Source organism: Gottfriedia sp. NPDC058432 (assembly GCF_042721555.1).
Classification (GTDB): domain Bacteria; phylum Bacillota; class Bacilli; order Bacillales; family Bacillaceae_G; genus Gottfriedia.
Genome location: NZ_JBHXLC010000015.1, coordinates 1 through 97,589, shown reverse-complemented (window position 1 = coordinate 97,589; position 97,589 = coordinate 1). Strand labels below are relative to the sequence as shown.

Genomic DNA, 97,589 nt, shown 5'->3' with positions numbered 1-97,589 from the left:
TTTATATAAATATTTTTAAATTTTTGTTTGAAAAATTAAATATATAGTGTATGATATGATTAAATAAAAGAAAGGAGAACAGTATGTCGTATCCTTTACTCACAAATTGTCCTGTTTGCAGCAAGTCACTTAAAATTACTAAACTACATTGTAACCATTGTCAGACAACAATTGAAAATGAATTTGAAGTATCTAGATTAGCGGCTCTTGGTCAAGAACAACTTCAATTTATTGAGATTTTTCTTAAATGTCGTGGAAATATCAAAGAGGTCGAAAAAGAACTAGGAATTTCTTATCCGACCGTCAGAGGAAAATTAGATGAAATTATCTCTACCCTTGGATATTCCACTCAAAAGAAACCAGAAATAGATAAATCAAAAATTGTAACATTATTGGAAAAAGGCGAAATTACTGCTGAAAAAGCCATTCAATTATTAAAAGAGGGGGACTTATAATGAAAGACGAGATTTCAAGAATCTTAACGTTGATGGAAGAAGGAAAGATTGATAAAGATAAGGCAAGTGAATTAATTAATATTTTACAAGATAAAGATACGCCGGAACGCGTATCTTTGAAAAAAGAATCATATGGAAATAAAATCTTAAAGATTCGGGTGAACTCTGAAGTAGGAGATAATGTTAATGTTAATGTACCGATTAATCTTGTAAAAGCAGTTTTAAAAGTAGGGACAAATATTGCTGAAAAAATTCCTGAGGCAGAAAAATATGTAAAAGATATTAATGTTGATCTGCTAATCGAAGCAATCGAAAACGAAATGGTCGGACAAATCGTTGACATCACATCATCAAACGGTGATAAAGTTTTTGTTGTGATTGAGTAGATTATGATAAAGGTCAAGTTGAAAATAGAAGGAAAGCGATTCTCCATTCCCGTTCCTTATGCAATATTAGATTTAGCTAGTTTGATCATCACATCAAAATTACTTAATCGTATAATAAATAAAGCTATTAAAAAAAATGGCAGTAAATTTAATTTGCCTGAAATTGATAGAAAGGATTTGAAGCCGTTAATAAAGGGACTTTCAAAAAACAGTGGACTAATCCTTGTTGATACGAAATTAAAAGATGGAACTGAGGTAGTAGTAAAGCTTTAAGGTTCAGTCTTTTGATCACTAAAATAAATTTTCTTATTTATTCAATTGATTTTCTAATAATAATATTATGTAAACTATGAGTATTAAAAAGAAACCCCTTTTTTAAAAAAAGGGGTTTCTTTTTAATACTCTTCATCATCCCAAACATTACTTGCATTTTGAGTTCGATTCATCATTTTTGCTAAATAAATTTCCGTCGTTTGAATACTTTCATGACCTAAACTTCGACTAACTTGATAGATGCTCGCACCTTTTTCAATTGAACGACAAGCGTAATGATGTCGAAAGAAGTGAGGACTAATATTGTTCGTTCGATTATGATCTTTTACAAACGTTAACTCAGAATCTTTTATCATTTCAATTACATATTTTGATAAATATTTAAACGAATAATGTTGTTTCAGTTTATTTGGAAAGAATGGACTTGAATCAGTTTTTGCAATTTGATTTGATAGACCACGTCGACTCCTTAGTTTACATAAATCTACAAATACATGATTTAATAATTTAACTTCACGTTTTTTATTTCCTTTTCCAACAATTTCAAGCCAATAAGCGTTTGAATCCTTTGTAACTTTACCCCAATTTGCCTCAGCTAGTTCTCGAATTCGCATACCAGTTGTAGCTAATAGTTTGATTATAGTCGTTTTTAAAATATTACCATTATAAAAATTCAATAATGCTTTAACTTCACTTTCTTCCAAATCACGATTTGGTAAGTCATCCTTTGTTATTTTTGCATTCAATATTCGAGTATATAAAGGCACTTGAACGTAATGACTATCAAATAAAAACTTAAAAAAACTCTTTAAAATCACAAGTTTTCTTGAAAGAGTTGTAACACGATATAGTTGTTTGTTCGGACCGTACTGATAAGTAGACAGCCATTGTTGATATGAATCGATATGTCTTTGTTTTAAATTTTTGAAAAGGGAAGTTTCTATATAAGATGCTACATCCTGACGCAAAAATTCTTCACTCCTTAATAAGTATCGATAAAACTGCAGTAATTCTCGTATGTACTCCATCTTTGTACTTTCTTTTCGCTGTTTTGATTTTTGAATATCTTTTCTTTGATGAACAAAATAGTAAATCATATCTAAATCTGTAAAACCTTCATAAATCATACGATGATTTTTTTCATTTTCAAACTTTGTTTGTAAAAGAGTAGGGAAGTATGTTTCATCTATTAAATATTCAATTATGTTGGATTCATTAAGATTCGTTGCTGGTAAATGTATTGAATTTGTAATAAGTAGATTGGATTTTACTAGCATATTACTCACCTCATAATCTATTATACATAAATCATTGTATTTATAGTATTAATTTGAATAGTTTTTTCAGTTAAATAGTTTACTTCTATATTTTATAAATATTGAAATACGATAAATGATTAAGGTAGAAAAATACACTATTATTCGACCTCTAACAAATCTTGTATAATTTATTATTTATAAATAAATTGATTTACTTGTATCTGTTTAATTACTTTTTAACAATTTGTTGGAAATAATTATGATATAATTAGTCTATAAAACAATGAAAAAGGAAGAATTCAAATGTTAGAACATGATCAAAAAATGAAAGAGGTTGTTACAACAAATGAGGCTGTAGAACTGTTAGGTGTATCGAAACAAACGATTTACAATTATGTAAAGGCAGGGAAACTTAACCTTGTTTATGAAGATTGGCAAATCGATGGGACAATGAGGTTTTACCTAGAGGATCTTAATCAGTTAAAATCACAAACTGTAAAACCAGTAGGACTTACTGTTCTTGAAACAGCTAATTTATTAGGAGTATCAAAAGCAACTATCCATCAATATATAAAAGCTGGGAAAATAAACGCAACTAAAGTAAATTTTAAAGGTAGACAAACTATTTTTATTCCAGAAGAAGAAATTGAAAATCTAAAATTCTCACAAAAAAACGCAACAAGAAAAAAGTCTTTTTTTACAAAAGACTTAGAATTTTACTTATTCGGATTGTATGAAATTCCAAACTCGAACGAAAAAGCTCGAATCATAGAGATTACTGAGACTGCTGAGATTGTAGCAAAAACGAATATGGGTGAACTTTTAAATAAAGAAGAACTCACTAGCCGTGGTTTTAGAAAAGCCTATGAAATGAAGAAGGCTAATCATAGTACTAAAAGAGGCATGATCTCGTTTCAATTTCCAATACCTCAGTCAATTAGTGCTCCGATTTTTGGCATTATCGATTCATTTTATAAACAGATTGGACATCAAAATTTGAATCTATATATATTGAACAACTCAATTAAGGTTGAAATAAAACCAATTAAATTACCATATCTTGATGCCCAAATTGAACAAGATTTTGAAATTTTACAAAACTGTTTAATTGATGGTAAGCTTTCTACTAGACCAGGTTTTATTGTATTTACGAGTAATCAAGAACAGCTAACTATTTTTGTGAAAGATTCAATAAAAGAAAAGATTAAACAAATTGCACTAGATCATCACACTGGAATTGAGGATATTACTGAGAAGCTTTTGCTTTTGGGTTTAAAGGAATTTGAAAAAAACAACTCATTTAATGTCTAAATTCACCCTCCAATTTCCGACAATGAGATGGGTACTTGTATTGGAAGTCAAATCTCGATGCTTCTACCAAACCGGTTTAGATAATTCTGAAAATAAAAAAAGGGGAATGTGAAAATGAAGTTTATCGATTTAAGAAGTGACACTGTAACAAATCCTACAGATGAAATGAGACAAGCAATGTTTTTAGCCGAAGTTGGCGATGATGTATATGGAGATGATCCAACTGTACATAAATTAGAAAATCTAGCTGCTTCTTTGATTGGGAAAGAAGCTGCTTTATTTGTACCAAGTGGAACATTTGGTAATCAGCTAGCATTGTTTACACATTGCAATCGTGGTACTGAAGTAATTCTTGGGGAGGATTGTCATATATTCGAACATGAAGTAGGCGCAGCCTCAATCATTGCCGGGGTTCACTTAAGAACATTACAAACAACTCATGGCATGATGGATACTAAACGAATTAAACAATCGATCCGACCTGATGATATCCATTATCCAGAAACTTCATTAATTTGTTTAGAAAATGCCTATTCAAATGGATCTGTAGTTGATATCGATTATATGAAGCAAGTTTATAGCATTGCGAAAGATGCAAAAATCCCTGTTCATTTAGATGGTGCAAGAATTTTTAACGCTGCTACTTATTTAAAAACGGATGTCAAAGAACTATCTCAATATAGTGATTCGGTAATGTTTTGTTTATCAAAAGGACTTTGTGCTCCAGTAGGTTCAATACTTGCTGGTAGCAAAAAATTTATTGAAAAAGCGAAAAAGAAACGTAAATTGTTAGGCGGGGGCTGGAGACAATCTGGATTTTTAGCAGCTGCTGGTATAATCGCATTAGAAAAAATGACGAAACGTTTGCATGAAGATCATGAAAATGCGCTATATTTAGCTAATAAACTAAGTGATATCCCAGGAATTAATGTTGACACATCTCAACTTCATATCAATTTAGTATTCTTCCAAATGACTGATATGAGAAGAAGTCCTGAGGAAATTGAACAAATTTTTAAAGAGAACGGAATGATCATTTTTGCGCCGGATGAAGATGGCATGATGCGTTTTGCTACACATTACTGGATTACGAAAAATGATATTGATAAAGTAATTGATGTGATGAAGACAATATAAATTTTTGCTGTGAAATTACAAAAGAGGAAAATTCCTCTTTTTTGTTTTTGAGGACTTTTAGAGTAGAATGATATAATTTATTAAATAAATGTAATAACTGGATGTGTCAAAATGAATAAATGGAAATTTGATAATGGATCTAAAAAGAAAATTAGGGGTATTAGACGAAGATATAAATCGTTAGAAAAAGAATTAATAACGTTAACAGATAAAATGCCAAATCCTTATGAAAGTTCTCTTGGATATTGGCATCTACACTTGCCATTTTCACAGGAATATATAGATTCAAAAAAAACACCGAATTGCATAAGACGTAAGTTGATCCAACTTTTAATTAACAGAGTTGAACATTTAAAGAATATTAAAACGAAGGAAAACTCACGATTTCGTATATATTCAATCATTTCTTTACCCCATTTATTCGACTCTCAAATCGTTGTTATACCTGATAGTTATTTATTTGAAGGATTTTTTGACAGAAATACTGATGAACAAAAATGGATTCAACTTGATACTCAAAAAAACATTATTGATGAATGGGATCTTGAATTACCAGAAGGATTAACGTTTAAAGGATTTAAAGAGTTTATTAATGAAGAAGATTACAGTTATCAAGGTGAGATTTGGTTTATTGGTGAGTTGGAATAAATAATAAAGATATATTTACTAATGTGATCAATGCTGGATTTAGTTTATTAAGATGATGTAGAACGGGGCTTATAAATGAAAATCGAAGAAAAAGATGACTTTGTCATAATAAATGGATTTGAAATAGATGGTTTTATAGATAAGATTCAACTTTGCTCAAAATGTAGAAATAACTTAATTTATTATGAAGATTTTGATGCATATTTCTGTCCAAATTGTAATACCTGGACCGAGGATAAATGTAAGGATTCTAGTTGTTTTTACTGTCCAAATCGTCCAGAAAAGCCACTACCATTTTAAATAGTTTTGTTCAACTAACGCATTTTGATCGGCAGTAAAGTCGGTTTTTTTTTATATATTAGGATAGTAAAATAAGGAGTATTAGTTTTAAAATTTATAAACAAATATAAATGTCAGAGGAGTTTCGACAAATGAAAAATACAGAAGATTTATATTTAGAGATGTCCGATAAAATTATAGAAAAAGAAAGTAAAAATGGAGTTGAGGCTCTAAGTGAAAATGAAAGAAATTTTTATTTAATCGATAGTCTCTTAATGGAATTGAATAATGGTGGTTTTGATCAATATTTCTTAAATTGGACTGGTGAACATTGGCAAGAAACTGTTTCGATCTTAGATAATTTAGGGATCAGTTTCTTATCTAATTTAGTTAAAAAGGCTAGTGAAATCTATCGAAGTGATAAAGCAGAAGATGATATTCTTGATGAACTTAATGAATTGGATAATGTGTTTTATAATCATTTGAACTATGAAGATACATATGAAAAAGTAATGAAATCGTTCATTTAACGTATGTAATTATTTGAGCAAACTATTCTATTTTTAACGTTTAGATGTTTTTACACTAGTAGTACTACTTCTGAACTATTTTTTATTATTTTAGTAAATTACTTGTATACTTAGAAAATATTACCCTACTATAAAAGCATAGTTAATATTAACGGAATTATCAGGAAACTATTGTGCATTAAGATGACCTTGTATATATTTATAGTACAATATGACCGAACGATTGCTCATATTACGTTGAATTTTACTTAATAAGGTATTAAGGAGGATGAATGATGGAAGAAATAATTGAAAAAGCAATACAAGATATTTACCCTGATGATTTCGCTTGGTGTTATGGATGTGGTCGATTAAATAAAGATGGTCATCATCTTCGAACTGGTTGGCAAGGTGATAAAACTGTTACGATTTTTACACCTGAATCAAAGTACATGGGAATTCCAGGTTTTATTTATGGTGGACTAATTGCTTCCTTAATTGATTGTCACGGGACAGGTTCTGCCTCACTTGCTTTACACCGTAAGAATGGGAACGAAATTGGAGATGGGTCAGTGCCACCTAGGTTTGTAACCGCTGCTCTTAATGTGGAATATCTTAAACCAACCCCACAAGATGTGCCATTAAAAGCAGTTGGAACTGTAGAAGAAATCCATCCTAAAAAATGGAAAGTTCATACAGAATTATTCGCGAATGATATTCTTTGTGCTCGAGGAGAGGTAGTTCTAGTTGTAATGCCTAGCACATTTTTAAAATAAAAACTTTAAATAAATATCTACTTCGTTTCAGATCTATGAGAAAATTTCTTAGCCATTTAGAGTAGGTGATTAAATGTGTAAAGAAATAATGAAGGATATTGAAATAACTACCGAATTGATTTTAATCAAAGTACAGATTAAGATCGCAAAATGAAGGAAACTCGCCGAAATTGTAGCGAGTTTCCTTCATTTTTATATGCCAATTGCTATGTCAAAACGGGCTTTAAATATCTGAAGCGAACTTCAAAAAAGAACCCTTATGTCTCGACAGATTTTATCAACAGACTCTTTTATTTAGGCTCTTTAAGTATTTTGCTAATTACGCTTTTTGTAGGTTTATCAACCAGCGTACTAAAGGAACTGCAACCAGCAACATGATAAAAAGACGGAATGATTGCATCTCGAATATTAAAGTTGTATCGGCTCCTGTACCAAAGGCGATGGCCATCACAGCATTAATGCCACCTGGTGTTGTAGCTAAATATCCAGAAAGTAAGTTAAGATGAACAAACTTTGCTAGAACCAAACCGAAAGCTCCACAGCCGATTATAAGTATGAGAACAAAACCGGTAATTGCTGGTAACAATCGTCGAGCTAGTCGTAAGGCTTCTCTATCAAAACGTAATCCAATTTGCAGACCAATTAAAGTAAATGCTGGCTCACGTATCAATTCGGGTGGGGTAAGCCCTTGAAATGGTTTCAATGTACTCAAAACTGCCCCAAGTATCAATGGTACGATCAAAGCCCCTGCAGGAATATGAAAACGCTTCCCTAACCATGCTCCCACTATAGCAATACATAATGTGAAGATACACCCCGCGAAAATTGGACCTGTGGCCTCAATTTCTGCTGGCCTAGCATATTCATAGTTACCAGTAGGTAACAAGACTAGTCTGACAAGAAGGGGAGTGATAAATACTACTAAGAAGAGGCGAACAAATTGCATGAAGGCTACAAGTCGGCCGTCAGCTTTAAGATCATCACTCGTAGCGATGACTCCTGCCGAACCACCTGCAATCATCCCCAAGGTGGAAGTTGCTAAATCCGTCTTGGTCACTCGAGCAAAAACAAGTCCAGTAAGGACACTTAGCACTAAAGTGGCTCCTGTAACAAGAAGCACGATCGGCCAATCATTTCCTAGAGAGGCAATCGATGATGGGTTAAAGTAAGTACCTAAAAGTACACCTGTAATCGCCTGAGCTACTGTAAATATACCAGATGGAATTATTTTACTATAATGATTAAATGACGTGAACGCCACTATTATTCCAACAAGAAGTGCAGCAAATAAATGGGGAGAAGGAAACCCCTGGTCTTCTAGCAAAGTGCCGATAAGTAATGTACCTGCAATAATGCCAAACCAAATTATCAATATTCCTATCCAACGACGATCTTTCATAACGATCTTTCATTCCTTTCATCCTTTAGTTTTTTTCTCAAGGTAATTAGGCTTCTACACCGGTATTTCTGCTCTTGCAAATTCATTTGAATAATTACCCGAAGTTGTCCAACCGCCGTAAAAATCTTAACAAAGAAGAACTCTATCATAAACAACGTTATCCAATATTAATCATGCTTATTCAGATTAAGAAAATTTAAATTAGAATCAAATTATTTTCATATAAGTTTAATTTTATTTTTATTTTACTTTAAGGCATCTAAGCTATAATTCTCTTTTATAGGGCAAAGAAAAAAGGGGAAGAGGATTTAATCATTGAATTCCGATTTAATTTGACTAATAAAAATAGGGTGTGATTGTATTAAAAAAATAATAGACGCGATTAATTAATGGGCAGGTAAATCACCTAATACAGTCGATGAATCAACGCCAATTGATCGTCTAAAGCAAAAAGTTGATTACTCTTATGCTCAAAAGGTAGTGATTCTTAATCCCGAAATAAACCTAAATACGGTGATGCCCAGGTTATAAATATTGATCAACTCCATTAGAAAATATAAAAAAATGAGGGGAATATAATGAAAAATATTCGAGCACAAGTATTAGCTATTTTGACTGATTTATGTAATACAGAAGAAATAGTAGAAAATCCGGAAGTACTTTTATTTGAAGAAGGTTTGTTAGATTCATTTGGAACTGTTAGCTTACTTGTTGAGATAGAAGAAAAATTAGGAATCGATGTAACAATTTCTGATTTCGATCGAGATGAGTGGTCTACACCAAATAAAATTATAACAATTTTAGAAAATATGGCTGCTTAAAATAAAGAATTTTAGAAAAAGCTTCCGAACACTAAAATTTTGTGTTCGAAAGCTTTTTTCTTTGGCCTATATTCAATTTCATATGCATATTTTGTTCAGTTTCAATCAGTTAATCACTAAGTTTTGAGATTTATTCTTAACTATTTCTTTATTGTGCAAGAAAGATTCCATTGCTTGATCGACATAAACCCATCCCTTTAAACTTAAATGAAGCGAATCTCTGAAAAAATATTTATCATATTCATGGTTTGATAAGTCTTCAACTTCGAATCCAGCATCACGAATTTCTTTAGATACTTTTTTATAATACAAAGTACGCTCTTCTTTTTTAAAACCAATGTAATCATAAAAGTACCCATTTACTGGAACAGATATGAAAAGTGGTTTTGCGCCAGCACTTTTTAATAAATCTAATTCCAGTTGTAGGTCCTTATATTCAGGTGATTCTTTATAGGAAAGTGTAGACTTAGAGTTTTTTAATTGATTAATTTTATTTGCAAAATGCAATGTATAAATACTGTTTCTAATATAAAATGGATTATTAGTTGCTGTTTTCTTTCCTTCTTTCTCTGCAATTGCTATCAGTTCTTTATATGATTTATTTTTTGAAGTTGAGTAATAATTTCTTTCAAAATTACTGATAAAATTAAATTTTGATGTAAGAACATCTTGTTTATTAATAATTGATAAATAAGGATTGACTAAATTCTGAGTAATTAATTTATTAGATAGTTTTTCTGGTTTCATTCTAAGTGCCTGCCTCATCAAAGTCGAAAGCATTTTATCATTTCTTACTATTGAATAATCAAGTAATCGATTAATTGCTCTTTCTTTTATATCCATAGGGATTTTATTATTTTTTGCAAATTCAATTGCTTGTAACTTTGAAAAATTTGGGTCAAAACGTTGTTCATCTAATCCTCTTTTATTAAACCATTGAGGTGAAATTATAAAAATTATCTGTTTCCCTTTTAAACTTGAATAGTTAGCAGATAAACTAAGGAAATGTATTAATGATTGAGTTCCACCTCTTCCAATTAGGAAAGGTGTATATTTTGGATCATATACCTTAAAATAATTTGAAGGATGAAACTCATCAAATCTTGAAAGTTCAGACGAACCATAGATTGGTATAATGGTAGGATCTTTCATAACTTGTCTTTGTACTGTAATACCTTGGAAGATAGCAGGACTAAGTGAGCTAGATTGATGCCTAGCTGTTCGATTTGTAACTAGTGGAGTTAACCATTGATTTGGAATGGTAATTATTAATATAGCAACTATAACAGCCAAAAACATTGGACCGAAAGTAGTTTTTTTCATATCTAATCCCTCATTTGATGTCTAATTATTTGTTTTAGAATAATGTTCCTGAAAAAATTAAAAAACCAAAACAAATAAAGTGAAATGTTATAATGATTGAAAGTATATCAGTGAATTTTGTTCGCGGAATTAATTTCTTTTCTTTGTTTTTCCTTTCAAATAGATCGTAGCAAATAATTAAAAGAGCATGGTAAATACCATAAACAATGAAATGCAACGCTAGTCCATGCCAAAGACCCATTAAAAAAAATAAGGTAAAGTAAGAAATATACGAGATAACATATCGGTTTTTTATTATTTTCTTTTTTTGCAAGTAAAAAACTAGCCTCATATAAACATAATCTCTAAACCAAAACGACAACGTCATATGCCAACGATTCCAAAAATCTTTAATATTTCTACTTAAAAATGGTTTATTAAAGTTCTGTGGTGTTTGAACACCTAATAAATAGCTAACTCCGACTGCAAAAGCACTATAACCTGCAAAATCAAAGAACAAATAAAAGCTGTATGCATACATGTATAGCAGTTTTAAGACAAATAGATCTTCATGTAAATAGACATTTGAAATAATATACAAATTGATAGCATGGGCAATAATATACTTATAAAGAAACCCTCGAAAAATTAAGTTTATACCATTGAATAAAAGAACTTTATATTCCCCAGGTTCAAAGCTATTCTTGAAATCCTTCTCAAACCTTCGAAATCGATCAATCGGACCAGACGTAAAAGTTGGGAAGAATAAAAAGAACTGTAGAAACTCAAATACTGTTAACGATTTGATTAATCCATCCCTTATTTCGATTAGTAATTGGATTGATTTGAAAGTTACATAGGAAATACCCAAAAATCCAATTATTGAATTTGGAATAAAAAGTGGCTGAACCTTAGTTAAAATTAACGGAAATATCGTTAATACTATTAAATAATAAAAAACTCGAGGATTATTGTATTTCTCACGATATTTTCTATAGTTAATGACCAATACTGTTTGGAAAATAGTAAAACATATAAAAAATAACAACTGTTTTATATCGTCTTTAAAAATAAGTAAAATAAGTGTCCAGCCAACAAGCGTATTGTAAAATGTTATCTTTTTTCCTCTTAAGCCATATATAACAATTGGTAAGAATAATAACATCAATAATAAAAAATATAGTAAATTTGCGTATGGTGTCATTTGAATACCTCTATAAATATTAGTTAATAAGATTAAAATTCATTATAAATAAATGTTGATGAGCCAGAGGAATTACAAATGTAAAAATATATTAGCAATATGATGATCATTAAATAATAACTAGTTTTTAAAAACCATTGAAAAATCATTGCATTTTTATAAACTAGATTTGTTTTCTTTTCTTTCATAGTTAATTCTCCCTTTAATTTCTAAGTTTAAAATTGAATGTTTAATTTGTTTATAAGTACTGAAATGTATAGCATTGCTATATAATAGCACAGTAAAAAAGCAAAAAAGATTATATTTTTTTAATCAATTTCACTATAATTTAATGATTGGCTATAAAATTCATTATTGTTTTTTTTTAGGCATTTTTTTATATGTATAAGTGTTTAATAATTAAATTGTTCTAATGAAATTTATAGTGAATATTCATAATAGAATCTGCGAAATTTAATTTATGAAATAGAAAAAAGAGAGAGTAACGGGACTCTCTCTTTTTCGTTTGGATAATGAAAGGATTCCATCATCAATCCGAACAAATTTAAAATTCTTTTTTTTACAAAATAAGTAATAAAACCTTCAAGCGCATTGTTTTCGTTCATACTGCTTTTCTTTATAACGCTGATAATACCAGATAGCTGTACTAATCCAAAATCCTCCAATAAAGTAACCAGCAATTACATCGCTTGGAAAATGAACACCTAAATAAATTCTGCTTATGCCAATTAAAAGAATCATTATTAAACTTATCATTATCAATAGAGAACGCCCAAATTTTGTCCGAATATTTCTCCACAATATAAATGCTAATATTCCATAAACTGTCATAGCGTTAGTTGCATGCCCACTCGGAAAACTATATCCACTTATTTCAATTAAACGGTGTAAATCAGGTCTCGCCCTATGAAAGAAGAGTTTTAATAAAAAACAAAGAATATTTGAGCCAATAAGAGCAGCAATAAATAATATTAATTCAGAACGGTGATCTAAAACTTTATAAAGAAAATATAGAATACTAATAGAAAGTACAATAATAAATACGCTTGAACCTAAAAAAGTTATCAATTTCATAAAAGATGTCATGACGGGTGATTCAAGTCCTTGTATAAAGTTAATAACCGTGCTATCAAAATGATATATACTATGATTGCTCACTAGTAATGCCATGAGTCCGAAACCAAAAAGAGACAAAAGACTAATTAAAAAAGCAATCCACAAAAAATACTTTAAATTCATTTAAAAATACCTCAAATTTACAAAGTTGTTATTGGACCTTACTAGCTAACAATTAAATCATATTCTTGTAGAGTTAAGATACTATCTTTTCCATTCCGTTTCACTTATATGTCATAATTTTACTTTTTCATTGATTTTAAATAGATAAATGTCTACATGGTACGTTTGTTTGGAAATGTCTTATATTGTTGTATGAGACGAAGTATTTCAAGTAGTAATAAGTTTAAAAATAACCATGCTGCTCCATATGTGTATCCTGCTATAATGTCACTTGGAATTTGAATTGAGAAATATATATTTGCTACTCCAATTAATAATAAAAGAAATAAAACTAGAATTGGAGTGATCAATTTGATTCGAGTAAAGAGATCGTTTTTTAAATGGCGTATCAATACAAAAACAAAATAACCATAGACGACAATTGACATAAAAGATTGTTCATTTGGAAACTCAAAATGTAATAAAGAGCCGGCATTAGGTTTTAAATAATGAAATACATCCGTAATTATTTCTTTGAATATCACACCACCAACAATCGATGTTATAAAAAATAAGAATTCCAAAATTAAATTTCTCTTATTAACAAATAGTAAAATTAAAGAAACCATTGAAATAATAAGCAAAATTAAAGGTATTTGAAGAACAATTAATCTCTTCATTATGAAACTCCAGTTGTCTCCAAAGAGTTCGTTTATGATATATATACTAACTTCATTTAACTCTTTAAACTCATTGTGTAAATATTGTTCACTCAATCCTAAAGTAAAAATAAGCATACTTAAAAACAAAACAGCAAGGCAAATAATAAAAATTTTAATTCTATTTAATGATAAAAAAAAACGAGTTGAAAATGAAGTTATATTATTATTTAAAAAGTATTTTAAAGATGTTTTGTATCTCCTTAACAAGAATAAAATTACAATAAAACTTAAAAGACCAACTATTCCTATTCCAAGGTATTTACTTGCAGAATGATGAAATTTCTGCCACTGAGGACCAAGAACCTTACCAAGAGTGACAAAGGTAATAGACCAAAGAAACGCACCAATATATGCATTTCGTGCAAATATTTTATAAGGTAAGCGGGAAATCCCACTAAAATACCCAGTAAAATGGCGAATTCCAGGTATAAAAAAAGCAAATACCAAGAGTTTATTACCATACTGATCAAACCATTTTGCCGTTTTATTATATCGATCGGGACCAAAGTGTATATATTTTCCGTACTTTAGAATAAGATTATAACCGAATCGATTACCAATTAAATAAGATACAGTAATTCCAATAATAGCCCCTAATGTTGCCAAGAAAATAGTAATTATATAACTCATTTTACCTTGGTATATTAGATACCCCGAATAACTCATAGTGATTTCTCCTGAAATAGGTAAAGCAATAAGTTCAAGGAGATTCACTGAAAATAACAAAAGATAACGATGGTGTTTTATTAATGTAAGGAGTATGGACAAAGTATTTTTCCTTTCTAATTACTTTAGTATTTATTTAAATTCGTTGCTATATAGAAGTTCTTGATTATTAGAAACTATACAAATATTAGAAATGAAAACTATAATAAAAATCAATTCAGTGATAAAAAATCTATTTTGACCTTATATTGTAAGAAAAATAATACCAAATCGAATTAAATTTAACATTTGTTTCGTTTTGATATTGGCTGATACAATTATTTTGTATTATTCCCTGATAGAAGGAATCTAATTTAGAGTAAGACATTTAGTACAAAAAACATTCTGAAATTAAAATATAAATGTTATTTATGTACCAATTCTTTTATTTTCATAGGTTTTATGGATAATACTTTGGATTATTGATTTATATGGGGATAAATATTTATTAAGTTGGAAATGAAGGGGCGAATGATTACAAATCATTTTCAATTGTTTTAATCAAGTGTATATGGTAAATTAAGGTCATCAACTTATTAAAGCTGTTTAATAAGTTTTTTAAGGCGGTGAATTTAGTGAATGAATTTTTAGCAACTCCAAGCAATATGAAGAAAATGGTTCTTCGTGGTATTCGTACAACGCTCTTAAAATTAGGTAGTGCAACTAAAGTTGAATTAAGTCAAAGACTAGAAATTAGTTTTCCGACAATTAGTAAGTTTCTAACAGAAATGGAAAAAGAAGGAGAAGTTCTTTTAGTCGGATTAGATCATTCTAGTGGTGGTAGAAGGGCAAAAAGATACTCTTACAATCCTGAACATATGCTAGGTTTAGTAATATTTTTAGAGGGAACTGAAACGAACTATATCATTTTTAATTGTGTTGGTGAAGTAAAGGAACAAGGCAAAGCACCAAGTGCATTAATAGATAATAGTTTGCATTTTTTAACGATCACCATTGAAAAGATCATAACTAAATATCCAAAAATCAGTTCAATGTCGATTGGAGTACCAGCGGCGGTTGATAATGGAAAAATCTTTTATATCCCAGGATACGAACAGTTTCAAAACATAAATTTAAAAGAATATTATGAAGAACAGTTTTCGATTCCTGTCATAGTAGAGAACGATATGAATGCAGCTGTTTTAGGTTTTCACAATAATAGAGGAATAAAAGATAAACAATCCCTTGTTTATTTGTATTCAGGTCAAAATGGTCCGGGTGCGGGAATTATGGTAAACGGTGATGTTGTAAGAGGAAGTACATTTTTCTCAGGTGAGGTTTCATTCGTACCTCAATATGATGAAAGAAATTTTGGGCAGGCATTAGAAAATAGAAGAGGACTTAAAAACCTAATAATAAGTGGGGACTATGAAATTGATGCAATCAGCAGATTAGTCGCCTCATTTATAGCGATCATTAATCCTCATATCATCATTTTTTGTAAAGATGAAGTTGAAAACGAAATATTAGATAAAATTAGAATTGCTAGCTCAAATTATATTCCGTCCGAACATCTTCCTTTGCTTACGACGAGTGATTGGAAACAAGATTATTTATTTGGATTACAAAGTCTTTGTCTTAAACTTATGATTGATTGAATATTTAAAAGGTAGTCATATAAGGTGGTGAGTCTCGTTTAAGACTAATATTTTAAAAAAATAATATTGGGGAGTTAAAATAAATGAAAATTGAACATGTCGCTATATGGGTTAAGGATTTGGAAGGGATGAGAGAGTTTTATGAAACTTTTTTTAATTGTAAGTCTAACAATAAATATCAAAATAGCGAAAAGAAATTTGAATCTTATTTTCTTACCTTTGAATCTGGCGCACGATTAGAAATTATGCGTAAAGAGGGAATTGTTAAGACTAATCCCGGTGATCAAATTGGTTGGGCTCATATTGCAATCTCCTTAGGAAGTGAAGACGCTGTCAAACAGATGAGTACCAAAATTAAAAATAGTGGTTATTCCCTCGTTAATGGTCCTCGTTTGACTGGTGATGGGTACTATGAGAGTGTTATAAAAGACCCTGAAGGAAACTTGATTGAGTTGACTGTATAATTAATACATTAAAACGTTGGAAAAAGTGACAACAATATTCGTTTAAGTATTATAAAAGACTTTGAATAAGTAAGTAATTCGATACTTATTAAACACGTTTAATAAGTTTGTCTTACTATACTTTTTAAACACATTTAAAAAGTTTTCAAACTAAAAATAGGAGGTCAAGTATGCACTATTCATTAACTAGCCGTCAAATTCAACTATGGCGGGTCGCCATTTATTTCATTTTTGCACTGACCGGATTTGCATTCGCATCATGGGTATCTCGTACACCTGCAATTAGGGATGCACTAGGATCTACAACAGCAGAGATAGGTGTAATCATATTTGGACTTTCCGTAGGATCAATAATCGGACTGATAAGTGCCAGTATGCTTATTGCTCAAAGGGGCGGACGTTTTGTGATGGTTTTTGGGCTATCTGTGGTTTCTATTGGACTTCTAATTGTTGGAATTAGTGGTTCATGGCTCACAAATAGCACTGTGGTATTTTTAGGGCTTGTCATTTTTGGTTTTGGGCAAGGAATATGTGATGTAGCGATGAATGTAGAGGGAACCGCAGTTGAGAGAGCAGCAAAAAAGTCACTCTTAACCGGTTTTCATGCAGCGTTCAGTTTGGGTACGCTTCTTGGAGCATTGGTTGGTTCGACAATGACTAAGTTGGGAATCTCTGTACCTATTCACTTGTCACTTACAGCCTTGGTTATCGTTGTGACTGTTTTGTCTTTTTACCGTTTCATACCTGCTGACACAGGTAAAGAAGTTGCTAGTGACGCTGTTAAAGTAAATAGAATGAAGGAATATATGGCTGTATGGAAAGAGCGACGCACAATCATGATTGGTATCATTGTTCTTGGAATGGCTTTCGTTGAAGGATCAGCAAATGACTGGTTACCACTTATTATGGTTGATGGCTATCATGTTGCACCAGCTATGGGTTCCATTGCATATGGGATATTTGTCGGTTCAATGACTATTGGACGTGCAATAGGAGATAAAATATTAGACCGTTTCGGTAGAGTGATTGTTTTGCGTTCATCCGCACTTTTGGCTTTTGTAGGACTGATTATTGTTATATTGAGTCAAAGTTTTGAGATAGCAACTATTGGTATTGTATTTTGGGGACTTGGAGCAGCATTTGGTTTTCCAGTCGGACTGTCCGCTGCAGGAGACGATCCAAACAGAGTAGCAGCAAGAGTAAGTGCAGTATCCACGGCCGGTTACCTAGCATTCCTAGTAGGACCACCATTTTTAGGAATTATCGGTGAACATATAGGGTTACTTCGTGCTCTAATTTTCGTACTTATTGCTGTAACGATCTCTGGACTGCTTTCAAAAGCTGCGAAACCTATAGGAAAACAAAATAATTTGGAAATGGAATCGAACATATCTAATTCCGTAAAATTGTAGTTTTGAAAATATTGGTCATGAAATCTGAAATATTTAAACAACGATTAGAGGATAATCATTTATGGGGCTGTTGACGAATTAAATAGGAATTTGTAAACCTGTGTAGAAATTATTCTATATAGGTTTTTTATTGGGGGAATTCTTATGATGGGTCGAAAAGAAGATTGTCAAAATAAATTAGAGTTCATCGATTTAAATGATTTTGTACCTAGTAACCATATTTTACGCCAAATTAAAGACAAAATAGATTTCACGTTTATATACGATAAAATGGAAAAGTATTATTCAAAATTAGGAAGAAAATCTTTAGATCCAGTCCTTTTATTTAAAATGTTATTACTTGGCTATCTATTTAATATCGAATCTGAACGTGAACTGGAACAGGAAGTCATTTTAAATATAGCTTATCGTTGGTTTTTAGGTTTGGATTTATCCGACCCAGTGCCAGATCATTCAACATTTAGCCAAAATAGACGTAGAAGATTTAAAGATAGTTCGGTATTTCAAGAAATTTTTGACCACATTATTAGTCTTTGTATTGAAAAAGGATTCGTTACTGGAGTTGTGATTGTGACAGATTCGACACATATAAAAGCTAGTGCCGCAAAAGAGAAAGTTCAAAGGGTGGTTTTAGAAAAAACACCATCACAATACATAAATACACTTGAAGAAGAAGCAAAAAAAATTGAAAAAGAACATGAAAAAAAAAGAATAGATTCAGGTAAAAAGAAAAAATGAAGAGAGCCAAAAAGTGATCCTACTTTAAAAACAGTCGCTGTCTTTCGAACAGATTCTGATTCAGGATCGTTAAATCGTTCAGGAAAACCCTCAGGACCTCATTACTTAGCACATACTAGTATTGATACTGAAAATGGAATCATTGTAGATATTCATCCGAGTGCTGGGAATGTTAACGATTGTGAACCTTTTATAGAAAGATTAACAATCCTACAAGAAAAGTTTGACTAGATATAAAAAAGTCGGAGCTGATCGTGGGTACGATACAACCCCTATTCATCATGTCTTAAAGAAATTAAAAATTACAGGTTATATTACCCCAACCAAAAAAGAAACAGCTTTGACACTATGTCTTATCATGAATTTAAATTTAACAATGAAACAGACAGTTATATTTGTCCAAATCATAAGGAACTTCCGTTTACTCATTTAAAGAAAAGTAATGGTCATTACTCCAAAATCTATTCAGCAAAAGCGAAAGATTGCAAAATTTGTCCATTTCGAGAAAAATGTTTCGGAAAAAAATCAATCAAAAAAGCCATTTCACGACCAATCGCACATGAATTAATCGATGAAAATCTAAAAAGATCAAAGACCAGTGAATATAAACAGATTCAAAAACAAAGAAGAGTTTGGTGTGAAGGTACTTTTGGGACGATGAAAACAAAACATAATCTATATAAAACTTATAAAAGGGGCATTCAAAAAATTCTTGAACAATGCCTCTTTTCGGCGTTGGCATTGAATTTAAAAAGAATGGTTAAAGTAATAAATTAAACAAGAAAATGTGATAAGAAAAGGTTTGACCACGTTGAATTAGCCTGAAAACACAAAATGGGAAAAGAGTTAAATCTCCTTTCCCATTTTGTCAACAGCCCCTTTATCGATTATCCTCTATTTCATTTATTGGATTAAGAAATATTTTTTTCAACTTAATCTCTAAGAACCCAAAATTTCACCCAATCATTTTTTGAAATAGTGACCCATTTCAAGATCCGAAATCAAACTTGCCTGTGCTGGGTGCCATCCTAATAGTTCTTGAGTCTGTACACTTGACCTTGGGATGTCTTGCGAAGCGATGTAACCTAGAAAACCAAAGTGCTCGAATGCTTTTTCTTGAGAAATGCTAACAATAGGCAGATTAAGTTGCTTACCGATGACACTTGCTATGTCACGAAATGGCACTGCTTCATCTGCAACTCCATCTAGATATGAACCAGCGGGAGCTTTTTCCAAAGCAAGGCGATATAGTTTTGCGGCGTCGAGTCGGTGTATAGCCGTCCAGCAGTTAGTACCTTCATCGATATAAGCAGAAAAACCTTTTTCATGTGCAATTTTTATAAGTCCTGGAACAAAGCCCTTATCACCAGGTCCGTGCACTGATGGAGCAAGCGACACAACTGAACTTCGAACCCCATGGTTCCCCAGTGCAATCACTGCGTTATCAGATGCTGTTCCGTTGTAGTGAGCCGTGGTCACAAATGGCTTACCAGTTCCTTCCAAAGCTCTACCAATCGTCTCTATGACGTTTAAATCGGTTTTTAATGAGTTCGCAAAATCAGAGAAATCATTATTAAACGCTAGATGGATTACACCGTCAGCAGCCTTGGCACCATTATAAATGCTCTCAAGGTCGTTAAGATCTCCTGGATGTACTTCAGCCCCGGCTTCTCTTAGTTTGGCAGCACCACTGTCTGAACGAGTAAGCCCGACGACATGATGACCTATATTAATGAGTTCTTGTACCACCGCAGTACCGATGTATCCTGTTGCTCCTGTCACAAATACTCGCATAATTTTATCCTCCTAAAACTGTTTTGTTGTATAGTTGCTTGAACAAATGTAGTATAAACTATAGAGTTGACTCTAAGGCAAGGCGTTTTAGGAGGAATTTTTTTGAAGATAAATGTGTTAGCGAAAAAAATGGGTTTATCAGTCCACACTATTCGGTTTTATGAAAAAGAAGGCTTGTTGGACAGTCGTCATGTTCAAAGAGAGGAAAATAACTATCGTAACTATTCAGACGAAGCGGTTGAACGCCTGAAACTCATCAAAAAATTTCAGGGTATAGGATGTTCTTTAATTGAACTAAAAGAAATCTTAGAGGACAAAGATAAAAATACACGATCTAATCAACAGGTAATTGAATGGATTTCTCAAAAAATTATTGAAATCGAAAGAATGAGAAATGAATATGATCAAATGCTTGTTACGCTTAATATCATGTTAGAATACAGGAAGACATTAGATAATGATTTAAAAAATGAATAATCTTATTAGTTTACGAACGATTTTCTTTTAGTAGAAATTTGTATATCCATTTTTTATAGGCTATAATACTTTAAACCATTTCTTTACCTGAGTTCCACGTTTAAATTTCCCCCTATTCTTAAATGAATAGGGGGTTTTTATTTTTATTAGATAAAAAAAGTCAGATTCTATTATTAGAATCCGACTTTTTAATTTTTTAATTATGCTTTTTTAACGTTAGTTGCTTGTGGTCCGCGTTGTCCTTGTTCTACATCAAATGTAACTGCTTGACCTTCATCTAATGATTTAAATCCGTCAGTTTGAATTGCTGAGAAGTGAACGAATACATCATCACCATTTTCACGTTCGATGAATCCAAAACCTTTTTCTGCATTAAACCATTTTACTTTACCATGTTCCATTTTTGTTTCCTCCTAGTGCGCTTTACACACGTTGTAATAATTCAATCTTAACATTAAATGTAAAGATAATCAAATTCAACTATATATTGGTGAAATTACATATTTTTTATGATCAATTATTACTTAATTCTTGGTTTTTAATTTAAAAATAAAAACACTAACTAAAAAAACAATTACTTATTGACATGTCTTATTTATTACTGGTAAAATATTTATTTTGACAAAAAAACAATAAATGTTATGCTTATATAGGTTGATAATTAAATGGGGGTGTAGATAATGTTTGAGGTTGGTGATAACATCTTTTATCCAATGCAAGGAGCAGGTATAATTGAATCTATTCAAGAAAAAGAAGTACAAGGTGAAATACAGCAGTATTTTATTATAAGATTACTAATTAAAAAGATGGAAGTAATGATTCCAATTTCAAAAATGAGTAATTCAAGAATTCGAATGGTCGTTGATTCAAATACACTCGACAATATATTAATAAATTTTCATAATGGAGAATCTGATCGTTCTCTATCATACAAACAAAGATTTAAGCTAAATACTGAGAAAATGAAAACAGGTAAAATTGAAGATAGCGCAGAAGTAGTACGTGATTTAATGCGTATAGATAAAGAAAAATCTCTTAATTCAAGTGAAAAACAAATGTTAGGTAACGCAAGTAAAATTTTTATAAGCGAACTTGAATTAGTTAAAGGGATATCAGAAAGTCAAGCCAAAGAACTAATATTCGGGTAATAAATCTTTAACTCAACTTACAAAGGAAATTACAGTATTTCAAATTTTCAAATCGTGTATGAAACGAAACCCCTTATACAAAACATTAGCCCCGTTCAATTTATGCTAGTGTTCCTACTTTTAAATTCCATTTAGAATATAATGTTGCTAATTTAAAAATTAATCCATTATATATTGAATAACTTATTTCGAGTATCTATTTCATATTTAACTTGGTCAACGTAAAAAAACATCCAATTTATTTGGATGCATATTTAAGAATTCCGCTTAAAAAGAGTGAATCTTCTAACTGTGTGCACTCTTTTAGTTTGATTAATCCATCTAGTTCTAGATCCTTAGCTAGTTTTTCAATCATATTTGTATCATTTTCCAATGAATTTTTAATGTCGATTATAAAGAAATTTCCTCTTGTTGCAAGTCGAAGGTTCTTTAATAGATTTTCCTTATTCATTTTCACATCTCCCTTCTAAATTATATAATTCGACAGAGAAGAGGTCTTATCCTGTAAATTCAATTAAGTTACAAATTTATCTTCAGAGTATAACATTAATAATTCATATACTCGTTCAATAGACAAAAACGCATAGTATTGTGAATAATATTAACTTAATAAAGGGTATAAAATGAATGTTGTGTATTCATTTTTTATAGGCTATAATACTTTAAACCATTTCTTTACCCGATCTCCACGTTTAAATTTCCCCCTATTCTTAAATGAATAGGGGGTTTTTATTTTAACAGATAAAAAAAAGCCAGATTCTACAAATAGAATCCGACTTTTTTAATTATGCTTTTTTAACGTTAGTTGCTTGTGGTCCGCGTTGTCCTTGTTCTACATCAAATGTAACAGCTTGACCTTCGTCTAATGATTTGAATCCTTCAGATTGAATTGCTGAGAAGTGAACGAATACATCATCACCATTTTCACGCTCGATGAATCCAAAACCTTTTTCTGCATTAAACCATTTTACTTTACCATGTTCCATTCTTGTTTCCTCCTTATGTGCTTGAACACATTTAATGTTTATATAATAACAATTTAAAGTTAGATAATCAAATTGTCTTAAAAAAAAAACAGGACTTTTCACTTATTTAATTGGAAATTAAAGGATTTTCTTTAATTTTTTATTAGAAAACGTTGGACATTAATAGCTATTAACGATGATTAATTAAGGTTGAAGATAGGCACTCGCCCTTCATTTTCTTCATATGATACTCAGTAAAAAATAATAAGTATGAAGTGAGTGATGGATGATGAATATGTCAACATGCCAAAGACTTGCGGAAATGATTGGTGGAGAAGTTGTTCAAGCAACACCTGTATGCGTTATTATGCGTCTTCGCGATATTAATGCAAAAATTTAGGGCGTAGGACTCGTTCTCCTTTAGCACTTCCATTCATGTTATCTTTTGAAGATAATGGTTTAAACCTTGGCGAATCTGTAGTCCGTCAAAAAGAAATTAATCCATTAATGACAGCTTTACGAAAAAGAGGAATAATCGTGACAACAGTTCATAACCATTGGTTGTTTGATAAACCACGTTTAATGTATATGCATTGGGAGAATGTTAATTTGGATCCGGTTGAATTTACAAGAGTTAGTTTTGAGGCAGCAAAGGAAGCAGGTCTTTTTTAAACATACTTACTTGAAATTGAGTGACTAAAATTGCATAGTTTAAAAAACAATAAATCAAATAAAAAAGCAAATGGACATCTCACTTCTGATCCGTTTGCTTTTTTTATTTCTTATTAAGTTAAATCAAAGTAACCGAATAATTTAGGAAATGCAGTAGAAAGTATCCTATTGTATTTTTTATTAATAATTTTTAATTGTACAAATGAACAATAAAGTTTTATTATTAGTTTACAATGTAAACAGTTTATAAAGTTAACTAATGGATCGAGGTGATATGGTGTCAGATTTACAACAAGCAATTGATTTAACAAATTCGTTTGTTTCAATTGCGCGCCAGCTGAAAAAAATAAGCTTACAAACCGCAACTAAACTTGGTCTCACATTCCAACAATTAATTATCCTAAATTCAATTCGAAATAACGAAGGACTAACACAAAAAGAACTAACTGAACGCTTAAGAACTGCTAAAAGCAGAGTTAGCCTTAGTATTGATGAGTTAGAGAAAAAACATTATGTAAAAAGAGAGACGTCAGCTAATGATCGTCGCGAAACTCAATTGTTTTTAACACTCGATGGTGAACGATTATGTCAACGCTATCGTGAAGAATCAGAAGCTTATAAGAGTTTAGCAAATTCACTGGAACAATTTTCACAGGATGAGCTTAATATACTTATAGACATGCAAAAAAAAATTTTAACTGATTTATCAAATGAACAAACTAATTGTTCGAAATAAGGAGGACGTTTAATTATGTCAGGATGGGGTGGTGGACCTCCGATGGGTCCCCATGGTTTTGGGCGAATGAAATACGATAAAAACGCACAAAAACCAAATATATCAAAGGCAATACTACTTAGAATTGCAAAATATTTTATACCGTATTGGAAGCAAACAACACTTGTCGTGCTTATTTTATTAGTTACTTCAGTATTAGGCATTTTACCGCCTATTATCATTCAACATATTGTTGATACAGCCTTACCAAATAAAGATTTAAGTCTCCTAATCTATCTCGTACTTGCCTCACTTAGTACTACGATTATTTCAGAGTTATTGGGTGTTTGGCAAAATTATTTAAATGCATATGTTGCCCAAAAAATTATTTACGATATGAGAAACCAAATGTATCTTCATTTACAACAAATGCCATACCAATTTTATTCGAACGTTAAGCAAGGTGAAGTGATCACCCGAATGACGGCTGATATTTCTGGTGTTAAAGCTGTTTTTGATAGTACGATTGTGAGTTTTGCTAATAATCTATTCATTCTTATTTCTACCGCTACTACATTGTTAATAGTGAACTGGAGGCTTGGATTACTAGGATTAATCATTGTACCATTATTTATTCTACCGACTCGTAAAATGGGGAGTGTTCGTTGGAGTATTGCAAAACAGACACAGGAAAAAACAAGTGAGCAAAATCATATTATACAAGAAACATTAAATATTAGTGGTTATTTATTAATGAAGCTTTTTACAAAGGAACAAAAGGAATTTAAAAATTTTGATGAGATTAATGTACAGGCTACTAATCTTAAAATAAAGGAATCTATGGCAGGCCGCTGGTTTATGATGATTTTATCAACCTTTACTAGCATCGGCCCAATGCTCATCTATTTATATGGTGGATATTTATTTATTCACGGTCAGATTACGATTGGAGCTATTATCAGCTTTGTTGCTTTACTTGGTCGTTTATACGGGCCAGTTGGACAATTAACAAATCTATATGTAAATATTACAAGTTCGATCGCTTTATTCGAACGTATTTTTGAATATTTTGATATGAAATTAACGATTAAAGATCGTGATGATGCGACTGAAATGAAAGTTACTCATTTAGATATCGAATTTAAAGATGTATCATTTTCTTATCAGCAAGATAAAACGGCTTTGAAAAATATTTCCTTTATAGCTCCTTCTGGTACAATGACTGCTTTAGTTGGACCGAGTGGTGCTGGTAAAACAACCATTACTAATTTAATTCCTCGTTTGTATGACTTCACATCAGGTTCAATCAAAATTGGCGGTCGTGATATTAGAGAATTCACGCTAGAATCATTACGCTCTCATATTGGACTTGTTACACAAGATAGCTATTTATTTAATGGAACGATTAAAGAAAACTTATTATATGCAAGCCCTGATTCATCAGATGAAGATATTACGAATGCTTGTAAGGCTGCATATATTCATGATTTCATAATGGATTTACCAAATGGTTATGAGACAGTTGTTGGAAATCGAGGAATCAAACTTTCAGGTGGCGAAAAACAAAGAATTTCAATCGCTCGTGTATTATTAAAAGATCCTGAAATCATTATTCTTGATGAAGCAACTTCTTCATTAGATACTTTATCTGAATTTTATATTCAAAGTGCAATCCAAGGATTATTAAAAAATAAAACATCTATTGTAATTGCACACCGACTTTCAACCATTATGGCCGCGGATCACATTATTGTTTTACAAGATGGTCAAATTGTTGAAGAAGGCAAAAATGAAGAATTGTTAATGCAAAATGGATTATATAAAGAATTATATAATAAGCAATTTGGTAGAAAAGCAATCGCATCTATTGAATAGATAGTTAAAAAGCACAGATCAATTTCTGTGCTTTTTTCATTATGTATGGTAGAAAATTGATTTACTACTTTTTTACGAACTCTTCCTACTTTAATTATACCATAAAAAAAATGGCCAAAATAGACTTTATATTCCTATTTTCAACTGATAAAATCAATAGACATTACAGGTTAGGAGAGATGTTGAATGAATTCTTTAGTTCTCGATTTCCATGAGATTGATAAAAACCAACTTTTACTCGTTGGCGGAAAAGGGTTAAATTTAGGTGAATTATCAAAAATTCCCGATATAAAAGTACCTGAAGGATTTTGTATTACAACTGTGGGCTTTCAAAAAGCTATCGAACAAAACGAATCCTATCATGCTTTGTTGGATCAACTAAAAACGCTAAATGTAAAAGATCGTGATCAAATTAGTGAGATTAGCAGAAAGATTCGAGACATTATTTTGGAAGTAGCAATCCCTTCTGAGGTTGTAAATGCAGTTTCTAACTATCTCTCCAAATTCGGCGAGGAACTTGCATACGCGGTGCGTTCTAGTGCGACTGCTGAAGATTTGCCACATGCCTCTTTTGCTGGCCAACAAGACACTTATTTAAATATTATTGGTAAAGAAAATATTTTGCAACATATTAGTAAATGTTGGGCTTCTTTATTTACAGATCGCGCAGTTATTTACCGTATGCAAAATGATTTTGACCACACTCAAGTATATTTATCCGTTGTTATTCAGAAAATGGTTTTCCCACAAGCCTCAGGTATATTATTTACGGCTGATCCTGTTACTTCCAATCGAAAGGTCCTATCAATCGATGCAAGTTTTGGACTTGGAGAAGCGCTAGTTTCTGGTTTAGTATCGGCCGATTGTTATAAGGTACAAAATCATGAAATCATCGATAAGAGAATCGCAACAAAAAAAATGGCGATCTATGGTCGAAAAGAAGGCGGAACAGAGTCACAGCAACTTGATCCCAAAAAACAAATCACTCAAACACTTAACGAACAACAAATTTTACAGCTAGCACTAATTGGTAGACAAATAGAAGCTTATTTCGCTTGTCCACAAGATATCGAATGGTGTTTAGTAGAAGATACATTTTATATTGTCCAAAGTCGTCCAATCACAACTTTATTTCCGATTCCTGAAGTAGATGATCAAGAAAAACACGTATATCTATCTGTTGGTCATCAACAAATGATGACCGATCCAATAAAACCATTGGGATTGTCCTTTTGGATGTTAACCTCTAGGGCACCTATGCGTAAAGCTGGAGGTAGATTATTTGTTGATATCTCACAACATCTTGCTTCACCTGACAGAAGAACAATGTTTATAGAGGCCATAGGAAAATCCGATCCGCTTTTAAAAGACGCTCTTTTAAAGGTTGTAGAAGGAGAAGATTATATAGAATCATCAACTGAGAATAAAGCACCAACCCCCACTAAAAATGTTCAAGAACAATCGTCGTCGAGTTTTAAAGCACTAATCGAAAACGATCCAACAATAGTAACTGAATTGATTAAGAAAAGCCAAAAATCAATCGAAGAGTTAAAACAAAACATACAAATGAAATCAGGATCAGAATTAATGGATTTTATTTTAGAAGATCTTCAGAAATTACGCGAGTTATTATTTGATCCACGAAGTTCGGCAGTGTTTATGTCTGCTATGAATGCAACAGAATGGATCAATGAAAAAATATACGAGTGGTTAGGTGAAAAGAATGTAGGAGATACACTTTCGCAATCTGTACCAAATAATATTACTTCTGAAATGGGTCTAGAACTAATGGATGTCGCTGATGTAATTCGTCCTTATCCAGAAGTAATTGAATATTTAAAGCAAGTAGAAGATGATAACTTTTTGGATGAATTGATTAAATTTGAGGGTGGACAGGAAACGAAAGATGCAATCGATGATTATCTAAGAAAATATGGAATGCGATGTACTGGTGAAATTGATCTAACTAGAACTCGTTGGAGCGAAAAACCATCTACACTCTTACCAATGATTCATAGTAACATCAAAAACTTTAAGCCGCATGAAAGTAGACGGAAATTTGAGCAAGGGCTAGAAAAAGCATTGCAAAAAGAACAAGAGATTGTAGAACGATTATTGGAATTACCAGATGGTAAACAAAAAGCGGAAGAGATAAAGGAAGTTATTAGTCTAATTAGGAATTTCATTGGATATCGTGAATATCCAAAGTATGGAATGATTAGTCGCTATTATGTGTATAAGCTAGCTTTATTGAAAGAAGGCGAACAACTCGTTGAAACGAATGTTATTTCTGAAGTGGAAGATCTATTCTATCTCACATTTGAAGAACTTCAAGAAGTCGTTCGCACAAAAAAACTAGATTTCCAAATCATCAACAAACGAAAAGATGCGTACAAATTATATAATAAACTAACTCCTCCTCGAGTTATCACATCTGATGGTGAAATTATTGTAGGTGAATACAAACGGGAAAATCTACCACCTGAAGCGATTGTAGGTTTAGCTGTTTCTTCAGGTGTAATCGAAGGAAGAGCACGTGTTATTTTAAATATGGAAGATGCAAATCTAGAAGAAGGTGACATATTAGTTACTTCATTTACTGACCCAAGCTGGACACCATTATTTGTTGCAATAAAAGGACTGGTCACTGAAGTTGGTGGACTAATGACACACGGAGCGGTTATTGCTCGAGAATATGGCTTACCAGCAGTTGTCGGAGTAGAGAATGCTACCAAATTGATAAAAGACGGGCAAAGAATACGCGTACACGGTACTGATGGGTATATTGAAATATTATAATTGTTGAATGCAAAGGCCGTTTTTCCAAATATGGAAAGCGGCTTATTTTTTATTGAAATAAATAACAGTTTAGGTAATTACTGCAAAATAATGTTGTATAATAGTCTAAATATAAAGTAACGAGAGAGGAGATGAACATCATGCTTTCATTTATTTTAGTTGTATTAACACTTTTTCTAATACCAGGACCCGCTGTGCTTTTAACATTATCCCAAACAATGAAAGGTGGGAAATGGAATGGCATCTTAACAGGGGTTGGTATTGCTGTCGGTGACTTAATTCACACATGTGCATCCATATTTGGGCTTTCTGCAATTTTAATGACTTCTGCATTTGCTTTTGAAATCGTTAAATATTTAGGAGCAGCTTATTTATTTTATTTAGGAATCATGGCAATCATTAAAAAGTCAAAAAACAGTAAAAAGTCAAATGAACAAAAAGAAGTAAATACTAAACTTTCTTTTCGTCAAGCAGTACTTATAGAAGTATTAAACCCTAAAACAGCACTCTTTTTCTTAGCCCTTTTACCTCAATTTGTTCAACATAATGGACATCCGGTATTCTACCAACTTTTAACGCTTGGGTTGACTTTTGTATTACTTAGTATTTTGTACACAACTTTACTTGTGCTTTTATCAAGTGTAATCGGCAAAAAATTCTTTAGCAAGAAAACAAAAGGACCAAAATGGATGGGAAAAGCGATCGGTTTAGTTTATATTGGGTTAGGTTTAAGAGTCGCTCTTCAAACACAATCATAACAGTTTAATACTATGCAATTTAAAAAAGGAGGCCGACTGGCTTCCTTTTTTGCATAGAAATTTAATCAATTCGTTAAAAATATCATTTTAAAATACCGTACTAAAAAAGAATGGAAAGAAAGAAGAAAAGTCCGATAAGATAACAGAAGAAGAAGCAACAATGGTTAAAGAAATAAACTAAAATAGCTAGAATTTACATTAAACTTAAAAAAAGGAGCTGTACACTCAGCTCCTATTACATATTTACTCAAAATACAAATGGTAATGGTTTTTACACCCTGGATTAAAATCGGATTCACATTTCGGACATTTGTAGTGACAATCTTGATATTCTTGAATTGTTAATTCCTCATGACAGTTACCACAAAGAATTGCTTTTGTTTGCCATTCATCTTTGCCCCAGACTTTTGGTTCATGGTTTGTACTTTCCTCATGGCAAAAATAACATCCAAAGTATGTATCACAGCACTTGAATTTGATGGCAATGATATCTCTTGCTGTATGGTAATGTTTACAGCGTGTATGCAGGTCGATTGAACCGATTACTTTCATATTTTTACCTCTCTTTATACTTCTTACTACATTATGATTTGTTAATTTTGTTTTACGATTTCGAATAAGACAGCTAATCCAATTCCACCACCACTTCCTATTGCAGCCAATACATAATTTGATTCTAAGTTTTTTCTTCTTTGAACTTCATAAAAAAGTCTAGTGACCATGATGCTTCCAGATGCTCCATACGGATGGCCGATCGTTAATGCTCCACCACAATTATTTAACTTGGAAGTAGGAATGGAAAGCTCCTTAGAACAGGCTAGTACTTTTGAAGAAAAAGCCTCATTTATTTCAAAAAGTTCAATATCTGCAACTGTTAGATTGTTTCTAATTAGTAATTCTTGTATAGCAGGGATAGGTGCTGCACCTGGAAAATTAGGATGAACACCAGAAACTTGACTATCCACAAATCGTAAAACTGGTTTAAAACCGTTTTTTATCGCTTCATTTTCTTCCATGATGAGAACAGCGGAAGCTCCATCATGAATTCCACAACTATTTGCAGCTGTGACTGTACCGTTCTTTTTAAATACAGGTTTTGCTCTTTTTAAAAGTTCTTCCATTTTTCTTTTTTTGAAAAATACTTCATCTTGGTCGAAATTTCCAACTGGAATAATCTCTTCATTGAAGTATCCATTATGAAAAGATTCCCAGCTTCGTGTATAACTTAATAATGCATATTGATCTTGAGCTTCTTTTGAGATACCGTATTTTTCAGCTACATTTTCAGCTGCAATTCCCATATCTGGATCACCAATCTTGTCAGGTGCAAATCTCGCTCTTGCAGGAAATGGGGAGGTACTAGTACTCTCAACGCCTCCAGCGAGATAGCAATTCCCAGCACCACCCTGGACTAGGTAACAAGCCATTCGAATCGCTTCTAATCCAGCGCTACATTGTCGATCAATTGTGATACCTGGGACTGTGAGAGGAAGATCCGCTTCTAATGCAGAAACTCGAGCGACATTTCCACCTGGTCCTACAACATTTCCTAAAATGATGTCCTTAATTTTGTCTTCTAACCCAATTGCCAAATGCTTGAGCAATGGGGCAGCAAGCTCATTTGGTTGAATGTCTCGTAATATTCCACCTTTTTTTCCGATAGGTGTTCGCTTTGCTTTGACAATGACAGCTCGTTTAATTGTTAGTCACCTGCATTTCGATTTGTTTAATTAACTCTGCGCGTGCGATCTTTCCGCTCGTCGTATACGGCATTTCATTTTGAAAAAACCATTTACGAGGTATTTTAAAAGCTGATAAGTGTGTCTTACAAAATCTTTTTAGCTCAAAAGAATTACTATTACCTTTGATAACTGCAGCAACAATCTGACCCCAATACGGATTTGAAAGACCAACTACTGCAACTTCCTCGACATCCGGATGAAGAGATATAACCTTTTCGATTTCTTCAGGGAATATATTAATCCCTCCGTATAGAATCATATTTTTTTCACGACCGTTTATTGTTAAAAACCCATCTTCATCAATAAAGCCCATATCATGTACAGTAGCCCAACCGTCATTATCTTGAATTGAATGAATAGTTCTTTCATTTTCTTCAAAATATCCATCTATTAAATACTTACTTTTCACATATATTTTTCCAGTTTCATTCGGTTTAGCTAACTCTTGGTCTGGTCTGCGAATTTGTAACTCGACACCATAACAAGGTTTCCCAACAGTTTTTGCCTTATGGTCACCGTCTCGATCAGACAAAACGGTAATGAAACTTAGTTCACTAGCGCCAAAAAATTCGTAAATCGTCATAGCAGGAAATAAATGACGAAATTCGATTTTGGATTTTTCGGTCCACTTAGCACCGGACGAAAGGATTTTCATCGCTTGATCGACTTGAACACCTTCTTTTATTAATGCTTCAATCATTGTCGGAACAACATAAATTGTAGTAATAGGAAAAGAATTGATTCGTGATATTACGTTTAAAGGAGAAAATTTTTCTAAAAGAATAACTGTTCCTCCTAAATATAAGGTACTAATCGCACCATATAGAAAATGTGAATGGATTAGAGCTCCAGGTATAAGAGTTTGATCCGATTCATCTAATCCAAAGTCAAAGCGATTGCAATCAAAACTAGCAACCCATGAATCTTGTGAACGAATAAATGCTTTCGGGCTACCGGTTGTACCTGAAGTAAATCCCACATAGAAAGGTAGGTTCTCATTTATTTCCATTGAAGATAAGGAAGCAAATTTAGCAATTTCTAGTAAGATATCATCTAAAACCTTAACATTTGGAATGATCGGATTTATCTTATTGTACATTTCTTTTGTTGTAACAATGATAGAAGGATTCGAAAGCTTTACCCTTTTTTCTAAATCCGCTAGATTCCATTTCATATCATAAGGAACAGCGATCCAACCTGCTTTAGAAGCTCCTGCAAACATCTGCAAAAACGGGATACCATTTGGTAAAAGGATACCTATTGTTTTAGTAATTGATTGGTGAGAGTGAAGCCAATTAGCCGTTTGATTAATTAATTGATTCCATTCCTTATAACTGATTTGTTGATTACTCGTATGTATCGCAATTTTGTCAGGCGACAATATAGCGTTTTTTTGATAAGATTCTGTAATATTTGCCATTTAAAATCACCCCTATAAAAAAGAGACACAACAAGAGTGTCCCAAAAGATTTACATATTTTTAGCTGATTGATTTGAATAGTTTTTTGTCAATGAGCTTGAAAAAACTGGTTGCTGTCTTAGTTTGAATACTAAAATTGAAGCAAGAATAGCTTTTAAAATATCTCCTGGAATATAAACTAAACTTAATTTAACTGCTGTCATAACTGGAATTCCCATAATAACCGCTTGAATTGGGATACCGATTAAATAGATTAATAGAATTCCAACAGTCAAGTTAATCAATAAGACATGCTTTAATTTTAACGTTTTAAATCGAGATAATAAATACCCAATTACAAAAGCCGTAATTGGCCATGAAATTAAATATCCAACACTTGGTCCTGCAAATACACTAAAACCACCACGACCACCGGATAGAAGCGGCATTCCTACTGCAACTAATAATAAAAAGATGGTTTGGCTTAGTGCACCTAATCTAGCACCTAAAACACCACCAGTTAAAATAACGCCAAGTGTTTGTAATGTAATAGGAACTGGTGTAAAGGATAACATAATCGGAGGAACTTGTCCAAGGACACCCATAACTGCTGCAAACATTGCTACAAATGTAATTTCTTTGATTTTCATTTTAATTCTCCTACTGTCAATTTTCTGATAACTATTATCATATTAATGAAACTTAAATTATATGTCAACTAAATATTAATTTCAGTTAACATATATTATATTAAGATAAAAAACTAAAAAAATCTAAGAGGAAAGATTTAAAGACAATAGTAGGAATAGTAAGATTTTATAAATTGGTGGCCTAGGTTTAATTTTAAAAAATTAAAAGTTAATGATAGAGGGAAATCATGAGGATAATCGTAGTATAGGTACAGGTGGAGCATCATGTTTTTAAACGATGTATTCAATATAGGAACCATGACAGACCGGATATGAGAGAAGGATGCGAAAATAGATTTGAATTAAACGATTTTTAGAGGAAAGTAGATAATTAACGTAACTGATGATTATGGAACGCAATTGTGGCTCACTATTTATTTTAGTAAGGACATGCATAATAGTTTATCAACAAATCACAATATAACTTTTACAAATTTTCTACAATTCATATAAAAATATTCCAAATTTGTAATAAAATGTTAAAATTTGAAGTGTTAAGTTATATAAACAAAATGATAGGTTATTTGGCATTCTAAAAAATAATTATATATATTTATAAACGTTCAAAAAAATAACGTATGATTTGAAGGAGATACACTTATATGGAAAAGGCATTTTTTTTTAATGGTTGGATTATGTATGGATTCATAATTATATTATTAATGATATTATTTGTTTTAAAGATAAAATTCAAAAAGGATAGTGTATATTTACTTTTTTTCTCTATTATGTATATCTATTTATGTACTGTTTTAAACTATACTCAATTTCCAATCTATGTATCTCAAACTAATATCATCGGATTACATTTATCGATTAATCTAGTTCCTCTTATAAATCTTACAATGGAGGATTTTGAGACTTCTTTACTAAATGTTTTGATGACAATACCATTTGGTTTTGGACTTCCTTTTATTACAAAAAGTACATTTAAAAAAATAGTCCTATCTGGATTATTAATAGGAGTCACAATTGAGTCTTTACAAGGAATTATTGGACTACTTAATGGTTTCACTTTTAGAGTTGTTGATATTAATGACGTCCTATTTAATTTTACAGGAACGTTAATTGGATATAGTATATTTAAATTGTTTTCTTATTTATTTAAGTTATCAGTAAAAAAATCGAATGTAAAATTAAACTCGCTATTAAAACATATATATGATGCTTGACAAATGATTTAATTTGATAAACGTATTAGAATGTTTTTACTAACTTTCTAATTAGTTAAAATCGAAAAGACAGCAAGCTAGTAATAGCCAACTGTCTTTTAATTTTTTATTACATTCATTATTTTTTAATTGAGTTATTCGATCGTTCAATATCCTGGAATATTTACTTTCTGACCAATTCGCTCAATTACATCATCCAATTCGTCCGGCTTCAGAAACTCAATCGGAGAAAATCCCTTCTCAAATTGCAATGTATCTGCTTCTAAAATAACGACATATCGACCGTTTACTTTCGCTATATGGAGGTTATCACCAAAATCAGCTAGTAATCCTTTAACAGAAAAGTGATCCGCTTTAAATGATAATTCAATTTCTGGTGTATGTTCCACGATTTGTGCCGCTGCTTCGATTACTTCATTGGGTGTAAAATGCTCTTGAATTTCACGTTTAGGACTTGCTGCCCAAACTTCCATTGCTGCATCGAATTGTTGTCTTTCAACACTTTCCTCTTCAAAAACTTCCTCAATTTTGTCGTAAACCATTTCCATTACTTGAGATTTTACAATTGTAGGCATTGATTCGGAATAGGAAACAAATTTTAAAAAGTCTTCAAAATATCTTGCGTGAGATGCTTGGTGTATTTTCAATTCACTCTCTGAGATCATCCCTAATTCTTCCATATAAGGGTATTGAATCGATTTCATATTTTTCGTTGTAATCGCCATTTCAACTGTTTTAATGAGAGTAGATTCATCTGCAATGGATGCAACTTTCGGTTCAAAATCACATTTTAGTACAAATAAGAATGGATCATCAAAATATTTTCTTAGCTTTGCTTGAATCACTAAAAATGCTCCCCCGCGAACTGCACTTGTATCAATGTAATTTATGACTAAAGTCTCATTTTCTGCTTTAAAATCTTCAATCGATTTAGCATCACGTATTCGCTGGAATAAATTATAATTTGGATTTGAGTCTAAAGAGTGGCCTTCTTCGACGATAAAGTGACCTAACTTTGTTGGTACAGAATCAGATTTTGGATGTCTTTCAACTTTTCGATTTACAATTCGTTCAAGTTCCCCTTCTAAAAAGCCTTTCAATGCGCTTTCTTCAAACATTGATTCGTCTAATGTTTGGAAATGTTTATATCGTTTATCGGATTGTTCACCTTTACCTTCAACAGTAACAACATAAAACGATAAATATGTAATTTCAAAATCCATCCAATCACCTTTTCCTATTTTTCTGTATTTAAGTATATGGATGAGGATTCGTTGAGTCAATCATAAACAAATCAAGTTTTGGACAAAATTTCCATTAAAACTATCATAAGATAGAGAAATTTTACAGTTATAAGACAAATTCATTACACACTATGATAAAATAAAAATATAATTTAATGTGGAACCTATAAAATTTAAAGTACTTGGATGTGGGAATATCACATCTTTTTTTAGGTTAAGTGGGAATAAATTGGCAACAATGAAGTGATTTCAAAGTAGTTGTCAATTAAACTCGTCAATCAACGAGTTTTCTTTACTTCCAATTTTATGGTACCAACTATATGGAGAGGGGATGAGAGACCTGAGAATAGATAGAATAGCTACCATCTCATTAATTATCGTAACATTACTTTGGGGCACAACATTTGTAGTAGTCCAAAATGCGATTGCATACGTTGAACCGTTTGCATTTAACGCATTTCGATTTATCCTCGCAACTTTAGTTCTTTTACCATTTCTAGTAAAAAGAAAACAAAAAACTAAAGTAACGGTAAAGCAAATCGTTATTACTAGTGGTATTGGATTCATGTTGTTTTTAGGATATTTACTTCAAACATTTGGATTGAAGTATACAACTTCATCAAAATCAGGTTTTATTACTGGTCTATGTGTTGTATTAGTACCTGTTCTTTTATATTTAGTCTATAAAGAACGGTCAAACTGGTCTACTGTTATTGCATGTTTAATTGCATTACTAGGACTAAGTTTCTTAACTTTAGGTGATTCATTCTCTATTAATCTAGGAGATGTACTAACACTAATTGGGTCGATTGCGTTTGCATTCCATATTATTTTATCAGGTAAATATACGAAGCAAATGGATCCGCTCACCTTTACAACGATTCAACTAGCAACAGTTGGCATTAGTAGTACGATTTTCTCTCTAATTTTTGAAGATACTTCCGTTTCTTTTTCAAAAGAACTTTGGGTCAATCCGACATTCATCTTTGCAGTGGTTGTCACTGCAATCTTCTGTACGAGTATCGCGTTTTGGGTTCAAATGTTTGCTCAACAACATATTTCTTCTACGAAAGCAGCACTAATTTTTATTTTTGAACCTGTTTTTGCAGCATTTACAGCAGTACTTTTTGCAAATGAAACATTATCGATCCAAACAATTATCGGTGGGACTTTTATTGTAGGCGGGATGCTGCTATCTGAAGTTCCCTTACCCAAGAAACGAACAAAAGAAGTAAAAAATGAGGCAATATAGTAAGAAATGTAAGAAATTTTAAAAAAATGGGTATAATACACATTGACAGATATAATTTGTTCACGTATTATAACTTTAAATTAATAAACGACTTAGAAAGGGAATAGTAAGTTTATAAGCTTTTTAGAGAGGGAATGGTCGGTGCAAATTCCTAAAGCAAGTATTCTGAACCAGCCTTGGAGTCTCTGTACCGAAATAAAAGTAGGCTACAGCGGTTTTCCCGTTAAAGATGTTAAGAGATTATGTAGAGCTTTTACATAATAAGTAGGGTGGTAACGCCATGAATGGTCCCTTTTGATCATTCATGGCGTTTTTTGTTTATCATTCGCTTATTTCGTATTTTCTATATAGTAATTAGGGTGGTAACGCCGAGAATGGTCCCTTCTAGATTATTCTCGCGCGTTTTTTATTTTCTAAAAAATGATTAGGAGTAGAGAAAATGACTACAAAAAAATTTGTTGAAGCAATTACAGATATGGATGTTGATTTTGCACAATGGTACACAGATATCGTAAAAAAAGCAGAATTAGTCGATTACTCAAGTGTAAAAGGCTGTATGATTATTAGACCTTATGGTTATGCATTATGGGAAAATATCCAAAAAGAATTAGATTTTCAATTTAAACAAACAGATCATGAAAATGTATATATGCCATTATTTATCCCTAAATCTTTATTACAAAAAGAAGCTGATCATGTAGAAGGATTTGCACCTGAAGTGGCTTGGGTAACGCATGGTGGTCACGATGAATTAGCTGAACCATTAGCAGTTCGTCCTACATCAGAAACACTATTTTGTGAGCATTTTTCAAAAACAGTTGAAAGCTATAATGACTTACCAAAATTATATAATCAATGGTGCTCAGTTGTACGTTGGGAAAAAACAACAAGACCATTTTTAAGAACGACTGAATTCTTATGGCAAGAAGGTCATACAGCACATGCAACCGCTGAAGAAGCACAAGCAGAAACAATCCAAATGCTAAATGTTTATGCTAATTTCTTAGAAGACTTCTTAGCAATTCCTGTTATTAAAGGTCAAAAAACAGAAAAAGAAAAATTCGCTGGTGCAAAAGCTACTTATACAATTGAAAGCTTAATGCACGATGGGAAAGCATTACAAAGTGGTACATCTCATAACTTTGGAGATGGATTTGCAAAAGCATTTGATATTCAATACACAGATAAAAACTCTAAAAGACAATATGTACACCAAACTTCTTGGGGTATGACAACAAGAGTAATCGGCGCATTAATTATGGTTCACGGTGACAACAGCGGATTAGTATTACCTCCAAAAGTTGCTCCAACTCAAGTAATGGTCATTCCAATTGCTCAACATAAAGAAGGCGTTATTGAAAAAGCAACTGAATTAAAAAAACGTATTTCAAAAATTGCTCGAGTAAAAATTGATACTTCTGATAAAATGCCAGGCTGGAAATTTAACGAATATGAAATGAAAGGAATTCCAGTTCGTGTTGAAATTGGCCCAAAAGATATCGAAAAGAATCAAGCAGTTTTAGTAAGACGTGACACGCGAGAAAAAACGATCGTTTCATTAGACGCTTTAGAAGAAAATATTACAAAATTACTTGAAGAAATCCAAATAGCTCTATACGAAAAAGCATTAAACAACCGTACAGAAAAAACATTTGAAGCTACATCTATGGATGAGTTAAAACAAATCAGTGAAGAAAAACAAGGCTTTATTAAGGCAATGTGGTGCAGGGATTTAGCATGTGAAGAACAAATTAAAGAAGAAGCTGGGTTAACATCAAGATGTATTCCATTTGAACAAGAACAAATTTCTGATACATGTGTATGCTGTGGAAAGAAAACGGATGTAATGGTTTATTGGGGTAAGGCTTACTAAATAAAAATCAATCTATATAAAACGAAGAAGGTGAATGAATGATGGAAGGTTTACATTTTTTAAAAGAGCATCTATGTATGTTAGAAGAAAAATTGCTAAAATCAGAAATTCGCACTTCACAAACTGAATTAAAAAATCTACTAGCCGATGAATTTTTTGAATTCGGAAGTTCAGGTAGAGTTTTATATAAAGATGATCAATTAGAAAACGGCATTGGAATTGTAAAAATGACATTGAGTGATTTTGAAATTCATCCATTATCAGACGAAATAACACTAGTGACCTATCGAATATTTAATGAAATAAAAAAACAACATTCCTTACGTAGTTCAATTTGGAAGTTTAAAGATGGTCAATGGAAGATGTATTTCCATCAGGGTACACCAACAGAGTTTTAGGTAAATTTATAAGTAAAATAATCAAAAGAGCACGAATCCTTCGATTTGTGTTCTTTTTGTTAGATAGATCATTTAATTTCCTCTAATTTCTCAATATCAAATTATTTCCAAATTTGTGGTAAGATAATGTAAGAATGATTAGGTAAGGAGAACAAAATGTATTTAACAATTAAAGAAACAGCGGAATACTTAGATCTTGAAGTATCCTATATAAACCAATTAATTCAAGAACGAAAAATAAGAGCAGTCCATGATGGTGAACAATATTTAATCTACAAAGAGCAATTTAATAATCATTTAGAACAAATGGAAAAAGCAAAAAAAATGATTGCTGACTACTATAACGAACCAATTCCTGAAGACCCAGATGTAAAAGACGAAGACTAACATAAAATCAGATTGTAAAAGGTTTGCTATTACAAGTTACTTTTTTCGATCAGATTTTTTGCGTTTTTATGTTTTAAATGAAATTCAACAAAAATTTATTAACTGGAAATAATTCACAATTGATTACTTCATACAAATTGTATACATTATTATCATAAGTATTTTTTAAAACTTTCTGACTTATATTTAATGAAAAACTCAAAAGTTTCTTTAAGGAGTGTTATACAGTGAAAAAGGGAGTAATGATGATTGTCCCCATCCTTATAACAATATCGATCGGTTTAAGTATTAATAATGCTTATCACGAAATGATCTATTCAGGAGTAGGAGAAGGTTTTACTGATTTTGTTAAATATTTAGTGCATGGACTTTTCTAGTAGTGATTCTCTTATTGATTATAGTAAATAAATTCCCTGTCTCCATAATGGTTACAAGGATCTTTTTTTGTATTTAGTTGTTCTAAAATTGTAACATTTATGGAAGTCCAAAAAAATAAATCAATGTTATTATACAAATGAAAGGACCTCGTTCAAGTCTTTTCCCTTTTGTTTAGCCCTATTGTACTTGCTCGTATCAGGTAGGGCTCTTTTTTCTTATTTTTTTATTTAACTTAATTTAAAAAATAAGAAAAAAGTGTTTTAAAATTAAATGTATCATGAAGCGAGTTTCATTATTTAAGTATAGAACTTTATATTTATTGAACAAAATTTAACTTAAGATTTTAAAAAGTTGTCACAAATTACGTTTTAACATTGTGTACAATAAATACACGATACCCTTATGCACTACATAGCTCAACTCTTTATTCAGAAATAAAAGGAGTGTTTAATATGTCCAATCTGTTTGACGATTTTTTTAGAGGCGGTTTTAAAGAGAGTGATTTTGGCAATATATTTTCAAAAGTTATGATACTTGAAGATGTTCATCAAAATTCAGAAGATGAGGATTTCTTCAAATTAATTAACTACGTAGATAAATCTCTTTTTACTCAAGAAGTATATGACAAGTTGAATCATAACGAAGTAGAATGTAAACCTATAGACCTTTCTCCAAGATTTGGAAAAGATCTTATTTGGGCAAAATGGCTATTGAGAAAGTTAAGGGAAATAAATCAAAAAGAGTATAAGAATATTTAATACTAATGCCCTTGAATTCATAATTGGATCAGGGGCATTTTCATTACAATAATCTTACTAGAGTTGACCAAATTACATGTGAGAAAGTAATTAAAGTGTATTTACAAACTTAAATATTTGTTATTCAACTGTCGCATGCATTATTTCAACAAGAAATAGCTTAGAGTGATGAATTTTGAGGTACTTAAAAAGCAGTGTGAATTCGTATTTGAATTCCACTGCTTATTTTATAGGTAGAAAACAGCTACATCAAGCTTTAGAATTATTTGCTTCTATGTACAGAAAATGATTTACCAACTGCTTCAAGAAGTTAGTATAAGAATGTCTTCAGGAAGTGAAAAAACTGGGTTTAATTCAATCAATGTCTAGACGTGGAAACTGTTGGGATAACGCACCACAAGAATCATTCTTTGGCCATTTTAAAGATGAAGCCTCTATTAAGTCATGTCAAAATTTTGACGAGCTCAATAAAGAAATAAAACATTATATGAAGTATTACAATCATTATAGATATCAGTGGAAATTAAAGAAGATGACCCCTGTACAATACAGAAATCATCTCCTTAAAACAGCATAGACTTTTTTTCAATGTCCTTTACAAAAGGTACATTTTAAAATTTAGATATCCTTTATTTATAGTGATGAATTATTTTTGGACTTTACATAAATGTTTATTCAAATTCTCCTGAGCCATCCTAACTAATTCCTTCACCATACTCCCATCAATACGCCCGCCAACTTTACCATTTTGATGGGAAGTTAAGAAAGGTCTTAAAAAGTTAGTACTAACGGGGTTGTTAAGGGTTTAAGGAGTTTGAATAACCACCAATATAACTAAGTTAAACAGTTTTAAATTTTGTTCTTTAATTAAAAATTCTATAATGATTGGAGAATGATTATTGTGTTAAACATTTTAAAAGAATATTTATTAGATATGGAAATTAAGGGTAGAAGTAACACGACCGTTACAACACACAAGTATACTATGAATGCTTTTTGCAGATGGTACGGTGGCGATTTAAATAATTTAGATACTTTTACAATTAAGCAATATATAAAATTTTGTATGACAACGGTAAAACCTTCAACGATTAATAAAAAGATAGCTACATTGAAGGTGTTTTTTAATTGGTGTATAGCAGAAGAAATACTTACTAAAAATCCCGCTGAAAAGATTACTTATTTACCAGAAAAAAAACCAATGATTAAAACTTTTAACCATGATCATGTTAAAGCAATAATTAATTTCTATAATGCTAAGTTTTATTTAGATTTAAGAAATAAAAAATTGGTTACAGTGTTGATTGAAACAGGAATAAGAAATAGTGAAATTAGACAGATTCAACTAAATGATTTAACGATAACGCAATTAGAATTCTTGGTAAAGGTAATAAAGTTAGATATGTTCCAATTAGTTTACATTTACAAAAGCAGTTATATAAGTTTTTGAGAAAGAGAGAAGAATACATTAACGGAAAAGGCTTTACTACACCTTTTTTATTCGTTTCTACTCATGGAGGTATGTTAACAATTAAGATGCCTTTAAACGTTGTAAAGAGGGCTTGTCTTGAATTAGGGATAGAAGATGTAAACGGTATAGTACATAACTGTAGAAGATACTATGCACAGACAATGCTAGATAATACGGATTTATATACTGTGAGCAGATTGCTAGGACATACAGAATTAAGAACCACACAATATATATTTAAATTCAACAGACGATAAAGTTATTTTAGAGAGAGGAATGAATGTCCACTTAGTAAATTTAAATAAATAGGATAACCTTTCAAATTCATGATATATGGTTATATTTTAACAAAGCGGCTATAGATGATAATCGGGTTTCCACATTGATTTAGACTTTTTACTGCTCTCAATCATTGAATATTGGAAATTTGGATGTATATTCATTGTCAAGATTACTTGGGCATTCTTAAACTTCAATTACACAAATGGATGATCAGCTTATAAATATAGCAATCTCATCTAGCCCTTTAATGAAATTCAAGTGATATATAATTTTTAAAGTCTAAAAGTGTTAAGTAGATAACATTAGTTTATTGTGGACCTGCCCCCTTTTCAACATAATGGCAGTTTAGTTTAAGTACGATTTTTCACAAACTTAATTTTTACTATACTATTTTTTAATTGATAAAAAAAGAAGTGCATTATTCCTTATCGGAGTAATGCACTTTTTTACAAATATGTGGCTTTTAAGCGGTTAATATCTTCTTTTGGTGGTAATCCAAACAACCGAGAATACTCACGACTAAATTGAGAAGGGCTCTCGTAGCCTACACGGATGGCTGCATCAATGGCATCTGTTGACTCAGATAATAATATGCGACGAGCTTCCTGTAATCTTAGTTGTTTTTGGAATTGAATAGGGCTCATTGCTGTTACTTCCTTAAAGTGTCTATGGAGAGAAGAAACGCTCATATTTGCAATTTCTGCAAGGTCTTCAATACGAAAAGACTGGTTATAATAATTCATGATATGCTCAACAACGTCACTGATTTGATTTGTTGAACTACCTTCTATAGCTATTTGTCCGAGAGTTACTCCATGCTGACCCTGTAAAAGTCTATAAATGATTTCCTTAGTAATAAGAGGTGCGAGTACAGGTATATCTTTTGGAGTATTAAGCAAGCGAGTTAATCTAGTTACAGCGTCCAATAAAGATAATTCTATTCGGCTAACATACATGCCTCTTTTAGTATTATCTTTATGAAAAGTAAGTTCCGTATCCTTTAATATCTCCAAGATTTGATTCGAGGTAAATTCGAGTTTAAGTGCCAAATATGGATTTTCTAAAGAAGCTTCTGTGACTATCCCAGTAATTGGCAAGTTAACAGAGGCAATTAGGTAATCTGCAGGACTGTATACATAATGCTCTTGTGCCAATACAACTTCTTTTTTACCTTGAACGATAATACATAATGATGGTTTGTAAATCCCATAATTTGGTCCAGTAACATTAGAATATCTAGAGAAAACTAAAGTAGGAATAGAAGTCGGATGAGACCCATCCTGTTCTATATGACTCTCTATAAGTTGAATAAGTTCAGCTTGATGTTTATAGATTTGATCAGACATAAAAACCTCCTAGATTCCTATCATTTTTAGTTCCATTTTAATATAAATTGCTCTGAAATATAAGTGACTTGAGAGGAATATGCAATCATTTGATATGAATTGGATAACGGTATCTTATTCATTTATTGCATAATAAGAGTACAAAAACAATATACCCATTGCACAAATTGAAAATTCAATCCTTAAAACTTAACATACATTATTGATTAATTTCATCACAATTAAGGCGTGGAAAAACATTGAACAATACTTGGAAAATCTACTTCTTAACTCTTGTTAGCTTTGTTGTAGGTACTTCTCAATTTGTCATTGTAGGTACATTGGATAAAGTAGCTGACTCTGTCGGTGTATCAGTTGCAACTGCAGGTTAACTTATTACTGTTTTTGCTCTTGGTAATGCAATCGGTACTCCTCTAATTATGGTAGCAACTACGAAGATGGACCAGCGTAAACAATTGTTACTTGCACTTGCCATCATATTACTAGGAGTCAGTGGGATAATTACTTTACCTGGATTCGGGTTACTTATGGCCTCACGTATTTTACTAGGAATTGGGACAGGTGTCTTTGTTGTCGCCGCCTATGGATTAGCTGCAAAACTTGCAGTTCCTGGACGTCAGGGTCGAGCTATGGCAAATGTCGCAATGGGATATAGCTCTTCTCTTGTTTTTGGAGTTCCACTTGGACGTATGATCGCATCGACTTATGATTGGAAGCTTATCTTTTGGGGCATAGGAATTTTTAGTCTATTTGCTATTTTTACGGTTGTAAGGACGATTCCTGCAATGGAAATCGAGGAAGTAGTCTCTCTAAGTAAACGACTTGCACTTCTGAGAAATTCAAGAGTCTTACTAACACTATGTGTAACGTTTTTTGTATTTATTAGTTATTCAATTCTCAATACTTATATCACACCTTTTCTAACCGTCATAATGCCAAGTATGAAAGATAAGTTGAGTATAATTCTTTTAGCCATGGGGATTGCGAGTTTGATTGGTTCTAGAGTTGGTGGTTTATTGGCAGACCGGATTGGCATAGTCCGTACGCTTGTCGGATCGATGACTATACACATTATTTCTTTATTGATGTTGTATGTAGTTTCGGGTTTTGAGTGGATAATTGTGACACTCCCATTACTCATGATTTGGGAAATGGCTGCTTGGACGTTCGGACCAACCCAAAACTTTAACCTAGTTTCATTAACTCCAGAAGCTTCTGGTATCGTGCTTAGTCTGAATAGCTCTTTTGTACAACTTGGATTCGCAGCTGGTGCCGGAATCGGAGGTATTGTTGCGGGAAGATCAACTATATTAGAGATTAGTTGGGTTGGAGCTACATCAGTCTTGATAGCCTTATTGATAGGAGTTTTTTCATATAGAAACAATCGTGAGCTCTCAAATGCACAACAATAAATTCTTAAGCGGTTATTTGTTTTTTAGCTCCCAAATCATCTGGAAGTAATAAACTATAATTTATATATAATCGCAAAAATTTAAAAAGTAAGTAGTATGTTCCAATTTATTAAAAATCAGGAGGAATTTATATGCAAAAAGTAAAATTAAACAATGGTGTTGAAATGCCTATTTTAGGTTTTGGTGTTTTTCAAATTCAAGATGAAAACGAGTGTGAACAAGCCGTTTACGATGCAATTATGGCAGGTTACCGACTGATTGATACGGCTGCCTCCTATTTAAATGAAGAAGCAGTAGGCAAAGCAATAAACCGCAGTGGTGTATCAAGAGAAGAATTATTTATTACTACAAAACTTTGGGTTCAAGATACAGGATATGAACGAACAAAACAAGCATTTGAAAAATCGCTGGAAAGATTGCAACTTGATTATTTAGATTTATATTTAATCCATCAACCATTTGGTGATGTATACGGTACTTGGCGCGCCATGGAAGAATTATACCGTGAAGGTAAAATTAGGGCGATTGGAGTTAGTAACTTTTATCCAGACCGTCTGACTGATTTTATTATTCATAATGAAGTGGTTCCTGCTGTAAACCAAGTTGAAACGCATCCTTTCTGTCAGCAAATTGAAAGTCATAACCTTATGAAAGAAAACAATGTTCAGATAGAATCATGGGGACCATTTGCTGAAGGGAAAAATAATATGTTTCAAAATGAAGTATTAGTATCAATTGCTAAAATGCACAATAAATCAGTAGCACAGGTTATCTTGCGATGGTTAACACAAAGAGGAGTTGTTGCAATACCTAAGTCAGTACGTAAGGACAGAATCATTGAAAACATTAATATCTTCGACTTCGAGTTAAGCCAATATGAAATGGAGAAAATTTCTGCACTAGATACAAATGAAAGTTTATTCTTTTCTCACAGAGATCCTGAAATGGTAAAATGGATCGGTACACGTAAACTAAGTATTTAAAGCTCTCTAAAATATGAATTTTTTTCTGATAGTACTTTAATATTTTGCTTTCAAAAACAGTGTAAAAGGATACCATTTTTATTTTGGTATCCTTTTTTATTTTGATTAGTATCTTTAAGACTAATTAATGTTCTAAATAATTTGATGCACGTTTACCAATATGGAAAGTCTAATAGTGCAACTAATGGTTAAATATAGGAAAGTAAAACTATATACTATGGGGGAAGGACAAAATATAAATACTAGTAATAAACCTTTTAAATCAACGTTTATTCAAATTCTCCTGAGCCATCCTAACTAATTCCTTCACCATACTCCCACCAATACGCCCGCCAACTTTACCATTTTCATGAGACGTTAAATTACCATTATATCCTTTCGTTAAAGGAACCCCTACTTCTTCAGCAGCTTCGAACTTAGCATCTTCAGGATTAGATGTATGCATCACTTTAGCTTTTAAAGCATCTAATGCTTTTCTAGATTCAGGAACTAAGATTTTATTTTTTCTACTCATCAAACCCACTCCTTTTAGTTGTAGATTTCCCGTTTATTGATTTTTTTAATTATGGAAATAATTGCTATAAAATAGGGAATGTTACATAATGAAGACATGCGTTGATTAATCGATCTAAAAGGAGAATGATGATGAAATCTTTTAATGTAACTTTTCACAAAGAAGATAATGTAGATAATATGTTAATCCAAAAATTGAATGATGAGGAATACCATAAGTCTACTGAAGGTGGAACTAGACATTTATTCGAAATCGATACGAATATAGGCTTTTTTGTGTTTCTAGATTCAGAGGATACTGAAGGAAATGTATCTCATTTAGTCCTTCAATATAATGAAGAAGATGAAGAACCAGTTGCTTGCTATTCTTTTGCAATGAAAGATTTTTATGAATTCATGGCTTTATATTTAAATGATTTAGAATTCGTTGATGAAACTTCTGAAGAAGAAGAAGTTGAACTGGATGCTTCTAGTTCAATTCATCATTTAGTTCATCTTTTATTCCATGTAATTGAAGAAGGCGAAGATCTAGAAGTATAAACTTCCAAATAAATGTATATTCTTCCAAAAAATACAGTGTTTGTATATTTGTAATTGAGTATTTATGCAAAAAATGGAAGTTTCACGATTTTCAATTTGTTATTAATTTAAGACAATCGTTTTAACAAAAAGCTCTTGATATTTTTATCAAGAGCTTTTTTTATTTTAAAGATTCTACTCAATCTATCATAAATAACTTTCGACTCAAGTAGAATTTATACAAGGATATTTACAGAGGAACTTGTTTAAAAAATAAAAAGTAGAATAGGAGTCGATCATATTGAACCTACCACAGTCTGTATTTATAAAAGAAATTGGACCTCGTATTAATTTTCAATATGGATCACGATTATCTATTGACCAAAAATTACAATGGATTAATTATCTTATTGATAGTGGATTAAATCACATCGAAGTATCCACTCTAATGAATTTTCCGAATAAACAACAGTTTAGTGAAGCTACCGAATTAGTATTGAAGCTAAAAAGAGATCATCACATTACATATGGAGTATTAGTACCAAATAAAAGAAGTTTAATGAGAGCATTTGTAGTAGATGCAGATGAAATAAACTTTTTTATATCAACAAGTGAAACATATAATGTTAAAATTAAAAACTGCTCGATCAATCAATCACTGAAAGATATAAAAGAGATGACTAAAGTAACAAAAGATTATGAAAAGCTTACTCGAGCTTATATTACAACGGTATTTGGCTATCACGATGAAAAAGTAAGTCATCAAAAAGCAATCGACTTGGCATTGCGATTATTAGATGATGGAGTGGAAATGATATCGTTTGTTGATACTGCAGGCAAAGCAACACCTCTTCAAGTTAAGTTGTTTTTGGAGGATTTATTAATAAAAATTCCGAAAGATCGTTGTTCGATGCAATTTTATAATACTTTTGGGAATGGCATTACTAACATCTATACTTCACTTTCGTATGGGATTCAGCGGTTTGAATCAGCAAATGGAGGGTTCGGAGGGTGTTTTCCATCTAATGAACAAAATAGAATGATTGAAACAGAAGATTTAATATCATTTTTACATCGACTTGAGATAACGACTGATGTTGACGAAGTAAAACTATTAGACGCTACAAACTATATTTCAAACGAATTAAAAGAAGAGCCTACTAGTAAGTTATTTTCAAGATTACCATCCAAAAAGCATCTAACATGATGCTTTTTTATTTTGTTTTTAATAATTAGGACAAGAATTGAAATTTTTTCGCATATAATTTACTAATTTGAATGAAAGGAGAATTGATTATGTCTAACATTGAAGCAATTATATTAGGCATCATTCAAGGGCTAACTGAATTTCTCCCGATCAGTAGTACAGGTCATTTATATATTGGTAGACATTTATTCGGGTTAGATGAGGCGGGCTTATTATTAGATACGCTAATGCATATTGGTACTTTATTAGCGGTGTTTGTTTTTTACAGTAAAGAATGGAAAGGTTTGATAAAAAAACCTTTTTCAAAATTAACTTTATTACTTTTTGTAGGAACATTACCCGCTGTAATTGTAGGCTTATTATTTAAAGATTTTTTTGATGAAATATCTGTTTCAGGTAAAACGATCGGGTGGGAGTTCATTTTTACTGGTATTATCTTGTTTATTGCTGATAAAAGGAGAAAAGGGAAGAAAACAATGGAGGAGTTAACATGGGTTGATGCCTTATTCATCGGTTCATTTCAAGCACTTGCTATTTTCCCAGCGGTTTCTCGTTCAGGATTAACAATTGCTGCTGCATTATTTAAAGGAATGGAACGTAAAAGCGCTGCTTATTTTTCGTTCTTACTATCTACCCCTGCAATCTTAGGTGGAATCATCTTCCAAGGAAAAGATCTACTTGGCGGAAACGCGGAGCAAATTCCGTTTTTCCCTCTATTTCTTGGAACATTGGCTGCCGCTATATTCGGTTATTTAGCAATCAGTTGGATGATCAATTTATTAAAAAAACAATCACTGAATATTTTTGGCTATTATGTTATTTTTTTAGGGGTTAGTATTGTAGTGCTTCAGTATTTGAAGATATTTTAATACAAGTTATTGATACATAAAAGAGCAGAATCTTCTGCTTTTTTTTATTAAATTTGTGCCTTATTTATTCTGTTTATATTATTGGATACTTTTAATAATTATTAGATTTCAAGTTACCAACTATTCGACTAAAATTAAAGTATCACCTTATAGGAGAAAAGACATATGCAGATTTTTATTACTTTAAAAAGTTTATCTAGACGAAAAGGATTTTTAGAAAAAACACCATTTGAAATTGAAAATAAACCAATAAACCTAGAAAAATTACTTGAGGAACTAATCTCAATTAATGTAAATTCATTTAATCAAAAAGAAATTGGAATTCCTTTTCTTCCTTATCTAACTGAGGACGAAATTAATTTGAAATCAACAGTCGGTAAGATTGGATTTAATACGATTAATAATGATACGAATGCGAATGTCATTGAAGCAATTTCTACTGCATTACTAGCATTCCAAGACGGCCTATTTAAAGTATTCTTAAATGATAAAGAAATAGAATGTCTTCAAGAAAACATTGACTTACATGAAAATGACGAGTTTACATTTATAAAACTAACGATGCTGTCAGGCCGTATGTGGTAGAAAGGAATTTAACATGAATCAATATAAAGAATATTATCAAAGATTAGAAGAAAAATTACATTTACTTGATGAAGATCATTTGAAAATTGCTAGATTAATGATTAATGGTGCAAAAAATAGTTCTTATTACAATCGTGATTATGTTAGACCAATCGAAAAACTGATTTCCGCAAATCCAAACTTAACTAATAATCAATGCTTTGAACCGATTCGATTCATTATAAAATCCTTATTAGGTGAACAAGAATTAAACAAATTTGATTATATTCTAGCTCATGTAATTGATTATCCATATTCAGAAAGTTACTATAGAAGACCTTTTCGAACGAAGGATATGGCAATGCATACAAAAAAAGTGATCGAAAAATCATTTGAATTAGTACGATGGAATGAGCACGATGTGACTTTAAAAACGCTTCTAACCTCATCATCTGAACTAAAAGAAGACTATGATTACCATTCTATATTAAGTGATTTGATTGCTTATGAACTTGACCATGAAAATGAAGAAATAAAAAATACACTAAAAGAAATTATATACGGTGAAAATAATACAGCTTTGCTATGTAGATGGATGATTAAAGGGATGTTTAAATCTCATAAACAGGAAAGCTATGAAGATTTGGGTAAGCTGCTTTTAGCTGCGGGTCTGCAAGAAGGCTTAAGACAAAATATAGTTGAAACAATGGATGAAGGTACCATCGATGGAATGAAGTTTTTGCTTCAAATAATCATAGAGAATAATTTAACACGTTTTAGTTCGATTGTAAGAGCACTAGGTGTTTGGACCGGTGTTGAATTGGAGTCGAATAATAAAAGAATCGTGAATCAAATTATTACCTATATCTCTTTAGCATTAAATAACGAAGATTTACGAAATGATTGGACTTCTCAAAATAATGTAGATAAGCTGTATATTTCTTTATGGGCTAAAGGTGTATATGAGGAAGCTGATTTAATCAATGAAATTAGTCTTATTTTAACGAATGGCTTACATTATCAAAAAGTAGTTGTACATTATTTAATTGGCCAATTAGAAAATAAACCACTTATTTATTCTCTACTATCTAATCATTTCGAACAGACAGATATAGAATTGCAAGCCTGGATGATTAAAAATTATCCCTATCATTGTTCAACAAGTTATAACATTTTAAGTGAGAAAGAAAATAAAATTTCATATTATAAAGAACCGCTTTTACAAGATAAAGATATCCGCACAAAGCAATTCATTTATTTTAGTAATATGCTAGAACATGGTCCTAAGACAAATAAAGTGATAAATTCCAACGTTTTTAAACAAATGGAAATAACTTATTCACCTGATACGATTATTCAAATTTTAATCTATTTAACAGCGTATGATTTAGATCATAATTGGATTGCTCAACTAATGGAGTACAAAAAATATATGACCGCTGAAACTAGGTCTCAGTTTTTAGAATATTTTATCGTAAATATTGAAGATCCAACTCAGAAGGAATATCTTTTTAATGCGTTGGCAGATAGAAGTGTATTAATTAGAGAAGAAGCTATAGCTAAAATAAAAAAAATAACTTCTTTAAACGACTCTGATATTCCACGAATTGAGGCATTGCTTACGCTTAAAACACCATTAATTAGACAAGAAGCAATCCACTTACTTTTAAAGCTTAAGCACGAACAGTTAACGGAATCGCTAAAACGATTATTGAGTAGTAAGAAAGCTCAACAACGACTTGGGGCATTGGATATTGTAAACCAAACGAAAGAACATAAAGTACATAAATCCAACTTTGATCAATATATGGAATTACTCCATTTAATCTCTAATCCTACGGAAAATGAGCGGTTGCAGATTGATAAATTAACAAAGCAAGAGTGGAATGAAAAAAATGGATTTGGTTTATATGACCCTAGTAAAATTAGGCCAGTTCGTAAACTTAAAATTGAAAAATCTTACCAACAAAAAGAATGGTTTACACTTAACAAGGCTAAAATTTCAGCTTTTTTAAATGGTTTATCTGAACTAGTACATGAAAATAAAGATTATGAATTTGAAATAGAATACTGGAATGGAGAGAAAGAATCTGTTTTATTAGGTAGTCAGATAGAAATGATAAGGCATTATAAATCAGATGACTTAAAGATGGTTGACCAATTACCTTTACCTGATGTTTGGAAAAACTATTTAATTTCTAGTGGGCTTCAGACGAACCAAATAATTGAATTATGGTTTTATTTGAATAGCTACTACTTAGTAAATTACTACGAAAATACAATTAGCCCTTGGGATTATAAGTATCGAAATTATGATTTAACTGATGAAGAAAGTCTTACTTCATTAAATGACAGTCAGAAAGACTTACTCAGTTCATTTTTCCCAATCTCAAGCCTAAAAGAAGTAAGCAAAACGATAGTTGACCAGAAGTATAAACAGCAAATTAGAAGTATCATCGAAGCATATTTTGATGATCTTCCAAAAGAAGATAAATTCCATTATCTATTAAATCAATTAAAGTCGTTTTCAATACTCATTGCGGATGGATCAAATTGGCTTAAGATTTATGTTTATTTGTCGGAGACTTTAATTGAATGGTTAGAACAATCAATCTATGACGATGAATCATTTATAGAGTACTTTGAATATAAAAATTATCTTTATCATTACTGTAAAAAGCGCTTGTTTAAACACTCACCAGAGGAATTAATACGTGCTTACACGTTAAATGTAATAGATGAAAATGAGCTTCTTAAAGAAACTCTGAGTGATTCAAAACGAAATAAATTCTTTAGAGAACTCTATATTGAAAACAGTGAATTAGTAAAGGAATACCCTGAAATCACTCAAATAGCACAAAAAATACTAGACAGGGTTTTAGAAATTGAATTAAAGCGTGGAGATTTACCTACAAATGTGTCTAATTTTGCTAGTGTGATTAATTATTTTGAAGGTACTTCTTACTTTGTTCAAATTCTTGAGAGAATTGGCGATGAAGGGTTTATTCGAGGATATTTTTACGCAAGTGGAGAAGATATTTCAAAGAAAGAATCGTTTAGTTCATTGTTAAAAGCCTGTTATCCGAATGAAAATGATCATGTTAAAATCTTATCTAACTTATTAAATGAAAAAGAGATATCAGAAAAGCGTTTACTTGAAGCTGCAATGTATGCTCCGCAATGGCTTGATCTTGTTTCTGATTATTTAAATTGGAGCGGGTTAAAAAGTGCTGCATGGTATTTCCATGCTCATATTAACGAGGATTTTGAGGATAAAAAGGCTGCGATCGTCGCACATTACTCTCCAATTGAGCCAAATCAATTTAATGATGGTGCATTTGATATTAATTGGTTTACAGAGGCGTATAAAGAGCTAGGATCAGAACGGTTTGAGATCCTTTACGAATGTGCCAAATATATTTCAGGTGGAGCAAACCACCGTAGATCACAATTATTTGCTGATGCTGTATTAGGCAAGTTGAAAATAGATAATCTGAAGAGCTCTGTAGTCGATAAGCGAAATAAAGAGCATTTATTATGCTATAGTTTAGTTCCTTTAGATCATTCAACTAAGAAAGACTTAGTAACTCGTTATGAATTTATTCAGCAATTTTTAAAGGAAAGCACACAGTATGGAGCCCAAAGAAGAGCAAGTGAAGCGAAAGTAGTCGAAATTGCATTAGGAAATCTAGCTAGAAATGCAGGCTATTCAGATACGATTCGAATGACATGGGATTTGGAATCTAAAAAGGCAGAGGAATTTAACACTTATTTTGAGCTCAAAATGATTGATGATCTAATGATTAGACTTGAATTAAATGAAAAAGGAACAGTTCATTTCCTCATTCATAAAAATGACAAAGTTTTAAAATCCGTTCCAACTAAGTATAAAAAGAATGAGTATATTTTGAAATTGACTGAAGTAAAAAAAGAAATTAAAAATCAATTAAGAAGAGCAAGAATAGAGTTAGAAAAATCGATGGTTTCAGAAACGGTATTTACAGTTAAAGAGATAGACAATTTGACTAAAAATATGATCGTAAATCAACTACTCAGTAAGCTTTTATTTGTTTCTGAAAATAAAGTTGGATTTTTTGAAGATAACAAGCTGATTAGTCCGAATGGTCAAGAATATCAACTAAATGATTCTGACCTCTTAAAAATTGCACATCCTACACACTTATATGAGAGTGGTACGTGGAGTGAATGTCAAAGATTTATTTTTGAAAATAAAATCATTCAACCTTTTAAACAAGTTTTTCGAGAATTATATTTACCAAATATTGATGAATTAGCAAATGGAAAAATTTCTAGAAGATATGAAGGGCATCAGGTACAACCAAGAAAAACCGTGTCGTTATTAAAGAGCCGTTTATGGACAGCATGTTACGAAGAGGGATTACAGAAGGTTTATTATAATGAGAATATTATTGTTAAGATTTATGCTGCAGCGGATTGGTTTTCGCCATCTGATGTTGAAGCACCTACTTTAGAGACTATTGAATTTATTAATCGTAAAACATATGAAAACATTTCAATTGAGCAAATACCACCTATTATTTACTCTGAGGTTATGAGGGATGTTGATTTGGTTGTAAGTATAGCTCATGTTGGAGGAGTCGATCCTGAGGCAAGTTTATCAACTATTGAGATGCGAAAAGCAATCATTCACGAGTCACTTAGATTAATGAAAATCTCTAATGTTGATTTCTCTCAAAATCATGCAAAAATTTATGGGAAACTCGGTGAATATAACGTACATCTTGGAAGTGGAAACACTTATAAGAATGCGAAGGGAGCATTACATATTATCCCAGTTCATTCACAGCATAGAGGGAAAATCTTTTTACCGTTTATTGATGAAGATCCAAAAACAGCAGAAATTTTATCAAAAATTCTTTTATTAGCTCAAGATCAAAAAATTAAAGATCCGAACATATTAATGCAATTACATTAAATCGTTTTTAACACAAAAAAGCACAGGAAGTAAAAAACCTGTGCTTTTTATGCTATTACTTAAAGTTTTTTAACTTTTTCTTCATCACCAGTCGTTGCATTTATAAAGATATCATATGTATCGTGATTATATGTACCTAAAAATTCATAAGTGAGAACTTCTTTATTAAAATCGTTTAAGATGACAGCTAATCGTTCTTCTTCTACTTTAACATTTTTATTAAGCTTTGCTTTTGCTTGCTCAAGTGTCAGCTTAGGAGTAGGCACTTTTCGTACATGGTTAGATGTAATATAGTTTTTAGCATTAAATCCGATTATTTGCCCGTTATCTAATGCAACCTTTAATTGAATTGCTTCTGGATAAATGCGCACGTCATCAATTGCTTTTACCATTTGAAGTACACCAATCGTATCGTATTGTGAACTATCATATAATTCCATGTTCTTATAGTTTTTTGAATTTAAATAAGTTAACCCTTTTTTCACTGCATCGTCTAAACTGATTTGCTGTTTAGCTATGGGTCTATTTGTAATAAAGAAGATCGGCAAACCTGCAGTTTCTGTTACTTCCATATACGTATCAGCTGTTGGGTTAGTATGTGCCATTGTAACTGAGTAAAAAGGTTCAAATCGATCATTATCGCTTTTACTTCTAGTAGCTGTTATTTTAGTAACATTTTTGAGCGGTACAGCGTCTTCAGCTATTTTTTTAGCTTCATTTTGATCAATTTTTTTACCAGTTAGCTTCTTTAAGCCTTTAGATTCTTCTTGGCCATTCGAAAACGTAGGACCAAAATCATTATCCGTAGTTGCTTTTACTTGTTCAATATGTTTAAAACCATCCACGATACTATTGTCTCGTGGTGCTTTTTTTTCTTCGGACATTTGGCCAACATCCATCCAAGTTAAGTTTTTATTCATGATGTTTGTTTGTACATTCCGTAGTCCATCTTGAATTTTTTCAGCTGTTGAATACATATTACGTAAATTACTATATTCCTTTGCAGTTAGTGGTTCTTTATTTAAATCCCGAACCGCTGTTTTATAGCTAAAGTTTCCAACTCCAGTTAAAAAGGCCTGCGTTTTATCAAATGGCACAAATTTTAATGGAAGTTGTGCAATATCCGACTTAGATTGAATCGAAAGACGCCATACATCTGCTAAAGCAGGGGAGAGAGACGTTCTTGAATTCATTGCTAAAGTCGTACCGATTTTATCGTGTAATAAATCCATATCAAATGTTAGTTCATTAAAAGCTCTTTGATAATTATTTTCGGCTTTTAAATTCATTTCTTTCAGATCGCGATTTTGCGTATATCCCCAATAACCAGTACCGATTAGAGCGGCTGTTAAAGCACTTACAACAATCCAACTACCTTTCATCATTACACCTCACTACAATTATTTACAAAAAATATGTTGTCCTATTGTAAGAATAATAGGGCGGCCACGAATCCATTGGTTTGTTGCTGTTTTAGGATTGTAGTAATAAATACATCCTGTGGTTGGATCCCAGCCATTTATTGCATCAATTACTGCTTTTTTAGCCTGAGCATTAGGCGTTAAATTAATTTGACCGTCAGCTACTGCCGTAAAAGCACCTGGTTGATATATGACACCAGCTATTGAATTTGGGAAAGATGCATTTGTTAAACGGTTTAAAATAACGGCAGCAACTGCAACTTGCCCAATATATGGCTCACCACGTGATTCTCCATATACTGCATTTGCCATTAATTTAATGTCATTATCTGTATAACCATTTGGTGCGTTTGCAATTGGTTTATTATTTGGTTTTGAATTCGAATTATTAGGTTTATTTGTATCCGGTTTAGCCGGCGTATTGTTTGAAGTATTATTATTTGCTGTACTACCTTTATAATTCTTAGTTGCTTTTGTCAACTTTTCCTTTAATTTTGTTCCTGCGATACCATCAACCTTCATACCAAATTCCTTTTGAAAATTACGAAGAGCCCAGTATGTATTCCAGCCAAAAACTCCATCAGCTTTGTCGTCAAGAAACCCTATAAATATAAGGCGCTCTTGAAGCTCCTTAACATCATCGCCCGTTGAACCACGGCTGAGTACTTGACTACTAAAGGCATCAACTTCTTTTTTAGGTAAGTTGATATTTAAAGTAATTAGTGAAATACATATTATGCATAAGATAATAAATGCAGTTTTAAAATGAAAATTTTTTTGCAAAATAAATCCTCCTTAATCAAATACATATAGGATTACTATTTGTAAAAAATTTCTTTTTATTAGTAAAAAGCGTAAAAACTGATATAAATTGCACAAACAAGTAACGGATAGATAGAGTAGAGGGGTCGAATAGTAAGGATAGAAGCAAAAAGGAGGAGGTATTATGAAAAGAACATACAGAGCAATTTTCATTTTCTCATTCTTATTTTGTATTTTTTGCAAAGTAAACCCAGCTGCAGCAAAACCAGTTTATGAGCCTCCATATGCTAAATGGGGGAAAATTGCAGTTGAAAAAACAATCCAAAGATACCCACAATCGGATGTTATAGATTACTTACACATTGGAAGAGAACAAAAAACACCAACAGTCTCAGTAGAAAAATTCAAGTTATGGTTAAGATTAAAAGATGGAAGTAGGGAATTCGGGGTATTTGTAAATGTAGAATTTGATCCAAGAACAGAAAGATACTTAGGAATGACCTTTACTGAGACGGATCGATAATAAATAACTTTAAAAAACATCGCTTAAATTGTGATGTTTTTTATTGAAACACATATTGTGAGAGAAATCACATGAAAAAATTTTAAAAGAAAGTATTAGTTTAAATAAGGGATTTATGATTTTTAAAATAGAGAAAATTGATTATTTCAAAATTGATTTTTAATGTTGGAATGGTAATTGAAATCAAATAAAAAACTAAACACAATCAATGAGTGCAAATAAACAATAAACAGATTGAATTGTTGTATAAAATAAAATTACTAACAATTTAAGATTTTATTTTTTATTGAAGAATTTTTTATTAATTTTTTTACTCAAGTTTTAAATGATTAAATTACTATGTAAATTTGAGTTTTAATAAATTAGTTGGTTTTACATGAATTGGATTATTTGATCTGATTAACTAAATTGATGATTTTTTCTGTTTCATCTCAAAACACTAAGAATACTTTTCAATTGAGATGGATTATAGTGTTTTTACCTCAACTTCCTATAATATATATTATGTAAACTAGCAGAAAAATCAATAACAAGGATGACAATTTTTTCTACCCTACTTTTTAAAGAAAACACTTTGTTTACTTCTATAACTTCAATTGATTGCCTGAAAAATATTAAACCTCAAAAATAAGATTACTTTAAAGATAACTTCGACACGCATATATATCCTCTTTAGGTTTTTACGACACGAATTTAATTACTTCACTAGTTTAGTTCTTCAATTGATGATAAATTCTCAAATCATGAAAAAAGCTCCCGAAATCAACTTTGGGAGCTTTATTAAACAACAAAAATCTTTTACGTCAACTTTACAAAAAACACAATTCAAAGCATTAATTCTCTTCAGCCAAATAAAAATACTCCCGATCTAGCACTTTAAAATAAATCCAATATGGAATCTGCCGATGCCCTGGAAGCAATGCATCTACCGCCTGCTGCTGTGTTTTGTATCCCTTTGCTAACTTATCTATCTGCTTACCATATGCTTTAACAATCACAGCATTAGTTGGTTCCGGTGGACTTTGATTCTCCCTAAGCGGATATTTTTCCTGAAGTTTCTTTCCAAACTTCAAAATACCATCCCAGACTTTCGGGGGCAGTGTCACCATGTATAATCTTTTAGCAGAAAAAGACGAATCGTCCTTATGCTCACGAAACACTTCTCGAACTATTTTTGCTGCAAAAATATGATCTGGGTGCCCATAATATCCCACAACATCATCGTAAGTGAGAATCGTCGTCGGTTTATATTTTTTTATTTGTTGATAAATGTAGTTTTTCAACTCAATTGGATTGACTTCAGAAAGCTTGGAATCTGGGAAAGTTGCTTGAACAGGTGTTACGCCTAGCGTTTTTGCTGCAAACTCCCCTTCTTTCTCGCGTGCTTTTCCGAGCTCATCTTTCGAGACTACACCACCTGTTTTTCCCGCTTCTCCTTCCGTCAAAACAACCATCGTTACCTTGGCGTTTTCTTCGTGAATCTCACGAAATACTTCTCCAGAAACGGTAATCTCGTCATCTGGATGCGGAAAGATCAGCATCATTCGTTTTGGTGAATCTTTCGGAAGCAGAGAATTTGTCACAACTGCATTTTTATCTAAAATTAGGTTATGTACGAACCCGAGTCCGACAGTCAGTATTATTAAAATAGTGAACAACACAATCAAAATACGTCCAATGAATTTTTTTAGCATATAACTGTTACCTTTCTTTCGACTTTGAAACATTAATTCAGCGCACTTTTCCATAGAAATAAGCGAATCGTCTAGCTTGATTCGCCTAATTAATAAAAATTTTTAATCATAGTATTCTGAATGATTTTACGTTTTGCTAACTTTTTGACGTTTCTTTGTTTTTTCAAATACCCACTCGTTTTGAATTTTGAAACTACTGAAAGAAAGCAATAAGTCCACAACTATTTTTAATATACTCGCTCCCCCGTGGAAGGCATTTTGTAGGAAAGTAACTCCATACGCTGAAACGATCATTTGAATCCCTGATAAAATATAATAGCGTACGACAGACCTTGCAGAAGAATGTTTAAAAACGGTTTTTGCATTTAATATGTAATTAACGATTGATGAAATGACACGTGAGATAATGCCAGCCCATAACACGGCTGCATTTGTGCCAATTCTATGTTCTAATAAAAAAATAAATAGCACAAATAACCCATAGTCAACGACAAAAGAAATAAGAGATGATGATAAAAACTTAAAGAACACAAAATAAATTTTAATAGAATCCACTAGAGGATTAAAGTGTGAACTGCTGTTTTTATCTAAATAGATTGTTTCAATCATTGTCTCCTTGATGTCAATCCCCTGCTGTTTACAGGCCAGGAGCATATTCAACTCATATTCAAACCGCGCACCAGACAAATTAAGTAAAAATTTCATATATGAAACGGGAATTCCACGTAAGCCCGTTTGTGTATCCGTAATAGACAAACCTGTTAGATATTTAAAAATTGAGCGGGTTAATGTGTTTCCAAATCGACTACGGAATGGTATGTTTTCTTCAGAAAAATTTCGCACCCCTAAGATTAAATTATCTGGCGATGCCATCAAAGCTCTTGCCACTTGATCAATATCCTTCGGTGTATGCTGTCCGTCACAGTCTGCTGTCACAAGACCAGCCGAATTCGAGAAATTTTTTAAAAAATATGAAATCCCTGTCTTGAGCGCCATCCCTTTTCCTAAATTGTGAGGGTGGTCAAGAACGGTACATTGCTCTACTTGACGTAAATTCTGAAAAATTCCATTGTACTGTGCATCGCTACCATCGTTAACGACTATAATATGTGGATTAAATTTAGACTTCAATTCCTTAACCAAATGGATCAATCGTTCATCTGGACTAAGAGCTGGTATTAAAATAACAGGAAAGTGATACTGCATTGATTCGCGTCCTCTCAATCATTTCCATTAGTAATTCTAGTATCTCACACATTTATACTGAATTGAACATTAATTTTATATTGTAAATAAGTTTAACCAATCGCAAAACATATAATTAAAAATTTAATGGGTATAAATAGCAAATTTGTGTCTCACTTTTATCGATTAAACACATTTTTGTCACAAATCAATGACAAAAATATGTTACCATCCCTTGTCATATCAACGTTATTAGATAATTAAGAGTAAATAGAAATATGAGGATGGACATTTATGCTATAAACATCACACACATATCTTTCCAAAATCAATGGCAAAAATATGTTACCACCCCTTGATATATCAACGTTATTAGATAATTAAGATAACTAGAAATGTGTGGATGGACATTTATGCGATAAACATCACACACATATCTTTCCAAAATCAAAAACAGCCTATCTAAAAATAGGCTGTTAATAGATTGTTGAAATATTGATGAATCACTACATAAAAATAAGGATGATTTGTGATCTTGGCTTTATAAGAGATAAATGTGGATCGATTTGTGTTAAAAAAGCTTAAAAGTTGATATACTTTGCTGGATTAACTGCGTTTGATTTTGCTTGATTCCATTGTCCATCATGCAATTCAAAGTGAAGATGCTTACCAAAAGAATGCCCCGTATTTCCCATCATGCCAATTTTTTGTCCTTTTGAAACAGTTTGCCCTGCTGAGACTTGATAATTTTGCATATGAGCATAAACTGATGTAAATACTTTTCCATTAATATTATGTGTAATAAAGACAACATTACCATAACTAGATGAATGGTAAGCTCGTATTACAACGCCATTTGCTACTGAGACAATCGGTGTAGTTCCTTTTTTAGCAATATCTACGCCATAATGCGTTTCATGATCAAATGATCGATAGCCAAAACCTGAAGATACATACCCTTCCGCTGGTCGAGTAAATTTACCACCTGAAATACTTGAAGCGACTTTTATTGCTTTTTCCTGTTCTTTTAATAGTTCTTCCTGTTCTTTTAAACTCAAAATATCCTGTTCCTTATCAGAAACATCATCCTTAAGTTTGCTTAGAATAGCATTCATTTGAGTTTCTTGATTAACAAGTGAACCTTCTAAATTTTGAAGTTCTTTTTTATCATTTTCCAACTTATATTGAGTTGTCATTATATCTTTCTTTTTAAATTCAACTTTTTCAATATCGTTCTGTTGTTCCTTAACTATGTCTGGATCAGCATTCATAAAATTACCAATAGCGTTTATTCGTTGAACTAAATCACCAATACCTTTTGCATCAAAAATAACGTCTAAATATGAATTATTTCCACCCGATTTTTGTATTGTAATTAAACGATTATTTATGATTACTTGACGTTGATCTAAACGTTTTTGAAATTCTTCTATTTCAGCTTGTAAATTTTCTATTTCTTTTTGGCCATTTATTAATTCTGCCTCTTTTTGGCTCTTCTTTATTTTTGTATTCTCAATTGATGTGTTAATTGTATCTAAAGAATTTAATAACAATTTTTTCTGATCTTTTAATTGATCCATCTCATTTTTTGTTTTTTGTGTTTCTTCTTGAACTTTTACTCGTTTATCTTGTATACTCTTAATCTTTGAATTTCCTATATTCTCTGCAAATACACCATTTGGAAGTATAGTAAATGATAAACCTGCAGCTACTAATATTAATTTATGAATAATTCGTTTCATCGTTATCTCCCTAAGTTTGACATATACTTATATATGTTAACTTAGAAATGTAACAATTTTATGCATATTAGACTACACTCTTTTTACAAGTTTTTTACAAGATCTTTGCAACACTATAAAAAATAATCAGTAAACTAATACTTATTTAACTTTTGATTTGATTGTGTTTTTATGAATATGCTTTTGCTTTCATGTAGGTTTACTTCTTATAATTTATAAAAAATTTCACAATTTATTTGCTGGAAAATGAGGTATTACCTCTTCTCCCAATTCTTGAATGACTTCATCAGCAGGTCTTATACTATCAAATAAAGCAAAAAACAAATGATTGACACCTGCTTCTTTATAAATATTTAGTAATTGAATTAGATAGTTTCTTCCTAGTCTAAACCCTAATCGAATAGGTTTTGGCATTTCATTTGGATCATCGGATAAATCTAAATGCATTGGTTGACTAAATGGTTTAAACACACCAGGATGATGAATAGTGACCATTTCTCTCCATCTTTTTATCGTTTCTTCTTGATCATGTGGATGACGTGGATAATACATCCATCCATCACCATTCTTAGCAAACCATTCCATATCTTGCTGTGCATACCCGGTAATGAAGGTTGGAATATGTTTAGTTGGTTTTGGAACTAAATTTGCACCAGATATAATACCGTTTGAAGATTTAATTATAGGAAAATCTTCATATAAAACTTTATTTAAAAATTCGAATGCTTCAACAAATGCTTTCCCTCTATTTGGATGAGAAATATTTAATCCATCAAAATCAGCTAGACGATCCCCTGAAGAAACCCCTAATAAAAGACGCTCAGGAAACAATTGATCAATAGTTGCTATTTCTTTGGCTAATCGTAATGGATGTCTTAAAGGTAAAACTGCTGCAGCTGTACCCAAACCAATTTCTTTGGTTTGGCTCGCTAAATATGTTAAGTAAATCATCATGTCATATATTTGCCCTACCGCTGGATCACCAAAATTTGGATCCTCTAAAATTACATCTCTTAACCAAAGTGCTGTAAATCCATAGTTTTCAGCCATTTGCGATAGTTCAACTTGTTTTTTCATTATCGGTGAATCGAATCGAAAATTCTCAAGAGGAATATGAAGACCTAATGTCATCTCGCCCTCTTTGTAAACACGATTGTATGTTTTATGATTATTAAAATTGTTCATATGATTTAATTCCCTCCCTTAGACATTAAATAACTAAAATCACCATTGTTTTTTTACTTGTTCTTGCGCTAACTTTAAAATTTGAATTTTTGATGTGTCCTTTTGAACAATAACATTTGTTAAATAGTGTTTACCTTTATAATTAATGTTCATTGTGACCTCAAGCATGTTTTCCTCTCCCTCTTTTGCATATAATAAATGCTAGTAATTTTATACTAAAATATTTCTAATTCAAGATATTTTACAGATAACATAATGACTATCATCAGTTCTCATAAATAAATTTTTGTCCTCTTCATAAAGAAGAAAAGTTAACAAATATATGTCCTAACTTTAATATTACATAGATAAACGCTCCATCAGAGCCACTTTTTCCGCTTCAACCCCAGGCTGATCAAATGAATTGTTAATAGATAGACTCCTCAAAAAATAAGAGTGGCACAGATTACTTAACTGCTTACTAAACTTGATTTGATGTAGTCACGCTATGACTCCTTAAATCTATAATTAGTTAAGAATTTTTTCGTTTTAAATAACTTAAATTTGTTATAGCTTGGTGCTACAGGTCTCATTATAAAATGATTACAATATCAATAACAGTACTTACTTTAAAGTGGTGTAGGCACTTTAAAGTATCTATAAAAATGCCTGATAAAACTTTAATCAATAAGTAGGATACTGTTCTCGAATTTCATTTATAGTTTGATTAACATTTTCTACACTACGTCCATTAATAAGTACAGTAGCACCTTCCTCTACTAATGACGTAGCGATTGCTTTGCCAATTTCTGCGGTAGACCCAGATGTCCATACCATGTGTGCTTATCTAAAAGTCAAAATTATCTGGATTAGGACCTACACGATGATTCTGAATACAAACCATCAATTCGTTCGATCTCTTCTTTCGTTAATTCAAAGTCAAACACAGTAGAGTTTTCATGCTAATTGGGGCCCTTCACGGATACCTTGTCCTACACCTTCTTCATTTCCATAGATAGCTGCCGTATCAACACTACGATTACCATTCTTAATAACCGCTTTTACAGAATTAACTAGATCAGGGCCTTCCTCTACTTTAAATACTTCGATACCAAACCAAGGCATTTTTACCCCGTTTTACAAAGTTGTTGTATCTTGTAAATTTTTTGCCAATGTATATTTACCTCCTAATTGTATTGTAGTGATTAAAAAATGCAGCAATTGAAATTCAATTAACTACCTTTCCACTAAACATGTTACTGATTACAATAGAACCACCTTAGAAAGTAGCAATACTATTTACTATTGCCAAAAATAAAACAATCCTAAATTTAAAGATATATAAAATTTGTGTAACATACTCTATGTCGCAAACTTTAAAATAGTGTTGTCCCCAAATTTTATATAGTTTTTTTTCGGAAATGAAATCATAAACTTCGCATCAGGACCTGTAATATTTTCTTCCATAGGATGAACATGTAAATAGACGTAAATGTCATAGTGGTCTCATTATTTTCAATTAACAATTTCGCAAATTCTGAGTTTAGTATTGCGGTGGAATTTAAGGATTTAAGAATTTATGAATGTAAACGTACTCTCCTTGGCTATCATTTTTAGTATTATTTGATGATTTGCTAACTTAGCTGATAAATTATCCCTTGATTTCCCATCGGAATAGTATGATAATTAATTTGTCATACTAGTTTCATAATTTTTCTTTGTTTTCTTTAAAGCTAATGCAAAGAAAGATTTCATCTAGTCAATATACACAAAGGGGAATATGAAGATGAATCAAAAAGTAGGATATACGGCCTTATCTGTACTACTAACTACCAGCTTATTTACTACAGCCTGCAGCAACAAAACGGAAGAAACGCAAACAGCTGCTTCATCAAAAGCATCGAAACAGATTGTAAATGTAACTCAAACAGCGGAAATTTCCACTTTAGACTCTACGTTAGCAACAGATTCTGTATCGATTTCTGCCATGAATAACGTATTCGAGGGCTTGTATCGCGTGGACAAGAATAATCGACCGGAACCAGCCTTAGCAAAGTCCTATACTCTTGCCCCAGATAAAAAGACCTATACTTTTAAACTTCAGGATGCAAAGTGGTCCAATGGCGATCCGATTACGGCCGAAGATTTTGTTTACGCTTGGAAGCGTGCTGTAAATCCAGAAACAGGTGCAGAATACGCATATTTACTAGATGATGTGAAAAATGCGAAAAAAATTAACGAAAATCAGCTGTCTGTTGATGAACTAGGTGTCAAAGCAATTGATGATCATACATTTCAAGTTGAGTTGGAGAATCCTGTTCCATATTTTATTGATTTAGTTTCTTCTTCAACTTTCTTTCCATTGAACCAAAAGTTCGTTGAAGGACAAGGGAAAAAATATGGTTTAGAAGCAAATGCTGTATTATATGATGGTCCATTCATCATCAAAAAATGGACTCATGAAGAGAAGCTTCAACTTGTAAAAAATCCTAATTATTGGGATAAAGATAAAGTGAAACTGCAGGAAGTTAATATTAATGTCGTAAAAGATGCTTCCACCGCTCTAAACTTATACACAACAAAGCAAATTGACCGTGTGGACTTGACTGGTGAATTTGTGAATAAATATAAAAATGATGCAACCCTGAAAACTTATTTGAATGGCAGAACAAACTTCTTACGTTTGAATGAAAAAAATAAAATGTTAGCAAATCCTAATGCCAGAAAAGCAATTAGCTTAAGCATCGACAAAAAAGGAATTGCAGATGAAATTCTTAACAACGGCTCTGTACCTGCTGATTACTTAGTTCCTAAGGAGTTAGCTTTCGGTCCAAACGGAAAAGATTTCCAAGAATCAACTTCTACATATGAACATCTTGATCTAAAAAAAGCAAAAGATTATTGGGAAAAAGCAAAAAAGGAACTTGGTGTCACAAATGTAACGTTAGAGATGTTAAATTACGATGATGACAGCTCTAAACTAATTGTAGAATATATAAAAGAGCAACTCGAGAAAAACTTAAGTGGATTAACGATTAATATTAAACAACAACCTAATGCTCAGAAATTGAAGCTAGAATCGGCTATGGATTATGATATCTCTCTTTCCAGTTGGGGAGCGGATTACCCAGATCCAATGACTTACTTGGATATGTTCCTTACAAACGGTGCATTTAATCAAACTGGATACTCCAATCCGAAATATGATGATTTAATTAAACACGCTAAAACAGATTTGCTATATAATTTACCAAAACGTTGGGAAGCGTTGAAAGAAGCCGAGAGGATCTTGTTGAATGATGCTGCAGTTGTACCTCTATATCAAAAAGGGACTTCTTATCTTCAACGTCCATATTTAAAAGACTTCTATGTATACGGTCCTAATACTTATAAATATGCCTATATTAAAAAATAATCTCATCTGATGCCAGAAAGTAAATCGAAACAGTAAATATTGACCACCCCTCGTTTAAAAAAAGAAACTTACTCGCGTAAGCTTCTTTTTTTTATGAGGTCACTAATTAATTGTGATAACTTCGATCCTCTTTTGACATCCCTATTTTTTTGGCGCATCTCCCACAAATTTTTTCCATTGAGACACCACCTACTCTATTAATAACGTAAATATCCTTTTATTTCATGCTATTCTATTTTGCGCCTTAATTCTAAGGTTACATTTTATAGTTCGGAATCTCGACAAAAGTTTTTTCTTTTTCGTAGACTTTCTTCTTATATAGTCTCTCCCTAATATTCTTCTAGCACTTTTCACTACAATACTTTTTGTGGCACTTATGTATAACTTCTTCCCGCACTCCATACAAGTTAATTTTATACGAATTAGAAGTCATATGTTAATAGTTACATTTATCTCTGTCAGAGTTTCATTTATTACAGGAAAATTCCGAAAGTAGTTAATGTGAATATGATGTAACGTTGAAAATAATAGTTAAAAATTCATATTCATCGTTTAAAATTCATATTTAGTAATGATTAATGGAAAATGAATTTTGGAGGCCATGATAATGAATGAAAAAGATTCAAAACTGAAACGAACTTTTTCAGAAAAAGACTATAATGATAGAAAAAAGTTAGATAGAGCCCTCTCCAAATGGACTAATGATGAGTCAGCTGAACTTCATTCACAAACAGTAGGCCCTAGTGGACCTGTATTGGAACAAGATAGTGTACTTCATGAGTCCTTACAAGAGTTGATTCATGAGAAAATATTAGAAAGACCGCTTCATGTGAAAGGATTTGGTGCATTTGGTTATTTTCAAACCATACATTCGATGTCCGAATTCACAAAACTGAACTTTTTACAGAACCCTGGTCATAAAGTACCTGTTATGGTTCGCTATTCATTGGCTGTCGGTACGAAAGGAACACCTGATACTTCCAGAAACGTACGTGGTTTCGCTACAAAATTTTATACAGAAGAAGGTGTTTTTGACCTTTTATGTAATCACATCCCTGTCTTTTCTGTTCGTGATGCGATGCGTTTCCCAGAATTTATTAAAGTATTATCACCTTCACCTAAAAATAACTTAATTGACCCTAATCGATTTTGGAGCTTCGTAGCAAGAGCACCTGAATCTATTCATTTTGTTGTACGTTTATACTCAGACGAAGGTACAGTAAAAAGTCTTCGTCACATTCTAGGTCATAGTGTTAGTACATATGTTTGGAGAAATGATCAAGGTATTAGAAAGTATGTTAAGTACCTTTGGTATCCATTAGAGGGTGTACAATACATTGGTAGCGAGGAAGCAAATAGACTTGCAGCTGAAAACCCTGATTATGCTGGTAAAGATCTATTCGATGCTATTGAGGGTGGTAAACCAGTAGAATATGGCTTATATGTTCAGCTCATGGATCCTGCAGACGGAGGACATCTTCCTTATGATCCCTTAGACGATACAAAAGTATGGGATGAGAAAGAATATCCTTTTATACCAGTAGGTAAGATGGTATTAAATACGAATCCTGATAATTATATGGAACAAGTAGAAAAAGTCGCCTTCTCTCCTTCAAATTTACTTGATGGTGCAGAATTATCGAATGATAAAATACTGCAGGGCCGAGCCAATATTTATTACGATTCTCAAAGAAGAAGACTTGGGCCAGGATTTCGTAAAGTTCCTATCAATCAACAGCAAAACTGGACTCCAGCTAACCAAATTACAAGTGGTGATGGAAGTTATGCTGAAGGACAACTCGAAAGAACTTCAATAACAAAACATGATGATTTTGTGCAGGCTAGTGAATTCTATATGAACTTAACTCCTTTAGAAAAAGAACATCTAGTAGAAAATTTAAGTAGCGACTTGATCGTCATATCCCAAGATATAAGAATGAAAGTTATGGAGTATTTAAATAAGGTATCATCTGACTTGGCAAAAAGAATAGAGATCCAACTAAAAAAACAATAAAGATATAATAATCAAAAGCATAAAAAGGTCTAAAGTATAATCTATAAATTGTAAAAAGGGTGAAATCTTTTCTACTTGCTAAAGAACATGTAGAAGATTTTTCACCCATTATCAGTATCCTATTTAATTTGAGACATTCCTTAGGGAATTATTTCAAATACTCTCCAAGGATCAATGTAATCTAATAGTTTCAACTCATTTTCCGGTATCCTGCCAACTATATTTTTGCGACCATCATTTGGCATGTCCTTTAAAATAATATGGAGTTCACCTTTATAACGACCATATTCATTATTAATAATAACGATGTCGCCACGTTTTAACTCATGAGTATGATGAGGTTCTATGTTTGCATCTTTATATGAAATACGTGGCATCGTTGATCTTGCCATGTATTCACTCATGTCTCCACGAACAAAATGAGGGAAATTAAAAATAATTTCTTTTTCCACATCGGTCACTTTTTCCGTTAAATCGATCTTGAAAGATAACTTCGCTGGATTGATCTTACTAAGTGATTTTAGTTCTTCTTCGCTTGCATAGGCATTTGCTACGATCACATCATCTACCAAACCAGTTGCGAATAGGTGACGTGTAGCTACATCAATTGGAAGAAAACGATGCTCCTCTAACGTACAAAGTCCCTCATTCACTGGCCAAGGTCCAAATGTTGAATCACTCTGACTAGAAACAAACACAGCAACCTTTAAACCGAGCTCTTTTACATCCTTACTACATTTTTCAAAATGCTTGAAGCTTAATCCTGAATACATTTGGGGGTAAAAATTATGACAAGTAATAATATTATCTTTATTTGCATTAAAACTTAAAATATTATCGATATATTTCGTACCAAGACTGGCATTAATTTCAATTTTAAGATTATATGGGTTAAACGTCATGAATGCTTCTTTTGCACCGTCAAACCCTTCATCCAATCGAATACCTGCAGCACCTAGTTCAGCAAAGAAACTTAAGTCTTCGTAAGTGATTCCAAGATTCGAAAAAATACTCGGTGCAACATCTAAAATAACTTCCATGCCTAATGAATTCGCATGACTAATGATTTCTTTGAATTCTTCTTTAATTTCGTCTACATTTTTCCCTTCAACACTTAACAAACAAGTAAACACTCGTTTAAACCCATATTTTGCAGCAAGCGATAAATACGCCAGATCCTTTTCTTTTGTGGAGTGTTCTGGATAAATTGAGACACCTAATCTTGGCATCATATCACCTCTCTTTGACTGGATAGGTTTTCGTTTTTGATTACTTCTTCGAGATAAACGAATTGCTTTCGCATATTCTTTTTGCTTTTTCGAGCAAAAAAAATGGAGGCTAAAATGTAATTCCAATTTTGTAGTGCTGTTGCAGCCTGGTAGCCTTCTTTATAATGGATTTCAACGCCATTTTCATTATCGGTTAAAGTATATGCCATTGTATTGATTCCTTTTAAATGTTCAATCGTAGCTCGATATTCTTTCGATGGAATCAGCTCATCGATGTGAACTTTCACTGGTGTATCATAACCCATGCGGTTTTTGATATTCTTTTGATAGGAAAAATCTTTCGCTAATTGTTCTTTTGAAATCGTCTGGCCTGTACTCTGTTTGAAATCTTGTATAATGGAACGAAGCAATTGCTCGAAAACCTCTTCTGCGCGAACTTGCAACTGTACGTTTAATTCCATTAGTTTGCACACTCAAAAGCAGCTAGTTTCTTGTATAAACTAATAAACTCTTCTGCCATAATTTTGATCGTCTCTGCGCTCATCATTTGATCTTCAGCGTGAACCAACAGTAAGTTAATGTCCGTTTTTTCACCACTTGCTTCTTGTTGGATTAATTTTGCGTGATAGTGATGTCCATTTTTAAACAGATCGAGTCCTTCTTCTATTAAGGAAGCAGCTTTTTCAAAATCGCCATTTTTTGCTTCGACCATCGCTTCTAAATACATGGATTTTGCAGAACCAACTGCTGAAATGATTTGAAAACAAATTAATTCGTTATTTTCCATTTTCAATTCCCCCTACTTGTTTTTTAACAAATAGAGAAAAGAAGGCTTTCTTCTTTTCTCTATTATAGTTTGTTATGAAACTTATTTTGCTTCGTGACGGTTTGCTAATTTAATGAATGGGTAATAAATGACAACCGCAATCGCTAAGTTGACCATCGCCACTAAAGCGGCTTTGATGTCTCCGGATGTTGATAAGAATGCACTTAGACCAACTGGTGTTACCCAAGGTACAACAACGTTCGTATACCCAATGAAACCTGATACAGTCGCTACATAAGCTGTAAGGGTTAGGACAACTGGAACGATCATGAATGGAATGATTAGAATCGGACTTAAAACGACTGGTAATCCAAACATGATTGGTTCGTTAATTTGGAAAAGTGAGGCCGCTCCACCAATTTTCGAAATTTCTCGATAATCTTTACGCTTAGAAGCGATAAAAATTGCGATAACAAGCGATAATGTCGCACCTGCACCGCCTAAGTGAACAAATGAATCAAAGAAAACAGATGTGAAGACGTTGTGTCCCCCGCTTGCATTGGCTGCAACTTGTGGCAGATAAATCGCGTTTGTAATCGCGCCCATCATGTTACCGCCATGTAAACCGAAGAACCATAATACTTGAATCATTAAGACGTAGATAATAGCTGAGAATGGATTTTGTGATAAATGCATGAATGGATCAGTGATGAATTTTGTGATTAAGTCAAATAGATTTGTTTCAACTAAGATTTTTGCTTCATTTAAGATTGAGAATAAAACTGGTACAAGCGCACCAACGAGAATCGCTACTAAACCAGGGATGATTGCAGCGAATGCACGTCCAACTGCTGGTGGTACATTATCTGGTAATTTAATTGTTAGATTTTTCTTCATTAAAAAGATAAATATTTGTGTGATGACTAATGTGACGATGATCGCTGTTAATAAAGCTCCGAAGTTAAAGTATTGCCAACCAAAGTTCCCCCATGTTCCTTGTGTCGTTTTGCCATCTGCTAAAGTAACCGTTACTCCTTGGGGAGTTAATGCCAGAAAACCTGCTACAGCAACGACGGCAGCTGATAAAGGGTTCACTTCGTACGATTTTGCTAAACTATAAGCGACTGTAAATACTAATACTAGTGCTAGTACGGCGAATGTTCCCCACCAAATATTTCCCATCAGAGGCTGTAGGTATTTTGTTGTAAATTGCAGATATCCACTTGTTTCTGGTTTTAAGTTAAACCAGTCTGCCATCAATGAAGCTGGTGTAAAGAAAACGTTGTTTAATAAGACTGCTAATGATCCTGCCATGACTAGTGGCATTAATGCAACGAATCCATCGCGGATTGCGACTAAATGACGCTGTCCACCAATTTTAGCGGCAATTGGTACAAAGTGCTCTTCCATCCATTTAATGAAACGATTCATTTATTGAATCCTCCCTCATTTGTTTTTTCTTTTTACACGAAACTATTAGCCTAATCGAGCAAGTGCATCCTCTAAAACTTTTTTTCCATTCATAGTGCCATAAGACATCATATCGATTACTGATACGGGAATTTTGTGTTGAACCATTTCGTTGATTTTTCCTTCAAGGTATTTCACTTGTGGTCCAAGAAGAATAATATCTGCTTTCTCCCAAACGGATTTTGCTTCAGCTTCCGCATTTGCCCAGATATTTACTTCGATTCCTTCCTTAGCTGCATGATCCTTCATTTTGTTGACCAGTAAACTCGTTGACATACCTGCTGAACAAACTAACATGATATTAACCATTCTTTATCTCCTCCTAATGATTTTATAAATTAACACTCGAATTTGGGCTCAAACTGACCGAAAACAGTTTTAGCTTTTCCCCTCCTTTTTGTGAAGCGCTTTCTTATAGGTCAAATATACTATATTAACTAGCAGGTAGGCCTAAAGAAATATGTACACTTTGTGTACAATTTCACAAAAGAATCCAAATCATGTTTTTTGAACTTCTCGTCACTTGCTAAATGTCAAAAAACACCCTGCTCCACTCGAACAAGGTGTTTTTCATTTTACTAAACTGTCAGTCGAAATCTATTTTTAAGTACCGAAAATTTCATACACGTACTGTTATCGTTCCATGTCCACCATCTCCAAAGAGCAGGAAATACGTCATAGAAAGAAATAAATTACAGAGACGACGAGGTTTGGCAATGCGAGAATCGCAAACATTTTCGTCACGATTTTGTTTCAATTATGTCCAAAAATTCGTTTTCATTTTGACTCCATTGACGGTGGAGGCGTGGAAGATCGTTGATAAAATTTAGCACCACCATATTTGACGCTTTATTCAAAAATAAATATGCAATGGGCTAACCTTTGATTATATTATTGGAACTTCCAATAGCCATCAAACATTTCAAAAAATTGACTCTGATTCGTGTCAGTAAGGTTAACTAAAAAAGGAGTCTCACCTTTTTCTTTTAATATGGTAGCAGCGGGACCATCTCCCATTGGTGTACAAAATAATAAATTAGTTCCGTTTAATTTTAATATTTCACACCGAGCATTGATTTCCGTATCAATATACTGCTCGCTTTGTTTAAGTCCAAATAAATTCTTCCAAATTTCTAATGTCTCATCCAAATTATTTACCACAATCCCTACACTTTCCAATTTTGGTACACCTATTATATGTGATCCTATAAGTCCTTGGTCTTCCAGTTGCGAATACCTTTCTTCATCTGATTTTTCCCATTCAATAAAAAATGGTAAAATAACCTTTTTTTCCGGGTATTTAGGGAATAGCAATGACCACCTGATTAATTGACCATCAGCACGAACTCTCTCCCCACTAAGAGGTCCATATACTGTCAGCCCTTCTGCATTAAGTTTTACTGCTAGTTCTTTAATTTGATTAGTTCGAATCGCTACTGTCGCAGGACCTTCCCGACTTTCTTTTGCTAGTTGTTCAACGATTTGCGTAATCAATCGATTTTCATCATGTTTTTCAGCTATTAATAAATTTTCAATTCCTAAAAATTCAATATAACTTAAGCCGAAATAGGATAGGGTATTATATGTTCCCCAAGACTCATGTCGGCCTCCATTAACAACATGAATTCCTCTTTGTTTTAAGGGTAAAATTGCTTCCTCTGGTTTCTTAAAGAACCATACAAGATGATCAAAGAATAAATCCATTATCGTACTCCTTTCACTCGATATTATGTATTTCTTGAAGAGATTATTAAGCCACTTAAACCCGCACCTACAATGATTACAAGATTGTTCATATTTTGTTCTCCATCTGAACGTATCTATGTTGTAACCTGAATCATAAAAGAGTAAATGCTTTTTCTAATTCACTATGCAATACTTCCCCCATAATCTTCATACCTTTATGAATTTGTTCTTTAGACATATTTGAGTAATTTAAACGTAAAGTATTTTTCTTTGTTCCATTTGGAAAAAATGGGGCACCAGGAACAAAAGCAACATTATTTTCCAAACATTTAGAGAATAATTCCCCGGAATCAACAAACTCAGGTAGCTCAATCCAAATAAATAATCCACCTTCTGGCAAACTATAGTTTATATTTTTTGGGAAAAATTCTTTGATACAAGATAACATAGTTGTGCATCTTTCTTTATATACAGCTTTTATTTTATTAATGTGTTCATCGATATTGTAAAGTTCCAAATACTTAGCAGTAATTCTTTGAGCAAAGCTATCAGTATGTAAATCGGCAGTTTGCTTAAAAGCAACGTACTTTTCAATGAAAGATTCGTCTGCACAAATCCAGCCAAGACGCAGACCTGGAGTAAAAATCTTAGAAAAGGTACTTATATAAATAACTCTACCTTCTGTGTCAAAATGTTTCACAGGAGGTAGTGCGTCTCCAGCAAATCTTATAGCTCCATATGGATTATCCTCTACAATTAATACATCGTATTGCGTAGCAAGCTCAATCATTCTCTTTCGTCTTTCGAGCTTTAATGTGCGCCCTGTAGGATTTTGGAAATCTGGAATAGTATAGATAAATTTCGTGTTTGGATTCTCTTGCAGTTTTTTCTCTAGCTGCTCCATAACCATTCCTTCATCATCCATAGCTACTTCAACAAATTTGGGATTGTATGACATAAATGCATTAATTGCCGCAAGATAGGTTGGGCTTTCGCAAATAATAGTGTCTCCCTCATTGATGAATAATCTTCCAGTGAGGTCGATCGCTTGTTGGGATCCTGATGTGATAAGAACATTTTCAATATTAGAATTTATTCCTATTAATTCCATCCTTTGACAAATAGCATGTCTTAAAGGAATGTATCCTTCGGTCGTACTATATTGAAGAGAAGCTGCACCTTGTTCATTCAATACTGTATTGCATGCATCCTTAAGAGCTTCCACAGGAAATAACTCTGGCGCTGGTAGGCCTCCCGCAAAAGAGATGATTTCTGGTCTTTCTGTTACTTTCAATATTTCACGTGTCTCAGAAGATTTTACTAAATGAGTTCTATTAGAAAATCTATTTTTCAAAATAAAACCCTCCCTTTTTTTATAGTAATTGATTCATAGTTTTCAAACATCTTAACACGCACAAAAAAACCATACAACATTATAATTGTGTGGCAAACAATTTTATAAGTGTATGGTAAATAATATTATTAAAGATTTTTTAGTAAACTTTTTAGGATCATCAATCCCTGCTCGAGCTCTTCAATCGTTTCTGGAGCACAGACAGAAACCCTAACAGCTCGCTCTGGAGCACTTTTTCCAACCACAAAACGTTCCGCTGCATACACTTGTACTCCATATTGAGCAGCCAACTTTTCAAATTCAGCACCCGTGACTTTTCCTGGTAATAGTAACCAACGAAATATACCTCTTTCACTACCTAAACATGTATAATCTGATAAATATTTATTTACGACTTGGTTTCTACGAATAGTTTGTTCACGATGAACCTTAATAATGTTCTCAAATTGATTCGATACTATAGTCCGTGCCGCTAGTTCTGAAAATAATGGGGAAACTGATATATTTAGATTATAAAGTGCCTTTGAAATTGACTCCTTGAATCGACTCGGCACAGCTACATAAGCTAACCGTAAACCTGGTGCAATTGATTTTGATAAACTTGCAATATAGATAGTTTGTTCTGATGCAAATGATGCTACTGCTGGAATTGGTTTTTCGTTGAGTAGATTATATGTCGCATCTTCAATAATGAATTGATTATACTTTTTAGCAATTGCCGAAATCTTTTTACGATTCTCTACAGACAAACAAGATGCTGTTGGATTATGATAATCTGGATTTAAATAGATCCCTTTAATGTTGTCATTTTTACACGCATATTCAAAGGCATTTGGACACATTTCATAATTCTCTGACTTAATTGGTATTATTTGCACACTAAGCATCGCTGCAATCGTTTTTAAACCAGGATAGGTATGTTCGTCAGCACCAATGCGATCCCCAGGCTTACAGATACTAGCCAGTGTAGCAGCAATCGCATTTTGTCCCCCATTTGCAAATAAAATATGATCGACTGTTGTTTCAAACCCGCCTCTTCGGATGAGTTTTATAGCTGCATCCTTTTGCCATAAGCTTTCTCCTGCTCTACCGTACCCAAACCATTTCTCATAATCTGTCTCTTGCAACATATTTCTCAGTTGAAGTAGTAATGGCTCGTATGAAGCTTTATCGGGAAGTGTCGCACCCATTTCAATTAGATGCTTCGGTTTAGTATCTTCAAGTAAATACGAATTCGATAAAGCATCATACGATACAAATGTCCCACTTCCCACTGATGCACTTAACAATCCCTTCAATTCACACATTTTAAACGCTTTTGAAATGGTACTAAGATTTAAATCTAAATAATCGGCTAGTTCTCGCTGTGGGGGAAGTTTTGTCCCAGGTAATAAAACTCCGTTTAAAATATCATTTTCCAATTGCCCTGCGATAGCCTGATAGATGGGCTTTTTATTTTTATCAATCGATGGCTTCCAGCTCATCGGATAGTTTTCGAAAGAATTAATCGACATAATATGCATCCTTTTTTCACACAATTATATAATTGTGTGGTTTATTAAACAAATATATATTCGATCGACTAAAGTAACAAATTTTTAAGTCATATGAATTGACCATCATAAAAACTCCTCAACAAGGCAAGGAGTTTTTTCTTCATTTATTTCGTTCCAGAAAATCCTTAACACCTTCGAAATGATTCTTCATTTTTCCATCGATTTTTTCAAAGATATAATGACCGTCTTTTGCAAACGAACTATTTGGTGTTGGGTGTGGATCAATCGAAGCAATATAGTGTCCCGAACTGAAATTCGTTGATGATACGTAGTGAATATGTTGCGTAATAAAATGATGCACCCAATCAATTGCATGATAGTAAGCTTTCCCAATTATCATGTGTTCTGGATACAGGAAAAGTTTACTCGTTGGAATCATTAATCCGACTACACCTACTCCTAATCCGACAAGTACCATTTTTTTTCCTATTTCTTTGGAACGTAGATTTTTCGTTTCCTCCTGAATGTGTTTGAAATCACCTTCGATCAATAATTTTTTTTCATATGGATAATACGTTGCAAATCGTTTCATCATCCTGCATCCTCTCTCCCATATGACACTATTATTCATCACGTGTCCGTCTATTAAACGATATGAGACAACTGGTAAAGTATTCTAACAAATAGATGTACAATCATTATAAAGAAACATGATCCTCAACTATCACCACATGATTCCGCTGATTCTACTAATTGAGACGCTCCTCACTCGTTTAAATTCAACTACGAGAAAGGATGTTCCGCTGTTGCTTCAAAACCCGAATTTCCACTAGCAAACTCATTACTTTATATGTTTTTAAATAAATAAATGAACAAATTCTAATACTAACCTCAAGAGGTGATATTAATGACTAAATGGAATGAACAAGCCGCAGCAAATAATAATTTGCCATCTAGCACAATTCGTACATCTGAGCTTATATTAGGTAAAAAAGCCGACCATGAATTTTCAGAAGATCTTTCTGATGGCGGAGAAAGAAATAAAAATATTGAGACGCTAAATAAAAATAGTAAGCAGTAATTGTTAGTATCCCTTAATTAACAAAAAAAGAGCTAATCGAATACTTGTCGATTAGCTCTTTACATTTTAGAAGTAATATTCAGTTGATAAATTGTCGCTTTAATTAGTTTTTAATATTGTTTGGATTATAAATTGAATAATGGTCTAAAATTAAATTTTTCTTTAAAGGAAAAACAAGTTTAAGCTTATTTGATCCAATTGAATAAGTTACTATTTTTTCTTTATTTGAGGTAGTAACTTCTGAACTAGGAGTTCCAAAATAATTTTTTATATTATTAATAGTTAAAGATTTTAATTGAGGATCAAAAGAGCGTAATTCAAATATTAAATGGCTTTTTTGATAGCCAACTACTACGTTTCTCTTTGAGTATGTGTTATATGTTCCTTTAGCAGCGGCCACATATACACTACTGTCTTCTTTACCCCATTTTCCCTTTATAGAGTCAATTGTTGAATTCATTACATTAAATTCTGCATTGATTATTTTCCCTTCATTTGCCTTTGTTGATATATTTTTTAAAAGTAAGTACTGTTGATTACTAGTTACATTGTTATAAGTAACAGCTTTCTTAATTTGTTGATTTAAATTTGTAACATTTACAGGTTGAACTTTATTATTGTTAAGTTTATATTTTTGTTTTAAAGAAAGTATCTTATAAACACTTTTATTTATTGTGTCTTCTGATATTTTGTGATTTTGAACGGCTGTGTATATGCTATTGTAAATGGTTTTAACATTTTCATTTCCATGTCCTATCAAAATAATATTACTTCCGGCATTAATAGAGGTAACTGCTGCATTACTTAAGTTATAGTGTTTAGCTATAGCTCCCATTGACATATCATCAGTTATGACAACTCCATTATAGCCATATTGTTTTCGCAACAGATCAGTTATCACCGCTTTTGACATAGAAGCTGGATACTTAGAATCTACTTTTTTTACTAATATATGAGCTACCATCATCATATCCGCATGATTTTTAATTGCATTATTAAATGGAACTAACTCAAATTTTTTTAAACTCGATAGGTCTTTATTCACTATAGGAAGTTCTAAATGAGAATCTACTGAAGTATCTCCATGCCCTGGAAAATGTTTAATAACAGGAATAGTGTTTCCTTTATGAATTCCATCCATCATTCCCACACCAATATTTGAAACGATACTTGCATTTGTACCAAATGAACGATCTCCAATTACCGTATTTTTAGGATTACTTTGTATATCGAATACTGGCGAAAAATCAGTATTGAATCCAAAGGATGATAGCTCTTTAGAAATCATATTACCTATATTATAAGCGTATTGCATATTATTTTTATTTCCAATTGCTCTGGCAGTAGGTGTATTTAAAACCGCTGATGGCATTCTATTTACTCTACCGCCTTCTTGATCAACAGAGATAAACAAAGGTACCTTGTTATTTTTATTGTATGTTTTTATGTCATTTGTTAAATTTACTAATTGACTTGGACTTTTTATATTTGTTCCAAAGAGTATTACGCCGCCTAATTTATAATTTTTTAAAAGAGTATCTGCATTACTTGATGTTGTTCCATCAAAACCTGCGATAATCATTTGCCCAATTTTTTCTTTAAGCGTTAGTTTATTTAGTTCAACAAGGATTGGGTCAGTTTTTGAAACACTTTCATTTTTCTGAGCCTTTGCTTCTATACAACCAGTTAATAATATGAAACTACTAATTGCAATCATTGATAATTTTTTAATATTGCTTTTCATATTTTCACCTCTAAATTCATTATGATTGTTCTATATGTCAATATTGGCCTTTCCCAAATCATAGCAAAAAAATGTTTCTAAATTATAAATTTTAAGTAACAAATAAACGATTTAATTAAAATATAATCTTTGCTCTTGATATGTTGTAAAAAAGTTACACCACTTCAACACCATTAACTGTAGCTATATGAAAATGTCTATTCTAAGCCTAGAAAATCCCACTAACTCTCTACAAAAAAAACTCTATTTTTTCTATATGCTATAAACAAGTACAATTATTCCGTACTTATGAATATCTACAAATCATTTACTCTTACAATAGTATAATTTCTTTATTTTTGACTCAATAACAAATTGATAACAAAACTGTAACAGATTAATTTAATGTTTATTTAGTAATGAATAAAGTTACTAATCTAGTTCCTGCTTTTTCCCTTATTAGAAGACACAATAAATAATCAATTATCTTTACAAATTAGTTGCATATGATATACTCGTTTTTGGTTTAACTAGATTAGTTTTCAAAGGAGTAACTTCATGAGTATTCAAAACGTGTATCTTTCTATAAAACAAGGAGAAATAGCCACAAATCAGAATAGAATTCCTATTTCCTTTAATGAAACATTGCTAGGGCGTACGTGGGGGGATGATTTCCCAGATATTCCTTTTACAAGTCAATATATTTCAAGAAAACATGCTTTAATTAGCTTCGATAAAGAAGGAAATTACACCATCGTTGATCTCATGAGTAAACATGGAACACAAGTAAATCATATTTTAATAGAAAAAAATAAACCATTTTTCCTTCGTGATGGCGATTGTATAAGTCTTGCCAGTGGCGCCGCTGTACTTATTTTTCATAATCTATCAGAGCAGAATCTTGGAGACACACTTGATATGCCATTGGTTTTAGATAAATACATAAACGATCTCAATGGTCTAACTGTGAATGTAGTTAAGAGAGAAATTTTAATTGATGGTGTAAGAATCCATCTAACTAGTAAAGATACAGAATTATTTTTGTTGTTATATCAAAGAGCCAATAGCGCAGTTAGCTATAGCGAAATTAAAATAAAGGTTTGGCCGGAACGAATTACTAAAGATATTGAGCAGCCTGATGTCGGACGGGAAGAAATTAATACCCTATTATATAGATTACGTAAGAAATTAGGTAAATACGGTCATAAGATTGTTTCTGTTCCTCGATATGGATATATGTTTGATCTAGATGATATGTAAATGAAAAAGAGTGTAGAATTTTTTAAAAATTCTACACTCTTTTTTACAAATAATTATATTTCCTTTTTAGTTATAATCATTAACTAAAAACATCTATTTATTTTTTTTTAATTATATAGCTTATAATAAATTGGCTCTTACTTTTTTCTCTAAAATAGTTAATTCAATATAAATTGCAACAAAAGAACCCAATGAAACCACAAAAAGAATTATTGCGCATACATATACAGGTAGAATAAATAGAATGCACCCTAATATAGTTCCAACAACTAATAATAAATAAAACATTACAATTCACCCTTTTTCACATTAATCAAATTAAATCAAAGTCGTCTATAAAAAATTTATGTACTCATGTAAAGGTATAACTTAATGCTTTCTTACTCAATATCACATTGGTAACAAAACACTAACATTTAAAACCGAATCATTAATTCTTTCTATATTGCAAATTGATCTCTAAAATCTAAAAAACATATTTAAAAGTAAATAAAATAGCAGAGCAATTCACATATGAATTAGCTCTGCTATTTTATTTGATCAGCTTTTTTAAAGGCTTGAAAAATGAGAACAATCAGAAACAAAATTGGTATGTAAAAATAAAGAAAACTAGAAGTGACATATGTCATGAAAGTCCCTATTTTCTCCACATCCAATTTACTTTTGACACTGATCACCATGAGATGAACAATAATGATTGAGAACCATAACGACTTTTTAGTTTTAAATTTAAACGATTCTTTTAAAATTCGGTACGATCCCCACAATGCCATACAGCAAGGAGGAAGTATTACTAAGAGCCATAAAAATATATATACATATTCAAATCTTTCTATAAAAGGATATCGAATAATTTTTGACATCATAAGGGTTGGCCAAGTTATATGTCTAAGTTGTCCATGACTAAAATAACCAAATGAAACGAATGTAATAAATAAGTATAAAATGATTGTATACGCTTGTGAAATATGTGCCCATTTTTGAGATTTTTGATTGTTTTTAATAAATGGATAGTAAATAAGCAAAAATTCAGGTCCAGAGTACATCAGAATACAATTCTTTGCTGAAACATAATAGTCACCTATACTATGATTAAAAAAAGGTAATAAATTCGTCCAATAAGCATATTTCAATGGAAAGTAAAATGTTAACAATAACATAGAAGGAATGATTACTCCCCAAAAACAGATTCCTGTAATGACTCTAAATCCCCCGATGACCAAATATGTGATAACAAAAAGCATAATAAATGATAAGAGCCAAATTGGAAAATATGGAAAAACCCAAGTAATAATAACTGCTATATAAGATCTAATGATCGTTGTAATAACTAAAAGTATGTAAAGGTAAAATAAAATATTTAATATATTCCCTATCCATTTCCCAAATAATTGTTGGTGTAAAGACATAATATCTCCATTTTTTGATTTCTTTAACAAGTAATACATTAACCAAATAATGATATGGAAAGAGATACCAACTATTAAAACCGAAACCCAAGCATCTTGTCCGGCTCCTTTTACGATATTACTTTGAAAATTCAGCAAGCCAACACCTGTTTGAGTACTATGGATAAGAAATAATAAAAAAAAGGGAGATACTGTCAGACTTTCTTTTAATTGTTTACTCATAGACGATCTCCTCCACTTTTTACTCGCCAATCCCAGATTGAAATAATACTACTTTTACATTCACATCATATTCAATCGTTGGATACACCTTTTCATAAAATTCCTTTTGGTTCCATTTTTTTGAATGTGCTCTTACTAAATCACCAATACCTATAGGATCGACTTGATTTTTTTGAAAGGTTATTAACAGTTTTTCAAAATCTTTTTTCATCTGGTTTTCCAATTGCTTGTTTAAAAATAGATTATTTTTTCTTTTCATTAAATCTAGCCAAACTGGATAATCTTTTACCATCCCATTAAGAGTAATATCAAATTTCACTTTTGTTTTTGTCTTATTAATTGTAATTAATCTTTTTTCATCCCCATTTAAAATCGTTAATACTGCAGAATCATTTTTCTTCCCCTTCTGAATATTAAATTCTGTTTGCCCTCTAATTACTCTTCCTCTTAATATTTTATACTGTAAGCTTTCTTTTGGATTTAAGATAAGAGCAAGTTTGTCCTTCTTAAATACAGCTAGCCCGCTTACTTCAATATTCTTGTTTTGATTTATCTTAATATATGGTATTGAAGCATCTCTACCTTCTCCATAGTAATCAAATAAAAAACTATGAAAAGTTGGAAGCGGTACAAATTGGTTCTTAAAATTTTGTTCAATTAATTTATAGATATAGTTGCTGTCTTTCTCTTTGTTTTTTATTAACAAATCTCCTGCTGGTTCTTCTGAAACAGCCAATAGTGCATTGCTTCCAATCAATGGATCCCTACAAACCGCCTTAACAAAATACGATACTCCATTTTCAGCTAGTTCTTTTCCAAAAATTAGAAGGTTTAACTTTCCAATTTCTATTGGTTTTGGGGATTGTTCATTTAAAGCTTGTTTAATTAATAAGGATTTCTTACCACTCCCCTGTAGGATAGAGCTCCCTTTGTTTGATACATCGGTAAAATCAGAATAAAGTGCGGTTCCAACAAAATGATTATCAACCTTATCAAAACCGTATACTGATAGAATTTGCACTTCATCAATAATTTTTTGTCGAGGTAAAGAGCAACCTGATAGGAACAAGGATAATAGAAAAAAAGCACAAAAAGAGCATATATTTTTTCGATTTATACTATTCATCTTCATTATTACGATCATCCTTAACTTGATTAGGATTATATCTTTTAAGTGAAAGAGGTCTTAAAAATCTACTGCGAGTCGTTGTAAACTGATAGGATGACCGAATAAAACTATCGCCAAAGCTTTTTATTCTAAAAGGATACAAAGGAACCATATATGGATTTCCCAAGGATTTAAGCTTTAATAAATGTCCTAACAGAAGAACAAATCCTATTATTATTCCAAAACCGCCCATAAATGCTGAAAGTAAAATAAGTGGAAACCGCAAAAGTCGAATGGCATTTGACATTTTAAATATAGGTGTTGTGAAAGAAGCAAGTGCAGACAGTGATACAATGATAAGTAAAATATTACTTGTTAGTGCTGCTTGGACAGACGCCTGTCCGATTACAATACCACCTACAATACCCAGTGTTTGGCCAATTTTTGTCGGTAAGCGAGCTCCTGCCTCTCTCAACAATTCAATCGTAGTTTCCAAAAAAATGGCTTCCCATATCGGGGGAAATGGAACATGAGCTCTTGAACTAATAAGGGGTTGCAATAAATCATCAGGTAAAACTTCATAATGGAATGTTAAGATTGCTACATATATTGGTGTAGCAAACAATGAGAAAATAACACTCATTATACGAATGATTCGAAAAAATGATCCTAGTACCCAATTTAGATAATAATCTTCAGGTGAAATGAAAAAATCTAATATGGTGGTTGGTCCTGTAATTATGTAAGGCGATCCATTCGATAGGATAGCAACTTGCCCATTAATCATTGCATATACAACCCGATCAGTCCGTTCAGTAGATAAAAAAATAGGAAAAGGCGAATTTGAGTTATCTGAAATAATCTGGTCAATAAGGGAATTATCAAAAATAACGTCAAAGTCGATGTTTTCCAAACGTTGACGAACTGTTTGTACATATTCTGGATTCGTAATTCCATCTAAATATGCAATAACTACTTCTGTTTTAGACATTGAACCTATTTTGATTTCCTCAAAAACTAACTCGGGTACAGCTAAGTGTTTTCGGAGTAGATGAAGATTAGTACTTAGGTTTTCAACAAATCCAACTTTTGGACCAATTACACTAAATTCATTTTCTGTATCATTATTCTCCCGATAACCAAGATTTGTATTTTCTACGCTTATCGTCAAAAAGCGTTTGAAATACTTGAATTCAAGAATAACATATCCTTTTATTAATCTTTTTTCGATATCTAGCGGGTCATTTGTAAATTGGACATCCTCAAAAGGAATCGACTTCTTCACATCATTAATTGTACTAATTTTCTTAATATGCTCTTGTAATGCCGGAAGTAAAAGGTTATTTATTTTATCCGCATCTACCATACTTTTAAAGTAACTAATGGTTAGATCCTGCTCTTCAGAAAATGAAAATTGGTAGAAATCACTCGATTTAGCAGCTTGTTGAAAGATGGACGTTATTGACTTCGTTTCTTTCTCGGACTTTTGTTCATTAGATTTTAAACGCATTTAGACCACCCAATAGATTGAATTATTTTGATTTTACTTAGATTTCTCTATATAAGTGAGGCATTGCCAAATATATTTAAAATATATTCTGCCTAGAATTTCCATCTGTTCTCTTACTTTATTTTTGCGTTCTTACCAATTTATATACAATAAAAGTATTCAATTTATATTTTAATAAAATCTCTAAGACATCCTTCCTATGCTTTAAACCATAAATTCCATAGATTTTTGAATAAATACAATTATTTATATAAATTCCCTCTAGTAAATCAGATTGAATTGCAAAGAATTGTTTTTCATTTAATGATTACTTTTTTAATCAAAACTTATTCTGTTTTGTTCCCTGCTACTCATCATTCTTCAAGAAATCTATACACTGAGTTTACTAGGTTTTAATATTCAGATGATATGATGGGTTTAACTTCTAATGAGGGGGCAGAATAAATGAATATACGTGCAGTATTTATTGATATGGATGGTACACTCCTTACAGTCTCAAACTACATTTCACGTCGAAATATGGAAGCTGTTAATAAGCTCATTGATCAAGGGGTTATGGTTTTTCTAGCAACTGGTCGACATTATGAAGTAACCGCTCCCTACCATAAAGAAATTGGATTACAAACTCCGATGATCTGTTTGAACGGTGCCGCCATTCATGATGGAGAAACAGGAAGAATGATGCAAATGGAAACAGTCAGAGTGAACGAAGGATTACTTCATCATCTAACTGCTGAAAGCTCTTGGAATGTTATTATCCATACAGCTAATGGACTTTACTGTAAGGAAACTAATGAAGAAATTGATTATTGGACAAAGGTTGGGCAAATTTCACCACGATACATTGGTGACTTAAGACAGACTAATTATAGTGATGTTCTTAAATATAGTGTTCGAACTGGTACACAAAATACTGAATTATCTGCTTTGTTTAAAAAGGAAGCTGAAGTCATAGATTGGAATGACGGTTTTGAAATGGTTGCTCCAAATGTTTCAAAATGGTCTGCTATCAAAAAAATACTTCATGCATATCGAATTAATCCAAATGAAGTTGTAGCTATAGGAGACGGACCAAATGATATTGAAATGCTTCGTCAAGTTGGTACAGGTGTCGCTATGGGGAACGCTAGCGAAGAAGTTAAAGCAGCATCTGACTTTGTAACAGGACATCATGAAAATGATGGATTAGCTGAATTTATCGAACGTTATCTTCTTAAATCAAAAGAAACATTTGCGATTTAGTGTTTTTTGAAAATGTAATTCTAACAAGTTCAGTGAATAGCAGTAAAGCTTGATCAGCAATCAGAACAAAGGCTCAGAAAAAAATCTGGGCCTTTTTTGCATTTATGTAGAATTTTATTAAATTGGTAATGTATCTATAATCTTGATACCAAAAATGTTTTTCATTTCTTCCAATAAAACCAGCTACTTAGTAATTCGTCAGCTTTAATTAAATCTCATATTTATGAAATTCTTTTTCCATAAAAAATATTCGGATGATTCACGTAATTACCTTGACTTTTCTTTTAGTACCTGTGTATCTTCTATGAATAAAATTAGCAATTAATCGAGCTATTAGATTAAATAATAGGACCATAACGATCAAAACTGCAGCCGACTTTGCTGCAATTTCTTTAGCGTCTGGGACAATACCTTCAGAATTCAGTTTCCAAATATGAACTGCTAATGTTTCTGCAGGCCGAAAAATATTAAATGGATTCATTTGACTATTAATTGGAGCTACCGAATTTAAAACTGGAGTTGTTAATCCTGCCGTATAGATTAGCGCTGCTGCTTCTCCAAATATTCTTCCTGCTGATAGGATAATACCAGTTATGAGTTGTGGAATTGCTGTAGGAATACTAATTTTAACAATTGTTTGCCATTTTGTAGCGCCTAAACCAAAGCTACCTTCTTTAATATTTTTCGGAACATCTAGTAGTGCTGTTTCTGATACACGGGTAAGACTTGGTAGATTTAATATTGTAATTGCGAGTGAACCTCCAATTAAAGAATAGCCCCAACCAGTCATTGTAACAAATACAAGTAAACCGAATAATCCAACTACAATAGATGGTAAAGAAGCTAAAGTTTCTATACTAAGTCTTACAAAACTTAGAAATTTCCCTGGCTTTGCATATTCTGCCAAATAAATTCCTGATCCTAATCCTAGAGGTATAGAAATAACCAATGTTAATACTAAAATATAAAATGAATTAAATAATTGAGGGCCAATGCCACCCCCGGTTTGGGTATTACTTGGTCTTCCAAATAAAAAATTTGGATCCCAAAATCCCCATCCTTTTGAAATTATTTCCCACAGTAGATAAATAAGTAGTAAAACAATTATTAATGAAACGATATAGAGAATGACCGTCCATAATTTATCAACACTTCGAGCATTCATTATACTTCTTCCCCCTATCTTTTACTTATTAATCGAATAAATAAAATAAAGAAAAATGAAATGAGTAGTAAAATCATTGCCAATGACCATAATGCATTGTTCCATGAGGTTCCATTCATTGTATTAGCCATATCCATTGTTAAAATACCAGTTAATGTGACAGTGGGATCAAAAATGCTTTTAGGAAATTGAAGTGTATTACCAATAACCATCTGAACTGCTAAAGCTTCGCCAAAAGCTCTAGCTAAACCTAGTACTACACCAGTTAATACATTAGTGGTCGCAGCAGGAACAATAGCCTTACTAATTGCTTGCCATCGTGTAGAACCTAATCCATAAGAAGCCTCTAAATAATCTTTCGGAACTGCTCTAATAGCATCTGATGCTATACTTGCAATTGTTGGAAGAATCATGATACTTAATACAATTATTCCTGCGATTAAACTAAAACCAACTCCACCAATATGATTACGAATCATCGGGACTAGAATTGTTAATCCCAGAAATCCGTAGACAACAGAAGGGATACCTACTAGTATTTCTAAAACAGGTTTTAATATTTTATCTCCAAAAATCGGTGAAATATAATTCATAAAAATAGCTAATGCGATTGCAATGGGTGCTGCAATAATGACTGCCCCAATTGATACTACGATTGAACCAGTAATAAATTTTAATGCTCCAAACCTAGGATTTTGTGCGTCATTTGGACTCCAATCAGGAGAAAATAGCATTTCAAATAATGAAATATTACTTTGAGTAAAGGATTGTAATCCTTTACCTACAATAAAAATAATAATCAAAATCGTGGTAATTACCATTAAAATACCGCAAAAGGTTACTACTGTTCTTCCTAAGTATTCATTTGCAAAGTAATTTTTTTTTCTTATTTTCATAAATAACTCCTAATAATAATTTAAGTGCTAATAAAGGGTGCCTAATCAAACTTAATTTGAAATAGAACACCCTTTAGTGTTAGATCATTATTTTAAATTACCCATTTTAGACATAGGTATATAACCCATTTCTTCAACTTTCGCTGCAAAATCATCGCCTTGAACAAAATCTATATAACTTTTTACAGGGTCCTTTAAATCACCTTTAGTAATCATGTACTCATATGAGTAAAATGGATATTTTCCACTTGTTATATTATCAATTGAAGAATCATTTCCATCTATTTGAACAATTGATAAAGCATTCTTTTTATCCCCAACCAGATATGAATTTGCTAAATAAGAAATCGTCCCTGGAGTACTATTTATTGCTTGCTCAACAGCTCCATTTGAATCTTGAACTGTACCCACTGAATCGTTTATTTTCACACCACTCATAACTGTTTTTTCGAATGCTGCTCTTGTCCCAGAAGCAGCTGGACGATTTATCACATTTATTTTCCCGTCCTTACCTCCAACATCTTTCCAATTAGTAATTGTACCAGAGAAGATATCTTGAATTTGTTTTAACGTTAATGAAGTAACAGTAACTTCCTTATTAACAATTATCGAATAACCGATACCTGCAACTTTTGTTTCAACTAAATCCTTTGCAAGAGCAGGGTCGCTAAGTTTTTCAGTAGCTGGCACATCAGAATTTCCAATTTGAACCGCTCCTGATGTTACTTGGTTCACTCCAGTTCCACTACCACCACCTTGAATAGTGATCGATACACTTGGATTATTACTCATGAATTCTGTAGCAGCTTCCTCAGCTAAAGGCTGCAATGCAGTGGAACCAGCCGCTGTAATCGTGCCACTTAATTTTCCACCACCAGTTTGATTCTTTTTATTCGTATTTTTTTGAGTATTACATCCTACCAACATGATTGCTACTAACATAAATGCAAATATCACTTTAATACTACGATTCATAAGTTACCTCCAAAATAAAATTAGTTAATCTTCAAACTATTGCGCTTTAAATTTACCTAAATAGTTTGTGTTTTAAAAAATTTACTATGCAGTCTAGATTCATTTTAGATTAACTTTACCTATTCAATGTTAATTTTATAGTCTTTTTTTATTGGTTTAAGAAATAATGTTTACCTTTTACAAGATAATAAATATTCTCAGCAATATTTGTTGCATAATCTGCAATTCTTTCAAGATATCTGCAAATAAATGCCATCTGCATTAAATTTGTAACATAATCAGGTGAATTGGCAATGCTATTCATTAAAAATTGAACAGTTTCTCCATATAAATCATCTACTTGATCATCTATTTCGCCAATTTCTTTAGCTGCATATAAATCCTCTGTACGATATGCATCCACTGCTCTAGATAACATATCAATTCCTAATTCATGCATTTTTTCAATATTTTCTAATGGTAAATTTTCCTGTCGATCACGTATCCTAATCGTCGACTTCGCAATATTTACAGCGTAATCGGCAACTCGTTCAAGGTCATGTGAAATTTTTATAGCTGTTAAATTCCTTCTTAAGTCTACGGCTACAGGTTGCTGTCTAGTAATTATTACAACGATTAATTCATTTATCTCTTCTTCTAGTTTATTAATACGATGATCTTCATCAATTACTTCTAATGCTTTTTCAATATTTTCGGTTCGAAATGCATCCATACTTTTAATTACAGCCTTTTTCGTTTTCTCAGCTAATTCGATGATTAATTCTTGTAAGGTTCTTAAATCTTCTTCAAATTTATGTCTCATCAATGATCACCTCTTAATTCTTCCATTAACCGAAACGTCCAGTGATATAATCCTCAGTACGTTTATCTTTTGGTGTAGAAAATAATTTATTCGTATCAGAGTATTCAACTACTTCACCACTTAAGAAAAATGCAGTTCGGTCAGATACTCGAGCAGCCTGTTGCATATTATGAGTAACGATTATAATACTGAATTCTTTTTTCAGATTATGAATAAGCTCTTCTACTTTTAAGGTAGATATAGGATCTAATGCAGATGTGGGCTCATCCATTAAAATAACGTCTGGTTCAATTGCTAAACATCTTGCTATACATAATCGTTGTTGTTGACCTCCTGAAAGACCGAAAGCGCTTTCGTGTATACGATCCTTCACCTCTTCCCAAATCGCAGCGCCTTTTAAACTTTTCTCAACTATTTGATCTAGCTCTTTTTTATTTTTAATACCTTGAATTTTTGGTCCATAAGCTACATTTTCCCAAATCGATTTAGGAAAGACGTTTGGTTTTTGAAATACCATACCAACATGGGTTCGTAATTCTTCAACGGGATAATTTTTATCAAAAATATTTTGATCACGATATAAAATACTACCTTCAGTTCTAACGGTTGGTACTAATTCAACCATTCTATTTAAAGTTTTTAAATAGGTAGATTTACCACAACCACTAGGTCCGATGATTGCTGTCACTTCATTTTCATAAATACTTAAATTGATATCTTTTAACGCTTTATCTTGACCATACCAAAGAGATAAATTCTGTGTATCATAAACAATTAATTTTTTTAAATCAGACTGCGTTTCAATCTTATCTTTTATTCCATGTTTTTCTTTAATCATTGTATTAGTCATATATTTCGATACCCTTCCATTTTGAAGTTTAATCAAGATTCTTAATCCAACTCTTAAATTTCATATCGCCTCCAGTCACTAATGTCACTTATTTTTAGTACATTCATTTTAATATCTTCATCTACACCTCTAGCTCTTAAAACGTCAATTCTACAAACCTATAAATATTAGTTAGATTCCCCTTTTAACGAAGTATCATACTAGTCAGAATTATAAAGAAAAACTTACTATTCTAGTTGGTACAAGAAGCGCAAAAAGGCAGCGCCATATTCAAGCATGCTGCCAATTTCATTTTTACAACCATTATCTTACTTAGGTAAAAATAATAAGTTAGAATCCAATACAAGCAAATCCAAGTACTAATAACTTTTTATTTTTTAATATAAGCATTTAATACCTCCTGATGTAGACTAATGTTTAAAAATTCTTTACCCTAAAAAAACCTTTTTTCTCCTATTTTAGTCACTTTATATAGGTCAGAGGTAAAGGCTTCCTTTCAGTAATGTAGTAACTAGAATATAATTGAATAAATGCTTTTATATAAGGAAAAGGTTTGATCTGACTAAGATTATCTCAAACCTTTTCCTTTTTTTTATTTTTATCAAAAAGAAAACGATTATTAATTAAATCGGTATAATTCAGCTTTTTTTAGCTGAAATATTTGCAAATCTAGTAATTCTTTTTTTGAGGAAAAACAATAAATAAACTCTGTTATCTCCATTACTATCTAAAACTTTTAGACCATTTTTGAACGAAAAATTCTTCTCTAAAATATTTATCATCAATTTAATAACAATTTTATTGAATCCAAAATTCATTTAATAATATTTCTTCTGTTTGTGGCATTGTTATCCCTATATGCCAGCATCCCAATCCAGCTAATTTAAATTCTTTAACTAAATGAAATTTTGCAAGTAAACTTCGAGGGTCTTCAAACCATACCTCATGTTGTGTTCCTTTTTTATCTATATAACGAAACGCTGGTGCTGATGCCTCTCGATCATAGTAGACTTCGCTTTCATTTTTCTGATATATTTTTATCGCGTTTTGAGTAGAAATAGCGTTCCCTGTTCGGATTTCACCCGTTATTGGCCAATCATATGCATATTGAGGAATTCCAAGTAATAATTTTGATCTTGGAACAACATTTACAGCATATTGTAAAGATTTTCTCACATTTTGTATGGGGGCTATAGGACCAGATGGACTGCCCGACCAATGCCAGTTATACGCCATTATAAACATCTTATCTACATATTTTCCAATTGTTTTATAATCGTAAGCATTATAGTAACTTGGTATATTATCCGCATCTTTTGGGGGCATAGCTATTAGTAGTTCCATTTTAGAACGATGCAACTTTGTAGATAATTCTCTTATAAATTGATTAAGATCTATTCGGTCATCTGGTTTAACCATTTCTAAATCCAAATTAATTCCTTTAAGATCATTTCGATCTAATAATGTATAAATATTTGAAATTAGTTTTTTACGTAAGATTTTATTACTTATAAGATTATGTAGTAAATTTGGATCAAAACCTTTATCGCTAATATTAGTAAAGGTCGCATAAGGTGTTATACCTTTTTTCCAAGCTTGTTTAATCGCACCATTTTCTATTACTTTTATCAAATTTCCTTGTTTAGTTGAATGATATTCAAAAATAAAAATACTTGTTAACGTTTTTTTATAATGGTCCAGCATCCAATAATTCGTTTTTTTATTTTTAGGTATAAAATAAGTCCCTGCCCATATTTTCTTTTTTGAAATTGACGGAATATATAATTTTTGCCCAGGAATAATATTGTCATTTGTAAGCTTATTCTTGGATTTTAATAGCGTAACACTAATTGAATGTCTATAAGCAATATCCCATAACGATTCATTTCCTTTCACATAATACGTTGAGCCTGGGATGATCATAGCTTGGCCGATAACTAATTCATCATTTTTCTCAAGTCCATTTAAATGAGCAAATGTTTTTACATTTAGTTTGTACTGTGCAGAAATTTTATTTAAACTATCACCGGATTTAACTTCATATATTACTGTTGCAAAAGATGTAATGGATGGAAGTAAGAATAAAAATAAAAAAGTAAAAAATATAATTTAAAATCTTTTATACATGTATACCACCTTATGTCTTTAGAGTATCGGATAAATATAAATTTCCATTTTTATCATTTGCTTAATTTGAAAATTTTACTTAATGCATTGGATATATTTTAAAAGAATCTTATCTTGAGAATTCTGTCCATATTCGAAAGCATTAAAAGCTAATGTAGAAGTTTAAGTTTCTGTTGGCGAATAGCAAACTAGTTAGAAAGAAGTGTCCTGCAAATTATAAATACAAAAAAATACAAGCCTAGCTCATATAAAGCTGGCTTGTACCAAAAAATTATCGTTTTACAGTATTTTTTTCTAAATCTGTTGTTACTTTAAATTCATCTTTCGTTGTAAAATCTGCTGAAATATAATAAGTACCGTCTGGGACATTTGATCCAGGAGTGCATTTCAAACGTAAAAATTGAGAAACTTAATCTAGTAATATTTCATAAAACGCTAAGATAACTTACTTTTACTGATACTTTGTTGTGACTCCATTTGTCATGAATCATTAATTTAGTAGAATTAAAAAAAGAGCCGTATCAATTCCACTTTTTTTTCATCATTTAGGCTTCTATTTATTTTTGCTTACTATTATTAGTCTAGGAGAAATCAGGCGGCCTTTTCTCAGGATTGAATCATGCTTTTTTCAAAGGTATGCTAATCTTCTATATTGAAACTTTTCAAATAAAATAAGGGAAAAGTCTCCCCTTGATTTACACCATTACGTATTCTTACTATTATAATGCCTGATCCTTTACCTAACAATTAGCCCTTCCCCAAAACTTTGTGTAAGTCAATTCATCAGTACCAATTGGTTGAATGTACTGATTAATGAACAAACCTTATACATTACAGTGGAAAAGTATTGATTACTTCAGATTTCAGAAAAAAAACGATTCGGTTGAAATCCCCTGATATTTTTTTGTTTGCAATGAGAAAACTAACAAATTTCATTTTTTACTAAAATCATACATTATGAAAGGATTGATTCCTTTGTTTGACTTTTTGAATTGAAGGTTTTGATTTCAATAAATTAAATAAATTGCCGACCATCAAGCCTGTAAATAAATAGGTTAATCCACCAAATAAACTATAAATTGTCACTCCTATTAGTGCACAAATAAAACCGAAAATAACTTGTTGTTTGTCTTTGGCTGGTGATGTAGGAGGATCAGTGAGCATAAAAAATGCAAAGAAAAGAGAAGCATTTATAAATGGACTACGAAAAGCATCTGATGCATCTCCAATATTAAAAAATTCAGTCAGTAATAAAAGAATAAAATAGGTTCCTAAAAATGAAAATACCATTGGAAATTTATTTACACGACTTACAACTACATACCCAGCGATTAATAAAAATATATTTGTCCAACCTTGAAGATCTCCAAATGCTCCCCACCAACTTTGTTCAGTATGAAAAAGAATGATAGATATTAATAGACCAAAAACTGCTGGATTAAATAATTGTTTCTTTTTAAAAACAATTAAATATTTTGATAAAATTGAAATGATTGTAGTGAAAACAATCACATACCAAGATGTGGATGTACTTAAAATCATCGCGACAATAATTCCAGTTATAACTGCTCCGTATGGCTTAATATTTTTCCTTTTTAAAATTAACATACATAATATATCTGTGATTGTTGCCACAAAAACGGCAATCAAACAGTTAATTGTTCCATTACTAGTTTGATAATCAATTGTAGCAATTAAAAGTAAACTTATTAAGGACAGAATCACATATCCTTTTGGTGATTTCATCCATTTTTTAATAGTCAATATTATCAACTCCTTTATGATAAATTTGTAAATCGGATGAAATTAAAATGCTCTCTAATCCAACTTCTTCTAATAGAGCTAGTCCCTTTTTTCTACCCATTAAAAAACATGTAGTTGAAAATGCGTCCGCCATCATTGCATACGGTGCGATGATGCTACAACTTATCAACTCAGTTGGTGATTTTTTATTTTTTGGATTAATAATATGATGAATTCCTGGGTTTAAATCACTTTTACGTTCATAACTTCCAGAAGTACAAATAGCCATATTAGATATTTCTATTGTGTGAATGATTTCTTCTTTATTTTGTGGGTGTTGAATTCCTATTTTCCATTTATCCCCTAAATTATCTAATCCACCTGCATAAAGATCCCCACCTGCATTAACAATGAATCCTTCAAATTGTCTCAATTCATTTACAGCAAGATCAATGGCAAAACCTTTGGCAACTGCACCTAAATCAATCACTAATGGCTTTTTTAATAACAATGTTTTATCTTCTTCATTTAAGAAAATATCAGAGTAAGTAACTATTTCAGATGTATTATTTTGTAGGAACTCTTCTGTTAAATAATGTTGATTGAAACCAGCATTTTCCATTATTTGGCCAACCGTTGGATCAAATATTCCATTTGTCCATTTAGCCACCTCTAACGCGAATTTTAATGGTTCAAATAATAATGGACTAACAGTTACTGGTGTATTAGTTTGTTTACACGCCTTCATTAATTCACTTTCCAAACTAAATCGGCTACATGTTTTTTCAACTTCTCGGAAAAAACCAAATGCACGATTAATTGAAGCTTCCGTTTCATCATACGATTTTGACGTGACTACCTTAATATCGACAACTGTATCCATGAATAATTTCGTTTTTCTTATGATTTTCTTCATTATATGTTCCTTGCCTTTAATAGAGCATCTTGAATAGCATCTTTAAAGGCCTGTGTACTATATGTCGCTCCTGATACGTTCCGAACTTGTGAACTTTGAACATTTACTACTTCATTTGGTAAATTCACTATGTCATCCTCAGAATAATGCATACCATAATTACTTATCTCTACATCTTTAATTTTATCTTCATTTATCTTTAAGGCAATTTGAATCGATCCGCGACGATTAGACCCCATCCCATAAAAAGTTCCATTTTTATAAAAACTTTTTTTTACAATATTATTTTTATTTAAAGTAACATTGACCTGTTCAGTTTTTGGCGATACTGCATTCGAATCTTGAATATCAGTTGTAAAATAGCCAGTAGCATAAACCGCTCCAATGGCAGTTGAACAGATAGTGACCCATTTTTTACTCATTTTGCCCATTTGAATACCTCCAGTTCTTATTACTATCATGTATTATAATGAGTAAATCTTAAAATTCTTTTATTCGTTTAGCATATTTAATCAAAAATTTTAGAGTTTTTTTGAACCCATTTCTTTTTAGATGGTTCCGTCTTTTTTAGCTGAATTAACGTTCTAAGATAAATTTAGATTACTCTTTTCTTATATTCAAAGTTCCTTTTTTATAAATTGGTACCAATTTAAATTTTGTTTCTATTAAAAACTACACCTTAAAGGTGAAAACTTAATGAAAATTATCTACTTTTTTTATTAATTTGCAGAAAATTTGTATACAAGTTGGGAAGATTTTAATAAATGCTATTTATTTAAATAAGTAGCAAATTGTCTTTATTAAATTTAACTTCTAAATTGAACAAACTAATTTGCTATGCAACTCAATTTATTTAGCAATTTAATCCTCTTTAATTACGAGATTACATAAATACTTTATTGTTAATAATAACTAAAATAAATTAAGGTTAATGGTAAAAGGAGAAATTGCCCATGCCTGAACATTTTGAAATTATTACAAGAACAATGCTAGCGTTCTTGATATTGTTCATCGGTGCTAAACTATTAGGAAAACAAATCATTGCTGAGATGAATACCTTTGATTTTATTGGAGCTATTTCAATAGGAAGCATTATTGCTAATTTAGCTTTCAATTTAAATATAAAAATCCACCATGCAGTATTAGCTTTTTTAATTTTGGTTATAGTCATTTTACTTGTTAGTTATATTTCCTTAAAAAGTAGAATAGGGAGAAATTTACTTGCAGGGAATCCAACTGTCATAGTTGAAGATGGAAAAATATTAGAGGCCAATATGAGAAAAATGCGCTATTCTCTGGACTATTTAAATTGGAATGTCAACACTTAACTAGACAACTTTCTTAAGGTGTACAAGTTTGAATTCAATTGGACTTAAATAACCAAGCGTCGCGTGAATGCGAATAT

General features: G+C 31.9%; 90 protein-coding genes, 6 pseudogenes and 1 other annotated feature. Of the genes and pseudogenes, 46 read left to right on the top strand and 50 right to left on the bottom strand.

Annotated elements, in window-relative coordinates; translation table 11 throughout:
• Nucleotides 1–83: 83 nt before the first annotated feature.
• From ACFWM3_RS16035 to ACFWM3_RS16025, 3 genes are read left to right on the top strand one after another with little or no spacing between them, the layout of a single operon-like run.
• Nucleotides 84–455: a DUF2089 domain-containing protein gene (locus tag ACFWM3_RS16035; protein WP_390312062.1), complete on the top strand. Its 372-nt coding sequence runs from the start codon at nucleotides 84–86 to the stop codon at nucleotides 453–455.
• On the top strand, nucleotides 455–841 hold the full coding sequence (locus ACFWM3_RS16030) for a hypothetical protein (protein WP_056465536.1): 387 nt from the start codon (nucleotides 455–457) through the stop codon (nucleotides 839–841). The genes ACFWM3_RS16035 and ACFWM3_RS16030 overlap by 1 nt, the downstream gene beginning before the upstream one ends.
• 3 nt (nucleotides 842–844) lie before the next feature.
• Nucleotides 845–1,114: a lysophospholipid acyltransferase family protein gene (locus ACFWM3_RS16025; RefSeq protein ID WP_390312061.1), complete on the top strand. Its 270-nt coding sequence runs from the start codon at nucleotides 845–847 to the stop codon at nucleotides 1,112–1,114.
• A gap of 122 nt (nucleotides 1,115–1,236) precedes the next feature.
• Here the strand turns inward: ACFWM3_RS16025 and ACFWM3_RS16020 are convergent, their stop codons facing one another.
• Complete coding sequence (locus tag ACFWM3_RS16020) at nucleotides 1,237–2,391, bottom strand: tyrosine-type recombinase/integrase (protein WP_390312060.1); 1,155 nt, start codon at nucleotides 2,389–2,391, stop codon at nucleotides 1,237–1,239.
• A 285-nt stretch (nucleotides 2,392–2,676) separates the two neighbouring features.
• Here ACFWM3_RS16020 and ACFWM3_RS16015 point away from each other — a divergent pair, with 285 nt between their 5' ends.
• The 6 genes from ACFWM3_RS16015 (at nucleotide 2,677) to ACFWM3_RS15990 (ending at nucleotide 7,033) form a co-directional block, all read left to right on the top strand.
• The gene (locus ACFWM3_RS16015; protein ID WP_390312059.1) at nucleotides 2,677–3,684 is read left to right on the top strand and encodes a helix-turn-helix domain-containing protein; all 1,008 of its coding nucleotides are present in this window, start codon (nucleotides 2,677–2,679) and stop codon (nucleotides 3,682–3,684) included.
• Between the two features lie 114 nt (nucleotides 3,685–3,798).
• Nucleotides 3,799–4,821, top strand: coding sequence for a low-specificity L-threonine aldolase (gene ltaE, locus ACFWM3_RS16010; protein WP_390312058.1), 1,023 nt, complete (start codon nucleotides 3,799–3,801; stop codon nucleotides 4,819–4,821).
• A gap of 111 nt (nucleotides 4,822–4,932) precedes the next feature.
• Nucleotides 4,933–5,469: a DUF3916 domain-containing protein gene (locus ACFWM3_RS16005; protein WP_390312057.1), complete on the top strand. Its 537-nt coding sequence runs from the start codon at nucleotides 4,933–4,935 to the stop codon at nucleotides 5,467–5,469.
• Nucleotides 5,470–5,544: 75 nt separating this feature from the next.
• Nucleotides 5,545–5,769 carry a hypothetical protein gene (locus tag ACFWM3_RS16000; protein WP_390312056.1) on the top strand — a complete coding sequence of 75 codons (225 nt, stop codon included), beginning with the start codon at nucleotides 5,545–5,547 and terminating at the stop codon, nucleotides 5,767–5,769.
• 131 nt (nucleotides 5,770–5,900) lie between these two features.
• Nucleotides 5,901–6,278 carry a DMP19 family protein gene (locus ACFWM3_RS15995; RefSeq protein ID WP_056465549.1) on the top strand — a complete coding sequence of 126 codons (378 nt, stop codon included), beginning with the start codon at nucleotides 5,901–5,903 and terminating at the stop codon, nucleotides 6,276–6,278.
• A gap of 275 nt (nucleotides 6,279–6,553) precedes the next feature.
• Nucleotides 6,554–7,033, top strand: a complete 480-nt coding sequence (locus ACFWM3_RS15990; RefSeq protein WP_335416144.1) for a PaaI family thioesterase — start codon at nucleotides 6,554–6,556, stop codon at nucleotides 7,031–7,033.
• A 319-nt stretch (nucleotides 7,034–7,352) separates the two neighbouring features.
• Here ACFWM3_RS15990 and ACFWM3_RS15985 read toward each other — a convergent pair whose 3' ends face one another.
• Nucleotides 7,353–8,432, bottom strand: coding sequence for an AbrB family transcriptional regulator (locus ACFWM3_RS15985; protein WP_390312055.1), 1,080 nt, complete (start codon nucleotides 8,430–8,432; stop codon nucleotides 7,353–7,355).
• Between the two features lie 578 nt (nucleotides 8,433–9,010).
• On the opposite strand from ACFWM3_RS15985, the gene dltC reads away from it, so the two are divergent.
• Nucleotides 9,011–9,253 (top strand): D-alanine--poly(phosphoribitol) ligase subunit 2, encoded by a 243-nt coding sequence (dltC, locus tag ACFWM3_RS15980; RefSeq protein WP_390312054.1) that lies wholly within the window; start codon nucleotides 9,011–9,013, stop codon nucleotides 9,251–9,253.
• Nucleotides 9,254–9,358: 105 nt separating this feature from the next.
• Here the strand turns inward: dltC and dltD are convergent, their stop codons facing one another.
• The 5 genes from dltD to ACFWM3_RS15955 all read right to left on the bottom strand — a co-directional run bounded on the left by dltD (nucleotide 9,359) and on the right by ACFWM3_RS15955 (nucleotide 14,365).
• Nucleotides 9,359–10,576 carry a D-alanyl-lipoteichoic acid biosynthesis protein DltD gene (gene dltD, locus ACFWM3_RS15975; RefSeq protein WP_390312053.1) on the bottom strand — a complete coding sequence of 406 codons (1,218 nt, stop codon included), beginning with the start codon at nucleotides 10,574–10,576 and terminating at the stop codon, nucleotides 9,359–9,361.
• Between the two features lie 34 nt (nucleotides 10,577–10,610).
• On the bottom strand, nucleotides 10,611–11,759 hold the full coding sequence (dltB, locus tag ACFWM3_RS15970; RefSeq protein ID WP_390312052.1) for a D-alanyl-lipoteichoic acid biosynthesis protein DltB: 1,149 nt from the start codon (nucleotides 11,757–11,759) through the stop codon (nucleotides 10,611–10,613).
• 32 nt (nucleotides 11,760–11,791) lie between these two features.
• Nucleotides 11,792–11,908, bottom strand: coding sequence for a teichoic acid D-Ala incorporation-associated protein DltX (gene dltX, locus ACFWM3_RS15965; protein ID WP_142329241.1), 117 nt, complete (start codon nucleotides 11,906–11,908; stop codon nucleotides 11,792–11,794).
• A 433-nt stretch (nucleotides 11,909–12,341) separates the two neighbouring features.
• Nucleotides 12,342–12,929 (bottom strand): phosphatase PAP2 family protein, encoded by a 588-nt coding sequence (locus ACFWM3_RS15960; protein ID WP_390312051.1) that lies wholly within the window; start codon nucleotides 12,927–12,929, stop codon nucleotides 12,342–12,344.
• Nucleotides 12,930–13,150: 221 nt separating this feature from the next.
• On the bottom strand, nucleotides 13,151–14,365 hold the full coding sequence (locus ACFWM3_RS15955) for a VTT domain-containing protein (protein ID WP_390312050.1): 1,215 nt from the start codon (nucleotides 14,363–14,365) through the stop codon (nucleotides 13,151–13,153).
• A gap of 614 nt (nucleotides 14,366–14,979) precedes the next feature.
• On the opposite strand from ACFWM3_RS15955, the gene ACFWM3_RS15950 reads away from it, so the two are divergent.
• The 5 genes from ACFWM3_RS15950 (at nucleotide 14,980) to ACFWM3_RS15930 (ending at nucleotide 19,393) form a co-directional block, all read left to right on the top strand.
• Complete coding sequence (locus tag ACFWM3_RS15950) at nucleotides 14,980–16,002, top strand: ROK family transcriptional regulator (RefSeq protein ID WP_390312049.1); 1,023 nt, start codon at nucleotides 14,980–14,982, stop codon at nucleotides 16,000–16,002.
• 83 nt (nucleotides 16,003–16,085) lie between these two features.
• Complete coding sequence (locus ACFWM3_RS15945) at nucleotides 16,086–16,466, top strand: VOC family protein (protein ID WP_056465564.1); 381 nt, start codon at nucleotides 16,086–16,088, stop codon at nucleotides 16,464–16,466.
• Between the two features lie 170 nt (nucleotides 16,467–16,636).
• A complete protein-coding gene (locus ACFWM3_RS15940) occupies nucleotides 16,637–17,878 on the top strand; it encodes an MFS transporter (protein ID WP_390312048.1) in 1,242 nt (413 codons plus the stop codon).
• 144 nt (nucleotides 17,879–18,022) lie between these two features.
• Nucleotides 18,023–18,616 carry a transposase gene (locus ACFWM3_RS15935; protein ID WP_390312047.1) on the top strand — a complete coding sequence of 198 codons (594 nt, stop codon included), beginning with the start codon at nucleotides 18,023–18,025 and terminating at the stop codon, nucleotides 18,614–18,616.
• A gap of 348 nt (nucleotides 18,617–18,964) precedes the next feature.
• Nucleotides 18,965–19,393: a transposase gene (locus ACFWM3_RS15930; protein WP_390312046.1), complete on the top strand. Its 429-nt coding sequence runs from the start codon at nucleotides 18,965–18,967 to the stop codon at nucleotides 19,391–19,393.
• A gap of 186 nt (nucleotides 19,394–19,579) precedes the next feature.
• Here ACFWM3_RS15930 and ACFWM3_RS15925 read toward each other — a convergent pair whose 3' ends face one another.
• On the bottom strand, nucleotides 19,580–20,410 hold the full coding sequence (locus ACFWM3_RS15925; protein ID WP_390312044.1) for an SDR family oxidoreductase: 831 nt from the start codon (nucleotides 20,408–20,410) through the stop codon (nucleotides 19,580–19,582).
• A 102-nt stretch (nucleotides 20,411–20,512) separates the two neighbouring features.
• Between ACFWM3_RS15925 and ACFWM3_RS15920 the strand changes: the two genes are divergently transcribed.
• Nucleotides 20,513–20,887 carry a MerR family transcriptional regulator gene (locus ACFWM3_RS15920; protein ID WP_390312043.1) on the top strand — a complete coding sequence of 125 codons (375 nt, stop codon included), beginning with the start codon at nucleotides 20,513–20,515 and terminating at the stop codon, nucleotides 20,885–20,887.
• A gap of 200 nt (nucleotides 20,888–21,087) precedes the next feature.
• Here ACFWM3_RS15920 and ACFWM3_RS15915 read toward each other — a convergent pair whose 3' ends face one another.
• Nucleotides 21,088–21,288 carry a cold-shock protein gene (locus ACFWM3_RS15915; RefSeq protein WP_056465570.1) on the bottom strand — a complete coding sequence of 67 codons (201 nt, stop codon included), beginning with the start codon at nucleotides 21,286–21,288 and terminating at the stop codon, nucleotides 21,088–21,090.
• A gap of 279 nt (nucleotides 21,289–21,567) precedes the next feature.
• Between ACFWM3_RS15915 and ACFWM3_RS15910 the strand changes: the two genes are divergently transcribed.
• Nucleotides 21,568–22,035: a CarD family transcriptional regulator gene (locus tag ACFWM3_RS15910; protein WP_390312042.1), complete on the top strand. Its 468-nt coding sequence runs from the start codon at nucleotides 21,568–21,570 to the stop codon at nucleotides 22,033–22,035.
• 238 nt (nucleotides 22,036–22,273) lie between these two features.
• Here ACFWM3_RS15910 and ACFWM3_RS15905 read toward each other — a convergent pair whose 3' ends face one another.
• Nucleotides 22,274–22,486, bottom strand: a complete 213-nt coding sequence (locus tag ACFWM3_RS15905) for a hypothetical protein (protein WP_390312041.1) — start codon at nucleotides 22,484–22,486, stop codon at nucleotides 22,274–22,276.
• Nucleotides 22,487–22,820: 334 nt separating this feature from the next.
• Nucleotides 22,821–23,021, bottom strand: coding sequence for a cold-shock protein (locus ACFWM3_RS15900; RefSeq protein WP_025568372.1), 201 nt, complete (start codon nucleotides 23,019–23,021; stop codon nucleotides 22,821–22,823).
• A gap of 414 nt (nucleotides 23,022–23,435) precedes the next feature.
• Here ACFWM3_RS15900 and ACFWM3_RS15895 point away from each other — a divergent pair, with 414 nt between their 5' ends.
• From ACFWM3_RS15895 to ACFWM3_RS15875, 5 genes are all read left to right on the top strand, one after another.
• Entirely contained in the window at nucleotides 23,436–23,672 is a 237-nt protein-coding gene (locus tag ACFWM3_RS15895; RefSeq protein ID WP_390312040.1) for a DUF1259 domain-containing protein, read from the top strand.
• A gap of 277 nt (nucleotides 23,673–23,949) precedes the next feature.
• Nucleotides 23,950–24,408 (top strand): MarR family winged helix-turn-helix transcriptional regulator, encoded by a 459-nt coding sequence (locus ACFWM3_RS15890; RefSeq protein ID WP_056465577.1) that lies wholly within the window; start codon nucleotides 23,950–23,952, stop codon nucleotides 24,406–24,408.
• A 15-nt stretch (nucleotides 24,409–24,423) separates the two neighbouring features.
• Nucleotides 24,424–26,262, top strand: a complete 1,839-nt coding sequence (locus tag ACFWM3_RS15885; protein WP_390312039.1) for an ABC transporter ATP-binding protein — start codon at nucleotides 24,424–24,426, stop codon at nucleotides 26,260–26,262.
• A 186-nt stretch (nucleotides 26,263–26,448) separates the two neighbouring features.
• Nucleotides 26,449–29,061, top strand: coding sequence for a phosphoenolpyruvate synthase (gene ppsA, locus ACFWM3_RS15880; RefSeq protein ID WP_390312038.1), 2,613 nt, complete (start codon nucleotides 26,449–26,451; stop codon nucleotides 29,059–29,061).
• 140 nt (nucleotides 29,062–29,201) lie between these two features.
• Nucleotides 29,202–29,819: a LysE family translocator gene (locus tag ACFWM3_RS15875; RefSeq protein ID WP_390312037.1), complete on the top strand. Its 618-nt coding sequence runs from the start codon at nucleotides 29,202–29,204 to the stop codon at nucleotides 29,817–29,819.
• A gap of 243 nt (nucleotides 29,820–30,062) precedes the next feature.
• Here the strand turns inward: ACFWM3_RS15875 and ACFWM3_RS15870 are convergent, their stop codons facing one another.
• From ACFWM3_RS15870 to ACFWM3_RS15855, 4 genes are read right to left on the bottom strand one after another with little or no spacing between them, the layout of a single operon-like run.
• Entirely contained in the window at nucleotides 30,063–30,371 is a 309-nt protein-coding gene (locus ACFWM3_RS15870) for a CHY zinc finger protein (RefSeq protein ID WP_056465583.1), read from the bottom strand.
• Nucleotides 30,372–30,412: 41 nt separating this feature from the next.
• Nucleotides 30,413–31,519: an acetyl-CoA C-acyltransferase gene (locus ACFWM3_RS15865; RefSeq protein ID WP_390312066.1), complete on the bottom strand. Its 1,107-nt coding sequence runs from the start codon at nucleotides 31,517–31,519 to the stop codon at nucleotides 30,413–30,415.
• Nucleotides 31,515–32,981 carry an AMP-binding protein gene (locus ACFWM3_RS15860; RefSeq protein WP_390312035.1) on the bottom strand — a complete coding sequence of 489 codons (1,467 nt, stop codon included), beginning with the start codon at nucleotides 32,979–32,981 and terminating at the stop codon, nucleotides 31,515–31,517. Before ACFWM3_RS15860 ends, ACFWM3_RS15865 begins: the two co-directional genes overlap by 5 nt.
• 50 nt (nucleotides 32,982–33,031) lie before the next feature.
• Nucleotides 33,032–33,610, bottom strand: a complete 579-nt coding sequence (locus tag ACFWM3_RS15855; RefSeq protein ID WP_056465588.1) for a biotin transporter BioY — start codon at nucleotides 33,608–33,610, stop codon at nucleotides 33,032–33,034.
• 641 nt (nucleotides 33,611–34,251) lie between these two features.
• Between ACFWM3_RS15855 and ACFWM3_RS15850 the strand changes: the two genes are divergently transcribed.
• Nucleotides 34,252–34,821: a VanZ family protein gene (locus ACFWM3_RS15850; protein ID WP_390312034.1), complete on the top strand. Its 570-nt coding sequence runs from the start codon at nucleotides 34,252–34,254 to the stop codon at nucleotides 34,819–34,821.
• Between the two features lie 146 nt (nucleotides 34,822–34,967).
• On the opposite strand, the gene ACFWM3_RS15845 is transcribed toward ACFWM3_RS15850, so the two are convergent.
• Nucleotides 34,968–36,044, bottom strand: coding sequence for a DUF3900 domain-containing protein (locus ACFWM3_RS15845; RefSeq protein ID WP_390312033.1), 1,077 nt, complete (start codon nucleotides 36,042–36,044; stop codon nucleotides 34,968–34,970).
• Nucleotides 36,045–36,396: 352 nt separating this feature from the next.
• On the opposite strand from ACFWM3_RS15845, the gene ACFWM3_RS15840 reads away from it, so the two are divergent.
• The 7 genes and pseudogenes from ACFWM3_RS15840 to ACFWM3_RS15810 form a co-directional block, all read left to right on the top strand.
• A complete protein-coding gene (locus ACFWM3_RS15840; protein ID WP_056465592.1) occupies nucleotides 36,397–37,317 on the top strand; it encodes a DMT family transporter in 921 nt (306 codons plus the stop codon).
• An 84-nt stretch (nucleotides 37,318–37,401) separates the two neighbouring features.
• Nucleotides 37,402–37,613: a binding site (T-box leader), on the top strand.
• A 143-nt stretch (nucleotides 37,614–37,756) separates the two neighbouring features.
• The gene (gene proS, locus ACFWM3_RS15835; RefSeq protein WP_390312032.1) at nucleotides 37,757–39,190 is read left to right on the top strand and encodes a proline--tRNA ligase; all 1,434 of its coding nucleotides are present in this window, start codon (nucleotides 37,757–37,759) and stop codon (nucleotides 39,188–39,190) included.
• Nucleotides 39,191–39,231: 41 nt separating this feature from the next.
• Nucleotides 39,232–39,588: a nuclear transport factor 2 family protein gene (locus tag ACFWM3_RS15830; RefSeq protein WP_390312030.1), complete on the top strand. Its 357-nt coding sequence runs from the start codon at nucleotides 39,232–39,234 to the stop codon at nucleotides 39,586–39,588.
• Nucleotides 39,589–39,744: 156 nt separating this feature from the next.
• Complete coding sequence (locus ACFWM3_RS15825; protein ID WP_390312029.1) at nucleotides 39,745–39,975, top strand: excisionase family DNA-binding protein; 231 nt, start codon at nucleotides 39,745–39,747, stop codon at nucleotides 39,973–39,975.
• Between the two features lie 227 nt (nucleotides 39,976–40,202).
• Nucleotides 40,203–40,352 carry a hypothetical protein gene (locus ACFWM3_RS15820; RefSeq protein ID WP_390312028.1) on the top strand — a complete coding sequence of 50 codons (150 nt, stop codon included), beginning with the start codon at nucleotides 40,203–40,205 and terminating at the stop codon, nucleotides 40,350–40,352.
• Nucleotides 40,353–40,805: 453 nt separating this feature from the next.
• Nucleotides 40,806–41,111, top strand: coding sequence for a hypothetical protein (locus ACFWM3_RS15815; protein ID WP_390312026.1), 306 nt, complete (start codon nucleotides 40,806–40,808; stop codon nucleotides 41,109–41,111).
• A gap of 334 nt (nucleotides 41,112–41,445) precedes the next feature.
• A pseudogene (locus ACFWM3_RS15810) lies at nucleotides 41,446–41,688 on the top strand (IS3 family transposase); the annotation flags it as partial.
• A gap of 69 nt (nucleotides 41,689–41,757) precedes the next feature.
• On the opposite strand, the pseudogene ACFWM3_RS15805 reads toward ACFWM3_RS15810, so the two are convergent.
• Nucleotides 41,758–41,874, bottom strand: a pseudogene (locus tag ACFWM3_RS15805) (small, acid-soluble spore protein, alpha/beta type); the annotation flags it as partial.
• A 129-nt stretch (nucleotides 41,875–42,003) separates the two neighbouring features.
• Between ACFWM3_RS15805 and ACFWM3_RS15800 the strand changes: the two are divergent.
• A pseudogene (locus tag ACFWM3_RS15800) lies at nucleotides 42,004–42,839 on the top strand (tyrosine-type recombinase/integrase).
• A 471-nt stretch (nucleotides 42,840–43,310) separates the two neighbouring features.
• Here ACFWM3_RS15800 and ACFWM3_RS15795 read toward each other — a convergent pair.
• Complete coding sequence (locus tag ACFWM3_RS15795) at nucleotides 43,311–44,210, bottom strand: AraC family transcriptional regulator (protein ID WP_390312025.1); 900 nt, start codon at nucleotides 44,208–44,210, stop codon at nucleotides 43,311–43,313.
• A gap of 239 nt (nucleotides 44,211–44,449) precedes the next feature.
• On the opposite strand from ACFWM3_RS15795, the gene ACFWM3_RS15790 reads away from it, so the two are divergent.
• The 3 genes from ACFWM3_RS15790 to ACFWM3_RS15780 all read left to right on the top strand — a co-directional run bounded on the left by ACFWM3_RS15790 (nucleotide 44,450) and on the right by ACFWM3_RS15780 (nucleotide 46,605).
• Nucleotides 44,450–44,581: a hypothetical protein gene (locus ACFWM3_RS15790; RefSeq protein ID WP_390312024.1), complete on the top strand. Its 132-nt coding sequence runs from the start codon at nucleotides 44,450–44,452 to the stop codon at nucleotides 44,579–44,581.
• A gap of 3 nt (nucleotides 44,582–44,584) precedes the next feature.
• Nucleotides 44,585–45,622 (top strand): MFS transporter, encoded by a 1,038-nt coding sequence (locus tag ACFWM3_RS15785; RefSeq protein ID WP_390312065.1) that lies wholly within the window; start codon nucleotides 44,585–44,587, stop codon nucleotides 45,620–45,622.
• Between the two features lie 131 nt (nucleotides 45,623–45,753).
• Nucleotides 45,754–46,605: an aldo/keto reductase gene (locus ACFWM3_RS15780; protein WP_390312023.1), complete on the top strand. Its 852-nt coding sequence runs from the start codon at nucleotides 45,754–45,756 to the stop codon at nucleotides 46,603–46,605.
• Between the two features lie 262 nt (nucleotides 46,606–46,867).
• Here the strand turns inward: ACFWM3_RS15780 and ACFWM3_RS15775 are convergent, their stop codons facing one another.
• A complete protein-coding gene (locus ACFWM3_RS15775) occupies nucleotides 46,868–47,119 on the bottom strand; it encodes an alpha/beta-type small acid-soluble spore protein (RefSeq protein ID WP_056465603.1) in 252 nt (83 codons plus the stop codon).
• 131 nt (nucleotides 47,120–47,250) lie between these two features.
• Between ACFWM3_RS15775 and ACFWM3_RS15770 the strand changes: the two genes are divergently transcribed.
• From ACFWM3_RS15770 to ACFWM3_RS15750, 5 genes are all read left to right on the top strand, one after another.
• Nucleotides 47,251–47,658 carry a hypothetical protein gene (locus ACFWM3_RS15770; RefSeq protein ID WP_056465605.1) on the top strand — a complete coding sequence of 136 codons (408 nt, stop codon included), beginning with the start codon at nucleotides 47,251–47,253 and terminating at the stop codon, nucleotides 47,656–47,658.
• Nucleotides 47,659–47,938: 280 nt separating this feature from the next.
• A complete protein-coding gene (locus ACFWM3_RS15765; RefSeq protein ID WP_390312022.1) occupies nucleotides 47,939–48,844 on the top strand; it encodes a beta/alpha barrel domain-containing protein in 906 nt (301 codons plus the stop codon).
• 89 nt (nucleotides 48,845–48,933) lie between these two features.
• Complete coding sequence (locus ACFWM3_RS15760) at nucleotides 48,934–49,713, top strand: undecaprenyl-diphosphate phosphatase (RefSeq protein WP_056465609.1); 780 nt, start codon at nucleotides 48,934–48,936, stop codon at nucleotides 49,711–49,713.
• Nucleotides 49,714–49,878: 165 nt separating this feature from the next.
• A complete protein-coding gene (locus ACFWM3_RS15755; protein WP_390312021.1) occupies nucleotides 49,879–50,298 on the top strand; it encodes a hypothetical protein in 420 nt (139 codons plus the stop codon).
• 13 nt (nucleotides 50,299–50,311) lie between these two features.
• Nucleotides 50,312–55,234, top strand: coding sequence for a DUF4132 domain-containing protein (locus tag ACFWM3_RS15750; protein ID WP_390312020.1), 4,923 nt, complete (start codon nucleotides 50,312–50,314; stop codon nucleotides 55,232–55,234).
• A 59-nt stretch (nucleotides 55,235–55,293) separates the two neighbouring features.
• Here the strand turns inward: ACFWM3_RS15750 and ypeB are convergent, their stop codons facing one another.
• A complete protein-coding gene (gene ypeB, locus ACFWM3_RS15745) occupies nucleotides 55,294–56,619 on the bottom strand; it encodes a germination protein YpeB (RefSeq protein ID WP_390312019.1) in 1,326 nt (441 codons plus the stop codon).
• A gap of 15 nt (nucleotides 56,620–56,634) precedes the next feature.
• Nucleotides 56,635–57,438 carry a spore cortex-lytic enzyme gene (gene sleB / locus ACFWM3_RS15740; protein ID WP_056465617.1) on the bottom strand — a complete coding sequence of 268 codons (804 nt, stop codon included), beginning with the start codon at nucleotides 57,436–57,438 and terminating at the stop codon, nucleotides 56,635–56,637.
• 163 nt (nucleotides 57,439–57,601) lie between these two features.
• Between sleB and ACFWM3_RS15735 the strand changes: the two genes are divergently transcribed.
• Nucleotides 57,602–57,940: a DUF3889 domain-containing protein gene (locus tag ACFWM3_RS15735; RefSeq protein ID WP_390312018.1), complete on the top strand. Its 339-nt coding sequence runs from the start codon at nucleotides 57,602–57,604 to the stop codon at nucleotides 57,938–57,940.
• An 833-nt stretch (nucleotides 57,941–58,773) separates the two neighbouring features.
• Here the strand turns inward: ACFWM3_RS15735 and ACFWM3_RS15730 are convergent.
• The 7 genes and pseudogenes from ACFWM3_RS15730 to ACFWM3_RS15700 all read right to left on the bottom strand — a co-directional run.
• Nucleotides 58,774–59,634: a PIG-L deacetylase family protein gene (locus ACFWM3_RS15730; protein ID WP_390312017.1), complete on the bottom strand. Its 861-nt coding sequence runs from the start codon at nucleotides 59,632–59,634 to the stop codon at nucleotides 58,774–58,776.
• A 126-nt stretch (nucleotides 59,635–59,760) separates the two neighbouring features.
• Entirely contained in the window at nucleotides 59,761–60,840 is a 1,080-nt protein-coding gene (locus ACFWM3_RS15725) for a glycosyltransferase (protein ID WP_390312016.1), read from the bottom strand.
• Nucleotides 60,841–61,400: 560 nt separating this feature from the next.
• Complete coding sequence (locus ACFWM3_RS15720) at nucleotides 61,401–62,561, bottom strand: murein hydrolase activator EnvC family protein (RefSeq protein ID WP_390312015.1); 1,161 nt, start codon at nucleotides 62,559–62,561, stop codon at nucleotides 61,401–61,403.
• Nucleotides 62,562–62,786: 225 nt separating this feature from the next.
• Complete coding sequence (locus ACFWM3_RS15715) at nucleotides 62,787–63,746, bottom strand: LLM class oxidoreductase (RefSeq protein ID WP_390312013.1); 960 nt, start codon at nucleotides 63,744–63,746, stop codon at nucleotides 62,787–62,789.
• Nucleotides 63,747–63,785: 39 nt separating this feature from the next.
• Complete coding sequence (locus tag ACFWM3_RS15710; protein WP_390312012.1) at nucleotides 63,786–63,914, bottom strand: BA3454 family stress response protein; 129 nt, start codon at nucleotides 63,912–63,914, stop codon at nucleotides 63,786–63,788.
• 504 nt (nucleotides 63,915–64,418) lie between these two features.
• Nucleotides 64,419–64,562 (bottom strand): annotated as a pseudogene (locus ACFWM3_RS15705) (SDR family NAD(P)-dependent oxidoreductase); the annotation flags it as partial.
• 135 nt (nucleotides 64,563–64,697) lie between these two features.
• Nucleotides 64,698–64,850 (bottom strand): annotated as a pseudogene (locus ACFWM3_RS15700) (aldo/keto reductase); the annotation flags it as partial.
• 655 nt (nucleotides 64,851–65,505) lie between these two features.
• On the opposite strand from ACFWM3_RS15700, the gene ACFWM3_RS15695 reads away from it, so the two are divergent.
• Both ACFWM3_RS15695 and ACFWM3_RS15690 read left to right on the top strand, forming a co-directional pair.
• Nucleotides 65,506–67,140 carry a peptide ABC transporter substrate-binding protein gene (locus ACFWM3_RS15695; protein WP_390312011.1) on the top strand — a complete coding sequence of 545 codons (1,635 nt, stop codon included), beginning with the start codon at nucleotides 65,506–65,508 and terminating at the stop codon, nucleotides 67,138–67,140.
• A 607-nt stretch (nucleotides 67,141–67,747) separates the two neighbouring features.
• Nucleotides 67,748–69,154, top strand: a complete 1,407-nt coding sequence (locus ACFWM3_RS15690; protein ID WP_390312010.1) for a catalase — start codon at nucleotides 67,748–67,750, stop codon at nucleotides 69,152–69,154.
• Nucleotides 69,155–69,294: 140 nt separating this feature from the next.
• On the opposite strand, the gene ACFWM3_RS15685 is transcribed toward ACFWM3_RS15690, so the two are convergent.
• From ACFWM3_RS15685 to ACFWM3_RS15645, 9 genes are all read right to left on the bottom strand, one after another.
• Nucleotides 69,295–70,383: a DUF871 domain-containing protein gene (locus ACFWM3_RS15685; protein ID WP_390312009.1), complete on the bottom strand. Its 1,089-nt coding sequence runs from the start codon at nucleotides 70,381–70,383 to the stop codon at nucleotides 69,295–69,297.
• Nucleotides 70,383–70,844 (bottom strand): DUF3284 domain-containing protein, encoded by a 462-nt coding sequence (locus tag ACFWM3_RS15680; RefSeq protein WP_390312008.1) that lies wholly within the window; start codon nucleotides 70,842–70,844, stop codon nucleotides 70,383–70,385. The genes ACFWM3_RS15685 and ACFWM3_RS15680 overlap by 1 nt, the downstream gene beginning before the upstream one ends.
• On the bottom strand, nucleotides 70,844–71,170 hold the full coding sequence (locus ACFWM3_RS15675) for a PTS sugar transporter subunit IIA (protein WP_390312007.1): 327 nt from the start codon (nucleotides 71,168–71,170) through the stop codon (nucleotides 70,844–70,846). Before ACFWM3_RS15675 ends, ACFWM3_RS15680 begins: the two co-directional genes overlap by 1 nt.
• Before the next feature lie 81 nt (nucleotides 71,171–71,251).
• Complete coding sequence (locus ACFWM3_RS15670; RefSeq protein ID WP_390312006.1) at nucleotides 71,252–72,580, bottom strand: PTS sugar transporter subunit IIC; 1,329 nt, start codon at nucleotides 72,578–72,580, stop codon at nucleotides 71,252–71,254.
• Nucleotides 72,581–72,625: 45 nt separating this feature from the next.
• On the bottom strand, nucleotides 72,626–72,928 hold the full coding sequence (locus ACFWM3_RS15665) for a PTS sugar transporter subunit IIB (protein ID WP_390312005.1): 303 nt from the start codon (nucleotides 72,926–72,928) through the stop codon (nucleotides 72,626–72,628).
• Between the two features lie 582 nt (nucleotides 72,929–73,510).
• On the bottom strand, nucleotides 73,511–74,323 hold the full coding sequence (locus ACFWM3_RS15660; RefSeq protein ID WP_390312004.1) for a VOC family protein: 813 nt from the start codon (nucleotides 74,321–74,323) through the stop codon (nucleotides 73,511–73,513).
• 133 nt (nucleotides 74,324–74,456) lie between these two features.
• Nucleotides 74,457–75,662: an aminotransferase-like domain-containing protein gene (locus tag ACFWM3_RS15655; protein ID WP_390312064.1), complete on the bottom strand. Its 1,206-nt coding sequence runs from the start codon at nucleotides 75,660–75,662 to the stop codon at nucleotides 74,457–74,459.
• 125 nt (nucleotides 75,663–75,787) lie between these two features.
• The gene (locus ACFWM3_RS15650) at nucleotides 75,788–77,173 is read right to left on the bottom strand and encodes an aminotransferase-like domain-containing protein (RefSeq protein WP_390312003.1); all 1,386 of its coding nucleotides are present in this window, start codon (nucleotides 77,171–77,173) and stop codon (nucleotides 75,788–75,790) included.
• A 142-nt stretch (nucleotides 77,174–77,315) separates the two neighbouring features.
• Nucleotides 77,316–77,750: a hypothetical protein gene (locus ACFWM3_RS15645; protein WP_056465650.1), complete on the bottom strand. Its 435-nt coding sequence runs from the start codon at nucleotides 77,748–77,750 to the stop codon at nucleotides 77,316–77,318.
• 312 nt (nucleotides 77,751–78,062) lie between these two features.
• On the opposite strand from ACFWM3_RS15645, the gene ACFWM3_RS15640 reads away from it, so the two are divergent.
• Nucleotides 78,063–78,236, top strand: coding sequence for a hypothetical protein (locus ACFWM3_RS15640; RefSeq protein ID WP_390312002.1), 174 nt, complete (start codon nucleotides 78,063–78,065; stop codon nucleotides 78,234–78,236).
• A 103-nt stretch (nucleotides 78,237–78,339) separates the two neighbouring features.
• Here ACFWM3_RS15640 and nagZ read toward each other — a convergent pair whose 3' ends face one another.
• A complete protein-coding gene (gene nagZ / locus ACFWM3_RS15635) occupies nucleotides 78,340–79,980 on the bottom strand; it encodes a beta-N-acetylhexosaminidase (protein WP_390312000.1) in 1,641 nt (546 codons plus the stop codon).
• Nucleotides 79,981–80,517: 537 nt separating this feature from the next.
• Between nagZ and ACFWM3_RS15630 the strand changes: the two genes are divergently transcribed.
• Nucleotides 80,518–81,219, top strand: coding sequence for an FHA domain-containing protein (locus tag ACFWM3_RS15630; RefSeq protein ID WP_390311999.1), 702 nt, complete (start codon nucleotides 80,518–80,520; stop codon nucleotides 81,217–81,219).
• Between the two features lie 527 nt (nucleotides 81,220–81,746).
• Here the strand turns inward: ACFWM3_RS15630 and ACFWM3_RS15625 are convergent.
• Genes ACFWM3_RS15625 through ACFWM3_RS15615 form a run of 3 tightly spaced genes read right to left on the bottom strand, consistent with a single transcriptional unit; the run spans nucleotide 81,747 to nucleotide 85,468 of the window.
• Nucleotides 81,747–82,850: a GerAB/ArcD/ProY family transporter gene (locus ACFWM3_RS15625; RefSeq protein ID WP_390311998.1), complete on the bottom strand. Its 1,104-nt coding sequence runs from the start codon at nucleotides 82,848–82,850 to the stop codon at nucleotides 81,747–81,749.
• Nucleotides 82,851–82,869: 19 nt separating this feature from the next.
• Nucleotides 82,870–83,982, bottom strand: coding sequence for a Ger(x)C family spore germination protein (locus ACFWM3_RS15620; protein WP_390311997.1), 1,113 nt, complete (start codon nucleotides 83,980–83,982; stop codon nucleotides 82,870–82,872).
• Nucleotides 83,969–85,468: a spore germination protein gene (locus ACFWM3_RS15615; RefSeq protein ID WP_390311996.1), complete on the bottom strand. Its 1,500-nt coding sequence runs from the start codon at nucleotides 85,466–85,468 to the stop codon at nucleotides 83,969–83,971. The genes ACFWM3_RS15620 and ACFWM3_RS15615 overlap by 14 nt, the downstream gene beginning before the upstream one ends.
• A 444-nt stretch (nucleotides 85,469–85,912) precedes the next feature.
• On the opposite strand from ACFWM3_RS15615, the gene ACFWM3_RS15610 reads away from it, so the two are divergent.
• On the top strand, nucleotides 85,913–86,710 hold the full coding sequence (locus tag ACFWM3_RS15610) for an HAD family hydrolase (RefSeq protein ID WP_390311995.1): 798 nt from the start codon (nucleotides 85,913–85,915) through the stop codon (nucleotides 86,708–86,710).
• A 259-nt stretch (nucleotides 86,711–86,969) separates the two neighbouring features.
• On the opposite strand, the gene pstA is transcribed toward ACFWM3_RS15610, so the two are convergent.
• The 9 genes from pstA to ACFWM3_RS15565 all read right to left on the bottom strand — a co-directional run bounded on the left by pstA (nucleotide 86,970) and on the right by ACFWM3_RS15565 (nucleotide 96,615).
• Nucleotides 86,970–87,875, bottom strand: coding sequence for a phosphate ABC transporter permease PstA (gene pstA, locus ACFWM3_RS15605; protein ID WP_390311994.1), 906 nt, complete (start codon nucleotides 87,873–87,875; stop codon nucleotides 86,970–86,972).
• Between the two features lie 14 nt (nucleotides 87,876–87,889).
• Complete coding sequence (gene pstC / locus ACFWM3_RS15600; protein WP_390311993.1) at nucleotides 87,890–88,771, bottom strand: phosphate ABC transporter permease subunit PstC; 882 nt, start codon at nucleotides 88,769–88,771, stop codon at nucleotides 87,890–87,892.
• 87 nt (nucleotides 88,772–88,858) lie between these two features.
• The gene (locus tag ACFWM3_RS15595; RefSeq protein ID WP_390311992.1) at nucleotides 88,859–89,746 is read right to left on the bottom strand and encodes a phosphate ABC transporter substrate-binding protein PstS family protein; all 888 of its coding nucleotides are present in this window, start codon (nucleotides 89,744–89,746) and stop codon (nucleotides 88,859–88,861) included.
• Nucleotides 89,747–89,894: 148 nt separating this feature from the next.
• Entirely contained in the window at nucleotides 89,895–90,551 is a 657-nt protein-coding gene (phoU, locus tag ACFWM3_RS15590; RefSeq protein ID WP_390311991.1) for a phosphate signaling complex protein PhoU, read from the bottom strand.
• A gap of 22 nt (nucleotides 90,552–90,573) precedes the next feature.
• Nucleotides 90,574–91,398 carry a phosphate ABC transporter ATP-binding protein PstB gene (gene pstB, locus ACFWM3_RS15585; RefSeq protein WP_390311990.1) on the bottom strand — a complete coding sequence of 275 codons (825 nt, stop codon included), beginning with the start codon at nucleotides 91,396–91,398 and terminating at the stop codon, nucleotides 90,574–90,576.
• 798 nt (nucleotides 91,399–92,196) lie between these two features.
• Nucleotides 92,197–93,321 carry a glycosyl hydrolase family 18 protein gene (locus ACFWM3_RS15580; RefSeq protein WP_483867266.1) on the bottom strand — a complete coding sequence of 375 codons (1,125 nt, stop codon included), beginning with the start codon at nucleotides 93,319–93,321 and terminating at the stop codon, nucleotides 92,197–92,199.
• 1,152 nt (nucleotides 93,322–94,473) lie between these two features.
• Entirely contained in the window at nucleotides 94,474–95,289 is an 816-nt protein-coding gene (locus ACFWM3_RS15575) for an RnfABCDGE type electron transport complex subunit D (protein ID WP_390311989.1), read from the bottom strand.
• A complete protein-coding gene (locus ACFWM3_RS15570) occupies nucleotides 95,279–96,184 on the bottom strand; it encodes an FAD:protein FMN transferase (RefSeq protein WP_286131538.1) in 906 nt (301 codons plus the stop codon). The genes ACFWM3_RS15575 and ACFWM3_RS15570 overlap by 11 nt, the downstream gene beginning before the upstream one ends.
• Nucleotides 96,184–96,615: an FMN-binding protein gene (locus ACFWM3_RS15565; protein ID WP_056465665.1), complete on the bottom strand. Its 432-nt coding sequence runs from the start codon at nucleotides 96,613–96,615 to the stop codon at nucleotides 96,184–96,186. The genes ACFWM3_RS15570 and ACFWM3_RS15565 overlap by 1 nt, the downstream gene beginning before the upstream one ends.
• Before the next feature lie 522 nt (nucleotides 96,616–97,137).
• Between ACFWM3_RS15565 and ACFWM3_RS15560 the strand changes: the two are divergent.
• Nucleotides 97,138–97,494, top strand: a pseudogene (locus tag ACFWM3_RS15560) (DUF421 domain-containing protein); the annotation flags it as partial.
• Nucleotides 97,495–97,589 lie beyond the last annotated feature (95 nt).

Excerpts from the sequence above, each read along its gene's own strand:
- ACFWM3_RS16035 (WP_390312062.1), top strand. The coding sequence starts at position 84 with ATGTCGTATCCTTTACTCACAAATTGTCCTGTTTGCAGCAAGTCACTT.
- ACFWM3_RS16030 (WP_056465536.1), top strand. The coding sequence starts at position 455 with ATGAAAGACGAGATTTCAAGAATCTTAACGTTGATGGAAGAAGGAAAG.
- ACFWM3_RS16025 (WP_390312061.1), top strand. The coding sequence starts at position 845 with ATGATAAAGGTCAAGTTGAAAATAGAAGGAAAGCGATTCTCCATTCCC.
- ACFWM3_RS16020 (WP_390312060.1), bottom strand. The coding sequence starts at position 2,391 with ATGCTAGTAAAATCCAATCTACTTATTACAAATTCAATACATTTACCA.
- ACFWM3_RS16015 (WP_390312059.1), top strand. The coding sequence starts at position 2,677 with ATGTTAGAACATGATCAAAAAATGAAAGAGGTTGTTACAACAAATGAG.
- ltaE (WP_390312058.1), top strand. The coding sequence starts at position 3,799 with ATGAAGTTTATCGATTTAAGAAGTGACACTGTAACAAATCCTACAGAT.
- ACFWM3_RS16005 (WP_390312057.1), top strand. The coding sequence starts at position 4,933 with ATGAATAAATGGAAATTTGATAATGGATCTAAAAAGAAAATTAGGGGT.
- ACFWM3_RS16000 (WP_390312056.1), top strand. The coding sequence starts at position 5,545 with ATGAAAATCGAAGAAAAAGATGACTTTGTCATAATAAATGGATTTGAA.
- ACFWM3_RS15995 (WP_056465549.1), top strand. The coding sequence starts at position 5,901 with ATGAAAAATACAGAAGATTTATATTTAGAGATGTCCGATAAAATTATA.
- ACFWM3_RS15990 (WP_335416144.1), top strand. The coding sequence starts at position 6,554 with ATGGAAGAAATAATTGAAAAAGCAATACAAGATATTTACCCTGATGAT.
- ACFWM3_RS15985 (WP_390312055.1), bottom strand. The coding sequence starts at position 8,432 with ATGAAAGATCGTCGTTGGATAGGAATATTGATAATTTGGTTTGGCATT.
- dltC (WP_390312054.1), top strand. The coding sequence starts at position 9,011 with ATGAAAAATATTCGAGCACAAGTATTAGCTATTTTGACTGATTTATGT.
- dltD (WP_390312053.1), bottom strand. The coding sequence starts at position 10,576 with ATGAAAAAAACTACTTTCGGTCCAATGTTTTTGGCTGTTATAGTTGCT.
- dltB (WP_390312052.1), bottom strand. The coding sequence starts at position 11,759 with ATGACACCATACGCAAATTTACTATATTTTTTATTATTGATGTTATTA.
- dltX (WP_142329241.1), bottom strand. The coding sequence starts at position 11,908 with ATGATTTTTCAATGGTTTTTAAAAACTAGTTATTATTTAATGATCATC.
- ACFWM3_RS15960 (WP_390312051.1), bottom strand. The coding sequence starts at position 12,929 with ATGGCATTACTAGTGAGCAATCATAGTATATATCATTTTGATAGCACG.
- ACFWM3_RS15955 (WP_390312050.1), bottom strand. The coding sequence starts at position 14,365 with ATGAGTTATTCGGGGTATCTAATATACCAAGGTAAAATGAGTTATATA.
- ACFWM3_RS15945 (WP_056465564.1), top strand. The coding sequence starts at position 16,086 with ATGAAAATTGAACATGTCGCTATATGGGTTAAGGATTTGGAAGGGATG.
- ACFWM3_RS15940 (WP_390312048.1), top strand. The coding sequence starts at position 16,637 with ATGCACTATTCATTAACTAGCCGTCAAATTCAACTATGGCGGGTCGCC.
- ACFWM3_RS15935 (WP_390312047.1), top strand. The coding sequence starts at position 18,023 with ATGATGGGTCGAAAAGAAGATTGTCAAAATAAATTAGAGTTCATCGAT.
- ACFWM3_RS15930 (WP_390312046.1), top strand. The coding sequence starts at position 18,965 with ATGTCTTATCATGAATTTAAATTTAACAATGAAACAGACAGTTATATT.
- ACFWM3_RS15925 (WP_390312044.1), bottom strand. The coding sequence starts at position 20,410 with ATGCGAGTATTTGTGACAGGAGCAACAGGATACATCGGTACTGCGGTG.
- ACFWM3_RS15915 (WP_056465570.1), bottom strand. The coding sequence starts at position 21,288 with ATGGAACATGGTAAAGTAAAATGGTTTAATGCAGAAAAAGGTTTTGGA.
- ACFWM3_RS15910 (WP_390312042.1), top strand. The coding sequence starts at position 21,568 with ATGTTTGAGGTTGGTGATAACATCTTTTATCCAATGCAAGGAGCAGGT.
- ACFWM3_RS15905 (WP_390312041.1), bottom strand. The coding sequence starts at position 22,486 with ATGAATAAGGAAAATCTATTAAAGAACCTTCGACTTGCAACAAGAGGA.
- ACFWM3_RS15900 (WP_025568372.1), bottom strand. The coding sequence starts at position 23,021 with ATGGAACATGGTAAAGTAAAATGGTTTAATGCAGAAAAAGGTTTTGGA.
- ACFWM3_RS15895 (WP_390312040.1), top strand. The coding sequence starts at position 23,436 with ATGTTATCTTTTGAAGATAATGGTTTAAACCTTGGCGAATCTGTAGTC.
- ACFWM3_RS15885 (WP_390312039.1), top strand. The coding sequence starts at position 24,424 with ATGTCAGGATGGGGTGGTGGACCTCCGATGGGTCCCCATGGTTTTGGG.
- ppsA (WP_390312038.1), top strand. The coding sequence starts at position 26,449 with ATGAATTCTTTAGTTCTCGATTTCCATGAGATTGATAAAAACCAACTT.
- ACFWM3_RS15875 (WP_390312037.1), top strand. The coding sequence starts at position 29,202 with ATGCTTTCATTTATTTTAGTTGTATTAACACTTTTTCTAATACCAGGA.
- ACFWM3_RS15870 (WP_056465583.1), bottom strand. The coding sequence starts at position 30,371 with ATGAAAGTAATCGGTTCAATCGACCTGCATACACGCTGTAAACATTAC.
- ACFWM3_RS15860 (WP_390312035.1), bottom strand. The coding sequence starts at position 32,981 with ATGGCAAATATTACAGAATCTTATCAAAAAAACGCTATATTGTCGCCT.
- ACFWM3_RS15855 (WP_056465588.1), bottom strand. The coding sequence starts at position 33,610 with ATGAAAATCAAAGAAATTACATTTGTAGCAATGTTTGCAGCAGTTATG.
- ACFWM3_RS15850 (WP_390312034.1), top strand. The coding sequence starts at position 34,252 with ATGGAAAAGGCATTTTTTTTTAATGGTTGGATTATGTATGGATTCATA.
- ACFWM3_RS15845 (WP_390312033.1), bottom strand. The coding sequence starts at position 36,044 with ATGGATTTTGAAATTACATATTTATCGTTTTATGTTGTTACTGTTGAA.
- ACFWM3_RS15840 (WP_056465592.1), top strand. The coding sequence starts at position 36,397 with ATGAGAGACCTGAGAATAGATAGAATAGCTACCATCTCATTAATTATC.
- proS (WP_390312032.1), top strand. The coding sequence starts at position 37,757 with ATGACTACAAAAAAATTTGTTGAAGCAATTACAGATATGGATGTTGAT.
- ACFWM3_RS15830 (WP_390312030.1), top strand. The coding sequence starts at position 39,232 with ATGGAAGGTTTACATTTTTTAAAAGAGCATCTATGTATGTTAGAAGAA.
- ACFWM3_RS15825 (WP_390312029.1), top strand. The coding sequence starts at position 39,745 with ATGTATTTAACAATTAAAGAAACAGCGGAATACTTAGATCTTGAAGTA.
- ACFWM3_RS15815 (WP_390312026.1), top strand. The coding sequence starts at position 40,806 with ATGTCCAATCTGTTTGACGATTTTTTTAGAGGCGGTTTTAAAGAGAGT.
- ACFWM3_RS15795 (WP_390312025.1), bottom strand. The coding sequence starts at position 44,210 with ATGTCTGATCAAATCTATAAACATCAAGCTGAACTTATTCAACTTATA.
- ACFWM3_RS15780 (WP_390312023.1), top strand. The coding sequence starts at position 45,754 with ATGCAAAAAGTAAAATTAAACAATGGTGTTGAAATGCCTATTTTAGGT.
- ACFWM3_RS15775 (WP_056465603.1), bottom strand. The coding sequence starts at position 47,119 with ATGAGTAGAAAAAATAAAATCTTAGTTCCTGAATCTAGAAAAGCATTA.
- ACFWM3_RS15770 (WP_056465605.1), top strand. The coding sequence starts at position 47,251 with ATGAAATCTTTTAATGTAACTTTTCACAAAGAAGATAATGTAGATAAT.
- ACFWM3_RS15760 (WP_056465609.1), top strand. The coding sequence starts at position 48,934 with ATGTCTAACATTGAAGCAATTATATTAGGCATCATTCAAGGGCTAACT.
- ACFWM3_RS15755 (WP_390312021.1), top strand. The coding sequence starts at position 49,879 with ATGCAGATTTTTATTACTTTAAAAAGTTTATCTAGACGAAAAGGATTT.
- ACFWM3_RS15750 (WP_390312020.1), top strand. The coding sequence starts at position 50,312 with ATGAATCAATATAAAGAATATTATCAAAGATTAGAAGAAAAATTACAT.
- ypeB (WP_390312019.1), bottom strand. The coding sequence starts at position 56,619 with ATGATGAAAGGTAGTTGGATTGTTGTAAGTGCTTTAACAGCCGCTCTA.
- ACFWM3_RS15735 (WP_390312018.1), top strand. The coding sequence starts at position 57,602 with ATGAAAAGAACATACAGAGCAATTTTCATTTTCTCATTCTTATTTTGT.
- ACFWM3_RS15730 (WP_390312017.1), bottom strand. The coding sequence starts at position 59,634 with ATGCTAAAAAAATTCATTGGACGTATTTTGATTGTGTTGTTCACTATT.
- ACFWM3_RS15725 (WP_390312016.1), bottom strand. The coding sequence starts at position 60,840 with ATGCAGTATCACTTTCCTGTTATTTTAATACCAGCTCTTAGTCCAGAT.
- ACFWM3_RS15720 (WP_390312015.1), bottom strand. The coding sequence starts at position 62,561 with ATGAAACGAATTATTCATAAATTAATATTAGTAGCTGCAGGTTTATCA.
- ACFWM3_RS15715 (WP_390312013.1), bottom strand. The coding sequence starts at position 63,746 with ATGAACAATTTTAATAATCATAAAACATACAATCGTGTTTACAAAGAG.
- ACFWM3_RS15710 (WP_390312012.1), bottom strand. The coding sequence starts at position 63,914 with ATGCTTGAGGTCACAATGAACATTAATTATAAAGGTAAACACTATTTA.
- ACFWM3_RS15695 (WP_390312011.1), top strand. The coding sequence starts at position 65,506 with ATGAAGATGAATCAAAAAGTAGGATATACGGCCTTATCTGTACTACTA.
- ACFWM3_RS15690 (WP_390312010.1), top strand. The coding sequence starts at position 67,748 with ATGAATGAAAAAGATTCAAAACTGAAACGAACTTTTTCAGAAAAAGAC.
- ACFWM3_RS15685 (WP_390312009.1), bottom strand. The coding sequence starts at position 70,383 with ATGCCAAGATTAGGTGTCTCAATTTATCCAGAACACTCCACAAAAGAA.
- ACFWM3_RS15680 (WP_390312008.1), bottom strand. The coding sequence starts at position 70,844 with ATGGAATTAAACGTACAGTTGCAAGTTCGCGCAGAAGAGGTTTTCGAG.
- ACFWM3_RS15675 (WP_390312007.1), bottom strand. The coding sequence starts at position 71,170 with ATGGAAAATAACGAATTAATTTGTTTTCAAATCATTTCAGCAGTTGGT.
- ACFWM3_RS15670 (WP_390312006.1), bottom strand. The coding sequence starts at position 72,580 with ATGAATCGTTTCATTAAATGGATGGAAGAGCACTTTGTACCAATTGCC.
- ACFWM3_RS15665 (WP_390312005.1), bottom strand. The coding sequence starts at position 72,928 with ATGGTTAATATCATGTTAGTTTGTTCAGCAGGTATGTCAACGAGTTTA.
- ACFWM3_RS15660 (WP_390312004.1), bottom strand. The coding sequence starts at position 74,323 with ATGGATTTATTCTTTGATCATCTTGTATGGTTCTTTAAGAAACCAGAG.
- ACFWM3_RS15650 (WP_390312003.1), bottom strand. The coding sequence starts at position 77,173 with ATGTCGATTAATTCTTTCGAAAACTATCCGATGAGCTGGAAGCCATCG.
- ACFWM3_RS15645 (WP_056465650.1), bottom strand. The coding sequence starts at position 77,750 with ATGATGAAACGATTTGCAACGTATTATCCATATGAAAAAAAATTATTG.
- ACFWM3_RS15640 (WP_390312002.1), top strand. The coding sequence starts at position 78,063 with ATGACTAAATGGAATGAACAAGCCGCAGCAAATAATAATTTGCCATCT.
- nagZ (WP_390312000.1), bottom strand. The coding sequence starts at position 79,980 with ATGAAAAGCAATATTAAAAAATTATCAATGATTGCAATTAGTAGTTTC.
- ACFWM3_RS15630 (WP_390311999.1), top strand. The coding sequence starts at position 80,518 with ATGAGTATTCAAAACGTGTATCTTTCTATAAAACAAGGAGAAATAGCC.
- ACFWM3_RS15625 (WP_390311998.1), bottom strand. The coding sequence starts at position 82,850 with ATGAGTAAACAATTAAAAGAAAGTCTGACAGTATCTCCCTTTTTTTTA.
- ACFWM3_RS15620 (WP_390311997.1), bottom strand. The coding sequence starts at position 83,982 with ATGAAGATGAATAGTATAAATCGAAAAAATATATGCTCTTTTTGTGCT.
- ACFWM3_RS15615 (WP_390311996.1), bottom strand. The coding sequence starts at position 85,468 with ATGCGTTTAAAATCTAATGAACAAAAGTCCGAGAAAGAAACGAAGTCA.
- ACFWM3_RS15610 (WP_390311995.1), top strand. The coding sequence starts at position 85,913 with ATGAATATACGTGCAGTATTTATTGATATGGATGGTACACTCCTTACA.
- pstA (WP_390311994.1), bottom strand. The coding sequence starts at position 87,875 with ATGAATGCTCGAAGTGTTGATAAATTATGGACGGTCATTCTCTATATC.
- pstC (WP_390311993.1), bottom strand. The coding sequence starts at position 88,771 with ATGAAAATAAGAAAAAAAAATTACTTTGCAAATGAATACTTAGGAAGA.
- ACFWM3_RS15595 (WP_390311992.1), bottom strand. The coding sequence starts at position 89,746 with ATGAATCGTAGTATTAAAGTGATATTTGCATTTATGTTAGTAGCAATC.
- pstB (WP_390311990.1), bottom strand. The coding sequence starts at position 91,398 with ATGACTAATACAATGATTAAAGAAAAACATGGAATAAAAGATAAGATT.
- ACFWM3_RS15580 (WP_483867266.1), bottom strand. The coding sequence starts at position 93,321 with ATGATCATCCCAGGCTCAACGTATTATGTGAAAGGAAATGAATCGTTA.
- ACFWM3_RS15570 (WP_286131538.1), bottom strand. The coding sequence starts at position 96,184 with ATGAAGAAAATCATAAGAAAAACGAAATTATTCATGGATACAGTTGTC.
- ACFWM3_RS15565 (WP_056465665.1), bottom strand. The coding sequence starts at position 96,615 with ATGGGCAAAATGAGTAAAAAATGGGTCACTATCTGTTCAACTGCCATT.